The organism is Hydrogenovibrio marinus (genome assembly GCF_013340845.1).
Classification (GTDB): Bacteria; Pseudomonadota; Gammaproteobacteria; order Thiomicrospirales; family Thiomicrospiraceae; genus Hydrogenovibrio; species Hydrogenovibrio marinus.
Genome location: NZ_AP020335.1, coordinates 461,372 through 576,714, shown reverse-complemented (window position 1 = coordinate 576,714; position 115,343 = coordinate 461,372). Strand labels below are relative to the sequence as shown.

The window sequence follows — 115,343 nt, the reverse complement described above, 5'->3', positions numbered from 1 at the left end:
GCATTATCAGAACTGATGGGGTTGGATTCTCGGGTTATCGTCAATTTAAAACCGTCCGGGTTACCAAGCGAAATCGACAAGCAAGACATTGAAACTGCGCTGACAAATCTACCTAAAAACAGACCTGACCTATTAGCCCTCAAAGCTGGTTATGAATCCCAGGAAATGAAAGTCCATCAAGCGGTTTTAAATCAATTTCCATCCATTAATATCGGATTTAACCATGCCAGCGACACTGGAAGTGTTGTTACGAATGGCCTGAGCATGAGTATTAATCTACCCATATTTAATGGTAATAAAGGCGTGATTGCACAAGAACGTGCAACCAGAGAACAGTTACGCTTGGAATATAAAAACCGTCTTAGCCAATCAGCCAACCAGGTAAACAATCTTATTGAGAAACGTCATTCACTGAATATGCATCTGGACAGTTTGAACCTCTATTTGCCTAAATTAAAAACCTTGGTCAACCAAGCGACACCTGCATATAACAACGGTGACTTGGATGCACTTGTCTATATCAATTTAGAAAACAGTTGGATACAAAAACAACTGGAAAGACTAAATGTTCAAGAGCAAATTTCACTCAATGCAATTGCATTAGATACCTTGCTAGCAATTCCTTTTAAAAGCGCTTCGGGAGAAAACAAATGAAAAAATGGTTAGCCCTTCAGTTTATTGTCTTAACGACTTTCTCAAACATTTGTTTTGCCGACGATGATGATTCTGCACCTGCACCGGATATTCAGGTTACTGCGACTGTTAAAACTGTGCCTGTCATGCAAAAAGTCATTCAACAAACAATTATTGCCTATGGAACAATCCTGCCTGATGCTGATCAAATCACAACCTTATCCATGCCTCATGCAGGCCTAGTTGAAAATGTATGGGTTAGACCTGGTCAAAAAGTTAAAAAAGGGGATTTGTTGTTTTCGTTAAATGCATCACCAGGTGAGAAGATGACATATCTTCAAGCAGAGGCGTCCGTTGAATTTGCAAAGAAAGATTTAAAAAGACAAGAGGAACTTTTGTCACAACATTTGGCAACCAAAGCACAGGTTACGTCAGCAAAGAAAACCTTACAAGATGCGCAAATACATTTAGCCAGTCTCAAAAAACAAGGGCTCGGTGAAAGCTTACAACGCTTTATCGCGCCACAAAATGGAATCGTCACTCAAGTTAATATTCAGGCAGGTCAACGAGTTCAAACGGATTCTAGTGCGATTCAAATAGCGAGTGATCAACAATTTGTTGTTCGACTTGGCGTGGAACCAGAAGATCTTGCTAATTTGACAGTTGGTCAAACAGTAAAAATCCAATCTGTTTTTGATTTGGAAAAGCCATTTGAGTCTAAGGTATCTCAGATTCATGCCATGCTGAACCCAACCACTCACCTAGTCGATGTCATCGTACCGATTCCATCAGATCAGGCAACCCATTATGTCATCGGAAGTCGCTTAAAAGGCGAAATACAAATGGCATCTCATGACGCTTTAACAGTCCCGAGAAGTGCGATTCTGACCGATAACGAAGGTAGTTATGTTTTCAGTGTTCACGATGGAGAGGCTCAGCGAATTAACATCCATACAGGTCAAAGCACTCATGAATGGGTTGAAGTCACAGAGGGTTTATCTATGGGCGAAAACGTGGTTTCGCATGGTAACTATGAGCTAGAACCAGGCATGAAAGTTCAAGAGGAGACGAAATAATGAATCTTGCACATTGGGCTTCCGCTCATAGACGATCCATTTTGTTTTTGTTTTCAATTCTGGTCATTGCCGGTGCATTTAGCTTATTCAAAATGCCGCAAGGTATGTTCCCGAATATCAGCTTTCCTAGAATTAGCGTAAGCGTCGAAGCAGGTGACCAACCAGCAGACCAAATGGTAATCGATGTCACCAGAAAATTGGAACAAGCACTTAGACCAATTCCTGGTGTGCAATCGATACGCTCGACCACAAGTAGAGGGAGCGCTGAAACCTCCATAAATTTTAAATGGGGGCAAGACATGCAGCAGGTTCTGTTACAGGTAGAATCAGCGGTCAATCAAGTTTTACCTAACCTTCCGCCTGGTACGACCTTTACGGTGAGACGAATGGATCCTACTGTGTTTCCGGTTATTGCCTATAGTTTGACTTCCAATGTGCTGAGCCAAATTAAAACACGTGACATCGCACAACAGGAACTCATTCCACTTTTGTCTTCTATTGAAGGGGTTGCAAAAATAAAAACAATGGGCGGCGATACGGAAGAATATCGTGTTGATGTAAATCCATCCAAACTATCCGCTTACGGACTTGCGTTCAGCGATGTCGTCCAAGCACTATCAGCAACCAATGTTCTTAAAGCAGTCGGTCGATTGGAAGATCACTACAAGCTTTATTTAACACTATCAGACACTCGCTTACAAAACTTACACTCGCTGCAAAACACAGTTCTCAAGTCAGGAGAAAATGGCTTTGTTCGGTTAGCAGATATAGCGGACATCCATAAAGATGTTACCCCCAACTGGTTGAAAACCTCAGCTGATGGCAAGCCAGCCACTTTTCTGTTGGTCTATCAACAGCCCAAAAGTAATGCCGTTAAGATTTCTCATGAAATAGAGAAACGCCTGGCAGACTACAAGCATAAATTGCCTACCTCGTTACACCTTTCCAAATGGTATGACCAGAGCGAGCTAGTCACCTCCTCTTCCAACTCTGTAACTGATGCAATACTCATTGGTGTTGTACTAGCAGCCTTTATTTTGATGATATTCCTTAGAAATATCAAAGTGACTTTCATTGCGCTTTTAATGGTTCCTTCTGCTCTAGCGATAACATCACTGTTACTTTATTTGTTAGGTGCAAGTTTCAACATCATGACACTAGGCGGCATGGCCGCAGCGGTCGGGCTAATTGTTGATGATGGCATAGTCATGATTGAGCACTTGGTTAGAAGGATTCGTGAGAAGAATACAACTAATGACTCATTAGCTCACCGACTCAGGGAAGCGGCTGTTGAGTTTACCAAGCCTTTGGCAGGGTCTTCGGCAGCCACCATTATTATTTTCATTCCGCTGGCATTTTTAGGTGGTGTGACGGGTGCTTTTTTCCAAGCACTTTCACTAACGATGGCTAGTGCATTGATTGCGTCATTTCTAATGGCTTGGCTTGCCGTTCCTTTGCTCGCGGAACATTTATTGCATGAAAAAGATGCAAATATTGAAGATTCAGGACGCATATTCAACGCGATTCAAAACCAATATCGAAACATCATGAATAAACTTGTGAAGAAGCCTATTTGGCTACTCGCAGGTCTGATTCCATTTATATTGCTGGGAGGGTATTCTTACAAGCAAGTTGGAAGCGGCTTTATGCCACACATGGATGAAGGTGGATTCATCTTGGATTTCGTACAAAAGCCCGGAACATCCATTACGGAAAGTGATCGTGTAGTTAATCAAATTGAAAAGATTATCGTCAACAATCCTGCGGTACAAACCTATTCATCAAGATTAGGTGGTCAATTAGGCGGAGGGATTACCGAATCTAATCAAGGTGATATGTTTATCAAGCTAAAACCCTTTCCAAGACCACCAATTGACCAAGTAATGTCTGAGATTAGAAATCAAATTGCTGCGAAGGTGCCTGGAGTTGAAGTTGAAACTGCCTTGTTAATGGAAGACGTGATTGGCGATTTAACGGCAGTACCTCAGCCGATTGAAATCAAATTATATGGAGATAATTTCGAAAACTTAATTCAAACCGCAGATAAAGTCGCCAATGCTATATCTTCAGTGAAAGGCGTTGTTGAAATTAAAAACGGTGTTGTACAAGCCGGTGATGCAATTACGGTCAAAGTTGATCGTGACAAAGCAGCCATAGAAGGTGTGAGCCCAGAAAGCATTACGACTCAAATGAACCAATGGTTAACGGGCGTAGTTACCACGCAAATTCAACAAGGCATCAAAATGGTTGGTGTAAGAGTCTGGACACCAAAATTTTCACGGCAAACCATTGAGGATATTGCAAAACTCTCTATTAGAGCGCCAGATGGACATTTATTTCCACTTAGTCGAGTAGCGACCATCAAAGTCGAAACAGGTCAGCCACAAATCACGAGAGAAAACCTAAAGAGAATGGTAGCGGTTACTGCGAGAATTGAAGGGCGAGACATGGGCTCAACCATTGCCGATATTAAACAAATTTTAAAACAACCAAACTTGTTACCAGACAATATCTACTATGAGTTAGGTGGCTTATATAAACAACAACAAATTGCTTTCAAAGGTCTTATTGGCGTCTTTATCTCTGCACTAGCATTAGTGTTTTTATTACTGCTGTTCTTGTACGAAGATTTTGCAGCTGCTACTGCGATACTCTCTGCGCCCTTGCTAGCCACGGGAATGGTTTTTACAGGATTGTGGGTAACTTCAATGGAGTTGAATATTACTGCTATGATGGGCATGACGATGATTGTCGGGATTGTGACAGAAGTATCCATCTTTTACTTCTCAGAATACCAAGCTCTACTGAAACAAAACTTGTCAATTCCACAGGCAATTGTTCAAGCTGGCGTTAATCGAATGAGGCCTATTGTGATGACCACTTTAGCAGCAATTTTGGCACTTATTCCACTGGCTATCGCGCTAGGACAAGGTTCTGAAATGCAGCAACCATTAGCCATTGCGATTATTTCTGGGTTAATTGTTCAGGTTCCTTTGGTCATTATTGTGATGCCGATTATTTATAGAGCCCTTCTTAGGAAAAGAGTTACAACTTAACCTTACTAAATGGTAATCATGTCAATGCCATGTTTTTCCTAAACTAAGCTTGATCTTTTGCTTAGGAGGGAAGAACATGGATCAACAATTGAAACAATTTTTATTGCGAGTGCCGGAAGTTACGCTTCTGTTTTGGGTTGTCAAAACCCTATCCACAACTGTCGGAGAAACGGGAGCCGATTTTCTAGCATTTGATTTAAATCTAGGTATGCCTATCGTTGCAACCATCATGTCTGGTGCCATGGTCATACTTTTGTATTTTCAATTTGCTAAATTCAAAACCTATATCCCCATGGTTTATTGGTCAATTGTCATTTTAATGAGTATAAATGGCACATTAATCACGGATATATTGGTCGATAATTTTGGCGTCAGTTTAGAAACACTAACAATTGTGTTTACTCTGGCAATGTTGGCTGGTTTTGGTTTGTGGTACAAAGATGAAAAAACGCTCAGCATTCATTCCATCGATACTGGAAAACGAGAAGCTTACTACTGGGTAGTTATTCTTTTAGCCTTTGCTCTTGGAACAGGTGTTGGTGATTTGCTTTCTGAAGCCTTAGCTCTTGGTTACTCGACTGCTCTAACAATTTTTGGAGGTGCTATTGCTTTAGTTGCTATGTGGTATTTCCTCTTTGGTCTAAATGCTGTGTTAGCTTTTTGGATAGTTTATGTGTTAACTCGTCCACTGGGTGCTTCATTGGGAGACTTTTTGATTAAGCCTGTCGCAGATGGTGGTTTAGGAATCGGAATGATGAGTGTTAATGTTGCGTTTTTGGCATCTATTGTTTTGATTGTTGTGGTGATGTCCTTTAGAGCGAAAAAAGTGCTAAGCAATAGCGCTAAGGGCATTTAGTTTAGAGGAAATTCGTGAGGAGCAAGCCCTGTTTTTACAGGGCTTTTTGCTTTCTAAAAGCCTGATTATTTATTGAGAAACAAAACAAAGGAGTCGATTTATTAATTTTTTGATTTAGAGCTTTCTCTTGCTCTGATACAGGATCTTCCGCGTTCCACTTGTAGCAAGGCTAAAGGAAGAGTAGGCAGATCGAATAGAAATTAACAACTTCAGTTGGTTCGAATGCACACTAGGGATTCGAACCAATAAACAAAAAACTGACAAAAACGGGACCTAAAAAAGAAAATAACTTATTGTTTTATAAAAATATTTTAAATTTATTTTTTTGTGTAATACAAAGAGAAACCGTTTTAACAAAAAAGTTCCGAAAATGACTAGAAAACGCCAAAAAATAGCGGCGAAAACCAATGTAACCTGTTGATTTTAAATGGTTTTTTAGTGATGGCGGATAGCGGGGGATTCGAACCCCCGAAGGGCTATTAACCCTTACACACTTTCCAGGCGTGCGCCTTCAACCGCTCAGCCAGCTATCCGTATAGAGATGTGTCTCGAAAGAAGTGCGCATTATAATGGTTTCTAGTCAAAATAGAAACCATCAAGCCGCACAGAAACCTAAAAATGATATTGAAGCGTCAGGTTTGCCGCGGACCAAGTGTTATCAGTCGTGTCCGTCTTAAGAAATGTATTACGTTGGTAGGACTGATAATCCGCATTAATGGAAAACTTTCGGGTGATGTGCAAACCTAAACCTGCACCTAGAACCAGCCCTGTTTTATATTCATTAGCAATGACACTACCGACTTTTTTCTCATAGTCCATGTAATTCAAACCTGTATCCAGACTGAACTCCAATAATCTAACCGGTTGCCATTTAAACTTAAGCAAACCCGCAATATTGTAATTTTGTCTAACGGAAACCGACGGCTGGCCTGAGGTTTTAGAGTCGACTTTCTGATAACCTGTTGCCGTTGACGCATGAAATTCCAAATCCAGCCAGGGTTTATAGTTGTGACCGAATAGCACACTAATACCATCTGCTTCTGCTGATTTATAGCCGTCTAATCCAATATATGGATGGTTGTACCCCACTCCTATATAGCCATGATAAGATTCAATACCGTAACCTGATACCACAGGATCTCCTGCCCAAACGACGGGGCTGACACATAACCCAACTGCCAAAACAATTTTTTTCATCATATTCATCCTAAATCACACCTTTTTCCAACCGCTCCAGATGAACGACCCGTACCAACGCATTTGAGAAGTCGCACAACTGAGATTCTGATAGCTGGTTTTCCAATCAATAAACGGCCATGTCCATGACATCAGCATCCATTCAAAGAAACTAATTCTCGTGGCCTTGTAGCGATTAAAGTCCACGCAGCTTTGTTGCATATAGCGATAAACACTTTCATGAACGGGGATAATACCAAAAATAGTTCCCCAGTTATCCCCTACCTTGTCGTAGTAACTCAGGCAACGTTGCACCGCAGCATCAGTTGAAGATTTGGCGGCGTTCTTCACGTCATCCTGTAGAGAAGAAATGTTAGGTGAGTTGCTTTGGTCGGTACCACGAATACAAGTCCCCACTTGCCCAACATAATAGTAACCATTGGCTTGGACGGTTTTATTGTCGGCAATCCATGCGTCGTTAAACGTGTCATAGTTACCCTTAGGACCGCGCACATCTCTTAACTTCAAGTTCTCCATTCCCGGGCTGAAAATACTTGTGCTCGGCTTCTGCGCAGGTAAAGTTGTTTCCATTTGTACCCATGTGTCTTTAAAAAAGTCATAGTAATAATTGGGAAACGGATTTTCACCATTCTTCACCTGAACAGGATGCTGTTTATTAACCGCCAGCCACAAGTCTTTTTGATCATCATTCACGAGCTTTCGGATAACACCCGATTCATCCTTAGATGACATTTTTCCAATGAACTGTACTGGAACGGACATAGACTGGTATTTCCCAACCGAACCGGAATTGGTACTAGGCATATAGCCGAACATGCAATAATCCTTTCTTGTATCACTGCTTGGTGAACCTATGGCCTGTTTTAAATCCAGAGGATAACTGGAAGTATCAATACTGGAGGCAAGGCATGCGTTGTATCGGCTTTGACAAAAGCAAGATGCCATATTACCGTCATCTTGCGCAGCTTCCGGCAAGCCATAAATGGATTTACCTTGCGGCACAAACCCATAGGTGGACGGTCCGACTAATTGAAGCGCCACCGCACTAAAATCGGGTGGATTTTGCCCATCAGCAAGCCCGGCTTTAGGATTTTGGGCTAAAGCCCCATTCGGGTCACCGCCAAGCGGTTCAAACACGCCATTTTTGACATTTCCGAAGGTTAAATTTACTTGTACGGAGCCTGATTTAGACACACGATTCAATGCATTCTGAAGTGTTTCTTTTGCCGCTTCGGGGGATATGCCTTGTTTAATCATATCTGCACTAAGTGCCAACTCAGACCTCAAAGCAACAGGAGCCATTGACTCCGCATAATTATCCAAATGCCGGTCAAGAATTTTGGCATTAGCCAGCTGCATAACGCCAACTAAAGTAGTGATTCCAGCTAAAATGCCCAGAGCACCTAATAAACTGATAGAACCTCTTTGTGCGTATCTTCGTTGACGAGCATGCATTCCTTTCTCCATTTTTAATCAGCTTCGACTGTTTGGATGAGTTTCAAATTGTTGCGGGCCTTTTCATTGAGAGGATCTTTTTGAATTGCCCGTTCAAAATAGCCTCGGGCTTTCTTATAGTGTTTTTGCAGTAGTGAACTAAATCCTAGATTGTTCAAGGCAATGACCTCCATAGTGGTTGAGTCGGCATTGTATAACCACTTTTGGTAGGTTTTGTCCGCTTCCACATAGTGATTGGTCATCAAGGCATATCGAGCAAACTTCTCTTCATCCTTTTGTGTAACACCGGATTGCTTCAATGCTTGCTGGCTAGAGACAAATGCCATGTCATAGTTTTTTTTCGCTTCGTAATAACGTGTGTATAAGCGATAAACACGAATATCGTCAGATTTGTACTTTTTCAATTTTCCCAATAAGCGATCTGCTTGATCAAATTGCTTGTTGCGAATCTCAAGCGCAACCAAATCCAAACCAAACTTGTATTCGTCATCTTCCGTCAAATTGCTGGCAAGCGGTTCAACCTGATCAATGGGTACTTCAGAAGGCTTGTTTTTAGTTGGCATTGCCGGTGATGAAGTACACCCTGCTAACCAAACTGCACTCAAAACCAAAACGATATACCGCAAACTCTTTACCATTACCAATGTCTCCCCAACATCACCATTTTTTCGCCCAACATCAAAATGAAATAAGGCAACATCAAAAACGGCAAAATAACGATTGCCATCTTGGCCGAAGTTTTCGCCGCCTTTTCTTCAATCTTGCTTTCTCTGTGCTGATACAGTCGTCTTGAAAATTCGTTGATTGCCGAACCGATAGGCGTCCCCAGCTTTTCGTTTTGCGCCAAAACCTGAATCAACTCCTTGATTTCATCGGCCGGATTACGCTCTGCAAACTGCTTAAGCGCATCTTGTCTAGGAACACCAATCTGTATTTGATCCAACAGGTAGTGAAACTCATAACAAATTTCTGGGTACATTTCCTTGAGCTCGTCGGAAACCCGTTTAAACGCAACCAAGTAACTCAATCCGGCACTCATACAAATATTTGCCATATCCAAAAAATCAGGCAGAGCATCTTTAATGCGATTCAGGCGCATTTTGGCCATTTCAATTAGCACCCTTTCAGGCAATAAAAGACTCACAACTGGAAATAAAACTGCGACTTGAACACGGATACTGAACCATGTCCACAACCCCAAACAAACCAAGGATACAAACAGCACCACACAAAACTTTATAAAGAAATAGGCGCCTAAGTGCCTATCCTCTCTAAAGCCGGCCTTCACTAGCAATTCACGAGTCTTTTCTATTTCTTTCTTGCTATTGCCGCCAAGCACTCGACCGAAAGTGCACCACCAACACACCTGATCTTTTTGCTTATCTTCAGAATAATGATTGATAAGACCTACACGTGATTTCAGGCGCTCGACCTGTAGTTGACGTGTCTGAGTCAATGACAAACGTTTACCCAATAGAAACACGGATAAGAAAGTTAAAACAGCTACGGATAACAATAGTGCCCACATCAGAATCGAATCCTTAACATTTTTTTCAATAGAATCGTACCCGTGCCAATTAGGATTAGAGAGACATACAACATTTTTTGTCCCAACGGATCAGACAAGAAAAACTGCATTGATTTCGGGTCGAACAGATATTTGTACGCCAAATAAAGCAATGGTGCAGACCCGATAAATATCGCGGTAAAACGCGATTCTGCCGTCATAGTTCGTAGCTTTGCCTGAAAGACTTCACGACGTCTCATCAGTCTTGAAAGTTCACTGAGAATTGCAGCCAATTGCCCACCAGTTTCACGTTGAATGATAAGCGTGACAACAAAAAACTGAGCTTCTTGAAGCTCAACTCTAGACTGGAATTCACGCAGAATCTCTCTCATATTAATCCCCAAGGCGAGTTGGCGAGTAACCTCTTTCATTTCTTGCCCTAATGGCTGAGGGAACTCATTGGCAATCATGTTCAGACCACCATCAATGCCATATCCTGAATGCAATGCACGAACTAATGCATCCAACATTTCAGGAAACTGCTTTCTCATTTTTTCCTGGCGCTTCTGTTTTCTGATGATTACGTAAGCGATTGGGAACAATGGTAGCAACGCTGTAATGACAAACAATTTCGAATCCATGCTGTGTAAACGCGTCACAATTAGATAGCTGCTCGCCATCAACAAAAACACTTCGGCTGCGACCAGTTGATAAATAGCTATTTGCTCAGTGATACCCGCTTTCTTTAGCCAACTCATTAACCTGAGATAAGTTTTTGAACGATTAATTTCATAAAGGCTTTTTTGAATTTTTTTCTGCTGAGTTTGCTCAATACCAGCCCTTTTCAACAACAACTGAAGACGTTCGTCTTTATGCTGTAACGCCTTCCAGTTCAAGCCGAATGCTAAAATCGCAAACGGAATCGTAATAGCCACAACCAAAAGTAAAAAACCAATATCCATAGCTTCCAAATGACCTTCTCTAAATCACTTCTTTGCTGAAGTTGAATAGGGTTTCTGGCATGGTGATACCGGCCGACTCACACTTCTTGCCACAGGATGGTCGTAAACCTGTTGCCCTGAATATGCCGTACATGCGTTCGTTGATGGGATCAATTTTATTTTCGAAAACATAAACTTCTTGCAATACAACATTCTCGTCTTCGACACCGACTACTTCAGTAATGGATTCCACTCTACGCTTACCATCTCGTCCACGATTCACGTAGATAATCAAATCGATGGCACTGGCAATTTGTTTACGAATGGATGATGGCGGAATCTCAACACCGCTTAGGTTAATCATCAACTCCAAACGTGCAATACAATCTCTGGGGCTGTTTGCATGCAGCGTCGCCAATGAACCGTCATGCCCAGTGTTCATTGCTTGAAGCATATCCAACACCTCACCACCACGAACCTCGCCCAGAACGATACGATCAGGGCGCATACGAAGTGCATTCTTCAGCAGTTCACGCTGAGAGACTTCACCTTGACCTTCAGCATTTGGCGGACGTGTCTCCAAACGCACCACATGATCTTGCTGCATACGTAATTCAGCACTGTCTTCTATAGTGACGGTTCTTTCATTAACCGGGATCAAACCGGAAAGCATGTTGAGCGTAGTGGTTTTACCCGAGCCAGTTCCGCCGCAAACCAAAATATTCAAACCCGACTTAACGCCATAATCCAAGAACTGGAACATCTCTTCAGTCATCGTTCCAAAGGCGATCATGTCCTTAGGGCGTAGGTGCTGTTCTGGAAAGCGTCTGATGGAAACAGAAATACCATCTACAGATAGTGGTGGAATAATAATATTGATACGAGAGCCATCAGGAAGACGGGCATCCACCAATGGTGACGACTCATCAACACGGCGACCGGTGCTGTAAAGCATACGATCAACTTTGTTGCGAAGGTGCTCTTCACTGATAAAAGACACATCCGTCAACTCAAGCTTTCCACGGCGTTCGACATAAATTTTGTTATAACCGTTAATGAGGATATCCGACACTGTTTGGTCTGCCATCAAAGGTTCAATTGGTCCCAATCCGTAGATTTCATCCAAAAGCTCCAAACCAAGTTGACGCACCTCAAGCTCGGTCAGAGGGTAGCCCATCTCCGCAGCAACTTCACGAACCAGCTCTTCTAACCTTGGGCGTAGCTCATTGCGGGTTTCTTTGCTGTCGGCTTCATAGAACGCATTGTCCTCAGCCGCCATTTTCTGGCAACGCTCTTTAATTTGTAAAAAAGAGTTGTTCTGCGCCTTGCGCTTCCCGACTGGCTCTCTTTCAGTTTCCGCTACCCTTTTTTCTTCAGGTGCAGGCTTTGCAGCTTCTGTTTGACGCGATATTTCGACTTGACGAAGTCTTTCACGAATTCCCATGAACGTTATCTCCGTCTATGCCGCTTTACTAATGGATTTATTGTTTTTAATGGCAGCTTTCACTCGTTCTAATGCTTGCTTCAATGTCTCCGGTAACTGTTCCCACCAATTTGGGTTGGCCGTTGGCACGACATCATCCTGAACATCCATGGTCACGCTACCGTTATGAAGCATATTGGCGATGCAGTTGAGCTGGCGGTTCACTTTGGATTGAGGGTTAAAATCCTTCAGTAAGACACCTTGTTTGAGCGACTCGTTGAAACTGATATAGTCATTTGAAACCCGCGCTATCTTGTCAACTTCCAATGCCTCAATCACTTCTTCCATCATGTCATCTTGGTTTGACGTGTCGCGATTGACAATGAGCTTAAGTGAATCTTTTAAATAGCCCAATCTTTGCGTCAATCGAATCACTGCATTTACTGCTCTCAACGAGGAAAGTGAAGGCTCAGTAATCAGCACGATATTGTCGGATTCATCCAAACAACTCAGAGTCAAATCCGATAAATCTGATGAACAATCAATGATGACATGATCAAAATACTTTCTTAGAGACTGGACGATGGTTTTGATCATGTCTGAATTAAGGTTATCCAACTCACCAATGTCAGAAGGAAGAGGCAACAGGTACAAACCCGAAGACGCATGTTGAGATAAGGACTTATAAATCAGGTTTTCGTCGAAACGGTTCAAGTTGTAAATAAAATCGGTAATCGTATAGAGTCGATCACTTTCCATATTTAGATAGAGTGCTGTGTCTCCCAAAGGCATGTTCAAGTCGACCAATACCGTACGGTTTTCGGTCATCGTCGAAATTTGCGCTGCCAAATTTGTCGCAATTGCAGTGCATCCTACGCCACCTTTCAAGCTAAACAGCGAGGATACATTCCCGTTTTTACCTTTTCTGCGCCTTTCTTGCATATGCAGGATAGAGAGAATATGGAAAATCTCATTCGGACACTCAATGAATCCTTGTACCCCTTGATGGTTGGCCTCGATAATGAAATCCGCATCCTTTTTCTTCAAAAGTACATAAAGCGGAACGCCTTTTGACAAAGTTAAAATTTGACCGATTTTTTCCAAGACCCACTTAGGTTCACCATCATATTCAATCAATACCAAATCAATCGAGTCCGGCCAAACATGAGGCACCTCATCCATTCTTTCCATCTGAAACTTCGACATGATGGACACGCGAACCGCTTCTTCGAGATCCTCATCCTGACCAATAAAGATTGCTTGTTTTAAGGCAATTGATGCCGTAGACAATTGTTGTGTCATTCCACTGTCTCCAATCCGATTTTAACCATACTTTTTGGAAGTGCCGACTGACCTTTTGGCAAGACTTCTGCCACTTTTCCTAAGAAAAACCCATCAAATGAACTGGCCCGTGTAACGTTTTCGCCAGGAAGCTGGACTTTCTTATTTGCACCAATCGGATCAACCAAGGTCGGTGTCACCAAAATCGCCAACTCAGATTTATCCTCTTCATAAGAAGTCGAACGGAACAACGCCCCCAAAACCGGAATATCCCCCAGCAGCGGAACTTTATTGATTTGGCTGCGAAGGTTGTCAGACAACAAGCCTCCGATAACAAAACTTTGCCTAGGGGCCAACGTAATCGTGGTATTGGCTCTACGCGATTTAAACCCCGGCACCACGATATTCAAATAGTTAGCGCCAGAAGATTCATCAATATTGCTCACCTCAGGCTCCACCGTTAATTGAATATTGCCATCTTCGGTAATAATTGGACTGAAGCGTAAACGAATACCATATTCCTTATAGGTGACGGTAATCGTGTTTTGGTTTTGAGCTGTCGGAATCGGAACTTCTCCTCCTACTAGGAAAGAAGCAGTTTTACCCGACTGCACTACCAACTCTGGCTTAGCCAATACACGTGCCAGGTTGTGCCCTTCCAAAATGGATAACACACCAAAGATACTGCCGTGCTGAGGATTGAAACCCAGTTGAAAAGCGTCGGCATGAGGGAAAGCAATACCGGCAGAATTGGATGGCGAGTTATTCAAACTGAAAAGCGCTTGCGCCCCCAAGTTTCCAGGAGGAAAAATACCAAAGCGGTCTTTCTTGTCACGCACCGCAACACCACTTCTGAAAGGATTCCCTTTAGAGACTTCCGCAACTCGAACCGAGAGTTTGACTTGATCCTTACCTGTAACCTTAATCATGTTCACCACACTTAACCCAAGTGATGAAATAACTGCTTGAATACGTTTTTTGCGCGCTTTATGAGGCACATTACCCTTCAACAACACCATATAGTTTCCAGCAATTGGCTTGATGTTAAGCTGGCCGGCTTTTTGTGTTTGCTGCAGAATATCCTTGTTATCTCCTGCTTTTACATGCAAGTTTGCATCATCATCAATCTGATTCCCTAGGTTATCCAACTCACGTCTGACGGAGGAATCTGACTGTATCCAGATATTTTTCAACTCGAACGTTACGGTATGATCTGGGTCAAGCTGAGAAATCAACTCTCTGACTGTTTTGGAAATTTCATCACGGCGTGAAGCATCCGGTGAAATATTCAAAACAATGTTATGCCCTTGACTTGGTGTGCTTTGATACCAGACGATCAGCTCAGTGCGACCGGCTTGTTTACCGCTTACCAATAACTCTTTAGCGTTAAGCACCTTCAATATCGCCAAATCCGGGTTTGCAATCAAAGCGCGTTTAATCGGTGCGTCGAACTTCACAATGATGCTTTCAGTTGCCATTAAGTTATAGGAACCGTTTGGTGCTGCATTGGCAACGCCCAACATAAGAACCCCAAAACTTAACAAAGCGGCTCTCAATAAATTATTCCCTGTTTTCATCGTGTAATTACCTCTTGCACGTCTCCACCCTGCATTACTTCAATCACTTCGCGTTTTGCTTTTGGCTTGAATTTAGGGGGGCGCCCTTTTCCTTTTTCCATGACTTTCAAATTCACACCCTGGGTCTCGACCAAATCAGTATCTGAAGGATTACGTAGCATCAGGTGAATCGCGCCAACATTCATCGCCAAGGCCAACTGCTCCGCTTGTTTGGTGTTGACTTCAACCGCGATCATGGATTGAGCAACCGACTTTTCGTTAGTGGCATCATCAGATGAACTTTCTTTACCGTCCTGCAACTGAATTTTCATTCGATTGACTTGTCCAATTGATAAAACCGGGATATTTTGCAAGATGGTGCGACTGATCATGCGCTTATCATCCGTACTCTGAAAAACACTGATCACATCCACATGATCTCCTGGATTCAAAATCCCCAGCAGACCCGTATCGGCATTAACTGGAATTCTGATGGCGCGCTCGCCTTTATCCAAAAGTGCTTCGACACTTTGCTGTTGTTTGACTTTTTCTGTACCGATCTTCTTATTGATCAACCATTCACCAGCATAAATTTTCTGATAAGCGATATGCCCGACTGCATCTTGTGGGTTGGTAATCACCCCGTTTACCACAACCCCGTCTGTCGGCACACTCAAAACTTTGAGATCATCGACATCGATTTTTTCACCACGGTAAATATCTCGGTTTGCGACCACGACCGAAAAGAGTTTTGGCTTCTCGACAACGGTGACCGTTTTTACTTGAGCATGCTCTTTGGCATCTTCTATGCGGTTCTCAACATACCCATAAACAAACACTACCGCTAGGATTGCGGACAGGGCAGCAGAGCCGTAAATCAACCAATCACTGGTTTTCAGCTTCATAATTCTTTATCCAGAATGCGTTTTGAAACGATCGAAATTAATGGGTTCGACAGTTGAAATTGATTTCGTAGATACTGGTACCGGACACTGACAGATTTTTAAAATAATCCTTAAGCTCAGGAAGAACCAAAGTTTGCAGTGGGTAGCCGGCTTCGACTACATAAAAGCTTTCGCCTGTTTGGCTGGTGACTTCTGTATTGTTAACAGTAATATCAGAAACACCAATAGGAATAGTTGACCCAACAAGAGAGTATTTGGCTTTTAACCAATCATACAATTGCTGTTTCATAATCGACGTAGCCGTACCGCTCGGTTGAACCTTTCCATTAGTGCAGACCAACATCCCTGTTGAAGAAGCGAAAATGCTTTGCGTTCCTTGGTTAGCATCAGCCATGATCTTGTGGTAGAGGTTATTCATGTTTTCGTTCCACACCAAGCTATCACTGGCAAAATTGATTGTTTCCAATATCAGCAAAATCGCTAAAATCATCATGGGCAAAACATAAACTGTTTCCAGCATGACGGCCCCTTTTTGCTTAGCGAGACATTTTGACGCTCTTGCTTTCATAAGCATCTTCAATCTTGAAACAAGCCGACCTTAGCTACCTTTAATGTCTGTCGCGACATTCGTCATTTTGGTTGTCAGGGCATCACCGATAGTGCCTGTTTTTCCATCTTTACCAAAAAACGCAACACCAAGAGCAACTACTGCAGCAGCGACAAGTGCGTATTCAATCATGCCAGCACCTTTTTGTTTTTCTTTCTTTTGTGCCAGTTGTACTTGAACGTTTTTGTATTTTGTTTGATCCAACATAACTCTATCTCCATTGAAAAAATTTCTGTCAGAAGGTTGACGGTCGGTATCTTAACGAAGGGAATTTAGGAGAATCAATTTTTTTGATGAGTTTTTATAAATGATTTTTTTAATAGAAAGATAAAGGTTTTTTCTACGAACTTTTACGAAGAAAAAAATCTGGCTAAGTAATTGATTAAAAAGAATATATTTTTATTTATACCGGTAAAAGAGATAAAAATATTATTAAGTTTTAATATTAGAAAATACTATTGTAAATACAAATTTTGGGCACAAAAAAACCTCATTTGCAAAAAACAAATGAGGTTTTTTCTTAAAATCGAAAACAGAAAAGATTACATCATTTCTAGGTCATCGATGACAGCACCTAGACCCGCAGCTGCACATTTTTCATCATCTTTACCGTCTGGTGCACCGCTTACACCGATTGCACCGTAAAGCTTACCACCCGCTTGGATAGGCACTGAACCAGCCATGAACGCCAGACCTTCACCCAAGTTCACCAAAGGACTTTTCGAACGAGACTCCATTTGAGAACCCTTAACGTTGAACATTACAGAGGTATAAGCTTTCTTGAAACTGATATTCCAAGAAACAGGTGGTGCCATAGTATCGCGCACTTGCGCTTGAGGAATACCATTTCGATCCACAACAGTAACACTCACAGGAATACCCTTTTCACGACAAGCTTCAATAGAAGCCATTGCAATTTTATTGGCAACATCAAGCGTTAGACGACTAATGTTAACAGCCATATCCTGAGCGGCTGAAATTGTCGGCAGTGCACTCAACACGCCCGCAAATAGCAAAGCACTTAATTTAAGTTTCATAATTCACACTCCTTTGGTTTTTTATAGTTTTTTGTTGGGATAATTACCAATATCTAATGTATTGATTTTCCCATCCTAGAATGAAAACGCTTCTATTGAAACTTTGTCGTTTATAATCATTCGTAGAATGAAATTAATTATGCCCTTGAGCCAAGCCTTTTGTAAATGCCTAACAGTATGAAGACAGTATGAAAACGCTATGTAAAGCACCGGCCAAATTGATACTCAGTGGCGAGCATGCTGTCGTAAATGAATGCCCCGCAATCAGCATGGCGATTGACTTACCCATGTTTTGTGAAGTCACCTCAGAAGCCATTGATACTCACCAAGTCCCCTTTGTGGAAATCGAACTGGTTGACTGTCACCAGAAGCATGCTTTTCCTTTTGCTATTTGGCAACAAATGGCGATTGATATCGAAAGCCGTTACCAGCTTTTCGAGTCTGGCGCGATGTCTATCCGAAGTGTATTGAAGCAGCCGGTGGATTTGGTACTGACGACATTGCATCATTTCCACCACCATTTCAAACTGCAATCGATGCATTGGGACATCAAAATTTATGGTCATGGATTGCTAGGTAAAGGATTGGGAAGTTCCGCCGCCGTCATCATCAGCTTGCTTCACAGTTTGTTCAAGCATCACCACAAAGCCATTAATACAGTTGAGATACTGTCTTTGGCGAAAGCCATCGAATCCCGTCAGCATGGGCACTCAAGCGGCATTGATCCCACCACGATTTTCCAAGGCGGTTTGCTGTACTATCTGCAACACAAGCCTTTTCAACCACTGACACCGCATAAGTTCAATGCCTGGTTGATCGATACCGGCACGCCGGAGAGCACTACTGGACAAGTCGTCAACCACGTAAAATCCCGTTTCCCGGCTGAACACCCTATATGGAATCACTTTACCCAGATTACTGAAGACATCCGTAATGCATGGCAGGACCAAGATAGTTTTAGCTTGAAGGAAAGCATTCAAAAAAACCAAACTTTGCTGGAAGAAATTGGCATAGTGCCTGATAAGGTGAAGCACTTTATCAAGGAATTGGAACAGAACCCCGACCAAGTCGCCAAGATGTGTGGCGCCGGAAACCACAAGGGACAAAATGGCGGTGTTCTACTCTGCCTCAGCCCTCTGCCACCGCTGGAGCTTTGTAACCGCTATGGCTATAATTGCATAGCAATCAACTTAAGCCAAAAAGGAAGTCATTGTGAACTGGTCTAGCAGCGCTCCTGCAAACCTTATGCTCATCGGAGAGCACAGTGTCGTTCACGGTTATCCAGCCATTGCCATGTCGGTTTCGCAACGCTTGACACTTGACTGGCAAACACGAGACGACATGCAAATATCGATTGAATCTTCTCTTGGAAACTTCCTGATCCACTTGGATAAATTGCACACCATCCCGGAAGACTCGACATTCAAATGGATTCTTTACCCTATCAAGAATCTGAGACGAGAACTCGACAAAGGCTTTAATATCACAGTCACCAGTGAGTTTAAACACACTCTTGGCTTAGGTAGTTCGGCAGCGGTATTGGCCGCAACGCTGGGAGGATTGCATTTTTATCTGAATAAATCCTACGGCATTATCGAGACTTTCCGCCATGGCTTAAAAGTCATCCACCAAATCCAAGGCAGAGGTTCGGGAACCGATTTAGCAGCTTCTTTAGCAGGTGGTGTCATTTTGTTCGACCCGAAAAAACAGACCATCATACCTGTCGATGCTTCTCTGCCGGCAACACTGGTTTACAGCGGCTACAAAACGCCTACTGCCAAGGTCTTGGACAAAGTGCATCGTGACTGGCTCTACCAACCCGATATTCTTAAAAACCTATATAAAATAATGGGTAAAGTCACCAGCCAGGCTTTTGATGCTCTGCAAAGAAAAGATATGTCCGGCTTTTACCAACTGATCAACACCTACCAAGGTCTGATGGATGCTCTAGGGGTAAACGATGACACCCTTGGTCATATTGTCTATCAGCTCCGAAGCATTCCTGGCGTGCAGGCCAGTAAAATTTCCGGGTCAGGTCTGGGAGATTGCGTATTGGGTCTTGGCATGCAGGTTCGCCACCATGATAGCGCGTTGGCCGAATACCAACATATCGAAATCGAAACCGATTACCAAGGCATGACGGTAGAACAACTTAACTGACAAACAAAACAACTAGTATTTAAATTTCAGACCCTATGAACACACCGCAAGATTTCATTAATCAACTTATCCCCCACAAAACGCCGAAGAAAATCGGGCAAGGCGCTGCAGACGTCAATATCGCGCTCAGCAAATACTGGGGAAAACGCCAAGTTGAGCTCAATCTACCAACCAACAGTAGTCTATCTATTTCGCTGCCTGGCTTGGGGACTCACACCAAAATACAGGCTGATAAAACGCTGCAACATGATTGCGTCTGCCTGAATGGAAAACGCCTTAAACAAGACGACCCGTTTGCCATGCGTTTGTCAAAATTCTTGGATTTTTTCCGCGAGACACCCAATACCTTTTTTGATATCCATACTGAAAACACCGTGCCAACTGCTGCGGGCCTGGCATCCTCAGCATCAGGCTATGCCGCTTTGGTTTTGGCGTTAAATGATTGCTTTGACTGGCAACTGCCCAAAAAGGAATTATCACTACTGGCTCGTCTCGGCAGTGGTAGTGCCAGCCGTTCTATTTATGACGGGTTTGTCATTTGGCATAAAGGGCAAACAGAAAATGGTCTGGACAGTTTTGCCGAACCCATTGATGCGCCTTGGTCAGAGTTTTGTATCGGCTTGCTTGAAATCGACTTGAAAGCAAAAAAAGTCGCTTCTACCACCGGCATGCAACAAACAGTGAACCATTGCGAACTCTACCAAGCTTGGCCAAAAAAAGCCGAGCAGGATGTACAAGCAATCCAACAAGCCATATTACAACAAGACTTTTCTGAACTAGGTGCACTAGCTGAAAACAACGCGCTCAGCATGCATGCCACGATGATTGCGACTTGGCCGCCTATTCTCTATTGGCAACCAGAGTCGGTAGAAGCCATGCACATGGTTTGGGCATTACGGGAATCTGGCGTGGAAGTTTACTTTACGATGGATGCTGGCCCGAACCTGAAACTGATGTTTTTGCAAAAAGACGCCGAACGAATCCAGCAAGCATTTCCTGCATTAAAGCTGATTCGACCTTTCGGTTAAGATTCTATAACTAATTAGATAAGACCCAACCTGGCAGATTTTCTCGGCTTACCCCTTCGGGCGCCGAGTTCTTCGTTTGCACAAAATCTGCCAGTTTGGTTTCAAAACTGAAATTATTTGACGATTGTCAGATGAGGTTTTTTCGAAGCCTTTTTAGGCTTGTCTACAGCATTCGATTCGGTCATTTCTGACACATCTTCCACTGCATTGTCTTCTGTTTCCTCTGGGTAAGCTTCAGGAGGGAAAGGCATTCCCTGGCCGTTCTCACGAGCAAAAATCGCCAGAACCGCATCAGGGGAAAAGAAAATTTGCTGTTCCACGCCCTGAAAGCGGGCTTTGAAACGGAACAAATGGTTATCCATTTGCAGCTCACGCACCGCATCAGGATGAATGTTCAATACAATCATACCTTCTTGAACATACTGTTGCGGTACCACTACCCCAGGATAATTCACGTCCACTTGAACATGCGGTGTCCAGTGATTATCAACAATCCACTGAAACATCGCGCGAATTAAATATGGGCGGTTAGAAATCATCCGACACTCGCTTAAACCACGTCTCTCATATCCAACTCATCGTCGGACAAAGATTCCATAAAGACTTCTCGAGACAAGACTTTATTAGCGTAATCCGTAATCGGTTTCGCTGACTTAGGTAGCTCAATACCTAGGTAAGGTAAACGCCACATCAACACTGCCAAGCTGATATCCACCAAAGAATATTCTTCATTTAAGAAAAATGGCTGATGCTCGAAAACAGGAATCATTTGAATTAACCTTTCCTGCAGGTTTCGGCGTGCCGCTTTGACTTCTTTCTCGTCTTGGCTACTTTGAATGGTTTCTACCAATGGATACCACTCAACTTCGATTTGACGAAGCATTTGACGTGAACGGGCTTTAGAAATCGGGTCAACAGACATCAATGGTGGGTGTGGGAAACGCTCATCCAAATATTCGATAATGACTTGTGGATCGTAAAGTACCAACTCACGGTCAACCAAAGTCGGTAGCGTTCCATAAGGATTGAGTTCCATCAAGTCTTCCGGCATGCCTTCTTCAAGGTTCACTTCAACGATATCCATCGGGATATCCTTTTCTTTTGCCATTAAGCGCACGCGGTGAGAGCTTGGGCCTTTTGGGTCTGAAAACAGGGTCATCACCGAACGTTGAACCATTGACAAATCTGACATACTTTTTAACTCCACATTGAATCTATTTACGATAAGGTTTATTTATTATACCTTGGCTGTCAAGTCCTCTATCTTCGATGCCATTATCGACCGTTTAGACTGAAAAAGACTGGATAAACTCTGAAAAAGAGTCTTTATACATCAAGCGTCAAGTGCGCCGAAAGCAAGCACATCCGACAAATTTTGCTTGCCTTGGGACAAGGCAAACAAACGATCAAAACCCATTGCCACGCCGGAACAGTCCGGCAGCCCCATTGAGGATAAAGCGTGTAATAAGGCCTCATCAACCGGCACTTCAGCCAAACCGTTTTGGCGGCGTAAGGCTTGATTCGCTTCAAAGCGTTGACGGTAGGCATCGGCATCCTGCAGCTCATGGTAACCATTAGCCAGCTCCATACCTTGGTAAAAAATCTCGAAACGCTCCGCGGTCAAATCATTATCTGGCGAAATGCGCGCTAATGAAGCATCCCTTGCCGGGAAATGCATCAGACAAGTCAACTGACCCTGCCCCAATTGCGGTTCGATGACTTCGGTCAACACCAACTGCTCCCAAAGCGGTTTATCATCGGCATCAACGCCGATAATTTCAGAAACATTGTTTTGCTTTAAGCACTGTAGACAAACTTCGGCAGAGGCATGGTGAATATCTGCTATCCCCGCAAAGCGCTCAAATGCCTGTTGGTAGGTCATGATTTCCGTTGACACTTCGCCGAGTAACTGTTGAGCGACTGCAAAGGTTTCTGCAATCATATCTTTCAAACAATAATCTAAACGATACCATTCAATCATGGTGAATTCCGGTTGATGCCGAGGGCTCAAGTCCCCATTTCGGAAAACCTTACCGAGATAATAGATATCCCCTATACCTTCACACAACAAACGCTTCATCGGGTATTCAGGGGAAGTATGCAAATAATAGGTTAGTTGTTGCCCGACATTTGGCAAATCAACGCTCGTTTGCAATGAAGACAAGTGTACATCCGGTACTGCCGCACGAGATAAAATGGGGGTATCCACTTCGATGACATTTCGCGCATAAAAAAACGCCCGGAGCTTATGCAAAGCATCCGAGCGTTTTTTCAAGATGTCGATTTTGCGAGAAATCACTTATTTCGCACGAGAAACGTATTCGCCCGTTTCGGTATTACAAATGACTTTCTCACCGATAGTGATGAACAAAGGAACTTGTACAACCGCCCCTGTAGACAAGGTTGCAGGTTTTCCACCTGTTCCCGCCGTATCCCCTTTCAGACCGGGATCGGTATCAGTCACTTCCAACACAACTTGCTTAGGTGGTTTAACCGCGATCGGGTCACCATTCCAAAGTGTTACTGTGCAAGTATCTTGCTCAACCAACCATTTTTCCATATCAGCGACTGCTGCTGAGCCCGCTTGATATTGCTCAAATGAAGAAGGGTCCATGAAATGCCAAAATTCACCATCGTTATAAAGGTATTGCAAATCGGTATCGATAACATCAGCACCTTCAACCTTTTCGCCGGACTTGAAAGTGTTTTCCAATACTTTACCGGTAATCAAGTTACGGTATTTTACGCGGTTGAACGATTGGCCTTTACCTGGCTGCACGATTGTATTGTCAATAATGGTACAAGGCTGACCATCCATTAAAAACTTCAAACCGTTTTTGAATTCACTTGTGCTAATACTAGCCATATTTCACCTATTTGATTGTCATGATATTGTGAGGCGATTTAAACCCGCGCCGCCGATTGGATTTGCGCTTACCGCTAAAACCTCTAAAATAAGCGGCATATTTTAACTTATGCGTCGTCTAATGGGCAATCGCTGACTTTCACATAATGCCAAACATCTTCTTAGCCACATAACATCATGATTATTCAACGATTAGACGAACTTGCCGCCCAGATAGACATTCCATTGGAAATCCTGCAACGAAAAACGCTCAACTCCGATTTCAAACTGAAAGTACCAATGCATTTCGCGCAGCAAATCGAAAAAGGCAATCTTGACGATCCATTGCTCCGCCAAATACTGCCTAGCATTGAAGAAGCGCAAACCGCCGTAGGTTTTTCACAAGACCCGGTGGGGGATTTAAAAGCCAACCCAACTGAAAGCCTGTTGCATAAATATGAAGGTAGAGCCTTGCTGATTACCAGCCCGCAGTGCGACATCCACTGCCGTTACTGCTTTCGCCGACACTTTCCTTATGAACAGGCGAAAAAACGTCATTGGCAACAGGCGCTTGAGCTCTTAGCGACCGACTCTTCCATCCACGAAATCATATTGAGTGGCGGCGATCCACTGACGTTATCTGAAGCCGGACTGATAGACTTGCTCCATCAACTGGAACAAATTCCGCACTTGGAAACCCTGCGCATCCACAGTCGCACCCCCGTAGTCGCTCCAAATCGAGCGAACATGAAAAATTGGCTGGCGGTGCTCAATGCCTCACGTTTCAACAAGGTGTTGGTCGTTCATTGCAACCACCCTAACGAACTGAGCGATGAAACGCATCAAACATTCCAGCTCTATCGCGATGTAGGCGTTACACTGTTAAACCAATGCGTTCTGTTAAAAGGCGTCAATGACTCTGCCGGTACTTTAAAGCGATTAAGCAAAAAGCTTTTTTCACAAGGCGTATTACCTTATTATTGTCATCTACTGGATAGGGTCGAGGGCGCCGCGCACTTTGAAGTGGACACAACCCCAACCTGGCAGATTTTCGAAACGCTCCGCAAAGAATTACCGGGGTATCTTGTGCCGAAACTGGTGCGAGAAATCGCTGGAGAGCCCTATAAGACGCCAATATATGAAAACGCCGATACATGAAACCTTGTTAGCAGACGCTATCAACCAAACATAATCAAACCCATGCAAAATCCATTTTACCGACACAACCTCCATCACAACCCGGCATACGGCTATGCATTGCTATTGATTGTGGCGATGACCGCTTGGCATTTGGTTCTGGCTGGTCGAGTGAACTTAAGTGTCGATGAAGCCCACTATGCGCTTTATGGGCTGAAACTGGATTGGAGTTATTTCGACCATCCGCCGATGGTCGGCTGGTTGAATGCAATTGTCTCCCATTTTTCGCATAGCGATTTCGGGCTGCGTATCATCCCCATCACCTTTTTCGCCGCCTCTAACTTTGTACTCTACCACTTAGCCTGTCGCTTATACCCAAGTTTCCGTTGGGTAGGGTTCTGGGCGCTAATGTTGGTCAACTCGGCTTTTATGTTTGAGTTGCTTGCCACCTCCATGCTGCCAGACACGCCGTTGATGTTTGCAAGCCTAATGGTTGTCTGGCAACTGCTGAACCTCCGTGATGCAACTGAACAACGCATTCCAACTTTAAAATATTGGCTATGGCTCGGCTTCTGGATAGGGTTTGCCGGACTCTCAAAATATACTTCTGTCATTTTGGTGGTCTCGTTGATATTGGTCGTACTGATGGAACGCCGCTGGAACTGGTTAACTGACAAAGGTCTTTGGCTTGCTGTTGTTTTAGCAGGCATCATGATTACCCCAGTGCTTTACTGGAACGCCACTCATGACTGGATTTCTTTCCTCTATCAAATTCACCATGGTACCCACAACCAGGATTGGTCTTGGACAAGGGTCATCAGCACGCAGCTGGCACAATTTGGTCTATATACCCCAACACTTTATTTAATGGGGCTTTGGCTGATGCTAACTGCATGGTTGTCGCATTCACCTTCGAATAAACTGCTCGCCGCCTTTTCACTACCGACAATCCTTCTGTTTGCCATGAATTCCGGCTATGAAATGAGTCTGCCGCATTGGACCCAATTGGCTTGGTTATTTATCGCGCCCGCCGTCGCTTTTTGGGCGTGGCAACACTGGACATCGAAGCTTCTGCGTTGGTTTGTTTATTTTTTCAGTGGTCTCAGCCTAGTATTGGCAATCCTACTCAACACACAGCTTTACAGCCCATGGATGCCTTTTAAATCTAAAGACAATCCCGTTCGCGACTTGCACGGGTGGCAGCTCGCCATAATAGAAGCCAAGGCACTACAAAAACAACATGGCAACGCCCCACTCTTCGCTGCTAACTGGACACAAGCAAGCCGCATCGCCTGGTATGCTTACCCGCAGCCGGTTTATGTCACCGACAACCGTTTCGACCAATTTGACCTCTGGTTCGGCAACCCGAAAGCAAATAGCGATGGTATCGTTATCGTCCCTGACTACGAAAGTAAAACACTGAAGCTAAACGAATCAGGACACTTCAAAACCTGTCAGCTGGAAAAAACCTTACCGATAGAAGCGCATAATCACATCATCGTTACCTATCGATTGTTCTACTGCCAAGGCTTTCAGGAACCGGTTTATGCTGGTTGGGCTGCGCAACTACCTAGTGTGCAAAAAGCTATTCGACAAGAGTCTCCAAAACCCTAAATAGGCATGAATAGAATACTTTAGCGAGGAATTCTATCAACCCGGTCTCTATTTTTGCGATAATACTCGACTGTTATTCACATCCACACACAAAAACACCAAAACGGCTTGGAGACACTTTTGGGCAATATCATTAAACTGCTTTTATCTGCCGCCATTATCGGGTTTATCTTTTATAAGTTTGAAATGAGCAGCGTGCTTAGCACCATCTTATCCGCCGATATCGGATTACTAGTCGCCGCGCTTTTCATGCAGATTCTTAGCCAGAGTGTTGCCGCATATCGTTGGTCTCTCATCATGGGGTTGCTGAAATTTGATCACCCGTTTTCCTTCTACTTCCGAAGTTACTTCAAAGGCAGTCTGTTCAACCAAGTATTACCAACCAGTATCGGCGGGGATGCCTACCGAATTGCAGAAGTCTCTACCAGCGGCGGCCTAGTGAAAGAAGCTTTCTACGGCGTATTTATTGACCGTATTGTCGGTTTGGTCGGTTTGTTATTGCTGAACTTGGCGGCAAACCTGATTGAAAACAATCTACTCCCAGACGAGGTTTTTTGGAGCATCAACATTGTATTGATCTTAGGTATCGTCGGTTTAGTGGTGCTATTATTGATTCGCAAAGTGACTTTGTTCGACCGCTACAAAATCACCCGTTTGTTTTATCAGTTATCAAATCGTTTCCGATTTATTTATAGGACTCCGAAACGTATTAGTCAGCAAATGGGGTTGTCGGTTTTGACGCATTTATTGTCTATGGTTTGTATTTTCGGCATCGGTCACAGCGTGGGCATCAATGAGCCGCTGGTCACTTATCTGGTATTGATTCCGCCAGCTATCTTACTGACCATCCTACCGATTTCTTTTGCGGGCTGGGGGGTTCGTGAAGGTGCTTTGGTTGCCCTTTTCCTACTGATCGGTGTTGACCAGACCCAAGTCCTGGCCATGTCTCTGCTTTATGGTTTCATTTTGATTTTGAGTGCCTTACCAGGGCTATACTATTACCTAAAAAGTAAACATAAGTTTTTATAACGCATTCTTGCCATATATAATGCTTCACATAAGAAATTAGAGAGCTCTTGCGAAAATGAATGTTGATATGATGCGCAAAGTGGATCACCATGTTGGAATTCCACTCACATTTTTAGCAACTTATTGGTTGAAGCTGATTCACTGGCTTACCAGACAAAAGCCTGTCACGCCAAAAAACATCCTATTTGTCGAGCTGTCAGAGATGGGTAGCACCATCATCGCCGACCCGGCAATGAAGCGTGCTCAAAAACATTTCAACGCCAATCTGTTCTTTGTCATCTTCAAAAAGAACAAACCTAGCTTGGATTTGCTGAAAACCATTCCTCAAGAAAACATTTTTACCCTTTGCGAAGACAATCTTTTCACCCTGATGCGTGACGCTATCCGCTATTTATTCTGGTGCCGAAAACACAAAATCGATACTGCCATTGACCTTGAATTGTTTTCTCGCGTATCAGCACTATTGACCGGCTTCAGTGGTGCTAACAACCGTGTGGGTTATCACAATTTTCATGGTGAAGGACTTTATCGCGGTGAAATGCTGACCCACAAGGTAAGCTACAACCCTCACATCCATATCGCTAAAAACTTCATCTCATTGATTTATGCGCTAGAAGCAAAAACAGCAGAAGTCCCTTTCGCTAAAGTGCTTATTACAGATGAAGATACCAAGCTTGATCAAGTCACTTTTACTGAAGCAGAACAAGCGCGCATCCATAAACAAATCAAACACTGTCATTTGGATTATGAGCAAGACAAACATCGAATCGTTTTAATCAACCCGAACGCGAGTGACTTGTTGCCACAACGCCGTTGGCCAAAAGCGAACTTCATCGAATTGATGCAGCGCATCTTAAATGACTACCCAGATGTCTTGGTATTGATTACCGGTGCGCCAAACGAGCAACCGGAAGCGGAAGAGCTGAGAAAAGAAGTCAAACACCCACATTGCATTAACTTTGCAGGTCAACTTAAACTGTTGGAAATGCCGATTCTATACACCATCTCCAACTTGATGGTCACGAACGACTCTGGTCCAGGACATTTTTCGTCCATCACACCACTAAAGACTTTTGTATTGTTTGGGCCTGAAACCCCTAAACTGTATGGTTCTCTTGGCAACAGCACCCCAATCTTTGCGGGTCTTGCCTGTTCACCTTGCGTGAGTGCCGCCAACCATCGCAAAACACCTTGCACCGAACCTGTGTGCATGGATGCTATTACTGTCGATACGGTTTACCAACAAGTTAAAATCCAGCTGGACTATTAGTGCCGCCCACAACCTGGTAGATGTTTAATCTCTGCCAGGTTGGGGCTTAAAGAAAACCTTCCCTTACCGCAACCGTCTCATCAAGAACAGCGAAATGACAAACAAAGTCACTGCGGGTAAGAAAGCACCCAAAACCGAAGAGATATGGTAAACCACACTCAGGTTACCGAAGATTTGGTTCAGCAAGTGAAAAGACATCCCAATCAGAATCCCGACAAATACCCTCTGCCCCATGCTGACCTGACGCTGAGATCCGAAAATCAGCGGGAAGACCAGCGACACCATACTGATAATCACCAACGGCATGGCAATCTTCCGCCAAAACGCCAAACGATAGGATTCGGCATCCAAATCATTCTTTTCCAGAAAGTTGATATAACGATATAGATCAATGATCCCCATGTAGCGGGTATCAACATGCAGACTCTGCAAAAGCTCAGGATTCACAGGCAAAGACACTTCCATCGTCTTCAGGTGCTTTTGTTGATAATCCAATTTTTGCCAACTGGTTTTGCCTTGAAGAATCGGTAAATCCGGCAAGGTTTCTTTTTGCCAACCCAGTGAAGTTTCCGTCACACCCGTTAAGCGCCATTGGTGCTCGCTATTGGCAATAAACTCTGCTTTTTTAGCAAAAACCCTTTGTTCCAAACGATCATTTTTCACGGTGTAAAGACTGACATTAAAGAATTGACGCTCTGAAATCACCTTACCGACATGGACAAACACATCCTCATCTTTCATCCAAAAATCTGCGGAGCTTCCGATGGAAAAGTCCCTATTCAGCGCTTCACTTCGCATTTTTTTTGCATAGGCTTCAGCATGCGGGGCGACTGTCTCTCCAATCACCGCAATCACAAACCATAAAATCAACGCGGACTTCATCACCCCCCAAAATACGCGGCGAATCGACCAACCCGTCACACGTAGGATCGTCAGTTCGGCATGGTTTGCCAAACCTCCCAACCCCAACAGCGTACCAATCAACAATGCGACCGGGAAAATCTCATAACCGTAAACGGGAAGCTTCAATAATGTATAGAGCGACCCCATCGCTAAAGTATAGTGGTCATCCAATTTTCCGAGCTGAATCATGAATTCGGAAAATCCGAGGATAATGAGCAACACCATCAATACGATCAAGGTGTAGCTCACCAAAACACGTCCCAAATATCGTTCAATAAGATTCATTGCGCTATTCGCCCTTTGCCGTTACTTTGCGGGTCAGTTTATTTTGCACGTGATGCCATGAAGGAAACTCAAACCAACTGGGCTTGAGACTGCCTTGATACAAGGCAAACGCCAAGAAAAGAATAGGAATCGGCCAGAGACCAATAATCACAGGGAAAGCACCATGCTCCATGGAATCACGCGTCGTCACCAACAACTGGTTGAACACCACATATAGCACCAATGCCAAGAACACCTTGGAAAAACGCCCTTCTCTCGGCGCCGTTTTACTCATCTTTAAGCCAAGCAGTCCCAGAACCACAATCGAAATTGGTGTCACCAAACGCCATTGTAATAACGCTTGGTTCTCCAACGAGGTGGACGACCAAAGCTCAGCGGTTGGAACCTCATATTTCTGTTTTTGTGGCATGGCACCTTGGATTTCCGGCAAAAACCCTTCAAAACGAGCAAAGTCTCGAACGGTAAAGCTATCACCATTCTCCAAGCCTTCATAGCTATGCCCATTGAACAGCACCAGCGCCAGTTTGCCCTCTATCCATTCGAACTTTCCTCTTGGCGCGACCATCAACACATCACGATCTTCGTTATTCAAGCGCACCCAAACCGACTGTAATTGTTTGTCGTCGGTAATGGATTTGGCATAAAAAACACCTTCACCATTCGGCAATTCATTAAATTTTCCGGGAGTCAGCAGCGCCAACGGCGTTGCCGTCTGGGTTTCTAGCATCAAGAGTCTTTCGTGCTTGAAGCTCCAAGGCGTGACATATAAGGTAATCCATGCGGTCACTAGCGCAAGCGGCAACAAAAACCAAAATACCCTTTTCTGGAAATAACCGGGCGAGATGCCGCAACTGTTCAGCACCACCATTTCCTGGTCTTGATACAGGCGGCCAATTGACAGCATCACCGATAACAACGCAACGAGTGGCAAAATTACTTCCAACGCAGGCGGCATTTTATACATTAGTGCGCGTAGGACTGCAGATGGTGCGATTTCACCATCGACCGCTACCGCCAACAACTTGGTGGCTTCGGTTCCGAAAGTAATTAACGACAACACCAAAAATACGGCAAAAAAGGTTGCGTACAATTCTTTATAGAGATACTTATCAAGTATTCGCAAAAAACACCGCCAAACGCTAGAATAGATGAATAAAATGATTAATGGCAAAATTATACCTTAATCCCAGAAATAATCATGATAGTGACTGTCTTGCACAGTAAATATCAAACAAAGAAAGGCTATTGGATTCCATGAAACATATCGACTTCACTCTTCAATCCTCTGCTGACAGTGCAGACTTCGACACTTTATTGTTACCGGTTTTTGATGATGGTTCCGTACCGGAATCCGCTGCATACTGGGATCTGACTGACTTGGTAAACAAGTTGGTGGAACAAGGAGACTTTGCAGGAAAGTCGGGAGAAAGCCTGATGCTGTTCGACCAAAAAGGCTTTTCCCGTATTTGTTTGATTGGTTTTGGTACACCGGAAAAATTGACCGAAAAATCTCTGACCGAAACGGCAGATGCCATGGCAAAAGCCATCACCAAATCCGGTGCGACCAACCTGCTTAGCCTTGCAGGAAGTGTGTTCTCAGATAAAATCAACCAAGCGGGCGTGCTTTACCACCTGACACTGGCAACCCAAAAAAGCCTTTATGAATATACTCATGTCAGCCGTAGTGCCGAGTTCAAGCCTAAAGAAGTTCGTTTAGAAAAAGTCACCTACATGATTAACGCTCGTGATGAATGGCAAGCAAAAATCAACCAAGCACAAGCTACTGCTGAAGGGATGGCAGTCACTCAAGAATTGGCAAACATGCCGAGTAACTTCTGTACCCCTTCCTATTTGGCGGAAACCGCAAAACAAATGGCGAAGGACTACGACTTTGACTGCAACATTCTTGAAAGAGAACAAATGATCAATATGGGCATGGGTTCATTCATGGCGGTTGCACAAGGTTCCATCACACCACCAAAAATGATTTGTTTATCCTACCAAGGTGCCGATAAATCCCAGGCACCTATTGCGCTAGTCGGTAAAGGTGTGACCTTTGATACGGGTGGTATTTCTTTGAAACCTGGCGCTGCCATGGATGAAATGAAATACGACATGGGAGGCGCCGCGACCGTATTAGGTGTATTCGAGGCATTAGGTCGCCTTAAGCCTGAAATCAACGTTGTCGGTGTCATTCCGGCAACTGAAAACATGCCATCAGGCAATGCCATCAAACCAGGTGATGTGGTCACTTCCCTTTCCGGTCAAACCATCGAGATCCTTAATACCGATGCCGAAGGGCGCTTGATTTTGTGTGATGCTTTAACCTATGCACAACAAACGTACAAACCAAGTAAAATCATCGACATGGCGACTTTGACCGGCGCTTGTATTATCGCGCTAGGACACCATATCTCTGCGGTTCTAGGTAATGATCAAGACTTGGTGGATGCGCTACTTAAAGCCAGCCAAACAACTTATGATCGCTTCTGGCAACTACCCCTGAGCGAAGAATATGACGAACAGTTGAAATCAAACTTCGCTGACATGGCGAATATCGGTGGTCGTCCGGCAGGCACCATTACCGCCGCGCAATTCCTTGCGCGCTTTACCAAAGACATTGATTGGGCGCACTTGGATATCGCCGGCACTGCTTGGACAAGCGGCAGCAACAAAGGCGCAACGGGTCGTCCGGTTCCAGCATTGGTTGAATACCTGCTAGAACAAGTACATTAAGCCTACACGCGCTAAACTGAGACAACTAAAACATGTCACAACAGACAGGAATGCAAAGCGACAGCCAAGACGTACTTTTCTACGTCTTGGAAAGCGCTGAAACCGCACAAAGAGATGCTTTCATCACCAAGTTGGTGAACAAAATTTACAGCGAAAACCGCCTATGTGATATTCGCTGTGGCGATGATCAGGAAACTCAACGCCTTGACCTCGCTCTGTGGCAATTTCGTCCGGAAGCCTTTATCCCTCATGCAATCGCTTTGGAAGTTTCTGCACCGATACAACTTTGGGTTCAGCAGGTTTCCGAACCCTGCGAAGATGTCCTGCTCAACCTTCACACCGACTTTGCCGATGACTTCCAGCAATACGCCCGAACCATTGAAGTGTTGGATCAATCCGAGGCTTTGATCGAAAGAGGTCGTGAGCGCTGGCGGCAATATAAAGCCTTGGGAATTGAACCGACCATTCACAAAATTCCTGCTTCAAAATAAGACCCCATAAATAAAGGCTACCTATAAAGGCACAACGCAATGGATATTACCCAACTTTTAGAATTTTCCGTCCAACAAAGCGCCTCTGACCTGCACCTTTCATCAGGCATGCCACCCATGTTGCGAAAAGATGGCGATATCCAAAAACTCGATACTGAGCATTTAACCGACGAATCCGTCAAATCGTTGGTATATGAGGTGATGAACGACCTCCAACGCAAACAGTTTGAAGAATACTTGGAAGTCGACTTCTCTTTTGAGCTGCCGAATGTTGCGCGCTTCCGCGTCAACGTTTTCCAACAGAATCGTGGACTGGGCGCTGTTTTTCGTACCATCCCTAGCACCGTGTTGTCACTGGATGCCATCCATGCGCCGGAAATATTCAAGAGCATTGCACAGATGCCACGAGGACTGGTGTTGGTGACAGGGCCGACCGGCTCAGGGAAATCGACAACATTGGCTGCAATGGTCGACTACATCAACGCCACGGAAAATGTGCACATCCTGACCATTGAAGACCCTATTGAATTCGTTCACCAATCCAAGAATGCCTTAATCAATCAACGGGAAGTACATCGCGACACCAAAAGTTTCAGCAATGCATTGCGCTCGGCACTGCGTGAAGACCCCGATGTTATCTTGGTCGGAGAGCTACGCGACCTGGAAACCATCAGTTTGGCGATGACTGCTGCGGAAACCGGGCACTTGGTGTTCGGCACACTGCACACCAGCTCTGCAGCCAAAACCATTGATCGCATTATTGATATCTTCCCTGCCGAAGAAAAATCCATGGTGCGATCCATGCTCTCTGAATCTCTACAGGCCGTCATTTCACAAACCCTTTTGAAGCGAGTGAACGGTGGTCGTGTTGCTGCCCATGAAATCATGCTCGGCTCCTCGGCAATTCGCAATTTGATTCGTGAAGACAAAGTGCCTCAAATGTATTCGATGATTCAGACCTCAAATAAAGTCGGCATGAAAACATTGGATCAGGATTTGAAGCAATTGGTGAATAACGGCATTATCAGCAAAGATGAAGCGCGCAGTAAAGCCGTCAACAAAGCGGATTTCTTGTAATTTCATGCTGGCAACCAACCCACAAACTCTTTCCCAAATCCAGACACTGCTGTCGGCATTTGTTCAGCAAGGCGGTTCGGATTTGTTCATCACCCAGGGTTGCGCCATCTCCATGAAAAAAGATGGTCAATTGATTCCCATGACACAAGGGGAACTCTCTCCGGATACCTGCAAACAGCTGGTTCTGGGATTAATGACCACCGCACAGCAACAGCAGTTTCTGGCGACTAAAGAAAGCAACTTTGCCTACCGCCTTGCCGATGGCGCTCGTTTTAGGGTTAATGCGTTTTTCCAACAAGGCTATGTCGGCAGCGTTATCCGAATGATTCGCAGTGACATCCCAGACTTCGCAGAGTTGAACCTGCCTGACATACTGACCGAAGTCATTCAGGAAAAGCGTGGGCTCATTCTGTTTGTCGGCGCTACTGGCTCCGGTAAATCAAGCTCTATGGCGAGTTTGATCGATTACCGTAACCACCACTCTCAAGGTCATATCATCACCATTGAAGATCCGATTGAGTTCATCCACCCTCACGGCAAATGCCTGATCACCCAAAGGGAGGTCGGCATTGATACCGACTCTTATGATGAGGCTTTGCAAAATACGCTTCGACAAGCACCCGATGTGATTCAAATCGGTGAAATTCGCACTCAGGAAACCATGGAGCACGCGTTGAATTTTGCGGAAACAGGACACCTGTGTTTGTCGACACTTCATGCGAACAATGCCAATCAAGCCATTGAACGTATCGTCAACTTCTTTCCAGAAGCACGCCGCGCTCAACTGTTGATGGACTTGTCATTGAACTTGAAAGCCATAGTTTCCCAAAGATTGATCCCAAAACAAGATGATGGCCGCATTGCAGCGGTAGAGATTATGCTGAACACACCGCGTATTGCTGATTTGATTTTCAAAGGCAAAATCACCGAACTAAAAGAGGCGATGAAGCAATCTGCCGAACCGGGCATGCAAACCTTTGACCAAGCGTTGTTTACGCTTTACGAAGAAGGGAAAATCAGCTACGAAGACACCCTTCGCAATGCGGACTCCTTGAATGATTTGCGCTTAAAACTCAAATTAGAAAGCCAACGTTTTGCACAGGAAGCCACAAACGAGGATAATACTTCCTCTAACTTAAGCCTTCAGGACTCTTAACTTTATGCGTTTTTCGGTATTCTTTTCACGTTCTATTTTGACGCTAACCGTACTTTTCGGTTCATTACAAGCGGCTTACGCCAAGGCAACCCTACCACAGACTGAAAAGACGACAACAGCAACACCGAAAGAGCAAAAAGATCCAAATCTTGTTATTGAGCATCTGTGTAAAGACTTGTCGAACAAACTTAGAACCATTGATTACCAAGGCTGTCTTTCCCTACACCTTCATGTATCGGACTACTCAGTCAAACACAAGCCTTTGACCACCCGTGAAATCCTCCCCAACAGTGATATTCCACCGAAAGGTAAGATCCTATTTATCGGTGGTATTCATGGAGACGAGTATGCAGCAATCAGTATCACCTACCTCTGGTTGCAGGCCCTGATGAAGCCTGAAAACAAAACGCCCTATCATTGGCTATTTTTACCGGTTGCCAACCCGGACGGACTATTGCAGAAAAACTCCACGCGCATCAACGCACATGGAGTTGACCTAAACCGCAACTTCCCTTCTCCAGATTGGGAAAAGTTGGCGCTTAAGTCATGGAAAAACCACACGCGTTCCAACCCTCGTCGTTACCCGGGTCCCACCCCCAACAGCGAGCCAGAAACTCAATGGATAGTCAAAATCATTAAAGCCTATCGACCAGATGCCATCATTTCCATCCATGCACCTTACGGCTTGCTTGACTACGATGGACCTGAACATGCCCAGCCAAACAAAATCGGACACTTAAAAAGACGTGAGCTTGGAACCTACCCAGGCTCTCTAGGACGTTACGCTGGCGAATACTTGAATATTCCAGTATTGACTCTGGAATTGACATCAGCAGGACGCATGCCGAATGCCAGTGAAATCCACAATATGCTAGATGACTTGGAAGAGTGGGTAAACGATAAGATCAAACAACGCGAAGAAGATATGTAATTCACACCCCCAACCTGGTAGATTTTTGTAACTCGCTGAAAAATCTACCAGGTTGGGGTGGACGAAATTATTTGAAGCGCGGATCTAAAGCCGCTAAATGAGAAAATGCTTAACGGCTGTAATTATAGAGCCCCGTCTTAACGACTGGCTATATTGTAAGCAACTTGCGTCTTTTGAGATGGGCTGGTTTGCTGTACTTTCAACACCAGCTGCCAACCATTTTGATCGGTTGTCTTTTTCCAAAACTGCTCCACCATCTGCTCTCTACCCTTCACATGAGTTGGGAAAGTCACATAGTACATATCCTTTTCCCCAGGGTAGTGGAAGACACCCACTTTCGACCAATCTACTTCATATTCCTGTTGTTCACGCAACCATTCATTGATGCGGCTCAACACCTGTTGTTTGTTATTGGACTGGAGAATTTCCGCGGTGTCGCTTGGCACAGGTAATACTTCCGTTTTAGAGGCGATAATGACTGGCGTTTCCGGTGGTAGACGATAGCGGTCAATCAAATCTGCCATCGCCGGATTGTTCAACACCACACAACCTTTACTCGCCATAGGCGGACGGCTATAGGTTGAGCGAGGCGTACCGTGCAACCAAATACCGGAGCCGGTTCTGCCCAACTGCTTATCCCATTGGTTTGGGTAGTTCAATGTCAAAGCCGCCACACCATAAAGCTCTGGCAACTGGCGGTCAGATAGTTGTTTGACGATTTGGTACACTCCGATTGGCGTTTTCAAATCACCTTTGAACTGCTTACCTGTTCCTTTACGGCCAATGGAAACATAGTAGTTAGCCACTTCATGGTAAGCGCCCGCAGTTTGTTGGTACAGGAACAAACGATGCGCTTCAGAGTTCACAATCACCAAATAAGGCTGCGCGCTCGACTTCAATACAAACTGCCCAAGGATTTCCGACTCGGTCTGATGAGTCAACCCCGTCGCTTGCCAGCGAACCTTAGCTTCTTCGAGTAATGAATGAACTTTCTTTGGATAGGCTTTGCGGTACTCTTGAATCCAACGAGACTTACCGGCTTTAATTGCCAGGAAGTCGGCCTTCATCAATTGCGCCAACTGATATTTTGGATTTTCGTTTGCCAGGGTTTCGATGTGTTGCATCGCCTGATTGAAGGAATAGTCGTGGATAGACTTAAAACCACTCAGCAATTGCGTTTCGGCGCTTTCCGCCATTGCAATCGAAGGCAAAAAGATAGCTCCCGACAAGCAACCGGCGATAAGACGCGCACGCGATGCGCTCAATGAGATTCGCAACCGATTAGTCATAAACCACTTTTTCCTGAATAATCTTCCAGCTTTTGCCCACTTCCTGCCAAACCAGATACTTCTTCACCGAATCCTTAAAACGATTGGAATCGTAGTTCTGAACAAAGCTGACTTGGAACGTATGGTTGGCCAAAGGCACAACTTTTACGTCGTTCAAATGGATTTTAATATATTTTGGACGCTTAAGGCTATTTTCACGGTTTTTCGCCCAATCTTTGTGATTGGTGAACTTATCCGAATGATAGCTATCGTCATAAAAACTCAAGTAAGATTTCACGTCTTTGGAAGACCAAGCGACACGCCAATTCTCCACGCGATTCAACACACGCTGCATGTCTTTCTTCGCTTTTTCCAACTGCGCTTTTTCCGGTGTTTTCACCGTCTCACTCGTTAGCGCAACCCACTTGCCTTTCGGGTAGTTGATTTCAGAAGGCTTGAACACTGACTGATAAGCCAACTGCGCTTGATAAGCGTAAATATCATTCAAGTTCGCCATGATGATGGCGATTTTAGGGTCGGCGTTCAATGCCGATTCCAAATAGTTCTGCGCTTCGGCGTACTTTTTCTCTTTCATCAAAGTCGCCGCCAAATTGTTCGATACCGCCAAGTCGTTCGGATAATCTTTCAGCATTCCTTTCCATAGCTCAATGGCTTTATCAGCACCCTCTTTGGTAGCGGATTGCGCCATTTGTTCAGCTTGAGTAAAACGCGCCGTGTAATCTTTATCACTTTCTTGTGCCAAAGCCACCTGACAGCAAAAAATGCTTATCATCCAGCCAAATACCAAAAACCCGTTTTTCAAATTCCCTTTTCCAATGCTTTCTGACACTTGTTGACCTGTCTAAATTTGTTTTTTTAATTTAATGATTTAACAGCACTTGACGCTTTTTTCTTGTATCTATTTTTGTCTACGCTATTGATTAACCTTACTATTTTAACGTAAATCCCCAACACCGACCATAGAACTTTTCATCTGTTTGATTTCATCTCTTAATTGCGCCGCGGTTTCAAAATCCAAATCTTTCGCCGCTTTAAACATCGTTTTCTCCAATGCCTTAATTTGCGCGGCGATTTGCGCAGGCGTCATCTTCGCCAATGCGGCATGATCATAATCACCCGCCTGCTCTGCAACCTTTTGATTTCCAGCACGTTTCATGCCTTTTGCAGCATAAGGTGAGTCTTCCAGAATATCCGTGACCTTTTTATTCAGTGCCTGCGGCTGGATACCTTTGGCTTCATTATAAGCAATCTGTTTGGCGCGCCGCCTCTCTGTCTCATCGATGGCCTTCTTCATTGAGGCGGTGATCTTATCGGCATAGAGTATCGCTTTCCCGGCGACGTTACGAGCTGCACGACCGATGGTCTGTATCAAAGAACGCTCGGAACGTAGGAAGCCTTCTTTGTCGGCATCCAAAATCGCCACCAAAGACACCTCTGGAATATCCAACCCTTCTCGCAACAGGTTTATCCCGACCAGTACATCAAACTCACCAAGTCTTAAATCACGAATGATTTCAATTCGCTCAACGGTATCAATATCCGAATGCAGATAACGAACACGTACTTGATGATCTTCCAGGTACTCAGTCAAGTTTTCCGCCATACGTTTGGTCAGCGTTGTCACCAAAATGCGGTCGTTATTCTCAACTCTCAGACGAATCTCACCCAACAGGTCATCAACTTGCGTCAAGGCTGGGCGTACTTCTAATACTGGATCAAGCAATCCTGTCGGGCGCACCACCTGCTCAACCACTTTGGATTGATGCTCGGCTTCATAATTGCCGGGCGTCGCACTGACAAAAATGGTTTGCGGTAGGATTTTCTCAAACTCATCGAAACGCATCGGGCGGTTATCCAATGCAGAAGGCAAACGAAAACCATAAGTCACAAGGTTCTCTTTACGAGAACGGTCACCCTTGTACATACCACCGATTTGCGGAATGGTTACGTGACTTTCGTCAATGAACATCAGCGCATTTTTCGGCAAGTAATCCAACAACGTCGGTGGCGGCTCTCCCGCATTTCTACCGGACAAATAGCGTGAGTAGTTTTCAATGCCGGAGCAGTAACCCAGCTCCTGCATCATCTCAATATCCAGTCGTGTACGCTCTTCCAAACGCTGAGCTTCAACCAGTTTATTCAAGCTGCGCAGCTCATCCAACCTGACTTTAAGCTCTTCTTTCACCACGTCAATGGTTTGCAGAATCCGTTCTCTTGGCGTGACATAGTGCGACTTCGGATAAACCGTGATGCGCGACGGACGGCTCAATATCTCCCCTGTCAGAGGGTCGAACCATGCCAGACTTTCCACCTCATCGTCGAAGAGCTCAATGCGCACCGCATACTCTTCCGACTCCGCCGGATAAATATCGATAACATCCCCTCGCACGCGGAAAGTCCCGCGCCAAAGTTCCATATCGTTTCTTGTATATTGCATGGTGGAAAGTTGACGCAGAATATCGCGTTGAGAAATCGGGTCGCCCAAACGCAACTGCAAAATCATCTTGAGGTATTGATCTGGATCACCCAAACCGTAAATTGCCGATACAGTAGCAATCACGATGACATCTTCACGCTCCATCAATGCCTTGGTGGCAGACAAACGCAATTGCTCAATTTGTTCATTGACCGAAGAATCTTTGGCAATGTAAGTGTCGGATGCCGGCACATAGGCTTCTGGTTGGTAGTAGTCGTAGTAGGAAACGAAATACTCCACTGCATTGCTTGGAAAAAAGCCTTTCATCTCACCATACAATTGGGCTGCAAGCGTTTTATTGTGCGCCAGAATAATGGTCGGGCGCTGCACGTTTTCTATGACGTTTGCCATGGTAAAAGTCTTACCAGAGCCCGTCACCCCCAGCAGCGTTTGAAAGGCTTCGCCGTCCTCTAATCCTTCCACCAAACTTGCAATAGCTGTCGGCTGATCTCCGGAAGGTTGATATTGTGATGAAATCTGAAAGCTTTTCGCCATGAAAAAACACTCGTAAACGTCAAAAATTTACTTAAAAAATAAAGCAATTGGTTGTAAAATGTGGGGTGTGCTTTATATACCTAAAACATGTGAACTAGCCATCAAAACTCTTTGCTAAATACTTGTTTCCGCAAAGTATTTAACACAGCATTTTGCCAGTCGAAAAAATTTGGTCAAATTTTGATCTTAAAGTTTGCAAAGCAACGAAATATAACACGAAACTATTCTAGCTAAAAATTTGGATGAGAACCGAAAACAATGCCCTCAAATTCTAGACTGTCTGATCGAGTCAACCGTGTCAAACCTTCCCTTACCCTTGTCATCACCGCAAAAGCAGCAGAACTTCGTCGCGCAGGCCGTAACATTATCAGCCTAGGCGCCGGAGAACCGGATTTCGGAACGCCTGAGCATATTAAAAAAGCGGGTATCGAGGCGATTGAAAAGGAACACACGCGTTACACAGCAGTCGACGGCATTCCAGAGCTGAAAGATGCCATCATCGCCAAATTCAAACGTGACAACGAGCTAGACTTTGAAGCGAACCAAATTCTGGTTTCATCCGGTGGAAAACAAAGTTTCTACAACCTGTGCCAAGGCGTATTGAACGATGGTGATGAAGTCATCATCCCTGCTCCTTACTGGGTATCTTATCCAGATATGGCATTGTTGGCAGGTGGTGAACCCATCATTATCGAAGCGGGCATCGAGCAAGGTTTCAAAATCACCGCGGCGCAATTGGAAGCGGCCATCACCCCAAAAACCAAAATGTTCGTATTGAACAGTCCATCCAACCCGACGGGTGCGGTTTATTCGGCTGAGGAATTGAAAGCCATTGGCGAGGTGTTGAAAAAACATCCGAACATCATTATCGCGTCTGATGACATGTACGAGCATATCTTGTTAACGGATATGCCGTTCACCAACATCCTACAGGTTTCTCCAGAGTTGACGGATCGCACTGTTGTATTAAACGGCGTATCAAAAGCCTACTCAATGACTGGTTGGCGTATCGGTTATGCCGGTGGGCCAGTAGATTTGATTGCTGCAATGCGTAAAGTACAATCGCAAAGCACCTCTAACCCTTGCTCTATTTCGCAGTATGCATCAGTTGAAGCGTTGGATGGCCCACAAGAATGTATCCAAGTGATGTTGACCGAGTTCAAAAAACGTCATGAGTTCGTGGTAGAACGCATCAATCAGATCCCTGGATTCAAGTGTATTCCTGCAGCAGGTGCTTTCTATGCGTTTATGAATGTGAAAGATGCAATGAAGATGAAAGGTTTTTCATCAGATGCCGATTTCGCTACAGCGATTTTGGAAGAAGTGGATGTCGCCGCCGTTCCGGGCTCTGGCTTCGGTTCGGAAGGCTACTTGCGTATCTCTTTTGCCACCAGCATGGAAAACTTGGTTGAAGCACTAAACCGCATCGACCGCTTTATGCAAGCTTAACGCCTACCCCAACCTGGTAGATTTTCTCGCCTTACCCCTTTGGGCGGCGAGTGCTTCGTTTCTCGCCTTACCCCTTTGGGCGGCGAGTGCTTCGTTTCTCGCCTTACCCCTTTGGGCGGCGAGTGCTTCGTTTGATGAAAATCTACCAGGTTGGGGCAATTCAACAGAATCTCAAATAATTCCCTTATAGTTCAGCAGCAGCATCAAAGCCGCATAAGCCCGTCCTTCCGAAAACTCAGGATGACTCAATAACCCCTGCCACTCTTCCAATGGCCAATAAACCACTTCCAAAGGTTCAGGTTCGTCGCCTTCCGCGGTTTGTGGTGTCAGTTCTTCCGCCAGGACAATATGGGTATGGTGTGTCATGTAACCCGCCGCCAAAGTCAGCGAATCCAACAATTCAACCTTTTGCGGGAAATAACCAATCTCCTCCTGACTCTCACGGATAGCCGCTTGTTCCCAACCTTCACCCGCATCGATTTTGCCTTTCGGAAAGCCCAGCTCGTAGCGTTCCACTCCAGCCGCATACTCGCGGATCAGTACCATCTTATCCTCCAATACCGGCACCAATAGCACCGCACCGTTTTTGGAGCTGATGAGTCGCTCGTATTCCACCTCAACGCCATTGGCAAATTGCAACGCCATGGTTTCCACGGTAAAAATCCGCGACTTAACCGTTTCGTTTTTCGCTAAAATACGAGGAAATTGTTCTGAAGGATTTTCGTTTTTCATAATGCAATCATAGTGAATGGCAACTGAAAAAGCGATAAAAACCCTTTCCACCCAAGATAAAAATAGGCAAAGCACTCGCACTTATGACCAACATTAACTGGCAAACCATCGATACTGTTTTATTGGATATGGACGGCACTTTACTGGATTTACATTTCGACTGGCATTTCTGGATGACCTATCTACCGGAGATTTATGCCAATGAAAATAACCTGACTATTGATGAAGCCAACCGAATCATCCATGAAAAGATTCACTCACAAACCGGTACGCTCAACTGGTATTGTCTGGATTACTGGTCAACAGAACTGCAACTGCCTGTTGCAGAATTGAAGCGTGACTTGAAACACATGATTCAGGCGCACCCAGAAGTCATGACCTTCCTCAAACGTCTAAAAGAGCTGGGGAAAACCGTGATTATGGTTACCAATGCTCATAGAGACAGCTTGGCAATCAAACTGGAAATGACAGAAATCGGTGATTATTTTGATGCCATGGTCTCGGCACATGACTATGGCATGCCTAAGGAAAACGCGGATATCTGGCGTAAAATCCAATCAGACTTCCCATTCAACCCGCAAAGAACACTGCTGATTGATGACAATATCCACGCACTACAAACCGCACAAGACTTTGGTATTCGATACTGTGTCGCGGCCACTCACGTTAGCCCAAATATGGATAAGGTTGATCCTAAAGGCTTTTCACACTTTGAGAATTTCAATGAGATTATGCCTTAGTGGCTTTTCCTTTTTATTCTTCAGATGTGTCTGCCCTGAAACAATCAATTTGTCTCTTCGATTTCGTAGCCCAAAACTTTTGCTTGATTTATGAATTTTTCAATATTACCAACACCCCATTGATTTGAAATTGCAAAGCATGATGAATCTGAGAACTCGATCACCTCACCTTCACCCAGAAAGTGCCTGTATATGCCATAACGTTCATATATCTCTTTTGCATCTTGCTCATTAATAAAAACTCCTCCACTTTTTATATCTTGAGGGAATGCTTCAATTAACTCGGATAATGTTTCTGGATTATTGTGTTTAATCCAATGTTGGACAACTGCTAACACCAACTTTCTCTTGTTGAACGAATTCCCCATGAACTGATATCGAGTATAGTCACGGTTCGATCTTCTTGCTTCACGTCGTTCTTCAGACTGCTTCTTAATCTTCACTTGGTAGTTTTCAGCTTCAGGCAAAGGAATAATTTGCTGAACGTCAATAAGAATTTGATCTTGATTTTTATATGGAGTGAGTCGAACACACCGGATATCTAAACTTCTTTCATTTAACCATATCACTGAAGTGGTCAGTTCTTTCGAAAAATTTGCTGATACCAGAATAATTCGTACATCAAGGCCGAAATCATCCTCTTGTGGTTCGTCTCTCCAATCTAAAAATTCAATGAGGTTAGCTTCAGCATCCTCCTCTCTGTCAACAGATTTGAGATATTTTTGGTATATTTCGGTAGCGCGCTTAAATGTCAGAGTTGAGACCATAGCGGCATAACGTAAAGCCTGAAGTTCCATGTGTTCGCCAGTTTCAGTGCGCTTTAATTCGATAACGACTAAATTTCCTTCTTTATCAATAGCAAGCAAATCAATTCGTCTTTGTGAGTCAGACCATTCCGAGAACTCTTCGGATATAACAAGACAATTTGGAGCAATAACATCTATTTTTTGCTTAATCGCGTTTTGTAAATGCTGACGCTCTAAAATGCCCTCCGAATTAAATGTAGTCGTCTCTATCTTTTGAAGTGAATTGCTTTCAAAGCTATATATAGCCATACTTTAGTTCTCTCTAAAATTAAGTAAATAAGTAGATTCCACCGTCTCAACACCTTTGCGCTCAAACTTATCTTCCTGAACCTTTTCGATTTGGTAGTGCTCGCCATACAGTGTGTGGATTTCTTGTTCACTCACCGCAAACGGCGGACCGTTTCTCAAACTTTGGTCGTAGTCCAAGGCAATCAATAGCATTGGGGTATCTGGCGGTAGGATTTCAAGCAGGTGTTTGGCGTAATCCGCGCGCATCTCAGGCGGCAAAGCAACCAACGCCGCACGATCATAAACAGCGACAACATCCTGACAATCTTCTCGGGTTAAATGAAAGAAATCCCCGCAGAACAAACGCATAGCTTCCAGTTCATAGCCGCAAAAACGCTCATGCACCAAGTCTTGAATGCTAAAACGACGATGCAGATGATTTTCTTCAATGAATTCTTCCAAGGCTTTTAGGCTTAACTCGACCGCAAGGATGTCATGTCCCTGCTCTTTCAACCAAAGCATATCGAGTGACTTGCCGCTGAGCGGTACCAGCACTTCTCCCGCCATTGCCTTATGGTCAGTGGTCAGCAGTTTATGCCAGTGTGCTTTGAGATAAGCGTTTACCTCCGGCTGATGAAACCCAACTACGCCGGATGCCCACATTTTTTGCCAAAAATCGTTTTGCAATCCTGTCTCCAATTTTTATATTCGTGAATGATGCTTATAATAGCATGCAACGCAAACACATCAATTCAAGGCAAGCCATGAGCGATACACAACAAACCGAAACCCCAGCCAACTCTCCGTCAACCGAGGAGACGCCCTTCTGGCGCAAGACTTGGGTGCAAAACACCTATTGGATTGTCGGCACCATCATTTTGTTTTTGATTGCCCGCCCCCTGATGCAAGGAGATGTGATTCATGGACAAGTGCCGGATATTCAAACCACCAGCATCACCGGTAAGCCAGTACATATTCAGGATTACCAAGGCAAGCCAGTCTTGATTCAATTCTGGGCGACTTGGTGCCCGATTTGCGCTTATGAGCGTGACGGCATCGAACGTGTTGCAGAGAAATACAATGTCATCAATATCGCCACGCAATCCGGTACGAATGCAGAACTACTGGCATTTGCTAAAGAGCATGGCATGAACCCTAATCTGATTGTGAATGACCAAGATGGCAAGCTGATGAAAGCCTTTGGCGCTCGTGCGGTGCCAGCAAGCTTTGTCGTCGACAAAAAAGGACAGATACAGTTTGTGGAAGTCGGCTTCACCACCAGTATGGGGCTAAAAGCCCGTTTGTGGTATTTGCAGTAATCGACCCCTATTTGGAACCAAAATCTTGCTGAAAAAACTGTCTAAATTCATAACAAAAAAAGTGTCTTATCCGGCCAGGGGTCGACTGATTCATTCCGTGCGGGATGAACATGGTTTGATACAAGTGATCGACACTGATACCACCCGCAGCTTGTACTTCGACTCGCCGGTGGAACAAAGCCGTCTGTTCTTTCAAGCGCCAATGACCTTGGCGTTTGAATACCAGCAATGCATGTTGGATTTATTGGATGAATTCGCACAAAAGCATGCAGTTGAAAGAACATTGATGCTTGGACTGGGCGGCGGTTTACTGACCAACCACTTGCACTGTTTTTGGCCGAAAGCACAACATCATGTGGTGGAGTTGCGTGAAGCGGTTATTGAAGCTGCGAAGACTTATTTCTATATGACGGAAGACCCAACCATCTTCGTTCATCATCGCGATGCGTTGGATTTCATTGACGAATCAGTACAAAACGATGACCGTTATTCCGCAGTGCTTGTCGACCTATATGATGGCGATGCCATGCCCGATGTTTTTTGTGATGAAACTTTCTTGCTCCAACTCAAAAGCCTCAAGCATAAAAACTGTCTGTTGCTCTTCAACCTATGGGCTTCTTCGCCGGACTCAACCTTGGCCATCATCAAGTTTTGGGAAAAACAGTCGGAGTACAAAATCCGCATTGTGCGCACCAAATCGACTGGAAATGTCATTTTAGGCATCTTGTAATCGACTTTTGGCGGATTTCTGCGGACATTCTCTTTCTTATCCTGCTTCCTATCTGGCGCATTGGTATAATAACGCCCTGAATTTTAATCACCCTGAATATTAACCCCTTAGGCGACACTCGGTTTATGGCTCTACTTTTCTTACGCGACATGCAACTCAGCTACGGCACCCAAACTCTACTGGACCATATCCACTTTCAGATCGAACCGAATGAGCGCGTCTGTATTGTCGGGCGAAATGGTGAAGGGAAATCCACTCTGTTGAAAGTCATTGAGGGCAGCATTGAGGCAGATGACGGCAGTCGTATCGTACAGGATGGCGTCAAAATCGCCAAGCTCCAACAGGAAGTACCACATGATATGCATGGCAGTGTGTTTCACATCATTTCTCAAGGGCTTGGTGATATTGGCGAACTGATCGAGCAATTCCACCAACTGAGCCATGAGGTGGCTGAAAACTACTCCGACGAAGTGCTAGACAAAATGACCAAGGCGCAGCAGAAGATCGAGGCTGCCGATGGCTGGGGGTTCAGTCAACGTGTCGAAACCGTCATTTCAAAACTTGGGCTGCCAGCGGATGCGGAATTCTCTTCCCTTTCCGGCGGGATGAAACGCCGCGTGTTACTGGCAAAAGCACTGGTACAAGAGCCGGATATTTTGTTGCTGGACGAGCCAACTAACCACTTGGACATTCCGTCCATCCAATGGTTGGAAGATTTCCTGAAAAACCTGAATTGCAGTCTAGTGTTCATCACGCATGACCGTGCTTTCCTGCAAGCGCTGGCAACACGCATTGTCGAGTTGGATCGTGGCAACCTGAGCAACTGGGAATGTGACTACCAAACCTATCTTCAACGCAAAGAAGAAAAGATGGAAGCCGAAGCAAAATCCAATGCCGAATTCGACAAAAAACTGGCACAAGAAGAAACCTGGATTCGCCAAGGCATCAAAGCACGTCGTACCCGTAATGAAGGGCGTGTGCGTGCTCTGGAAAGACTTAGAGAAGAGCATAAGGCGCGCCGCAGTGTTCAAGGTAAAGCACAGTTGCAATCGAATGTGGGAGATAAATCCGGTAAACAGGTTATTGAAGTGGAAAACCTGTCTTTTGCCTGGCCGAACCAGACCGTTGTTCAAGACTTCTCCACCATGGTGATGCGCGGTGATAAAGTCGGGATTATCGGAGAAAACGGTTGCGGCAAATCAACCCTGCTCAACCTGTTACTTGGCAAACTGGAACCACAATCCGGTAGTGTCAAGCTTGGAACCAATTTGCAAATCGCCTACTTCGATCAACATCGTGCGCAACTGGATGAAGAGGCGCCAGTGATCGAAAGCGTGTTGGAAGAATCTGACTATATCGAAATCAACGGGCAACGTAAGCATGTCATGGGCTATTTACAGGACTTCCTCTTCTCTCCAGAACGTGCTCGCCAGCCAGTTAAAGCGTTATCCGGTGGAGAGCGCAATCGCCTATTGTTGGCGCGCGTATTCGCCAAACCGTCAAACTTGCTGATTCTCGATGAGCCGACTAACGATCTTGATGTTGAAACGCTCGAACTCCTCGAAGAGTTGCTGTTGAACTATCAAGGCACAGTGCTCATTGTTAGCCATGATCGTGCTTTCTTGAACTCGGTAGTGACTAGCTCGATTGTTTTCGATGCCCCGGGCATCGTGAATGAATATGTCGGCGGTTATGACGACTGGCTCCGCCAGCGCCCAGAAGGCTTCACAGCATTGCATGCGGCAAATGAAAAACCTGCTGCCGACAAGCCAGCGGGCAACGCAGGTTCCGCTTCAACTGACAAGCCGAAAGGCAAAAAACTCAGCTTTAATGAGCAACGAGAATATGACGCGCTTCCGGGTCTGATTGAGTCTCTGGAACAAGCGCTGGAACAAGCGGCTGAAAAGATGTCTGAAGCAGACTTTTATCAGCAGGAAGGCTATCAGAAAGTGTTGGATGATATGGCAAAACACGAAGCGGAGCTGGAGCAGGCGTTTGAACGCTGGGAAATTTTGGAAGCGAAAACCAATTAATCAAGCTAGTCTGTCGACTAGCGGCTCAACTTAGCGGCAGCCTCTGCTTTATTTGCCATGGGGCGCTGCTTGCCTTTCCAACGATTCAATAATTTCAGTAGTCTATAAAGTGCGGCTTCGGACACAGGTTGCTCAAGCAGAAAACGCACCTGTCGCTTTTCATGCATGAATTCGGCTTCTTCGATATGCTGCGGTTCGTACATCAACCCAATCGGCGTTTCAAGAATACTCGGGTTATCATTGGTGATGGCTATCCACTCGGCTTCAGCGGTTTTTGCTAAATTGAAATCAATCAATATCGTCAGATAAATCCGGTGTGTCGTGTAATGTCGTCGCTTGATTTCAACAGACACCTCTTCCGGCGTCGAGAAAAGCGTGGTTTCCAGACCAAATGAGGCTAGCATGGCTTTCATTTGTTCTGCACGGGTTTCATCCGGTTCACAAATCGCAATTTTCCGACCCTGAATCCAAGATAATTTACCCAAAACTCGCCTCCTCATGACCGCATAATGGTCGACTTCTTTCTTGTTTTTTCTTTATTATCCTAGAGCTGGCGCAGGATTCCCAGCCTCTCTATAAAAATCTAGCGGAAAATTACGCCTTTTCTTTACTGCAAAGTGCGTTTTTTGGCTATACTATTTCGTCACAATTATCATTTACAACACATAAAAATGCTGTCGTTTTTTTCATAAAACCAAACAGATACGTTGTTCATTTAAACACAGGAAAACACCACGGGAACAGGTTATATGAGCTGTAAAGATCAACATTCTTACTCAACTTTTTGTCGTTCATCCAATAACGCATTGAAAGAGCCGATGTTTTTCGGACAAAACGTCAATGTTGCTCGTTATGACCAGCAGAAACACCCTATTTTTGAAAAGCTGATTGAAAAACAATTGAGCTTTTTCTGGCGCCCAGAAGAAATCGACTTGTCTTCAGACCGCGGTGAATATGCGGAATTGCCAGAGCATGAAAAACATATTTTCATCAGCAACCTGAAATACCAAACACTTTTGGACTCAGTTCAAGGTCGCTCACCGAACGTCGCACTTTTGCCTTTGGTGTCGATTCCTGAACTGGAAACCTGGATCGAGACTTGGTCTTTTTCAGAGACCATCCACAGTCGTTCCTATACACACATCATCCGTAACATCGTTTCCAATCCTTCATTGATTTTCGACGACATCGTTACCAATGAGGAAATCGTCAAGCGTGCCGTCACCGTTACCGAGTATTACGACGAGTTGATTGCCTTGACCAACAAGATGTATGCAGAAGAAATCAACATCGAAAAAGATGATGCGTTCCGTAAGCAAATCAAGACTGCACTTTACCTGACCGTCGTGTCGGTTAACGTATTGGAAGCGATTCGTTTCTATGTGTCTTTCGCTTGTAGCTTCTCTTTCGCAGAGCGTTCGTTGATGGAAGGAAATGCAAAAGTCATCAAGTTGATTGCCCGCGATGAAGCGCTTCATCTATCCGGTACACAACACATGATCAACCTGCTGAAAGAAGGTAAGGATGATCCTGAGATGGTCGATATCGCCAAAGAGCAGGAAGAGATGGTTTACCAAATTTTCCGTGAAGCGGCCGAGCAAGAAAAACAATGGGCGGAATACCTGTTCAAAGACGGTTCGATGATCGGTTTGAATGCCAGCATTTTGAAAGACTATGTTGAGTACATCACCAACATCCGTATCAAAGCTTTAAAACTTGAGCCAATTTTCCCGAATAAGAGTAACCCGCTACCTTGGATGAACAACTGGTTAGTAAGCGACAACGTTCAGGTTGCGCCTCAAGAGTCAGAAATCAGTTCTTACTTGGTGGGTCAGGTTGACTCCAAAGTCGAGAAGGACGACTTCAACGATTTCGCTTTATAAGCCTTTTAGACAATCACCCCAACCTGGCAGATTTTTTAAAACACTCAAAATCTACCAGGTTGGGGTAACCCCGCCTTAACACTCTTAAACTTGCTTAGAGCAACTTAGCTCAAATCAGCCAAAACTGACCGACTTAAAGAAATGCATTTGCGCCATCGCCAATTGCTTATCGGTCGCCCCTACAATCGCAACCACCGCACCTCTTACCGGAATAATCTGACCTTTCAGTCCATCCTGCGCAAAGGTATACATGCCGTTCAACTGTCGGTGTGGCAAGACGATAATCGTTACAGGACCTTCTTCTTCCTGCAAAACAATATGCAGCCCTTTCTGACCATCCACCTCACAGTCGCCGGCATAGCTCATGAAATCAATCGGCTTATGCAAGGTTGCGCCAACATATTTGAAAATGCGTTGTAGCTCTTTCGGTGATGGCTCAGGCGCATTTTTTGCCATGATGATCGGCTGCTCTTTTGCATGCGCGACAATATGCTGTAAAACCGCATTTTCCATTTCAACGGCATCACCCTGCAATGCAGAAGCGTTTTGACTGGAATGGTAATCATAAAAAGATAAACCAATCGCCAACACCATAATGGAAGCCGCCATCGCACTCCATCTAGAGAAGTCCGCAAAATTTAAGAGTCGCGTCTTGGGTGTTTTTGCCGATGTTGCCGTTGAACTCGCCGCTTCAAAACTGTTTTTGATGAGAATGCGCTCATGCAATCCCTCTGGGGCCGGAACATCCAAAACCTGTTCCAATCGCTCTTCAAACTGTTTGGCTTGTTTCACCAACTCCACTTTTTCAGGATGTTGTTCAAGAAAGGCCTTCATTTCATCGTCCAATTCACCTGGCGATTGCCATAAACGCTGCTGGAAGCTGATGTCATCTAGGCGAATATCATCGAATGATTTCATAGACTGCCTCCTTTCATTTGCGCTTTTCCGGGGGCTTCCGTCATCAACTTCTTCAACTGCTGACGAGCACGGAAAAGTCGGGTGTTGACGGTTGCCAATTTCAAATCAAGTTGTTCGGCGATTTCATCACCGGAAAAGCCCCAAAGTACTTGCATCAATAAAGGCTCTTTAAATTCGTTATCCAGTTTCATAATGGCATGGTAAAGTTGCTGCTGCGCCAGTTGTTCGGCCGGTTCATGACTTGGGTCATCGGCTACCAAAGCCTCCTCTATCTCCAACCATTCCGGTGTTTTCTTCTCGAAACGTCTTGCATTTTCTCTTCGTAAAATCGTCATCAGCCAAGCCTTGGCCGCTTTCTCGTCCTGCAAATGGTCAATCGACTTCCAAGCACGCGCAAAGGTCTCTTGCACGAGGTCTTCGGCAATTTGTTTGTCTTTCGCCAACCAGAAAGCTACCCGATACAGGTCGCTGGCATAGGCTCTGACTAATTTTTCAAAAAAGGGATGGGCTTTTTTCAAGTTCCGAGTCTCTATTGTTTTGAACAGAGTATTGTTCTTTTGTTATTAGACCTGCTTTAGGTTGGATTTCTTTCAAACTTTTCTTTCAAAAGGGCTCTTTGCGCGAGATTGAGCTCATAAACCGTTGATGCCCCCAAAATTACCACCATCCAGACCACATACATCCATAACAGAAAAAGCGGTACCGCGGCGAATGCACCATAAATCAAATCATAGCTAGGGAACCACTGAACATAGAATACGAATGCCTGCTTAAGCACTTCCAGCAAAAACGAGACGATGAGTGCACCAATGAACGAGGCTTGCCAAGCTACCTTTGCGACGGGTACATAGTGGAACAAGAACCAGAAACCCAACACATTCATCAACAACGGCAAGTTGAACAACCAAACCGAGTTGGCGATCTGAGGGGAAATGCCGCCCAATGCTGGCAACACAGATGTCATGGTAAAACTCATCACCAACAGCAGTGGGCCTACCAGAGCAATACTCAAATAGCTCAACAGACTGATCCAGAGTTTACGCTGTGTGTTCTTGTCCCACATGGCGTTGATCTTGTTGTCGATAGACCACAGCATCAATAGAAAGGTAATGAAAATAAAGAGGATGCCCACGCCTTTCAAATGACTGGCATGAGAAGAAAACTCGAGCAGATATTGCTCGACCATGGGCGAGCTGCTCGGAAGTAAATGTGCCAACAGTTGATTGATGATATCCGCCGAGCGGTTTTTGAAATAATCCGTGACCGAAAGCACGCTGATAATCACCCCCAGAAAGGGCACAATTCCGACCAAAGAGGTGTAAGACAATACGGTTACAGCATCCAATCCATCCTTCCGTATGAAGTTATGGAAAGTGCGTATCCAAAATCGCCCACGAAACAATTGAAATACCAACAAACTCTTCATTTATCTAAACGCCTCAAAATCACCTAAGCACTTATTTTTTAAATAAAAAACTAGGCCTAACATTTACACATGTCACCATTAATTTTTTTAAATTGCTAAGGCCATTTCATTCTATCAAAATATGCGCATGAATAAGTCTTCCAACACTTTTGTTAATTTTCTGGTTATCGGCTACGCTTTCATCATCATCTTGGTGGCATTGTCCGCAGGCATTTTCTTTAACTATGAACAGAAAATTTCCAAATCCTTTAAAACCTATACCCAGAACATCGATTTTCAGGAAAACATCGATTCGTTGTTCAATGCGTCTTCGCAGCGCAGTATTCAAATGGTTCGCATGTTGAATGCAAAGGATGCTTTTGAAGTGGACGACCTTCAGATGAAAATGAACCACTACGAACATATCATCATTACTGAACTACAAGGGCTGGAAAAATTCGCGGATAAAAAGCAGTTGGAGCTGCTCTCTTCCGCCCGAAAAATCATGGGGCAAAACCAAATCTATCAAAATCAAGTCTATAACCTTTTGATGGATGACAAAAAAGAAGCTGCTCTCAAGCAACTGGTAGACGTGACATTACCGAAACAACGTAACGTACAGGACATCCTCACCAAGTTGCAATCGGACTATAAACGCCACGCTGACAACTCTCGCAGAGAGTATGCCCAACTTATCTCCGAAATGCGCAATATGATTCTGTCGGTTGCATTGCCGATTATCTTAAGTTTATTGGGGATTGCACTTCTAACCATTCGCAAACTAAAACGCTTTGCCAACTCTCAACAAGAGTTGCTCGAAAACCTGGAAACTATTGTCCACAACCGGACCAGAGAGCTGTTGCTTGATAGGCAATTGATGCACAACCTAAACGAAGCCATCGGGATTTTCAGTCAGGACAACCACTTGCTGATTACCAACAAAAAACTCTCCAAGCTATTGGAGTTTTTTGCCATCCCGTCGCAGCAAACCATTTGGACAATCCTGACGACTCTGTTTGAAGATTTGGACTTAAAGGACATTCAGCACCAACTGCTCAACCACCACGGCTGGCGTGGCGAAGGAAAAATCAGCGCCAGCGAGCGTCAATTTATGATGATTGATATTTCCAGCATTCAAGACCCCAGTTTGCCGGAACCTTACTTCTCTATTATCCTGACAGACATTACCGAGCTGAAAAGCATACACAACCAGCTTGAATTCACCGCTAACTACGATGCTGTCACACAGCTACCTAATCGTTATAGTTTCAATAAAAAAGTTCAAAAAACCATTGAAGATGCCCCCGACCAAACATTTCATCTTTTCTATATGGATTTGGATGACTTCAAATGGGTCAATGACCACCTAGGCCATGCGGCGGGAGACGAATTCCTAAAAGAGGTCGGACAAGCCTTTAAAAACACTTTACCGCCGAATCAGTTTCTCGCTCGAATTGGCGGGGATGAGTTTGCGATACTGATAGATCATCCAATGGACACTTACCAGTTGGAGCGCATGGCAACCAACCTTCTTAACAACCTAAAAAACGTCAACAAAGGTCATCATGTCGAACATGAAATTGGCTGTAGTATTGGTGTCGCCAACTACCCTACCCACGGCTACACTGCTGAGACTTTATTGAAAAGTGCTGATTTTGCAATGTATCAGGCGAAAAAAGGCGGTCGTAACCGTTATTGCCTGTTCTCTCATCAACTCAATGAAGAGCTACGCTACCTGCACGAACTAGAACAAAACCTGAGAGCGGCAGTTAAAGAGAAAAGCTTTGAACTTCACTATCAACCTCAATATAGTTTACATACATTAAAGCTGGTCGGAGCGGAAGCCCTCATTCGCTGGCCACTGGAAAATCGTCAGATTCCGCCAGACGAATTCATCCCGCTTGCTGAAAAGTTTGGTCTGATCAACGAGATTGGAGAGTTTGTTTTCGAAACAGCAATCAAACAACTTTCAAGCTGGAATGATTGCCCGACGCCACTACCGAGAATGGCGATAAACGCTTCTTCCATCCAATTACTCGCCGGGAACTTTGGGGCTTTTGTCGAAGGACTCTTATCCCGAAATAAGCTGAGTGCAGATAGAGTGGATATTGAAGTCACCGAGTCAGTCATGATGAAAAACATTGAGAAAAACGACTCTCCTGACTCCACCTGCTTAAGTCTGCTACAGGAAAAAGGACTGGAGATTTCCATTGATGACTTCGGAACGGGGTATTCATCCCTTTCTTACATCAAACACTTGAATATTGATCGTATTAAAATCGACAAAAGCTTTATCGACGACCTTGAGTTTCATCGTGAAGCTCGCTCAATCGTTAAAGCGATTATCAAGATGGGGCACAGCTTAGGGCTGAAAGTGCTCGCAGAAGGCATTGAGACACCGAACCAACTGGATATACTCAAGCAGCTTGATTGTGATGAGGGGCAAGGCTTCTTATTCAGCAAGCCAATCAATGCTGAAAAATTTAGAATCAAATGTCTTTCTTAGCTCTGGCATAATACAGATAAGACCTTCTTTTCTATCTTCCGAGCACTCTCCACAAATGCCTGATGTGTTACGTTTTTTCGTCGTGCTTTGCCTTTTTAGCTGTTTTCCCTCTGTCTTGCATGCGGAAACCAACATTTCTGACGCCATTAGAAACAACCTAGCCACCACAACAGGCATCATTACCTTTTTGACCAGCCAAGAGTCCGTATCTGCTGGCACTTATGCGGTTGAAAAGACAACGCAAGACAGCCCTTCTTCATCGTTTTCAACTTTTAAGCTCCCCTACCGCAAAAGCTATCGTATGCACGATGACGGTTCAAGATGGTCTATGCTGTTAGGCTATGGACGTTTTGATATGAACCAGAAGTTCGAGGTGCCGGATGGCAGAGCGGATTCATCTTGGCAGGCAAATGCATTGAGTGCAGGGATTGGGTATTCCAAAAACCTGAACCCGGATGTCCGATGGTTCTCTACGCTGGAACTAGCGTACAGCCAAATCAACCACGACTACAGCGTGCCTACAACAACGACTGGGGCACCCAAAATCGGATATGTCACTTTCGATTGGCATACCAATGCCTTATCCCTGATTCCTGCTACTGGATTACGCTTTCCCATTTTGCCCCAACAGACATCATGGCAATTTGAAACCAAGGCGGTTTACCTATTCACATCTAGTGTATTCGCCTCACGCACTGAAGAAGTTTCTGCGCAGTCGGCACTATGGGTCAATAAGATTGATTTTGGCGAGCCCTGGACTGTTTCAATGGACACGTGGGGAGTTGCTATCAACCCACAGTTCAACAGAACGGATGCTTATGGAAAGGTGCATGATGCATTGGCTACGGAGTATTGGTACGAAGCAAACCTTAACTTCCGCCTAAAGTCTTATGAAGACAAGTGGTGGGACAATCTTTCTTACGGTTTCAGTTACTTACAGGGTAAACACTTCAGGGGTGGTCAATTGAGTATTAGCTTCAATCTTGAGAAATTTAACTTCAAATAGGCTTTATGAAACAGGCCTAATAATGCCTTTAGCATAAAACATATCCAAAACTGGTTCAGCAAACGACATGAGGGCATCCAAAGACTGTCCTGTCGATTCTGACAAGCTCATCAATAGTTCTTTAAAGGTTAAGTCTTCCTGCTCATCCAAGCGCACAATTAAATGATACAGCGATGGTGATAAGGTTATAAACTGCACCTTATCTTCCGAGTCACGATAAACCAGCAAAGTCGTCACTTCAGTTGGTACTTCAGGAATAAAATCGACTGAAATCTGATTCACCGGCCACTCGTAAGACAAAGGCCAAGCAACGGGTGAAAGCTCATAACAGGTATCCAAAGATGGTTTGAATTGTGGATTATTGAAAAACCCAATCTCAGGCGCTACCGCCAATGCGACTTCAACCCACTCATAGTGAGCCAATTCAAATAGAAATGGAGGATCCGAACTCTGCGGCTCATACTCACTTTGCAAGAAAAGTAGAAATTCCTGCCCTAATTCATGAAACAGCGGCGTTGTTGCACGATGCTTCACCATGTATTCTCTAATCAGGCTTTCCCAACGCGCTTCACCAAGCAATGAAAATAAGACAGGAAATTGATTGGTGAATATCTCATAAACATTATTGAAAAATAGAGACTCGTACAACTTAAGACGCCTCTCTTCAATCGGTAGAGCACCCGCGACATTCGTAATGTCGTATTGAATATGCTCAGGGTCACGAATATGAGATGAAAAAGCACGTTGTATTTTTTGAAATATCGGAAGGTTATCGGTTTGCTTATCCATACTTTTTCATACCGAATCTTTCGTGATAGCGCTGTTGTGCAAGACGAATCTGCTCGACTTCCAACATCAAATCAGGCAATGGCGGAATATTAAAGTCTCGCTCCAACAATGTCGGCTTTATGCCATGAACGGCGTAGGTTTGATCCAACAAATCCCACACTTCTTGTTTGACATCTTCACCATGCGTATCGACTTTCAGATCATCTGCTTCATCAAAATGCCCCGCCATATGTAGATACATCATGGCATCCGTCGGCATGGCCTGCATATATTGAACGGCATCATAGCCATGATTAATACTATTGACATAGGTATTGTTAACATCAAACAACAGACCGCATTGTGCCTCATTCACCACGGCATTCACAAATTCCTGCTCGGTCATTTCGCTACTGGGCATAGCATAGAAAGAAATATTCTCAATGCCGATCGTTCGCTCCAAAATATCTTGAACGCGTTTGATACGCTCCGCAACATAATGAACAGCTTCCTCTGTGAAAGGAATAGGCATCAGGTCATACAACTGTCCAGAATCTCCACAGTAGCTGAGGTGCTCTGTGTAGTAACGAATATCATGCTGTGAGAAAAATGTTTTGAGCTGATGCAGGTACTCTTCATTCAAAGGTGCCATCCCCCCAAGGTCGAGCGATAGACCATGACACACGAAAGGATAGCGCTCCGTCAGCCTACGAAGATCACGTCCCATTTTTCCACCGAAATTCACCCAATTTTCTGGTGCAATTTCAAAGAAGTCTACATCAATCGATGCTGCTTCATGAATCTCATAAAAGAAATCCCGCCTTAAGCCAAGACCAACACCGTGAATTGCATTTGGATCAAAATTCATTTTCGCTTTCTAAAGGTTAAAAAAGCCGCGATTGCGGCTTCTATTAGGGTTACTGTATTTTGTAACCGCATTTGCCTTCTTGAGGTTTCTGCTTCTCTTGCTTTTGCATAGATGCACCACAATTACCCGTAGCGTTCTTCATTTGAGCACCGCAGTTGCCTTGCGCCTCTTTCTTTTGAGCTTTTTCATCTGCTGGAGCAGGTTTCATTTGAGCACCACAATTACCCGTAGCGTTTTTCATTTGAGCACCGCAGTTACCCTGTGCCGCTGCAACTTGCTGATAACCACCTTCCAAGGTCTTAAACTCAAACGGGTTTTCACCAGCCATCGCTGAACCAGATACAGCCACTGCTGCTGATGCGCCAGCCAACTTTAAAAAATCTCTTCGTGAACATTTAGACATGGTATTCTCCAAAAAATTGATACGTTGCTTAAACAAAAGTTAATGAGTATAAAATGTGTTGCCATGGTTGAGCCAGCTGGCATTAATGACATTTCTAACTAACTAGACCCAATAAAACTGATTTTATTTCAAATAAAGTAAACTATTTTTAATCATTCTTCAAACTGAAACAACTGATGAAACATTATGAATAATGGATTGGAAGAAAAAGAACGCCTGATCAAACTACTTGAAGAGTTGGAGAAGAAACCTTCACAACAAGTCCAGTTGACAGAAGAACAAGCCAAACAACTGGCACAGACTATTAAAAAGTTACTTAAAAAGCACCTTCATTAAACTCTTGATCTAAGTAGACCTGATTCCACTTGTTTCTTGACTTCAGGACCGACCAATAACTCAATCAAAGTCAAAGCGAAATCCATAGCCGTTCCTGGGCCGCGGGAAGTAATGATATTGCCGTCAATCACAACGGCTTCTTCTAGATAGGTCATGTTTTTGGCAGGAACTTTATCTATATGACCAGGGAAGCTAGTCGCCCTCTTATTGTCCAATAACCCAGCAGATACCAGCACTTTGGGAGCAGCGCAAATAGCGCCTATAAGCGCTTGCTTCATTGACATATTGATCAGGAAATCTCGCAGCGCAACACTGTCATTGAGGTGATTGGCACCTGGTAGACCACCCGGCAAAACAACCATATCAAAATCGGCAGCATCTACATTGTAGATGGACGTATCCACAACGAGCTTAACGCCACGACCGGCTCTAATAACAAGATCATCATTCAAACTAACCGTAACCACTTGAACACCAGCACGCACCAGCAGATCGATAATGGTGACCGCCTCTAACTCTTCACAACCTTGAGCAAGCGGTACCATTACCTTTTTAGTCATTACTTAACACCCATTTGCTGAGTGAAGTACATACCTTTCAGCAAGCTCAATGCTTCATAAAGTTCGAAATCATTCGCCAATAAGCTATCAAGGTCGTTTTTGTCTTTAGCTGCACCAGATTTTGACTTAGTGTCATTTAACAAGTGGCCTGACAAATCTTTCTCTTTGATACGAGCAAATTCAGCAGCTTTTAGCTTTTCAACTTTTACTCGGTCAATCTCCACATCAGGGACAATGCCTTTAGCTTGGATAGACCGTCCGCTTGGCGTGTAGTAACGTGCAGTGGTTAACTTAATCGCTCCGCCATTATTTAAAGGCATCAAAGTCTGAACAGACCCCTTCCCAAAACTGTTTCTACCAGCGATCAAAGCGCGTTTTTGATCTTGGAGCGCACCTGCAACGATTTCAGATGCTGATGCAGAACCTTCGTTAATCAATACCACCATTGGCCTACCATTCAGAGCATCACCTTTCTCAGCTTCAAAGCTCAACTGAGAGTCCTTCACTCTTCCTTTGGTGTAGACAATCAATCCGGAGTTCAGGAACGTGTCAGCAACCTGCACGGCGGCTCGAAGCACCCCACCTGGATTATTTCTTAAATCCAAAACCAGACCGTTAAGTGGTTTTTTGTTTTCTTTCTCTAGCTTTTTGATCGCCTTTAATAAATCAGGACCCGTTCTTAATTGGAATTGACTGATACGAACATATCCCATTCCATTCGGTAACAGCTTGTGCTTAACGCTGGTGACTTTGATCACCGCACGCGTCAATTCCAACACAATTGGCTTAGCAACACCTTCGCGAACAATTGTCAGCTTGATTTTGGAGCCAGGCTTTCCTCTCATGATTTTGACAGACTCAGCCAGTGTTTTACCTTTTACCGGTTCATCATCCAGCTTGATAATTAAATCGCCCGCTTTAACGCCCGCCTTCTGAGCTGGCGTATCATCAATTGGAGAAACAACTTTTACAAAACCATCTTCTAAACCGACTTCCATCCCTAAACCACCGAATTCTCCCGTGGTATGTTCTTCCATTTCTTTGAAGTTTTCAGGGGAAAGGTATGCAGAATGCGGATCTAGGCTAGACAACATCCCGCTAATCGCACCTTCCAGAAGTTTCTTGTCGTTTACAGGCTCTACATAGTCTTTAGAAATACGCTCAAATACTTCAACAAATGCACGTAACTCATTCAATGGCAATTGCGAAATAACTTTTTCAGATGGAGTGGTCGCTGGTTGTTTAGCATTATCAGCAAGTACACTGGAGGTAAGCACGATAAAAGCACCCAAAATTGCCCCGGTACTTAACCATAAACCTTTTTTTGCCCAAGAAACTTTCACAGAGAACTCCATTTGTTTTACGTTTTTTCTAGTTTAAACATATATCTGTATTCAAAAATTCTCCCCAATTATAAGTTAACTTTTGATGACAATAGAGAAGTATTTCATTAGAATTAGAATAGTTATTGATTTTTAACGCAAAAAAATGGTGAAAGTACATGGAAGAAATCAGCCCTCTGGCGATGAAAGAAGAAAACATAGAAAAGGCGTCTAAGGCATTAAAAGCAATGGGGCATCCCTTAAGACTTAAAATTCTTTGTGTTCTAGGCAACAATGAAATGCCTGTTATGGACATTGTTTCCAGAGTCGGAACAACCCAGAGCAACATCTCCCAGCATATCGACATTCTAAGAGAAAAAGAAATCATCACCTCTCGACGTGAAGGCAGTAAGATTCTATGTAAGGTAAGAGACAATCAAATCTTGAATCTACTTGAATCAATGCAACAAACTTTCTGCCAGGTATAAACTTAGCTATTCACTTTTAATCTGATTTCAAAATTGAGTCTTGAAGCGTCTACACTTTGAGACTCTGACACACTGTTCCCAGAATCTTCGTCCTCTGTTGCACTATTCTGTTTAGAAGTATTGGCGCTAGTGTCGGTATTCTCTTGCTGCTTCAGCTGTTGCGATGCCTGAATTTCCATCTGAACGGCTTGTGCATGAACCCTCAAATCCTGTGAAGATGGATCCGATGGCGCAAGCGCAGCTCTTTGAATAATATGTGCTTTCTGGATAGTCGCTGCTGGATCGCCTTGTACAGGTGAAGTATCAATTCCAACTTCACCACCGACGGCATAGCGTCGACCATCTGGTCCAACTTGATAAGTATAAGAAGCAGCGCTTGTAGCATAACCCCCAGACGCGCCTAAATGTGCTTGTTCATGCGCCTTGACATGCTGGTCACGGCTTTTAAGCTCTGAAATGGCTTGTTGATAGGCTTGTGATTGCTGTAAATCTTTCTGTTTTGAGGCTGTGGAAGATGAATCATCACTCGCATTATTTGATGATGGGGAACCTGTCTCTGTCTGAGTGCTTTTACTGGAGTTTTGTGTCGCAGAGGACACATCAACGAACCTGGGAGAAATTGTTCGAAAGTCTGAACTGGAAAGTAAATGTAAACTGGCTGGGCTACTTGACGAAATATCCATAACTGCTTCCAAGTGCCTGATTAATATAGTTTTATTTTACATCCTTTTAGCTCTTACTCACAACCATATTTCTTCCTGAGCCTTTTGCCTCATATAAAGCTTTGTCTGCAAAGGCTATTGCCTTATCTAAGGTATCTCCTTTACAGGTTACGCCTTGACTGATTGTAAACTCCACCTCAACTGAAGCATATGATTGTGTTTCTATTTCTTGGCGAAAGCTCTCGCAAAGTTCCAAAATCTTCTCTTTTGAAGTGCACTCTCCAAACACAATGAACTCTTCTCCACCGAAACGCGCTACCAAAGCATTTGAAAATACCGACCTCAAATAGGATGCAGCAAAGATAATGGACTGATCTCCTACTAGGTGACCATATTTGTCATTCACCTGCTTGAAATGGTCAATATCGGCCATTATCAGGAAAAAGTTTTTACCCTCTTGCTTGTACTGCTTAAAAAGGATTTCTGCCTTTTCAAAAAAGGCGCGTCTGTTATAAATCTCCGTTAGGCTATCAATTTCCGAAATGCGTTTGATTTCTTTGTACGCCTGACTTTGCTCAAGGTTCTTTTTAACTCTCAAATAAAGTTCTTCTGGAGAATAAGTGTCTGATAATAAATCACCAACCCCATATTTCATCAGCTTAATTGACTGATTAAGTTTACCTTGCTGTTCAATGGCTAGAAGCGGCAGATCATGATCTGAAAATTTCATTCTGATTTCGCGTACAAAATCGTAAACACTGGTTTTACGTTCATCTGATAAACGCTCAACAATCATCAAATCGGGTGCCCCGGTTTCCAAAGCGCGAATGGCATCGGAATAGTCTTCAAAAACCTTTAATTGATAACGTTGTATTCTGAGGAGCCCTTGGGATCTTTGAATAAATCGAATATTATCCGATACAACCCAAATGTGCTTCTCTGGGTTTTTTAACAATGCATGTACACTTGAAACAGCGTAATCAATAGAGTTTTGACCATCTTTAATGACATAGTCTGCAACATGTGCATCAAAGACCCTTTCACGAACTGCTTCACTGTATGAGCCAGTAAAAACAACTGTCGTTACCTTGTATTCCTTGAGCAAGTCGACAACTTCATAATTACTCGAATCAGGTAACGTTAAATCCGTCAAACAAACACGAATATCTACGTCCGTTTCCAATTGTTTCTTTGCTTCTTGCAAGGTATGAGCCAATACAATTTCTGATTTAGGACAGCAATTAGATAAGCGAGCTTGTAACAGCAGCGCCATCGACTTCTGATCCTCTATCAACAGTATTTTCTCGCTTAACACAGTTTGACCTAAAATAAAAATATGAAAAATAACTTATTTTGACTATTATACTAATCAAAATAATAAAAAAATATTTCATTACAAGAAAGTTTAGTTAAACAAATATGTGAACCTATGCAGACTCAAGTACAAAGAGCTTCAGAGATACTCAGCCAAATTACGGTACCTACGGTTCCTGAAGAACTTTTACTTTTAAAAGAAGAGCTCAATCGAAAATATCCCAATACGGTTACAATTGCTAACCTTATCAGCCATAACCCTGAACTTCTTGTCAACTTTCTAACGCTAGTCAATACAAACATCACTTCCGAGAAAAATGAAATCAAGGATGCCAAAGCTGCAGTAAACCTTCTAGGCCTCGATGAAATTTACAATATCTTCCTATCCTCTAGTATTACTTCTGTGCTCGCACAATCAGATCTGGAAAAGTCAATACTAATGCATGGTGCTAAAGCTGGGCTTGCATCAGCAGAACTATCTTATTGGGTATACGATATATCTCGCTCTGAAGCCTACATGGCCGCGCTTATGCAAAACATTGGTGCTGTTTATCTATCTAGGCAATTTCAAGAAGAATACGAAAAGATATTTAATGCGCAGCTTAGCAATCCTGTCAGCGCTTACATCCGAGAAGTTGAATTAATTGGAACAAGCCACTGTATTGTTGGCGGAATAATCAGCAAACGGTGGAATATATCCCCTGATATTTATAAAGCGATCTTGTTTCACCATGACATGGATTTTTCTAAGCAGACCCATTCAAACACAAAAGTAAAACATCTCACCGCTCTTATTATTTTAGGAAACTACACCGTCAGCGCTAGTCTAAGCGAGCAGTACATCACTCAAGAATTGAAGGAATATAGAAACGCAGCTAAGAGCGTCTTGCAACTACCTGACAATGCATTCAAAGCTGCATCTGCGGCCGTTCAAAAATGGGGAAATAACCCCGGACTGGTAAGCAGCAGCCATTAATAAATTACAAGCAAAAAAAAACCACTCAAAAGAGTGGTTTTTAGAATATAAGCTTGGAGATGACCTACTCTCACATGGCACCTGCCACACTACCATCGGCGCTGAGACGTTTCACTACTGAGTTCGGAATGGGATCAGGTGGTTCCATCTCGCTATGGTCCCCAAGCAATTTGGTTATGTAGAATGAAGAAAATCTCTCACTCACCCTACTGAATTTGGAATCAATCTCTGTTAGAGCACAGTTTACTGTTGGTAAACACTATCCCAATTGTGTCTTTTCTAGTCTTGTCTACTCAAGCTCAAACATGTCATCTTAGTCTTTCGTCTAAGGATACTTTTGAGTTGTATAGTTAAGCCTCACGGGTAATTAGTACTGGTTAGCTTCATACATTACTGCACTTCCACACCCAGCCTATCAACGTCATAGTCTTTAACGGCCCTTTAGAAGACTTAAAGTCTAGGGAGAACTTATCTTGAGGCGGGTTTCCCGCTTAGATGCTTTCAGCGGTTATCCCTTCCGATCATAGCTACCCAGCAATGCCATTGGCATGACAACTGGAACACCAGCGGATCGTCCACTCCGGTCCTCTCGTACTAGGAGCAGCCCCTCTCAATTCTCCAACGCCCACGGCAGATAGGGACCGAACTGTCTCACGACGTTCTAAACCCAGCTCGCGTACCACTTTAAATGGCGAACAGCCATACCCTTGGGACCGACTTCAGCCCCAGGATGTGATGAGCCGACATCGAGGTGCCAAACACCGCCGTCGATATGAACTCTTGGGCGGTATCAGCCTGTTATCCCCGGAGTACCTTTTATCCGTTGAGCGATGGCCCTTCCACACAGAACCACCGGATCACTAGAACCTGCTTTCGCACCTGCTCGACGTGTCTGTCTCGCAGTCAATCACCCTTATACTCTTGCGCTCATTGCACGATGTCCGACCGTGCTGAGGGTAACTTCGCGCTCCTCCGTTACACTTTAGGAGGAGACCGCCCCAGTCAAACTACCCACCATACACTGTCCCTGACCAGGATTCACTGGCCTAGGTTAGAACCTCAATAATATCAGGGTGGTATTTCAAGGATGGCTCCACAATAACTGGCGTTACTGCTTCAAAGCCTCCCACCTATCCTACACAGATAGTATCAAAGTCCAGTGCAAAGCTGTAGTAAAGGTTCACGGGGTCTTTCCGTCTAGCCGCGGGTACACAGCATCTTAACTGCGAGTTCAATTTCGCTGAGTCTCGGGTGGAGACAGTGTGGCCATCATTACGCCATTCGTGCAGGTCGGAACTTACCCGACAAGGAATTTCGCTACCTTAGGACCGTTATAGTTACGGCCGCCGTTTACCGGGGCTTCGATCAAGAGCTTCGCATAAGCTAACCCCATCAATTAACCTTCCGGCACCGGGCAGGCGTCACACCGTATACGTCATCTTTCGATTTTGCACAGTGCTATGTTTTTAGTAAACAGTTGCAGCCACCTGGTCTCTGCGGCCCAATCGCTTGGGCATACCTTCTCCCGAAGTTACGGTATCATTTTGCCTAGTTCCTTCACCCGAGTTCTCTCAAGCGCCTTGGAATTCTCATCCTGACCACCTGTGTCGGTTTGGGGTACGATTCTTTATTACCTGAAGCTTAGAAGCTTTTCTTGGAAGCATGGCATCAACAACTTCGTCCAAAATAGGACTCCTCATCACGCCTCAGCATTAAGATCCCGGATTTGCCTAAGATCTCTGCCTAAACGCTTGAACTTGCAACCAACAGCAAGCTTGCCTAGCCTTCTCCGTCCCTCCATCGCAGTAATAAAAAGTACAGGAATATTAACCTGTTTCCCATCGACTACGCCTTTCGGCCTCGCCTTAGGGGTCGACTAACCCTACGTCGATTAACGTTGCGTAGGAACCCTTGGTCTTTCGGCGAGGGAGCTTTTCACTCCCTTTGTCGCTACTCATGTCAGCATTCGCACTCGTGATACCTCCAGGATGCTTTACAACACCCCTTCGCAGGCTTACACGACGCTCCTCTACCATGCCATAAATGGCATCCGCAGCTTCGGTACACTATTTAGCCCCGTTAAATCTTCGGCGCAGGCCGACTCGATCAGTGAGCTATTACGCTTTCTTTAAAGGGTGGCTGCTTCTAAGCCAACCTCCTGACTGTCTAAGCCTTCCCACATCCTTTCCCACTTAATAGTGTTTAGGGACCTTAGCTGGCGGTCTGGGTTGTTTCCCTCTTGACTACGGACGTTAGCACCCGCAGTCTGTCTCCCATGATTGCACTTCTTGGTATTCGGAGTTTGCAATGGGCTGCTAAGCCTTGACGGCCCGCTAGACCATAACAGTGCTCTACCCCCAAGAGTGATACATGAGGCTCTACCTAAATAGATTTCGAGGAGAACCAGCTATCTCCGAGCTTGATTAGCCTTTCACTCCGATCCACAGCTCATCCCCGCATTTTTCAACATACGTGGGTTCGGTCCTCCAGTACCTGTTACGGCACCTTCAACCTGGCCATGGATAGATCGCCCGGTTTCGGGTCTACGCCATGCTACTAATCGCCCATTTAAGACTCGGTTTCCCTTCGGCTCCCTTATTCAGTTAACCTTGCAACATAACGTAAGTCGCTGACCCATTATACAAAAGGTACGCGGTCACACCACGAAGGTGCTCCCACTGCTTGTACGTATACGGTTTCAGGTTCTATTTCACTCCCCTTCCGGGGTTCTTTTCGCCTTTCCCTCACGGTACTGGTTCACTATCGGTCGGTAGAGAGTATTTAGCCTTGGAGGGTGGTCCCCCCATATTCAGACAGAATTTCACGTGTTCCGTCCTACTCGAATAACACTTAATAAGATTTCGCATACAGGACTATCACCTTGTATCGTCACACTTTCCAGAGTGTTCTGCTATCTTAATAAATGCTTTAGGGCTGGTCCCCGTTCGCTCGCCGCTACTTAGGGAATCTCGGTTGATTTCTTTTCCTCCGGGTACTTAGATGTTTCAGTTCTCCGGGTTAGCCTCCCACAAGGGGATATCCATAAAGGATGGGTTTTCCCATTCGGAAATCCACGGATCAAAGCTTGTTTACTAACTCCCCGTGGCTTATCGCAAGTTACTACGTCCTTCGTCGCCTTCTACCGCCTAGGCATCCACCGTATACGCTTAGTCACTTAACTATACAACTCAAAAATAACCTTGACCTTTTGTGTTGCTTCCATCCCTTCAACTCTTTAAACACCTGCTAGAGTATTTAAAAATCCAGAATTTCTACAATCAAAGCCTAGTGAATTGCTGTAACTAAAAGTTTATCGCTGACATGTTTCGCTTGAGTAGACTCAGTGTTGATCTTTCGATCTTCACTAAAACTAAAATTGACTCAATTAAGACATTGTTACCTAGTACATCAATTAAGTTGAATTGCTTCTTCTTAATCAATGACTATTACTACGCACGAACCCGTTGGAGCAGGTTCGTGCTCCTATGACATGTCGGTGTCATAGGTTTCTCTTTTTCAGAGATTGATCCAAATTGTTAAAGAACTTCTTCAGTTATATTGTTACCAATATCACTGCTAATAATTTCTGATACTTACTCAGACTTTATTCACCGTAATATTGGTGGAGCTATGCGGGATCGAACCGCAGACCTCCTGCGTGCAAGGCAGGCGCTCTCCCAGCTGAGCTATAGCCCCAAGTCATGGTGGGTCTGGGTGGATTTGAACCACCGACCTCACCCTTATCAGGGGTGCGCTCTAACCAACTGAGCTACAGACCCAGGTCTTTTCTTCTAGTAATACAGAGACAATTTATGTGGAAGCCAGCTTAAGCTCGCAGTCACTTTTTTCTTAAAGGAGGTGATCCAGCCGCAGGTTCCCCTACGGCTACCTTGTTACGACTTCACCCCAGTCATGAATCACAAAGTGGTAAGCGCCCTCCCGAAGGTTAGACTACCTACTTCTTTTGCAACCCACTCCCATGGTGTGACGGGCGGTGTGTACAAGGCCCGGGAACGTATTCACCGTGACATTCTGATTCACGATTACTAGCGATTCCGACTTCATGGAGTCGAGTTGCAGACTCCAATCCGGACTACGAAGGGTTTTATGAGATTCGCGCACTGTCGCCAGCTAGCTGCTCTTTGTACCCCCCATTGTAGCACGTGTGTAGCCCATCCCATAAGGGCCATGATGACTTGACGTCGTCCCCGCCTTCCTCCGGTTTATCACCGGCAGTCTCTTTAGAGTTCTCAACTAAATGGTAGCAACTAAAGATAAGGGTTGCGCTCGTTGCGGGACTTAACCCAACATCTCACGACACGAGCTGACGACAGCCATGCAGCACCTGTCACTGCGTTCCCGAAGGCACCAATCTATCTCTAGAAAGTTCGCAGGATGTCAAGGGATGGTAAGGTTCTTCGCGTTGCATCGAATTAAACCACATGCTCCACCGCTTGTGCGGGCCCCCGTCAATTCCTTTGAGTTTTAATCTTGCGACCGTACTCCCCAGGCGGTCAACTTATCGCGTTAGCTGCGCTACTAACCTTTTTAATAAGGCCAACAGCTAGTTGACATCGTTTACGGCGTGGACTACCGGGGTATCTAATCCCGTTCGCTACCCACGCTTTCGCACCTCAGCGTCAGTTTTAAGCCAGGAAGGCGCCTTCGCCACTGATGTTCCTCCAGATATCTACGCATTTCACTGCTACACCTGGAATTCCCCTTCCCTCTCTTAAACTCTAGATTGCCAGTATCGGATGCAATTCCTAGGTTGAGCCCAGGGCTTTCACAACCGACTTAACAGTCCGCCTACGCGCGCTTTACGCCCAGTAATTCCGAATAACGCTTGCACCCTCTGTATTACCGCGGCTGCTGGCACAGAGTTAGCCGGTGCTTCTTCTAAAGTTAACGTCACACTAAGCAGGTATTAACTACTTAGCTTTCCTCACAATTGAAAGTGCTTTACAACCCTCAGGCCTTCTTCACACACGCGGCATGGCTGCATCAAGGTTTCCCTCATTGTGCAATATTCCCCACTGCTGCCTCCCGTAGGAGTCTGGGCCGTGTCTCAGTCCCAGTGTGGCTGATCATCCTCTCAAACCAGCTATAGATCGTCGCCTTGGTAGGCCTTTACCCTACCAACTAGCTAATCTAATATGGGCTCATCCTCTAGCGATACCTTCCAAGGAGAGGGCACCTTTAATCCGTAGATCACATTCGGTATTAGCATACGTTTCCATATGTTGTCCCCAACTAGAGGGCAGATTCCCATACATTACTCACCCGTCCGCCACTCGTCAGCAAGAAAGCAAGCTTTCTCCTGTTACCGTTCGACTTGCATGTGTTAAGCCTGCCGCCAGCGTTCATTCTGAGCCAGGATCAAACTCTTCAGTTTAATCTTTTGACTTGTTTTTTTAATTGCTTGTCTGCAACACAAATTAAACACTCGAAATTAACAAGGTACATGTATTATTAAATACCTAAGTATTCAACAATTAACCATATACATAGTTGTCGAGATATTTATGTTTTTAGCAACTACTTACTTAAGTAGCTCCCACATAAATTATCTCTGTATTACCTGATTTTTAAAGAACTAAGTCCGGCAAAAAGACTCGAATTTTCCAAGCATTTTTGCTGTCGTTAAGCTGTGAATTATAGCTTTATTTTCTCTAACTCGTCAACTTAATTTTTCCGTTTTTTGAAAAATTTTAACTCGATCTTTTCAAAAAACACCCGATTCAAACTTCTAAACTTTCAATCGGTTTTTAACTTCTTTCAGAGTGTCTCCGAAAGAGATGCGTATTCTAATCACTCTGGAAATCTTTGCAAGCCCTATCACTAACTTTTTTACAGTTTTTTTACGTTTTCTACCACCCAACCAAAACTATCAACAACTTACAAACTCCTCATACGAAAAAACCGCCATTTAGCGGTTTTTCCAAATACCCAACCTGGCAGATTTTAGCTCTTCAGAGTCCAGTTTCCACCAATGGCTTTATAGATACTAACCAAAGACGTGTAGTGATTCAGCTTGGTGTTCACATAAGAAAGTTGTGCATTAAACAAACTTCTTTGTGCATCAAGCACCTCAAGATAACTTGAGTATCCAGCGTCAAAACGTTTTTTCGCCAGATCAAGCGAGTTTGCCAAAGCAGTTACTTGCCTTTTCTGTGCTTCAAGCTGCAACTGACTTGCATGATATTTCGTCAATGCATCCAACGTTTCAGCAAAGCCTTTACGAACAGTATCTTGATATTGAATCAACATCGCCTTCTCTTCAGCCTGACTGATTTCAACATCCGCTCTTCTCTTGCCATAATCAAATATCGGCGCAGTTAAGCTCGCACCAACATTCCAGTTAAACGCATCATCTTTAAACAGGTTGGATAAGGATTCACTTTGAACTCCTAGCAAACCGGTCAAACTGATACTTGGGAATAGAGATGCTCGCGCAACACCGATATTAGCATTCGCAGCAATAAGATTTTGCTCCGCAGCAATAACATCTGGTCTTCTTAACAAAAGATCTGAAGGCACGCCCATTGGTACAGATAATACCTGATGGTCTTTGAATTCTTTACCATCGGGCTTTTCGCTATCCAGCATAATTTTCTCTGGAGATTCACCCAACAATAAGGACAAAGCATGGCGCTGCAAATCTCTTTGCTCTCTTAATTTATATAAAGACACTTCAACCGAAGCCAATTCAGCCTCTGCCTGCTGAACAGACAAAGGGGTAATACTTCCAAGTTGTAACTGTTTCTTTCTTAGCTCAAGCGCCTCTTTACGAGAAGTCACAGTATCCTCTGCAAGAATGACAGAGTGATCCAGTGCTCTCAAATTAAGATATGCATTCGCGATTGCTGCCGTAACACTCAGGTCGACAGCATCCTTATTAGCCTCAGTCGCCTTTAGATTTGCCTCAGCTGAAGCTTTCAGAGAAGAAACTCTTCCCCAAATATCAACTTCATAGCTCAACAAGCCACCTAAAGAATAACTGTTGTACTCAGCGCCCTGACCAACAGGATAAGCCTGGTTACTAGATTTTGTGCGCGATGCACCTGCCGTCGCATCAAGCTCAGGGTAGCTACCAGCCTGCGCCTGAGTCAGATAGGATCGTGCCTGCTTGAGACGCAAAACAGCAATTTGTATATCTTTGTTCTGCGCACGGCCTTTTTCAATTAGCTGATACAAAACCTTATCGCCAGACAAACTATCCCACCACTGCTCTTCTGTCATCTGAGCTTTTTGCACAGATGTCGGCAAAGACTCCGCCCAAACCTTTGGCATATCTACTTTAGGCTTATCATAAACAGGCATTTGACTACACGCCGCCAAAAGCAATGGAGTCATCACCATTAAGTACTTAGGTGAAAATATTTTCATGGTTTTTTTAAACTTGAAATTACTCATAATGACTCTTCTTTAGGTAAATGTTTTTCCGAAATCTTTTCTTTGGATACGTATTCAGAGAACGCCGCAACCCATCTAAAGAACATCGGTATAAACAAAGGTGCCAAGAAAGTTGCGGCAACCATACCACCAACTACTCCAGTACCTACAGCATGACGCGCTGCAGCACCGGCACCTTCACTCAACATAAGTGGCACCGCACCGATGGTGAATGCCAAAGACGTCATAACAATCGGTCTAAACCTTAACTTAGCGGCTTCGGTTGCTGCTTGAACCAAATCCATCCCCGCCTTACGTTTCTGCATCGCAAACTCAACAATCAAGATTGCGTTCTTAGCAGAAAGTCCTATCAGCGTCAGCAAGCCGAGCTCGAAATAAATATCGTTACTCAATCCTGCCAAGTGAACTGCAACTGACGCACCAAGTACTGCAAACGGAACCGCCACAATAACCGCGATCGGAATCGTCCAACGCTCATATTGCGCAGCAAGAATCAGGAACACAAACAACAACCCGAACATAAAGGCCTGTGCACCAGCACCAGAAGCCTGCTTCTCTTGGAAGGCTTCACCAACCCAACCAAGCGTATAGCCTTCAGGTAAAACCTGATTAGCCACTTCTTCAAATGCTTTTAGCGCTTGACCAGAAGTATAACCAGGCGCTGGTTCACCCATCAGCTTAGCAGCAGGGAACAAGTTGAATCGGTCAACAATGTCCGCCCCTGTCACGCGCTTGAATGAGACCAATGCACTTAACGGAATCATCTTCCCTGTCGTAGAGCGCACAAACACCTGCGACATATCTCTAGGCCCTTCACGGTATTTCGCTTCAGACTGAAGATTAACCTTATAAGTACGTCCATAAAGGTTAAAGTCGTTGACATACAAACTACCAAAAGTCGCCTGCATCGCTGAAAACACTTGGTCAACAGGCACCTGCATTGCATTGGCCTTCTCACGATCCAACACCGCACGATACTGAGGCACCTTTGTCGAGAACGTCGTTCTCACCTGCTTCAACTCAGGACGCTGACTCGCTTTTTTAACCAATTCATCTGTGATCTTACTCAATTCAAGCGACCCAGTACCATTACGGTTCTGTAGATAAACTTCAAAACCACCTGTCATACTCAAGCCCATGATCGTCGGCATACCGATAGGGATTGAGAACGCATCAGGAACACGCATCAACTGCCCAAATAGAGAACCTACAATTGCTTGTGCTGATAGGTTTGGCGCTTCACGCTCATCCCAAGGCGCCAACTTAACAAAGGAAACACCCGAATCTGTTTTTTCTGCAAATGTCTGTAAGTCAAACCCAGCAAAACTGATCGCATGTTCAACTCCAGGGTGCTTACGCACAATCTCAGAAACCTGGTCTCTTACTTTTTCCGTTCTAGCCAATGAACTGGCAGGTGGCAAATAAGACAGTACAAACAAAGTCCCTTTATCTTCCTGAGGAATCAAACTCTTCGGAATAGAACTCAGCTGTTGATACGTCAATGCGCCTAATCCTATGAACAGCAACAGACTCAACAAGCTGTAACGCATGATTTTCGATACACCAGCACCAAACTTATCCGTTAACCAACCAAAACCGGCATTAAACTTATCGAAGAAACCACCCGAAACCTTATGCTCTGCTTTGATCAAGTTCGCACAAAGTGCTGGCGTCAGCGTCAATGCCACAATCCCGGAAATCGTTACTGACACAACAATGGTGATTGCAAACTGCTTATACATCTCCCCCGTCAAACCTTGAATAAAGGCAACAGGAATAAACACTGCAGAAAGCACCAGTACAATTGCAATAACCGGCGCTGTAACTTCCTTCATCGCCTTTATTGTTGCTTCTCTCGGACTCAATCCTTCGGAGGACATGATCCTCTCCACGTTTTCAATAACGATAATGGCGTCATCCACCACGATACCTATCGCAAGAATCATCCCGAACAGTGTTAATTGATTTATCGAAAACCCTAGCAAATAAAGTCCGGCAAAAGTACCGATAATCGACACCGGAATCGCTAACACAGGAATAATGGTCGCGCGCCAGTTCTGCAAGAACAGGAACACCACCAACACAACCAGCAACAAGGCTTCAAACAATGTTTGCACAACTTTTTCAATGGAGATTTTTACAAACTCTGTCGTATCGTATGGCATGGCATACTTCAACCCAACCGGAAACTTCTCTGACATACGTTGCATTTCCTGATCAACCAACTTGGAAACTTCCAAGGCGTTTGCTCCCGGTTGCAAGAAAATCCCCATAGGAACTGTTGGCTTGCCATCATAAGTCGCATTAAAGTTATAGGCTTGCGCCCCCAACTCAACACGTGCAACATCTTTCAGTCTTAAACGACTACCGTCTTTATTTGCTCTAAGGATGATGTTCTCAAACTCTTTTACATCACTGAAACGACCTTCTGTCGTGACCGTGTAAGTAAACGCCTGAGGATTATCCATCGGCTCTTGACCAAAACGACCCGCTGCAAACTGAGAGTTTTGTCCACGGATAGCTGTCGCGATATCACTTGGCGTTAAACCATATTTCGCCATCTTGTTCGGGTTAAGCCAAATTCTCATCGAATAGTTTTTACTACCGAACTGACGAACCTCACCTACACCTGGAATACGCTTCAAGTCATCTAAAACGTTAATCAAACCATAGTTGGCAATAAAGACCGTGTCCAAACTGGAGTCCGGTGAGTACAACGCAATTACCTTAAGAATACTGGTTGAGCGCTTGTTCACTTGCACCCCTAAGCGCTGAACCTCTTCCGGCAACTGACTCAAAGCACTCTGCACTTTGTTGTTTACATCAATGGTTGCCTTATCCGCATCCGTACCAATTTTAAAGGTAACGGTTAAGTTCAATGTTCCGGCAGATGACGTGGTACTGTTAATATAAATCATATTATCAACACCGTTTATTGCCTGCTCCAAAGGTGCGGCAACAGTGCTGGAAATAGTTTCAGCGTTTGCACCTGGATAGGTTGCTGTCACATTTACCTGCGGCGGCACAATCTGAGGATATTCGGCAATCGGCAATGCTTTCATGCCGATATAACCTGCTATCACAATAATTGCAGAAAAAACCGTCGCCATAACCGGACGGTCAATGAAAAACTTTGAAATCATGAAGTCGCCCTTTTATTTATTCACTTGTGCTTTTGGCGCTGCGTCTGGAACAATAGGAGAAACTGGTGTGTTCGGACGCAACTTAATCAGGTTTGCTGTAACCACCTGATCACCTTCTTTAAGCCCACCGTTCACCAAGAACTTATCACCACTTGTCGTCGCAATTTGCACCGGCATCAAATTCGCCACGCCATTTTTCACAACATAGACAAACGCCTGCTGCCCGACTTGCAACACTGCCTTTTGAGGAATCGTAAACACACCTAGTCGTTTCGCTCCTGACAAACGTACACGTACAAATTCACCCGGCAACAAAATATGGTCTGCATTTTCAAAGGTCGCTCTGGCCATCACACTACCCGTGTCGGTATCAATTTTACTATCGGTAAAATCAACCACACCTTTGCCAATCACTTTTTGATCTTGACCAACCATCTCAACATCAAACTTTCTATCCGTTGGCATTGCTAGCTGTCCAGAAGCAACCAAACTTCTCTGCTCATTCATATCATTATCAGGAATAGAAAAGTTTGCATAAATTGTGTCTAGGTTTGTAATGGTTGTCAGCGTGCTATTGGCAGCAGAAGTCCCCACCAAACTACCAACATCCTGTTGTTTCTGACTTGTAAAACCTGAAATCTCTGCCTTCACTTTGGTATAACCCAAATCAATTTGCGCATCACTCAAAGACGCTTTTGCACCCTCAAGCCCAGCTTGTGCCAACTCAAAACTGGATAACGCATTATCCATTTCCTGTTCACTCACAGCCTTGTTCTTATACAAACCTTTAACACGCTTGTATTCACGCTCGGCTTGCTTTACTTTCGCCTCTTCAACATCCACTTGCGCTTTTGCTTGAGTCACTTTCGCTTGATAGCGTCTTGGATCAATCAAATACAAATCTTGCCCGGCCTTGACCTTATCACCATCCTGGTAATACTTCTTCTCCAAGATACCCGACACCTGAGCAACCACCTGTACCTGCTGCGCAGCTTCCGTTCTGGCAGGATATTCATAAGTTACAGGTACATCCGTTTTCTTAACAACAACAACTGGGACAGGCATTGGAGGTCTCTTTTGTTCAGCAACAGCCGATGCACTAAATAGAGCAGCAACCAATGAAACGACAGTCATTTTTCTTGTCACAACAAAGTTAAAGCCATACATATATAAATATCCCATTAAATAAAAAAATTAAATTTGAATAATAGTGTAGCATACATTACACTTTGTTTGTCTATAGGGAATAATGATTATTTTTAAAAATGAATGATAAAATACTACACCATGGAAGATATATTGAAAACTCAAAACGCAAATTGCGAACAAACAGACAGCTCAGAAGCCCCTTTTAACAAAGGTGTTGACTGCATTTGCACCACCAAAAGAGGCATTGCCAGACACCAAAAACTTCTCGAAGTTGCTACTGCCGCATTCCTCAAAAATGGATACGACGGCGCAAGCGTCAATGAAATTGTAAAAGAAGCAGGCGGTTCTTTAGGAACACTCTATAGACTATTTGGTAATAAACTCGGTTTATTTGAAGCCGTACTTAAAATCAAAACCAGTGAGCTTTTTGATGATTTTGAATCAGAAGACGTCTGGACAGACGATATCCGAACCAGTCTCCTGAAATTTGGCCGACGACTCCAAAGTGTCGCCCACAAACCTGACGGACTATCCCTATATAAAATCGTTGTTGCTGAAAACAGCATTGATAAACAGGAAATTCAACAAATCTTCTATACACATGGCCCCCAAAGAGCCAACCGCCTCCTTTCTTCCTACCTGAAAAAACAAGTCAACTGCAACAAAATGCGTATTCAGAACTGCGACATTGCAGCCAACCAACTTCTAGAAATGATCAAAGCACCACTAATGAAGTGCTTACTTGGCATTGAAACAACACAAGAAGAGCTCGATACCGCTCTTCATCAAGGCGTGGATATCTTTTTAAGAGGCACGCTCGTTAATAGAGAAGACTAAACAAAGACAAGATAAATGGTGCCTCCTCTGTGACTTGAACACAGGACCTACCGATTATGAGCCAGATTAAGGACTATATCCAGAAAAACCACCATGAACAACAATAAACAATTAAATAAACAATATCAACAACTTACAATAAATTAATTTGTTCACCCTCGTTCATCAAAATACGCTAGAATATAATGAGTTTGCTACATATGTGCTACAAAAAATTATATGGCTATCCGGCGTAAAATCAGCATTTCGACCATAAAAGAGTTAAAAATTGAGGACCAGAGGATCAATGATACTGAAATCTCTGGATTTCATGCACGTATTTCAAAAACGGGTCGTATCACCTATTATCTGTTCTACAGGCTTCACGGTCAGCAATACAACTATAAAATAGGGACTCATGGCGATCTCACCCCCGTTCAAGCCAGAGACATTGCAAAACTTCGCTCTGCTGATGTGGCAATGGGCAAAGACATCCAAGAAGAACGCAAAGAAGCCAAAGCGGAAACCAAACGCCGTTACCATTTAAGGTTGGACCGCTACTTAGAAGAAAACTATTTCCCATTTCTTGAAGCCAGAAACCCAAAAACTTCTCGCAAGACTGTTAATGAAATCAAATCAGCCTTCAAAGAGTTCCTAGATACCGACATTGATAAGATCACCCCTTTTCAAATTGAAAAATGACGCAGCCGTAAAGTCAAAGCACAACTCACCCCCAGCACCATTAACGGATATATCAACAGTTTAAAAGGTGCACTCTCTAGAGCTGTCGATTGGGGTGTGATTGAAAAACATGATCTAAACAAGGTTAAGGCGATTAAATTCGATAACACGGTTGTTCGTTATCTCAACCCACAAGAAGAAAATGCTCTAGAAGATGCTGTCCGTATTCGAAATGAGGAAGCGATTACCGCAAGAAAAAGCGCCAATGAATTTAGACAAGCCAGAGGCTATGACTTATTCCCTTCATTAGAAGGAGTTAGGTTTATAGACCACGTTGAACCCATCTTATTACTTGCCATGAATACGGGTATGCGCCGAGGCGAGATCCTCTCTTTAAAATGGAAGAATGTCGATCTGGATAGAAAAGTGTTAACGATTACCACTGAAAACAGTAAATCCAAAAAGCTTAGACACATACCTTTAAACACTAAAGCCTATGATGCTTTAACAGATTGGAAAGCACAAAACCCTAATAGCGAATTTGTTTTTGAATCTGAACCCGGCATTCCATTTAAGGATGTTAAAAAAAGATTTGAAGCACTGCTCAAAAAAGCAGAAATTGAGAACTTTAGATTTCATGACTTTAGACATCACTTTGCAAGTAAACTTGTGATGCTCGGTGTAGATCTGAATACCGTTAGAGAACTATTAGGGCACTCAGATCTTAAAATGACTTTACGCTATGCGCACCTTGCACCCGAGCATAAAGCTGAGGCAGTTAACCTGCTAGGCTAAACCGCCGAACTAGCCCCCTGTTGTTTGGCTTTTTTCTGTTCTTCTATTGCTTTTTGCACAGCCTTTAACTTGTCGTCAATTTTGGGGTTTATATAATCCAACAATACTGGAGAATTTATTCCTGTCTGAAAAACCCTTATAATGACTCCATCACTCAGTTGCCATAGATAGTATGCCACGCCCTTACTTTCATCGCTTTCTGTTTTAGAATAATGACCATACTTATCTTCTACCAGTTTTTCGACCTTTAAAATCTGACCACTTTCAGACTTACTAGGAAAAACATATCTAGCTGCGGCAAACTGCCCTTTATAATAAAAAACGTCCAACTGACTCGAACCTTTTAAAACCTTATCTGACTTATACACATCTGCAAAGTATTTCCAGTCCTCTCTAGCAACCTCTGCGCCTGCTTTTTTAATCTGTTCACTAAAACTATCCCTTAATGCACAAATTAATGGTTCACCAAATAATGTTACAACCGATCTACTTGAGCAAGCAGTTTTTTCTTTCTGAATAGCTTCTATCTCAGAGGAGGCATATTTTTCATAGCCACCATGGTTGTTTACAGTTTTTCTAAACCAAAATAAAGCCCTTTCATTACTTTTAGGAACCCCCCTCGCATTTCTATATGAGAACCCTAAATAATATTGAGCCCCATTATTATTTTCCTGTGCGAGTTTGAACAACATTGACACGCCCTTTTTCTGTATGGACTCGCTATTATTCAACACATATAATCTTGCCAGACGAAACTGCGCAACCTTACACCCATTTTCTGATGCTTTTGTGAACCACTTTACTGCCAAATTAAAATCACGCTTTACCAAATCTCCAGCTTCATAAGCCTGGCCGACTCTATTCTGGCTGCGGTAATACCCTCTCTCAGCACCCTTCATGTACCAAGCAAATGCTTCCTTAGGTTTTTTCCCCCCAGCCAAACCCTTTTCGAGGATTAAGCCAACATAGAATGGTGCTTTTGAATGCCCCATGTCGGAAGCTTTCTTAAACGCATTAAAAGCTTTCTTATAATCACGCTTTGTACCTAAACCATTAAATAAAAAATAACCATAGTTATACATTCCGTTGGGATAACCATCCTTTACCCCTTGCTCAGCTGAAATCTTCGCGTATTTAAAAGCTTTCTCAGTATCCTTTGGAACTCCATCTCCGTTTAAATACATAGATGTAAGTTCCAAACTTGCTAAGCTATCTTTTTGGTTCGCCGCCTTCGTCAATAAAAATAACGCTTTCTCATTATCTTTTGGAAAACCTCCTTTCCCGTATCGATACTCCAAGCCCAGCAACGACTCTGCATGCACATCGCCTTTTTCAACTAAGGGCTCCAGTAAATTGTATGCCGCCTTATAGTCTTTCTTTTTTAAGGCACTGAAAACAGCGCCTTGAACATCTTCAAAAGATGCAAAAACAGAATTTACACACGCAAACAATAGCATCGTCCCTAATAAAAAACTCTTCACAACTTGCCCCTTAGATTTAACTAATTTTTTGAAGTCTATTCCCTGATTTGTAATTGCATTATATCTAGAATAACTTACCATTAAACGACAATGGAACTTCACAAACGATTATAAACATGACTCTAGAACGAGAATTTTTACACTTAGATGAAGCTGGGGATCTACCAGGAATTAGTAAGTATGATGTTATCGAAATGATAAGATCCGGAAAGATTAATGCATATGCATGGATTCCACAACACAAGCTATTTGCTGTAGCAAAATTTAAGCAATACGAAAAGTATTCAACTTTAGGTTCATTTCAGTACGAGGGGGTTGTCTCTTTTGATTCTACTGCTGCAATTGAAATTTTGGATGACAATAAAACCGTGTCTTTGACCTATGTGGAAATTTCTGAACCACAAAAAATTCATAATTGGTCCAGTGAAGCTCCTAGCATCAAATACCCTAACGACCGATATTCAAGCCATTTACCATACACAGAAGTACCAGATTTCTCTTTTCTTTCTTGCAAAGAGCCTAAGTCCGTTAGTGATATTACCGCTCCACTTTATGAACAAATAGTCAACGCAGCTAAAGCATTTAATGCTGAACCAGATGCAATCAGCCACGGGAAAGAACTAATGGCTGAAACGTTAGAAAAATTTAGCACGAATATAGAAAGTAGTTCTATCAAAATAAAGCCTAATCAGTTTCGCTTCAAAAAGAGTGAAATCCCTGTCCTGAATACACCAAAAATTCAAAAACAGGTAGAGCAATCAACACAGAGCCTATTAGATCAGCTAATCATTGAAATCATGAACAATGGAATAAGTCGCTCCGACCACATCTGGAATATCCTTAAGGCAGAATCAAAGCAAGAAATATTTGATCGACAGTATGACCAATATGGAATTATTGAAGAGATCAGCAATGAAAGAATAGCTTGGAAAGGGATTTCAAAAGAAAGATCAATGTCTCGAAGAACATTTATTAATAGAGTTTCAAAGCTGCGTAAAAATGTATCAACTTAAAAAATATCTCCAAAGCTATATCTATCCATTAACCCTGTCTATATTCTTACCTTTTTTTGTGCTGTGGGTTAGTTATTTTATATTCGAAGTTATGATTTATATTGGGAAGATTTTCGAGTTCACATGGATGTCAAACACAAAGTCATTTTGGACTTCAGTTCTTCCAGTAGCCTTATCAGGTGTTTCAGCTACTGCGATTTCCTATTTAGTTGGAAACAAAGTACTGGAACCTACAAATATTAATTCAAAGAGTGTTAAACAACTTTTTAACAAAACTGCAGCATCTATACAACTCAACTATTTTTTTCTCTTTATTGCCCTACTGAGCTTAAAAATAATTTCTTTTAAATCCAACATATTTGCAACATATTTATTAACCTATTTAGCTTCAAGCTGGTTTATAACATTTGCATATTTTGGAGCACAACTACACTTCAAAAAAAAACCAACAAAAAAGTTAGCTGTTCTTTTTTTTGTTTCAACACTTACTCTGCTTTTTTCATTAGACTTTTACATCCCAAATAGCACAAACTTTTATGACTGGAGAGTTGTTGCAATTCATCTAATCTATTTATTTGTCACAACAATGGCTATTTATTACTTAGACCAACTATTACGTTTCAATAAAGAAACCAGGCTTCAAAACAGCCTAGTTATACTGTGGCTCATGACACTACTAATTATTGCGGCATACGTTTCAAGTCTAGCCAACTTCAGCGAAGCGAAAAACTATCTCACAGTCATTTTTATAGTTTTTGCACCAATTATACTAGGGCTTTTTCTAAACATTATCCTAGTACTCACCCAAGATGAAATTGAACAAAAAGCATACAAACCCCTTTCCCTTCTTAGAACAAGCCAACTCCTAACAAATTTCTCAATACCAAGACGGATTCTCGATCTTTTAATTATTACGCCATTTGAAGTTCTAACTTGCCTTTTAATTCATCTTCCTATCATGTTGCTAGAAATCATCTTTATGCCTGACACAGCATTAAAACCTCAAATGCTATTTCGTTTAACTAAAAGAAAATCACTAGAATTGAAAAAAACTTCACTATTAGATTCACGGCTAGTGAACTGGTCTAATGGAAACGGACACTTCAATGAGAGACAATAGATGTTGTCGAATCTAGGAGTGGTTATGAATCAGAAGCGAGTTTATAAAACTTACACCAAAGAATTTAAACAAGAAGCGGTCGCGCTTGTCACTGAACAAGGTTATAGCGTTGCTGAAGCGGCGCAAGCGCTAGGCGTTAATCCAAACTTGCTTTACAAGTGGAAAGACAAGCTTGAAGCGCAAACCAATGGTGCGGCCTTAAGCGATAATGAGCGTGAAGAACTCAAAAAGCTGCGAGCTGAAAACAAGCGGCTTCGAATGGAAAAAGACATTTTAAAAAAGGCCTCAGCCTTCTTCGCCCGAGAAATGCACTAGGATTTGAGTTTATCCATACGTTGGCGCAAGAAGGCTACTCGGTTAAATTAAGCTGTAAGGTGATGAGTTTTAGCCGCTCCGGCTATTACGATTGGATCAAGCGTCCCAAGGCTATTATTACCGAAGAACAACTGCGACTGTATCGGCGAGCTAAAGCCCTTTTTATAGCCAGTCGAAACAGTCTCGGTTCACGAGAACTGATGAAGCGATTACGTAAAGAAGGCTTTAAGGTTGGGCGCCACAAAGTCATCAAGTTAATGGAAATCTTAAACCTAAAGGTTGAACAGCGTGTTGCATTCAAAGTCACCACAAAACGGGACCCAAGCCACGCTGTGGCAGATAACCTTGTGAACATGGACTTTAACCCCACAGGCATGAATCAAGTGTGGGCCGGTGATATCACCTATTTAAAAACCGCACAGGGTTGGCTATACCTGAGCGTGGTGATGGACTTGTACTCACGCCGGATTATCGGTTGGTCAATCAGCCCGCGCATGACCACCGAACTCGTGCTTGAGTCGCTCAAGCAAGCCTACTGGCTTAGAAAGCCGCCCAAAGGGGTGATCTTCCATAGTGATCGTGGATCACAATACACCAGTGACGCATTTAGAGCGCAGCTGAAACAATTCAAAATCCGAGCCTCAATGGGCGATGTTGGCGCGTGTTGGGATAATGCCGTGGTTGAAAGGTTCTTTGGCAGTTTAAAGCATGACTGGCTGCTCAAAGTACATCAACCTAACCATGAGCATATGATTGACGATGTGAAAGCGTATATGCGTTATTACAACTTAGAAAGGCTTCATACAAGCAATGGTGACATGAGTCCTATTGAATATGAAAATTATAAACGTGATGTGTCCGAAATTGCTTGACCAGTACATAGCTTCACAACAGAAAAAGTGAACCTAAAGTGTACTTCGAGCAATACAGAGGTACACAAAAATGAACAACAAAATTTCTTCAAGAGCTTTATCTGAACAGGAAGCATCTCAATACATCGGTATGAGCCGATCCTTTCTCCGTCAATCGAGAATGGAGGGGGACCGTATAAACCGAACACCTGCTCCTCCATTTATAAAAATTGGCAGATCCATTCGTTATCTTGAACTGGTCTAATGGAAACGGACACTTCAATGAGAGACAATAGATGTTGTCGAATCTAGGAGTGGTTATGAATCAGAAGCGAGTTTATAAAACTTACACCAAAGAATTTAAACAAGAAGCGGTCGCGCTTGTCACTGAACAAGGTTATAGCGTTGCTGAAGCGGCGCAAGCGCTAGGCGTTAATCCAAACTTGCTTTACAAGTGGAAAGACAAGCTTGAAGCGCAAACCAATGGTGCGGCCTTAAGCGATAATGAGCGTGAAGAACTCAAAAAGCTGCGAGCTGAAAACAAGCGGCTTCGAATGGAAAAAGACATTTTAAAAAAGGCCTCAGCCTTCTTCGCCCGAGAAATGCACTAGGATTTGAGTTTATCCATACGTTGGCGCAAGAAGGCTACTCGGTTAAATTAAGCTGTAAGGTGATGAGTTTTAGCCGCTCCGGCTATTACGATTGGATCAAGCGTCCCAAGGCTATTATTACCGAAGAACAACTGCGACTGTATCGGCGAGCTAAAGCCCTTTTTATAGCCAGTCGAAACAGTCTCGGTTCACGAGAACTGATGAAGCGATTACGTAAAGAAGGCTTTAAGGTTGGGCGCCACAAAGTCATCAAGTTAATGGAAATCTTAAACCTAAAGGTTGAACAGCGTGTTGCATTCAAAGTCACCACAAAACGGGACCCAAGCCACGCTGTGGCAGATAACCTTGTGAACATGGACTTTAACCCCACAGGCATGAATCAAGTGTGGGCCGGTGATATCACCTATTTAAAAACCGCACAGGGTTGGCTATACCTGAGCGTGGTGATGGACTTGTACTCACGCCGGATTATCGGTTGGTCAATCAGCCCGCGCATGACCACCGAACTCGTGCTTGAGTCGCTCAAGCAAGCCTACTGGCTTAGAAAGCCGCCCAAAGGGGTGATCTTCCATAGTGATCGTGGATCACAATACACCAGTGACGCATTTAGAGCGCAGCTGAAACAATTCAAAATCCGAGCCTCAATGGGCGATGTTGGCGCGTGTTGGGATAATGCCGTGGTTGAAAGGTTCTTTGGCAGTTTAAAGCATGACTGGCTGCTCAAAGTACATCAACCTAACCATGAGCATATGATTGACGATGTGAAAGCGTATATGCGTTATTACAACTTAGAAAGGCTTCATACAAGCAATGGTGACATGAGTCCTATTGAATATGAAAATTATAAACGTGATGTGTCCGAAATTGCTTGACCAGTACATCTAAAGGATGATTTAGATAATTGGCTAGAGAGTTTTCGTAAAGATATTTCCGGTAACGTTTCCGGAGGTTGCTATGAATAACTTTGCAAAAAGAAAAACACAATTACTGGACTGGTTTAAAAAAGGGAACATTATCGAAAGATGTTCGGAACCGGGCCCTGTTTTCGGTAAATTTTCCGGAACTGAAGCTTGCCCGGTTTCCGGAATTGAGCCGTTAACCGCCCGACTTTTCCGGGATGGGATTCTCAAATACAAAACTTTCTATTCATATGGCATTCGCTGGGAAAAGTACTATTTACCGGAAACTTCCGGAAAACTTTCCGGTAACGTTTCCGGGGAGCAGTCAAAATGATTTCCGGAAACACTATAGATTTATTACCGGTAATTTCCGATGATCGAAACTTTGTAAAAGAAAAATTATCAAAGTTTCCAGTACCAATTCAAAAAATTATATTTAGTGAATACCGGAAAAAACCAACTCGAAGGGATGCCAATCTTTTTTTACTGGAAATCGAAGAACGCATTTCCGGAAAATTAAGTGTTAAGCCGAAAAACCTAAAACTAAACTACAATGAAGATTCGTTAAGGGAGCTTGCTAATAATCGAGCTGAAATCTGCTCTCGTTACGTTAACGCTAATCCTCAACGTAACGTTAACGAAACTTTTGAATATTTAACTAACTACGCCAAAGAATATGGAGTTTCCGTTAATGTTAACGAAAGAAAAGAAGCTAACATTAAACGTTTATGTGATCCGATTTGGTGGTTGAGAAAACTTCGAAAATCACAAGTTAGGAATGTAGAAACTATCCATCAGCTTCTAAACCAAATTAGCCGGACTAAGCAAATCTATTCCAGTGATTGGGTAGTGAAGAAGAGACGGTTCCAAAACTTGCGTCACGAACGATCTATGTCTTCTACATTTTTAACTAATGAGCTTGGACAAACCTTTTCTTTAAAACAACTTTCAGATAAAAGCATTTCAAACCCCAAAATCCGAAAAGCTGAATTAATGGTTAGAACAAGGGGGTTTGAAGAATGTGCAAAAGTTGAAGGACATAAAGCCTTGTTTCTAACTCTTACATGTCCTTCAAAATATCATAGTGCTTTTAGTAAATCCGGTGACCCTAATCCTAAATGGGCAGGACACACTCCTCTTGAAGCCCAAAATTACCTAAATAATATTTGGCAACGCATCAGAGCAAAACTTGATAGAGAAGGTATTCGCATTTACGGTTTCAGAGTTGCTGAACCTAATCATGATGGAACACCTCATTGGCACCTACTTATCTTCGTTAACGTTAATGAATCAAAAGCACTTGTCGAAATATTTCACCACTACGCCCTTTTAGAAGATCCCGAAGAAAAAGGGGCAAAAGAACATCGCTTGACAGTAACGAAAATTGACCCAACAAAAGGTTCTGCTACAGGATACATCGCTAAGTACATTTCTAAGAATATTGATGGTTCAGACCTTGAAGAGGGTTTTTATGGTGAGAATCCAATTGTAGCTGCTGAGCGCGTTAATGCTTGGGCGGCTTGTTGGGGCATTCGACAGTTTCAGCAGTTAGGTGGCCCCTCTGTTTCTGTTTGGAGAGAGGCAAGAAGACTTAAAGACAAACCGTTAAACATTAATGATAACGTTAACGTAACGTTGCACAACATAACCGGTTCAGCTGTTAATTCTAATTGGCGTGATTTCGTTAACGTTATGGGAGGCGTTTTCGTTAAACGTAAAGATCAAGCAGCAAGAGCACTATATAAATTTGAAGTTGATTACGATACAGGAGAAATTTCTCAACGCTATTTTGATGAAGAACCAATTAGAAAATTAAAAGGTTTCACGGTTGGAAAAGAAGAGGTGATAACTCGAAACTTAAAATGGAAAAAGGAAGCTTTTCAAAGAAAAGATTCCTTTAACTTGGAGTTCTATCAATAACTGTACTGTTTATACCAAAAAAATTGACAACTCGCGACTTTTCTTAGAAGCTAACCAAACAGAGTGAATTTAGGTTAGCGGTGAACGGTGTGGGTTCAACTCCCACCATAGTTGCCTTGTCCTCAGTTGCCATCTTTTTGTTGATAATTTTTTTATACATAAAAAACTTATTGCTAACAACATTGGAATCAGGCCAAAATCCTGATAAGGGGGGTGACAATATGGACAAAAACGCATTAAACCACGTTAAATATGTTGTATCTGCAATAGCAGACGTTACATTGGCGCTGTTTGCAAGCATCTTGGCCTCGGCAGGACCGCTAGCCTAAGTTCATTTAAATTCAATTCATCAATGTTTTTTTAAAGCCAAATATTGAAACCACAAAATTTCTTTTGACTTCTTTACAAACTCAAAACTTAATAGAGCAGAATTGTAAATGACAGAATTAAACGCTCAAATCAGATTACGACCTACAAGAATTGGTTTCTTGGTTAACCCTTCAGATAAAAAATCATTAAGACAGATAATGAGGCTAAACGCCTGCCTTTGGGGGGGAATCTACAACCCCATAATTCCTGTTTACAACAGAACTCCAAAGGAATGGAAAACAGATTTTAGAAAATCAAAAAAAGAAATATTTCAGGGGTATATCAATTTTTTTGAGCCTGATGTATACGTAGAATGTGAAGAAGGTCTATTAGAAAAGGCTGGACTAGAAGCATTTAGAAACTCTCCAAGATTCGAAAGAGATGTAGTTTCCTTGAACGAGTTTCTTCAAAATGAATTAGGAGACACGTTTGAACCTCAATTAGGCCAATCAATAACAGACATCCTAGAAGATATCTACGCTTCAGAACGAAGATTTCAACTTAGAGATGACTTCCCAGCCATTTACCCTTCAAATGAAAATTTATTTTCAGAAGCTTGCATAGGTTGTTATCCAAAGGACGAAAACGCCAATCACTTCAAACAATCCTATCTCGATGTCTTCCATCCACAAAAAGTTAAATTTACTCCTGAATTGTGGAAAAAATTATACTCTGATAATTTTGAAACCCCATTTTCCGTAACAAAAAAACACTTAGAAACATTTAGATCCTGGAATGACGATGCAGTAATTTATATATTAGATCCTCATAACAATAGAGATATTATAGATTTCTGGAATTTAAGAACCCTTCCTAGTCCAGTTTACCCGGTTCCAATAGAGTGGCTACCTGAATTAACTGAATCACTTGAAAATTTTATTAAAGACTACCATAGGCCATTAAGAGGAAATAATAATGGAGTTATGCACCATGTAACTATTGAAAAAGCAGGATCAATTTCTGAAGATCAATTTAACGCGATAATAATACCTTTTTTTCAAAATCTTCCTCAAGGCTCTTTTGTTTGCAAATTGTTTCGAACAGAACTCTGGAATGTTAATTATCAAAACACCTTTATTACTCAACCCGAAAGGGCACGAGTAACCTCAAAAAGCTCCAATCAAAAAATAGAATTAAAAAATAAATCCCTGACAGGTGTATTCAATTCATTAACCCCCCACTTTTCGCAGCGATACAGTAGCTCAAGAAGGCGCTGGGCAAATGTCATACAAATATCTTCAACATATGATAGTGGTGATTCAGATATAGCTCTGAGCTTGCCATTCAACACTTTTGACAAAAGCTGGCCATTAACTGGAATTAGTTCTTTTTCATGCGGGAGAGAAGGATGGGTTTTTCTCCAAGACTATAAGTCTGAAAGTGACTACATTTCATTTATCAGCAATGAACATGCATTTTCAAGCTGGTTTAAACGTTTAAACATCGAAATCAAGCTGTCTGAGGCTGGTCGCATCGCAAAACAAATGCTAAATAGTCTTCGCGGTTTTTGGGGACTTTTTTTAATCGATGATAAAGATACCATTCAATTCATCAACAAGCACGCTACCAGTACCAGAAAACGAACAAATGCTGAAAACGGCGACACAATCGAAGAAATTTTTGAAGGCAAATCAGCATCTGTTTCTCAGTGGCATGCGTTAACTAAGCGCAAGCAAGAAAGTGGATTTCACAAAATGCTGCAACTTCCTCACTATATTGATCGCAATATCATTCAAGTTGGTATTGAATCCGAATGTGAGCATTGCGGTTCTAAAAACTGGCATGGATTAGATGAACTATCTTATAACCTGCGCTGCCAAAGGTGCTTGAAAGAGTATAAATTTCCTCAGGGTAATTTAAAACCAAATAATCAAAATTGGAAATACCGAGTTATAGGCCCATTTTCTTTACCAGATTATGCTCAAGGGGCCTACACTACCTTACTTACCATTAGATTTTTTGCATTCAAGACTACTGATGACTTCCCAAGTAGTTTTTCTACAGCTCTGGAATTAACACACAATGGTGGACAAAAAGCTGAAATTGATTTTGCACTATGGGTGCCTCAAGAAAAGCGCTTTGATACCTATGGTGAACCACGGTTGATTATTGGAGAGGCCAAGTCTTTTGGTGAAGACATCGTAAAAGACGACGACCTAAATAAAATGAAAAAAACAGCAAGCCTGCTCCCAAATTCAATAATCGTGATTAGTGTACTCAAAGATGGTTTTTCTGAAGCCGAGAAAGCACGCTTACGTGACTTTGTTGAATGGTCTAGAGGAACTCCTAAAGATTCCAGGCCTAAACATTGGGTAATATTGTTAACAGGCATAGAATTATTCACTGAGTTTCTTCAGCACAAATGGGAAAGCCTTGGTGAGCCATGGAGTAATCACGCACAATATCATTCAACTCGTGAGTTTGAATCTTTGTCAGATTCTACATTAGCTATTTATCTTGGGAGTGACCCTTATCATAAATGGGTACAGAAAAAACGAAATGGATAATTTATTACGCAAACATCAATAAATATAACGCTACATATATGCTACAAAAATTTAAAAATTCATTATTTCATAAAGCACATCAATACTGAAAAAAACATAATCCATTGTTTTACAAGGAAATAAATGGTGCCTCCTCTGTGACTTGAACACAGGACCTACCGATTATGAGTCGGGTGCTCTAACCAACTGAGCTAAGGAGGCGAGATAAGAAGTGAACCCTAGAACGGGTTTTGAGCGGTGCCTATTATATGCATATATAAAGACACCGTAAGACTTTTTGGCTAGTCTAGGAAACTTTTCAAACGTTCCGCACGGCTTGGGTGACGAAGTTTACGCAAAGCTTTTGCTTCAATCTGACGAATACGCTCACGCGTTACATCAAACTGCTTACCAACTTCTTCCAAAGTGTGGTCAGTATTCATACCTAATCCGAAACGCATTCTCAATACCTTCGCTTCGCGAGGCGTTAAGGTGCTTAGCATTTCACGCACGGTTTCCCCCATACCTTCCAAGTCTGCAGAATCTTGTGGAGAAAGGATATTTGAGTCCTCGATAAAGTCTCCCAAAGAAGAATCTTCATCATCCCCAACAGGCGTTTCCATAGAAATCGGTTCTTTGGCGATTTTCATCACTTTGCGAACCTTATCTTCTGGCATTTCCATTTCTTCTGCCAACTCTTCTGGAGTCGGTTCTCTACCCATTTTTTGCAACAACTGTCTTTGAATGCGGTTCAGCTTGTTGATGGTTTCAATCATATGAACCGGAATACGGATAGTTCTTGCTTGGTCAGCGATAGAACGTGTAATCGCCTGACGAATCCACCAAGTCGCATAAGTCGAGAACTTATAACCACGACGGTATTCAAACTTCTCAACCGCTTTCATCAACCCGATATTCCCTTCCTGAATCAAATCTAGGAACTGCAAACCACGGTTAGTGTATTTTTTAGCGATAGAGATTACCAAACGCAAGTTAGCTTCGATCATCTCACGTTTTGCAACGCGAGCCTGACTTTCAAATTTACTTAGGTTTTTGTAGGTGTCTTTGAACAGGTTGATTGGCATCTTTTCAGATTTTTCAATCATCGCCAATCGTTTTTGCGCACGCTTAATATCCGCACGAGAAGCTTCAAGCTTTTCGGATTTCTCAGGGAATGATTCGATTAAACGATCAACAATTGTGTAATCCGTTTCCGAACCAACAAAAGCTTCCAGGAACTTAGGACGTGGTACACCTATTTCACGCATGACCAAGTTAACGATATTACGTTCTTGTTCACGAATAGAAGAAATACGGGATTTAATAGATTTAATAATACGGTTTACGAAAACTGGTGATAGCTTCACAGACGCCATCATTTCAACCAGCTCAGCACGCTTGGCTACGGATTTCTTGTCGTTATAGCCGTTTTTCTCTTCAAGCTTCAAGACTTCTTCGTTTAGCTTACCAAGGTTCGCCAAAAATGTATCCAACTCTTCTTGGTCAATCCCGTCTTCTTTTGGCTCACCAGAATCATTGTCTGGAGACAGCTCTTCAACAGGAATATCAACCAAATCTGCAGGACGAACAAACCCTTGAATCAAGTCAGCGATTTTACCTTCACCATCGTCAATTTTACCGAAAGAGTCTAAAAGATCCGTTGCCATTGCTGGGTAAAGCGCCATGGACGCCAACATATCACGGATGCCGTTTTCAATACGCTTGGCAATCTCAACTTCGCCTTGGCGAGTCAAAAGCTCAACCGACCCCATTTCACGCATGTACATACGAACAGGATCAGTGGTACGACCGAACTCTGCATCCACTTCCGCCAACGCCAGAATCGCTGCTTCAGCTGCAGCATCGTCGAAAGTCTCGCCTTCTTTTGTCAATAACTCATCAGAATCAGGCGCAGAATCGAATAATTGGATTCCGAAATCACGCAGGATTGTTAGGACTTGGCCTAATTGGTCTTCTTCAATATCATCAGGCAAAACATCGTTTACATCAGAAAAGGTCAAGTACCCTAATTCTTTTGCTCTTTCAATCAGATCGATTAATTGCTGCTTTCTTTCTACTCTAGTCATGTTTGCCCCAATTTATTGCGCCAAAGCCCCGTTATCCGGAAACCACCCAGAAAAAACAAGACCGCAAATTATACTAAAAATTTTTAGATAAATTTAAACTTTTGTACCAATAAGATCTTAATTTTTATAGATTTGTCGCCTCTTTATGTAGGGACGGCAAACGCATTATTCAAGTTAAATTTATTTTTTAATGGATTTTTGCAACTCGAACCAAGCGCTCAAAGCATCCATATCCCCGACATTTTCCGGTGTGGTTTTTTTCAACGCACTCTCACTTGTCAGCTCATTGGTAATTTGCATTGCTATCTGCTCATACAAAGAGCTTAAAAATTCGTCATCGTCATTCAGTGGTATCGCTCTAATTTGCTCCAGCACTTTGACTCGCTTGGCATCAGAAAACCACCGCTCCCAAGATTCCAGCAAATAGCCATTTTCCTTCAGCACTGACAAGGCTCGTGCAAAAAAACGAAACTCTGCATTTTCTGACCCCGTTAATAATGCCATAAAGTCATCATCAAATACCTTGCCCCAGCTCGGTCTTTCGAAAAGCACTGCAAACATCTGTAGCACAATACTCTTGGCTTTTAGCTTAGTTATTTCAACCGGCTTTTTATCTCGATTCTTTTGGGTAGAGGCAAGGCGTAGCCCCATAATTTGCCCCAAACGCCACACTGGTAAATCCACCCTCTCCGACAGCACTTTTGTCAGCAAGTCCGGCATGGCAGCTTGTGCTTGTGCTATATAAGGTTTTGACAGCGAAATCAATTGCTGCTGCCCCTCAATAGTAGATATCGGCATGGAAAGCTTTGCCTCAAGACCATTAAACAAGAATGTGGAAATAGACATGGATTGAGTCACTCGTCGCTGAAAGCCTTCCACCCCTTCTTTTCTGACGGTTGAATCCGGATCTTCCCCCTGATCCAAAAACAGGAACTTCACCGTACGGGTTTCAGTCAACAACGGCAGCGCAAGTTCCAAAGCCTTCCATGCGGCTTTTTTACCGGCCTCATCACCATCAAAACAGAAAACAACATCATCCACTTGACGGAAAAGGATATCCAAATGCTCAGCTGTAATTGCCGTTCCTAGCGTTGCCACCGCATTACGAATACCAAACTGTGCCAAGGCAACAACATCCATATAACCTTCAACAACCAAAACATTGTTGAACGCTTGGCGTGATTGACGCATCTCGTACAAACCGTAAAGGGTATAGGTTTTATGAAAAATAGAGGTTTCGGGAGAATTCAGATATTTTGGTTGATCTTCAGGATTGATAATCCTTCCACCGAAGGCAATGACGCGACCACGCCCGTCGCGGATTGGAAACATGATACGGTTACGAAAACGATCATAAACACGACCATTGTCTTTTTTCACCAACATCCCGGTCTCAACCAACTGGGCTTTCATGGCTTCATCTGCATGCAGACCAGAAACCAAGTTATCCCATCCGTCTGGCGCATAGCCGATGACAAATTCTTTTGCGATTTCGGAAGTTAACCCGCGAGATTTAAGATAAGCCTTTGCCTGTTCCGACATAGGATGGGAGCGAAGTTGAGAGCGATAATATTTGGCGACCGCAAAGGTCACATCATACAAATCTTTGGTTTTCTGCTGCTGCTCTTGTTGCTTTGGGGTGAGCTTTTCTCTCGGCACTTCCATACCCGACATTGCCGCAAGCTGCTCAACCGCTTCAATAAAGCTTAGTCCGTCGTACTCCATCAAAAACTTCAAGGAGTCGCCGCTCGCGCCGCAACCGAAGCAATGGTAAAACTGTTTTTGTGGATTAACGTTGAACGAAGGTGTTTTTTCACTATGAAATGGACAACAGGCCTTATAGGTCGTTCCCGCCTTTTTTAGAGGCACACGCTGGTTAATCACTTGCACAATGTCACTGCGCGCAAGCAAATCTTCGATAAACGAACGTGGGATACTTCCTTTATTTGATTGAGCCATCAGCCGTCTCGTTCACACCTTATCCACAGAAAAATACACAGCCCCTAAAACGCAAAAAACCCGACAGTTTTCACTATCGGGTTTTTCGAGATGAAATCAATTTCAGTCTGCCAGCGATTAGGCGAGTTTTGCTTTAATCAACTTACTCACTTCTGCCATATCTGCACGGCCTTGCATCTTAGGTTTCAACAACCCCATGACTTTACCCATGTCCTGCATCGAAGCGGCACCGGTTTGTGCTACTGCTTCGTCAATCAACCCTGAAATTTCATCTTCAGTCAAAGGGCTAGGCAGGAAGGATTGAATGACAGTCATCTCAAAAGCTTCTTGCTCTGCAAGCTCAGGACGCCCAGCATCCATATATTGCTGTTGAGAATCACGACGTTGCTTAAGCATTTTGTCCAAGATTGGCAAAATTTCGGCATCGTCATCTACTGTAGTCTGATTATCTACTTCAACTTGCTTGATTGCTGCAAGCATGGAACGGATAACCGTAAGACGCTCTTTTTCTTTAGCCTTCATCGCTGCCTTCATTTCTGAAGTCAGATTGGCTTTGATTTCACTCGACATTAACTAACTTACCGAATCTATTATAGGCAAATCAAATTAATATAGACGTGTAGTACGACGGTTTTCGCGAGACAAACGCTTTGCAAGACGTTTAACTGCAGCAGCCTTCATACGTTTTTTAGCCCAAGTTGGCTTTTCGTAGAATTCACGCTTACGTGACTCAGTCAAAACACCTGCTTTTTCGCAAGCACGCTTAAAACGACGTAGTGCAACGTCAAATGGTTCTGTATCTCTAACTTTTACGCTTGGCATAATAATCTCTTGCTTAAAAAATTCTTTGTTGGACTTCTCGTCGGGCTTAATTTACCTAATTTAAACAATAGATAACCCAGCCGAAAGTCGGGGAAACGCGAATTATAAAATTATGAAACACTTTTTGCAAATGAATTTCATGAAAAAACTTTTATAGAAAACCAAAGGAATTTCAAGCAAATATCTAAATTCGCGCCTTGTCGGATTCGCATTTGGTAAAATTCGTTTTTATTTTAATAGAGTAGCGGGGCCACTTGCTACCTAAAACCACTTAATTTCAGTTAATTTTCTATCGGCAGACTATGCAACCTTCTCTTACTCTTGGCATCGAAAGCTCCTGCGACGAAACCGGTGTCGCACTATATCATTCAGAAAAAGGCTTACTGGCACATACACTTTATAGCCAAGTTAAACTTCATGCTGAATATGGCGGCGTCGTACCGGAGCTTGCCTCTCGTGACCACATTCGTAAACTCCTGCCGTTGATTCATCAAACCATTGAAGATGCGCAAATCGACTCCAAAGACATTACCGGCATCGGCTATACAGCTGGTCCAGGATTGATGGGCGCTCTTTTGTCCGGCGCTGCAGTTGCGCGTAGCTTGGCTTATGCTTGGAAGATCCCTGCCGTTGGCGTTCACCACATGGAAGGCCATTTGCTTGCCCCTATGCTGGAAGAAAACAAACCGGAATTTCCTTTTGTCTGCCTGTTGATTTCCGGCGGACACAGCATGATTATCCGTGTGGACGGCATAGGGCAATACAAACTGCTTGGCGACACATTGGATGATGCGGCTGGGGAAGCTTTTGACAAAACAGCAAAAATGCTTGGCTTAGGCTACCCGGGCGGGCCTGAAGTTTCCAAACTTGCCACGCGAGGTGAAACAGGGCGCTATATCTTCCCGAGACCAATGGTGGACAGACCAGGATTGGATATGAGTTTCAGTGGTTTAAAAACCTTCACTTTAAATACTTGGCTTGCCGCAAAAAAGCAAGGTGACGATAGCGACCAAACCAAAGCGGATATTTGCCGGGCGTTTGAAATCTCGGTGGCGGAAACCTTAGCGATTAAATGTAAACGAGCTTTAGAGCAGGAAGGCTTGAATCGCTTAGTTGTTTCCGGCGGAGTCAGCGCCAACCGTGAGATTCGTAAAAAGCTGGATGCACTCATGGCAAAACGCAAAGGCGAAGCTTTTTACCCTCGACTAGAGTTTTGTACTGACAACGGCGCAATGATTGCCTATGCTGCTGCTAAACGATTGGATGCTGGAGAACACAACGACTTGAACTTTGCTTGTCGTCCGCGATGGCATTTAGAAGACCTGTCTTCAATCTAAATCTTTCACCTTCACCCCCAACCTGGCAGATTTTCATCAAACAAAGCACTCGCCGCCCGAAGGGGTAAGGTGAGAAAATCTACCAGGTTGGGGGACGGCAAATATTACTTTTCTTCGCCGCGAACCAATCGCATGATATTGGCACGGTGACGCCAATAGAGAATTAAAGTCATAATCATGGTGACAGCTACCCACGATGGCTCACCAGAAATAAAGTGAATATAAAGTGGCGCCAATAGCGTTGCCACCAACGCCGAAATAGAAGAAATCTTCAATACCTTGGCGACAAACAGCCAAGTTCCAGCAACGGCTAGACCAATCAATGGTGACAAACCGAACATCACGCCCAACATGGTCGCCACGCCTTTTCCACCTTTAAAACCAAAAAACACCGGATAAAGATGACCGATAAATGCGGCAAACCCAACGGTCACCACCAATGCCGGCGGCATACCCATCATGTTTACCACAGCAACAGGAATCAGACCTTTCAACAAATCGCCCGCTAGCGTAATGGCAGCAGGCTTGGTGCCATAAAGACGCTTGACGTTGGTTGCCCCCGGATTACCGGAACCGCTCTTTCGAGGATCTTCCAACCCCATCAATCGACAAACAATAATCGCCGATGACAGCGAACCAATCAGGTAAGCGCCGGCCAAAATCGCGATATTTAAAAGTGATAACTCATTCATAATGCTGTCCATAATTAGTTTGGCGAACATTTTAATCGGTTTATAAAGCAATTGTTAGCGTTATAATTATCGGCACTTATGTTACATCTTACAAACAACCAATATTGAGAGTCGGCAACATGCATCATGACACTATCTTTATTAAAGGCCTTGCCGTTGATGCGGTTATCGGAGTTTTCGATTGGGAAAAAGAAATCAAGCAACCTTTAGTGTTTGATATTGAACTTTACACAGACTTGAAGAAAGCAAGTTTGTCGGATGACCTGCAAGACACGGTCTGTTATAAGACGGTCAGTGACGGGGTAATAGCTCTAACGGAAGAATCGAGATTTGATTTGATTGAATCGCTTGCCGAGCAAGTTTGTGAGCACATATTAAAAAGCCAGTCTGCAGTTTCCGCGGTAAAACTCACACTACACAAACCGGACGCTGTGCCTGCAGCTCAGTCGGTTGGCCTAAGCATTTATAGACAAAGAACCTCGTCTTAAGTCACCGACTTCTGTTCTTGTGCCGCCTTACGAATGAGTGGCACGACCTTTTCCATATTGACGCAAGCCTGTTGCTCGGTGATTTTCGTCAACGCTTGATAGTCTTCTTGAAACTGTTTGCCGTTTTGACGAGACATGTTACGCATGATCTTATGGAACAAACGTTCCCCTTCTGCAAGCCTTGCCACTGTCACCAACTGTTCAGGTGACATTTGCAGCGCCACCTGCTGGATAATACGGTCATCGGTAGAAACCAACTTGTTCGCCAAGTCACGATAGACCTTCAGTTTTTTCTGCAGGGCTTGCTGATCGATATCTGAACCTTGCCCTAAGCGCTTGCTGATAATTTGTTGCAACCCGGAAACCGCTTCTTGCGGCAGCTCAATCGTGACATATCCGATCTCCAACAGATATTCACCCGTTTCCGTTCTTTTTGCTGAAATCTCCACGATCTTTCCTCTAAATCCCTAAGGCACCATACGGTTAAATATAGCGTTCTTCGCCGGCTTGAACTTGAATAACGCCATCACCGTCAAACTCATACATTTTCTCAATCACTCTTCGGATAGCGGCTTTAGCAACCTCATGATTCGGCATAGGCGTTCTCTCTAAATCCGCTTGTAATTGCTTGGCAAGGATACCGCCCGTGTTTGACAGTACCTTTTCGTTCAAATCAGGGTTATTTGCCGTCAACAATAAAATCAGCACATCTTCGTTAGCAACCGCTCTCATCAAAGTTTGCAAGTCTGACGGACTCAACAACATTAAATGATCCGCCAAATGAACATAGCTTTTCAACACGGAATGCTCCTGCCCCGACTCCAAAGCCTGCAAATGCTCCAATGCGATATTCAACAGCTCCAACGAAAAACAATCCATACGAATCATGGCGTTGCCAATATGCACCTGCCATTCGTTTTCATGAAGCTTTTTAATCCCTAATTTCATGCCTATGCCCTTAACCACCAAAACACATGTTTACTTGTTTTTTGGCGAACATCAGTCTATACAACCTCTTTACGCCATCTGAAACCTACTCGACATTTCAAAGCAAATTGACTGCCAAAAAACGTCTTTTTACGCCGATATGGCACTATAATAAGCCAAAATTCTGTTTTTTTACCATCTAAGCACAAAGATTTTACCGATGAAGCCAAAACATTCGCTCCCAACGCCCAGTACCGATGCGCAGCTTCATAGTGAAAAACTCACGCAACGCATCAAACAGCAACTCAACCGGCAAGGTCGTTTATCTTTCGCACAATTCATGCAAATGGCACTTTACACGCCCGGCCTCGGCTATTATGCCAACAGCTTGCCAAAAATCGGCGCACAGGGAGATTTCATCACCGCACCGGAAGTATCACCGCTGTTTTCGCAATGCATTGCCAGACAAGCCGCACAGGTACTGAAAACTTTGGATCACCCCAACCTGGTGGAATTTGGCGCTGGTCGCGGTACCATGGCAAAAAACATCTTGCTGGAACTGGATGCACAAGAACAACCTCTAGAGCACTACTACATCCTTGAGCTGAGCGCTGATTTAAGACTCGTGCAACAGGAAACCCTGCAAGCTTTGCCGGTTCACCTGTTTGAAAAGGTGGTTTGGCTGGATTCTCTACCTGAAACACCGATAGAAGCGGTATTTGTTGCCAACGAAGTATTGGACGCCATGCCGGTCGAGCGCCTGAAGCTTGAACCCCACCAAACCTCACAAGCAATGGTGATTTTCAACGAAGCTAAACAGCAATTCGAGTGGGATTATCTACCAATTACCGACCGCTTGTTGCAACGCTTCAGTAATGGCATTTTGCATTTTATTGGCGACCCAAGCCCGGATGGCTATGAGACCGAAATCAATCTCAACATCCGCCCTTGGTTGAAATCCGTCTTTGAGGCAATGGAAAAAGGGCTATTGCTGTTGATTGACTATGGTTATACACGTCGGGAATATTACCAACCTGCCAGAGTCATGGGAACACTGCGCTGCCACTACCAACATTTGGCGCACAGCAATCCATTTTTCTATCCAGGATTACAGGACATCACCGCTCATGTTGATTTTACGGCAGTGGCAGAGTCGGCATTTGACGTTGGTTTTAAAATTGCAGGCTTCTCTACCCAAGCGCATTTTTTGATGAGTAGTGGCTTGCTTGAACTGTCCGCTACTTCTACGGACGACATTACAAAATCGTTGAAAATCGCCCAACAGATTAAAACCCTGACATTACCGGATGAAATGGGAGAGACTTTCAAAGTCATCGCTCTCACTAAAAAAACGGATATCTCATTGATGGGCTTCCAACTTCGAGATTTAAGGCACCAACTCTAACTTAAAAGCTAAAAGGATAAGGTATGGATATACTTCAGGCTGCTATTCTCGGTATTATCGAAGGATTAACCGAGTTTCTACCAATTTCATCTACCGGACACTTGATTGTCGTCAGTGACTGGTTGGGGCTTCAACAAACAGACCAAAACAAAGCCTTTGAAGTCATTATTCAATTTGCTGCCATTTTGGCCGTCATCTCGCATTACAAAGAAAAATTCACCCCCGGGCATTCGAGACTTTGGGGGAATGTCATTATCGCCTTTATTCCCATCGGGATTGTCGGCCTTCTATTTCACCACCAAATCAAAGAAATTTTTACGATTCAGATCGTGGCTTGGATGTTCATTATCGGTGGGATAATCTTCTTGATTCTAGAACGTCTTTACACTGAAGGCACACACCGCACCAAAGACATCGAAGACCTATCCATCCGTCAGGCATTTTGGATTGGTATCGCACAGGTTTTCGCGCTGATTCCCGGCACTAGCCGTGCAGGAGCATCAATCGTCGGTGGGATGATTGTCGGGCTTGACCGTAAGGCCTCCGCGGAATTCTCTTTCCTATTGGCATTGCCGGTACTTGCCGCTGCTTCGGGATTGGATTTTGTCAGACATTATTCCGAATTTGCCAACACCAGTTGGATGCCGCTGATTGTCGGGTTTGTGGTGGCTTATATTGTCGCCTACCTCACCATGACTGTTTTCATCCGTTTCTTGGAACGCTTCACCTTTAATGCCTTTGGTATTTACCGTATCCTATTTGGTATCATTCTATTGATTGCTTTCTCATAACAGAGAAACACCATTTCAAGGAGTACGCCATGAAGCTTTTCAGTGCCGAACAGTGCCAGCAACTTGATCGCACGGCGATTGAATCCTGGAACATTCCCGGGCTACTCCTGATGAAACGCGCCGCTTTCGGCGCCTTTCTCACGCTTCAAAACCACTGGCCGAAAGCAAATAAAGTCACGCTACTCTGCGGCACCGGTAACAATGGCGGTGATGGACTCGCACTGGCACAATATGCCTTGCTTACAGGCTTGGATGTTACGGTGGTTATCATCGGCAACCCCCAGAATTTCAAACCAGATGCACGACAAGTTTACGAGGAACTGATTCAGCTTGGCGTGACTCCTGTTGATTTTTCTAAAGAGGTTCTCAACACAGACGTGATTGTCGATGCACTACTGGGTATTGGTATCAATAAACCTATCTCGGGACAACTAGTGGATGTCATCCACGCAGTGAATCAAAGCGAAGCGCCTGTTTTGGCATTGGACATCCCAACCGGCGTGGATGCGACCACCGGAAGCATTCATGGCTGCGCCATTAAAGCAGATGTCACCATCAGTTTCATTGCCCACAAGATGGGACTTTATACCGGTGTGGGTGCTGACCATATCGGTCAGATCATTATTGATGACCTTAAACTGCCGGAAGCATTGTTTGACACCACCCCCAACCTGGCAGATTTTCATGATCTTGCTTACTGGAAAGAACGCTTACCTGTTCGTGCGACATCCGCACACAAAGGGTCTTCTGGCACAGCGTTATTGATTGGTGGCAATCACTCAATGGCTGGTGCTATCCAACTATCTGCAACCGCTGCGCTAAGAGCCGGAGCAGGCTTGGTAAAGGTCATTACCCAAAATGAACACACCAACATGCTCACTGAGCAGCAACCGGAGCTGATGTGCTACCCAACCACACAACTGGATGAACTGCTACCACTAGCCAATGCCATCGCCATTGGACCGGGATTAGGGCTGGATGAATGGGCACAAAATCTCTTACTGAAAACCCTTGATCACCTGCAGCACCATCAAACGCCTGCTGTACTGGATGCAGATGCCCTGAAACTGTTGGCACAAAATCCAAAGTTATCTCCACAAAACCCTCATTGGGTTTTGACACCACACCCTGGCGAAGCCGCCGAGATGCTAGGATGTACCCCACAAGAGATACAAAATGACCGCATCAGCGCCATTTACGAACTCCACGAGCTGTATGGCGGCGTCATTCTACTGAAAGGTAATGGCACATTGATTTTTGACGGAGAGCATTTGGAACTTTGCCCATTAGGCAATCCAGGCATGGCGGTTGGTGGTATGGGAGATGTGTTGACGGGAATGATTACCAGCTACCTGGCACAAGGTTCAAGACAAGGTTTGTCATTGATGGCGGCTGCTTGTCTCGGTGCCTATCGGCATGCTGCCATAGCAGATCAGGTAGTGGAGACGCGTAATCTAACGAGTTTGATTCCGTCCGACATTATCGCCGGACTTTAATCTTTTTAGCCGACGGCTTATTTAGGCATAAACCCCGACAAGGCTTTCAAATCTTCGAACAACGCTTCCGGTGAATCTGACACCAGATTGATATGCCCAAGCTTACGCCCTGCTCTTTCCGCTTTGTCATAAAGGTGTAAATGCGCATTCGGCATCTTCAACACGGTTTCAACAGGCCCAGTCTCACCAATAATGTTTACCATGGCGGCAATTGTCTGACGCGGTGCTGTACTTCCTAGTGGCAACCCGGTAATGGCTCGAACATGGTTTTCGAACTGGCTGGTTTCCGCCCCTTCAATCGTCCAATGCCCCGAGTTATGTACACGAGGTGCCATTTCGTTTGCCACCAAGCCATCCAAGGTTTCAAACAATTCAAGGGTCAACACACCAACATGATCCAACTCATCCAATAACTTTTGCATATAGCTTTCGGCTTGTTGTTGAATCGCTTCAGAAATCTGCTGAGCAGGTGCGATGGTATAACGCAAAATACCATCTTGATGAATGTTCTGTACCAACGGATAGTAAACATGTTCATTGGCGGCATTGCGCACCGCGATAATCGACAACTCGCGACTGAATTCGATAAACCCTTCCAGAATCAACTCGCGGTTACCAATAGCTTGCCATGCCTGCTCGATTTGATCGGCATCTTTAATGACAAATTGACCTTTACCATCATAGCCTTCAGTAGTGGTTTTCAGTACCGCTGGCAACCCGATTTCCTCAACGGCAATTTTCAAGCTTTCTAGCGAATCAACCACTTGATAAGGCGCACAAGGGATATCAAGCTGATCGAACATGCCTTTTTCGCGACCACGATGTTGTGAAACGAACAGTGACTTTTCACCAGGATACACTGGCGTATGTTTGGCGATTTCACGCACTTGCTCAACTGAAGTGTTTTCACTTTCGTAGGTAATGACATCAGCAAATTTCGCCAATGCATCAACAGAGGTGACATCATCTGAAGAATGGAAAAACATATGACCCAAAAGCGCAGAAGGCTCTTCACCATTCATGCCATAAAAACCAAATTTTTGACCAAGCGGATAACCAGCGATTGCCAACATTCTGCCAAGCTGACCAGCACCTAACACACCAATTTTCTTTGTAATGGGGGTCATTGCGTCTCCTTAAACAACCAAGGGATAACAAAGTTTATAAAAACAAAAAAGCCACTTAATAAGAGCGGTATTTTACTCTATAAAGTGGCTTTTTGCGTTATTTTGCGACCAGATATGATTGATGGCAATCGAGAATAGATCCGTCGATTCTAGCTATCAATTCTTGGGTCAGGATTGTCCAGAACAGTTTGCGTTTGCGTGTTGCGGAAAGTGCGGATGGCTTCACGAACTGCAGGCAACTCGTTGGCAACGATTTGCGATGCCAAAATACCTGCATTTTTCGCACCGGCATCACCGATTGCCAAGGTACCCACAGGAACACCGCCCGGCATTTGCACGATAGACAACAGAGAGTCTTGTCCACTCAACGCACGCGACTGAACCGGAACCCCTAAAACAGGCACTAATGTTTTCGCCGCAACCATTCCAGGCAAATGTGCCGCACCGCCTGCACCCGCGATAATTGCTTTCAATCCGCGCGCTTCAGCTTGCTCGGCGTAATCAAACATCAAGTCAGGCGTACGGTGCGCAGAAACGACCTTTACTTCATAAGGCACACCGAAAGATTCCAACATTTCAACCGCGTGTTGCATGGTTGGCCAGTCTGACTTTGACCCCATGATAACGCCGACCAATGGGCTGGCTGATGCATTTTTTTCAATTTGATTGGACGACATTTCTCGACCCTTCCTAAAATGATTTTCGGAAAAAGGGAGCTATTCTACAGACCTAAAACAAAAATGCAAGCACATCAAACTTAAGTCATTGACTCTATTCAAAAATACGGTATTTTCTTCCGAAATAGAGCTATGGATTTTTACAAAAGTCACCGCCACGTTTCACACAGAAAATTGTGCCCTTAAGCGTCCCCTTAGGCGTCAGTATAATCTCGAGAATCGATGACAAAGAACTGATTACCGCCTGCGGATTTCGCGCCTTTTTTTGCTCTGGTTGCGACCGAAGACAGCTTTTGTGTATGCACGAAAATATCGGGATATACTAGCAACACACCTACCGACAAGGTCATCATCGGGAAAAACTGTGGTTCGCCATCACGACTGAATGATTGAATCCCGCCCCTTTCGCGATCTTCTTCCGTATAAAAACCTTGCGAGGCAAAACGGAAGTCGCTTAATACGCTATTTGCGACAGTTTCATGATCTTCTTCGGTAACAATTACAAAATCATCTCCACCAATATGACCGACAAACCCTTCCTTACCTGCCATGACCGATTCCAATACGTTGGCAATGGCGGCAATCACCTGATCGCCTTGTTCGAAGCTGTAGCAATCGTTATAAGCTTTGAAGTGATCAACATCAACATAAATCACGCTAAATGGCATATTGCTATCTAGGTATTGCTGAATCTTATTTTGGATTGGCACATTCCCTGGCAACCCGGACAAAGGATTGGCATATTTCGCACTACGTACCTTCAAATCCGTCATCACTTTCAATAGATCCATAAAACTGCCACAGCCGACATATTTACCATTTTCAGTGATGATAAATGCCGATTTTTCCTGTGCGCCCATTTCTGTGATGTCATTACTCACATCAACCAACGGCGTTTTAATATTGTAGACAAGCGGCTCATCCATAAACTTTTTGATTGACTTACGCGAATGAAGATTACGCCCATATTGGGTCGCCAGCACATTCATCAATGCATGTCGCCAAACCATTCCCGTTGGAATACCTTTATCCACCACAGGGACAAACACCACATCAGGATTGTTCAATAGATATTCTGCGACTTCAAACACGGTTTCATTCGGATTGACCCACTTGTAATGCTTATTGACGACCTTGACCGTCTCATTGTCAGTAACGGTAACTTGTCGTCTATCCGGCCATTTAAATGACAAGGACAACGCCGGCAAAGCGGAAGGCCTTTTCAGTAAAAACCCTTGTACCAGATCAACGCCCAACTTCTCTAGAATGTAAAGTTCCTGCTCGGTTTCCACCCCTTCAGCAATGATTTTAGTCCCCAACCCTTTCGCCAAAATAACAATCGTCTCCATGAAACGGTATTTGTCAGCTTGAGAGTCGATATTGGAAATAAAGTGTTTATCGATTTTGACATAGTCAGGCTTAACGTCTGACCAAAGTTTCAGACCGTTGTAGCCGGAACCCAAGTCATCAATCGCGACTTTAAAGCCCATAGAACGATAGTGATTCAGCGCCTTCAAAAAGATATCGCAATCTTCAATGGGTTGTAATTCGGTGATTTCAATAACGACCTGACTCAAGTCCAACTGACTCTGCGCTAAAAGTTGTAGCGTTTTACCCGAACGGTGATTTTTGTCCAGGAGCGAGCTGACGGTCACGTTAATGAACAGCTTGGCTTGGTTTTGATGAAAGCTGCTTGCGGATACAAAATTACGGATGGCGACATTCCGAGCCAGTACATCCATTTGCAACAGGCACCCCAAATCATCCGCCAAGCCAAACAAATTAATAGGAGAGTAAAGTGGCGTATTCTCTGGGCCGCGTGTAAGACATTCGAATGCATAAATACTACGCTTTTTCAGATTAACAATCGGCTGAAAAAGGGTCGTTATATTTTCATGCTGAAAAACCGCCAGTAGCTCTCTTCCCAGAGAAGTATCGGCCAACCTAGCCCGCGTTTCTTCACACAATAACGAATCCGACATGTAGCGCTCCGTAGCCTTTTTATCCACAAGCGAGGTATCTTAATATTTCAAAATTATTGTCAATGTGACGAACATATGAAAGTTTTGTTTCCAAGTAAGTATCTATACGCAAAATATTGAGTTTTTTTCTACACAAACGCAACTCGACATTCCAAAAACCACTTTCAAAAAAATTTGCATAATCGTTTCATTTTCAAGACAATAAGCACCATAGCGCCGATTTGACTAATCAGCTTGCGGGCGCATAAAAAGTACGGCTAAAGCGAGGAAACCTCTATTTATTCCTTCCGCCTTGATTTCCGTACCTCACTTTTTGAATCCATAGAATGAGGACCTTTATCATGACAACAACAGTATTTACTTCCGAATCCGTTTCCGAAGGGCATCCAGACAAAATCGCCGACCAGATTTCCGATGCCATGCTGGATGCTATCTTGAAGCAAGATCCACGCGCACGCGTTGCTTGTGAAACTTTCGTTAAAACCGGTATGGTACTGATCGGTGGCGAGATCACTACGGAAGCTTGGGTTGACCAAGAAGAATTGGTTCGTAGAGTCGTCAATGACATCGGTTACAACCACGGTGATCTTGGTTTCGATGGTTCAACTTGTGCCGTATTGAGCTCGATCGGTAAACAATCCCCAGAAATTGCAATGGGTGTCAATGAGTCTGCCGAGCATGAGCAAGGCGCTGGCGACCAAGGTTTAATGTTCGGTTACGCATCAAACGAAACCGATGTATTGATGCCTGCACCAATCTTCTACGCGCATCGCATGATGGAAAAACAGGCGGAACTGAGAAAGAACGGTGTATTGAGCTGGTTGCGTCCAGATGCAAAAAGCCAAGTCACTTTACGTTATGAAAACGGTCAACCAGTTGCTATTGATGCGGTTGTATTATCAACCCAACACAGCCCAGACATCGCAAACAAAGACTTGCACGAAGCGGTAATGGAAGAGATCATCAAGCCGGTATTGCCAGCAGAATGGCTACATTCAGGCACGCAGTACCACATCAACCCAACTGGACGTTTCGTTATCGGCGGGCCGGTTGGTGACGCTGGTTTGACAGGTCGTAAAATCATCGTTGATACTTACGGCGGGATGGCGCGTCACGGTGGTGGTGCTTTCTCAGGGAAAGATCCATCAAAAGTTGACCGTTCTGCTGCTTATGCTGGCCGCTATGTCGCTAAAAACATTGTTGCTGCTGGTCTTGCTGATAAATGTGAAATCCAGGTTTCCTATGCGATTGGTGTTGCAGAGCCGACTTCTATCAGCATCGAAACATTTGGGACTGAAAAAGTTGCCGTTTCACTGATTGAGAAATTGGTGCGCGAACACTTCGACTTAAGACCAAAAGGATTAATTTCCATGTTGGATCTTTATCGTCCGATCTATCAAAAAACTGCTAGCTACGGTCACTTTGGTCGTGAGCTTCCTGAATTTACTTGGGAAAAAACCGATAAGGCCGAAGCACTAAGAGCCGATGCTGGCCTATAATTAAAACGCCGAATCAACTAAAAGTCGCTAGGCTGGGTCTTTAGAAACCCCAACCTGGTAGATTTTTGGGGAATGAGAAATGAATTCACAAAAGAAATATCCGCAAAAACTGAGCCTGGAATTTTTTCCACCACGCACGCCAGCGGGCGTAGACAAACTGAAAACCGTCATCACCGAATTGGGTGGCATGGCACCGGAATATATGTCTGTCACCTATGGCGCCGGCGGCACGACTCAAGAGAAAACGTTGGAGACCGTGAGTTACATTCAGCAACACACCCCTTTCGACGCTGCGCCTCACCTTACCTGTATCGGTGCCACTCACGAAAGTGTGTTGGAACTGCTGAATACTTATGAAGCCTTGGGCATTAAACGCATTGTCGCACTACGCGGTGATTTGCCTTCTGGCATGATGGATCCGGGTGAGTTCAAATACGCCAGCGACCTGATTGCTTTCATCAAACAGGAAAAAGGCGATACTTTCCACCTTGAAGTGGCAGCTTATCCTGAAACCCACCCACAGGCACGCAACTGTGAAGTCGGAATCAAATGGTTCAAGCATAAAGTCGAACAAGGTGCGGACTCCGCCATCACTCAATACTTCTATAACGTAGACAGTTATTTGTACTTCATCGATAACTGCGAACGTCATGGCATTGACCTTCCGATTATTCCAGGCGTGATGCCGATTACCAACTACGAAAACTTGGTACGTTTTTCGGCAGGTTGCGGTGCGGAAGTTCCTCGCTGGCTGAAATGTCGTCTGGAAAGCTTTGAAGATGACAAAGAAAGCCTATTAGCCTTTGGTCAGGATGTCGTCACCGAAATGTGTCAACGTTTGTTGGATGCAGGCGCTCCAGGCATTCACTTCTATAGCATGAACCAAACTCAGCCGACTTTGGATATCGCCAAGTCACTGACATTCAAAAACGCTTAATCAACACCAAGCGGACGTCTCCATGAGAATTTCACGGTTTTACTTTCCCACCGAATTTCAAACTGGAGACACCCTTACGCTCACTAAAGAGCAAGCACACTACGCTTTGACTGTGCTTCGCCTCAAACATGAGCGTCCCGTTGAGCTGTTTGACGGCAAAGGCAAGCAAGCGCTCGCCACCTTGATTCACACCAGTCGCCGTACTGCGGATGTCGTGATTGACCGTGTTTCCATCCCGGAAAACGAATCCCCAATCCAAACAATTTTATTGCAAGGTATCTCTAAAGGAGATCGCATGGACTTCACCGTTCAAAAATGTGTGGAACTAGGGATTACTGCGATACAACCTTTGTGGACGGAGCATTGTGATGTCAAAAACGACAAAATCGATAAAAAATTACAGCACTGGCAGGAAATCACGATCAACGCCTGTGAGCAATCCAATCGCAATGTCGTGCCAGACATTCTGCCTCCGCTAGAGATTGGAGAATGGTTTGCCCTTCAAACCTCGGTCAAAGGCTTAGTCCTTCACCCCTATGCTTCACAAAGCATGAAAAGCATAGAAGAGTTTGGAGAAAACACCATTCATCTACTGGTTGGCCCCGAAGGCGGATTAACAGAAGCAGAAGTCTCGCTAGCACAAACCAAAGGTATGACCCCCGTTACACTCGGCCCCCGCATTCTACGCACGGAAACAGCAGGCATGGCTGTACTGGCAATTTTGCAAGCAAAATTCGGAGATTTCTGACAATCCTCCATGGTTTGTTCGAGGTTTATCCTTACTGCCCCCTATCTGTCTTCTCGTCGATTGCTTATAATAACCTCCAATTTCACAGCGCAGAGAAACGAATGAACTCACAAGTCCCTCATTTACAGACTGCTCTAAGCGGTCCACTATACAAGTTGGAATCCCTTTTATTGAGTCACCAAGCGGATATTGAATGTTGGTTCAGAAAGCAGTTCAAAAAAACGCCAGCCCCTTTCTATGCGTCTGTTGATTTACGCAACGCCGGCTACAAGCTCGCGCCAGTGGACACCAACCTATTTCCGGCTGGGTTCAACAATCTGCACCCTGACTTGAAACCTTTGGCGATTCAAGCGGCGCAAAGTGCGGTTACCCAAGCTTGCCCGATTACTGATGGTGTACTTATCATCCCGGAAAACCATACGCGCAACACTTTCTATCTGGAAAACCTTTGCACTTTACAAGAGATCGTGACGCTGGCGGGTTATGAAGTACATATTGGAAGCATCAACCCTGAAATCACCGAAACCACAAAAATCGAATTGCCTTCCGGCAAAGTGTTGACAATCAAGCCAATCAAACGTCAAGGTGAACGTGTGGGTGTCGATGACTTTTTTCCATGTGCAGTATTGCTGAACAACGACTTGTCCGCTGGACGCCCTGCAATTCTGGAAGATATTGACCAAACCTTGTTACCACCTCTGGACTTGGGCTGGGCTAACCGCTACAAAACGCACCATTTCACCCATTATCAAAACGTGGCGGAAGAGTTTGCTGAGTTGATTGATATCGACCCTTGGTTGATCAGCCCTCTTTCATTACAGTGCGGCCCCATTAATTTCAAAGAACGTACTGGTTTAGAGAATCTTGCCAAAGCCGTCAATCAAGTACTTGAAACTACTCAAAAACATTACGACCAGCATGATATCAACTGTAAACCGTTTGCCATCGTCAAATCCGATAGCGGTACATACGGCATGGCGATCATGTCAGTAAAAGATTCGGAAGACATCCTCAACCTGAACCGCAAGCAACGCAACAAAATGGCGTCTGCCAAAGAAGGCTTGGTATCGGAGAAAATGCTGGTTCAAGAAGGCGTCTACACCCATGAAACCTGGGAAGGCGCCGTTGCCGAGCCGGTGGTTTACATGATTCACAACCAAGTGGTCGGCGGATTCTATCGCGTTCACACCGGGAAAACGGCAACCGATAACCTGAATTCTCCGGGCATGCATTTTGAACCACTCTCATTTGAAGGGTCTCTGGTATCACCAGACCAATCAAAAGATTGTGATGCTACCCCGAATCGCTTCTATGCCTACGGTGTGGTCGCACGATTGGCATTGATTGCAGCAGCCAGAGAGATTGCCGATGCTAAACAGAACAATGCGCAAAATCACATTGAAGACACTTCTCTAGAAGCGTAAAAAAGGACACCTGATGCAAATCAAACTCGGCATAGTCATGGATCCTATCGACGGGATTAAACCCTATAAAGACAGCTCATTTGCCATGTTGCTTGAAGCCCAGCGTAGAGGCTATGCTCTTTTTTATATGGAGCCGCAGGACATTTACCTGAAAAACGGCAAACCTTTCGCAACCACTTCTGAATTGAAAGTCTGGGATAGACCTAAGTCCGACACGACATCACAATATTTCGGCTTTGGCGGCTCCGCTGATACCGCCTTGAGTGACTTGGACATCATCCTCATTCGTCAAGATCCGCCATTCAACAACGACTATCTTTACAGCACCCACATGCTGGAGCTTGCCGAAGCTGAAGGCGTATTGGTCGTCAACAAGCCTCAAACTCTACGTGATGCCAATGAAAAACTGTTCGCTAGCTGGTTCCCGGAGTGTATTCCGCCAACCATCGTTTCTGCCAATGCTGGCAAAATCAAAACCTTCATCCAAGACCATCAGGACACGATTCTGAAACCTTTGGATGCAATGGGCGGTGCCTCCATTTTCCGTGTCAAAAAAGATGATCCGAACATCAACGTCATTATCGAAAACATGACCGGACACGGCAAACACCACATTATGGCGCAAATCTATTTGCCCGAAATTTCTGAGGGCGATAAACGCATTCTGCTCGTCAATGGGGAGCCAGTGCCTTATGCACTTGCACGCATCCCGGCACAAGGTGAAACGCGCGGCAATATTGCTGCTGGTGGCACAGGAGTCGGCATTGCACTTTCCGATCGCGACTATTGGCTGTGTGAACAGATTCGCCCAACCCTGCAAGCCAAAGGTCTGTACTTTGTCGGCTTGGATGTGATTGGTGATTACATTACCGAAATCAACGTCACCAGCCCAACTTGTATCCGCGAGTTGGATGAACAATATCACCTCAATATCGCCGGCACACTATTCGACCACCTAGAAGGTTTGCTGAACTAGGATGTTTCGCCTGTTTCGCTTACCACTTCTACTGCTGTTGACTTTCTGGCTAACTGCATGCGGCACGTCTTCAGTACAGGATGTGGTACGCCAGACATTCTATGTGTTCGGCACTGCTGTGCATATTGAAATCGTCAACACCCCAAAAGATAAAGCCATGGCGGCGATTCATGCCATTGAAGTCGATTTCAATCACTTCAACCGCGAGTGGCATGCTTGGGAAAAAGGCGGTCTACTCAGTAAGGTCAACGATGCCATTGCAAACAATCAATCTATTGTTGTACCGGAAAGTGTTAAAGCTTTCATCGTCAAATCCCAACATCTCTCTAAAGAGTCTGACTATTTGTTTGACCCCGGCATCGGCAACCTGTTAAAGCTCTGGGGATTTGAATCTGAAGACTGGCATGGACCGCCGCCGCCGCAAGACAAAATCAACGCTTGGCTGAAAAGCCGTCCTTCAATTGCCAATATCCACTTTGATGGCGACAAACTTTCCAGCACCAACACTAATGTCAAACTCGATTTTGGCGGTAACGCCAAAGGGCTAGCGCTTGATAGAGCCATTAACACCCTGAAATCGGCAGGCATTGAAAACGCCATCGTCAATATCGGTGGCGATATGCGCATTATCGGCACTAAAGACGGCCAAGCATGGAGAATCGGCGTGCAAGACCCAAAAAATCCGAAAACTGTTATGGGTATGGTCAAACTTTCGGGAGATGAAAGCATTGTGACCTCCGGCACCTATGAGCGTTACTTCACATGGAAGGGCAAAACTTATGCACACATTCTTGACCCCACCACTGGCTATCCTGAAGAACACTTTTTGTCTGTCACAGTAATCAACAAGGATGCCACCACTGCTGACACGGCATCGACTGCTCTGATGGTTGCCGGCCCTAAACGTTGGGAAAAAATCGCTAAACAGATGGGGATCACCAAAGCCTATTTGGTTGATGACAAGGGTAATAAAATCATTACAGATGCCATGAAACCCTATCTGACTTTGATGGGAAACAAGGCGAAATAGCCAAGCTTACATCTCGGAACCGCTTTTCCGAGGAGAATGAAAACAAAATTGTTATAATGCCGTTATGACTTCGTTGACCTCTTTCCAACACCAAATTCTCATAGCCATGCCTTCTTTGGAGAATACTTGGTTCGAGAGAACTGTCATTTACATGGTTGAAGATAACAAGCATGGTTCGATGGGACTGGTCATCAACCTGCCACATAAACTGACCACCGCCCAGCTATTGGAACACTTCAAACTGGAAATCCAAAAAGACTCTCCAATGCTTGAAGAGCCGGTTTTAATTGGCGGTCCTGTGGACGTTGAGCATGGTTTTATCCTCCACAAGAGCGAAGACTGCTGGCAAAAATCCATGGCATTGCAGGACGGATTGTCCATGACGGTTTCCGAAGACCTTTTGAAAGCCATTGCCGATGGAACAGGTCCTGAGAAATTCCTGACATGCCTCGGGTTTGCCGGTTGGGAAAAAGGCCAGTTACAGCAAGAAATTCAAGACAATAGCTGGTTGACTATTCCTTACAACGAATCCTTGTTATTCGATGTCCCGGTTGAATCTCGCTGGGAAGTCGCTATGGGAACACTCGGCGTTTCACCAGAAAACCTCAGCAGCGACGCGGGGCACGACTGACATGACCTTACCTGCCTCTAAACCTATCGAAGGACAGGTTCTCGGGTTCGACTTCGGTCTTAAACGCATCGGTGTTGCTGTTGGACAAACCATTACCGCCACAGCCAGCCCACTTAGCATCGTCAACAGCCAAGATGGCAAGCCGGATTGGGAGACTATCACCCAAATTTTTGAGCAATGGAAACCCGTTGCCATCGTCGTCGGATTACCGATGCGATTGAATGGCGAAGAGCAAGCTTTGACGCAGCCGGCGCGCAAATTCGGTCAACGCTTAAGCGGACGCTATAACACCCCTGTATTTTTTATCGAAGAGCAACTCAGCTCTATCGAAGCGGAAAAACGTCGCAAACATGCCAAACAAAATGTCGACGACCATGCCGCACAAATTATTTTGGAAAATTGGCTTGAGTCAGTCAAAAATCACGCTGACCTCAGCGAATAAAAGACGTACAATAAGCACAATTTTACACCCCAACCTGGCAGATTTTTGGTAGACATCGTTTAGAGGAGCTTCCATGAGACTTTCTACGCCCAACATTCAGCTTAATGAAAAAGGGAAACTGCGTCATTTCCTGACGCTGGAAGGACTTAAACATCATCATCTAACCGAAATTCTCGATGTCGCCGAAAGCTTCATTGACCCACTGACCGGCGAAATCAACAAGCTCGACACGCTTCATGGTAAAGCAATCATGAACCTTTTCTTTGAGCCAAGCACCCGAACACTGACTACTTTCGAAATTGCCGAAAAACGTCTATCTGCCGATGTCGTCAACCTCAACATCGAAACCTCATCCACCAAAAAAGGCGAAACACTCCTTGATACCTTATGGAATCTGGAAGCCATGTTGGCGGATATGTTCGTGGTCAGACACAGCGAAAGTGGCGCCGCGCACTTTATTGCCAAGCACGTCGCACCCCATGTGCATGTTGTGAATGCCGGTGATGGACAACACGCTCACCCGACACAGGCAATGCTGGATGTTTTCACCATTCGCAAACACAAGGGTGATATTTTCGACCTGAAAGTGGCGATTATCGGTGACGTGCAACACTCTCGCGTCGTGCGCTCGCAAATTCAGGCACTCAGCATTCTTGAGGCACGTGAAATACGCGTCATTGGCCCAAAAACCCTACTACCTTCCCACCCGGAAGCACTCGGCATCCATGTCTATGACAATGTCGAAGAAGGACTGGAAGGGGTTGATGTCGTCATCAATGTCCGCTTACAAAATGAGCGAATGAAAAGTGCCTTACTGCCAAGTGAAAAAGAATTCTTCAACCTTTATGGTCTCACCAAAGAACGCTTGGCCTACGCAAAACCTGATGCCATCGTCATGCACCCTGGACCGATTAACCGCGGTGTAGAAATAGATTCAGAAGTTGCCGATGGTGAACAGTCCGTCATACTTGAACAAGTAACCTATGGTATTGCGGTGCGAATGGCGGTCATGTCCATCATCTTCCGCAACTCACAGGAACTTCAAGAAGAAAAACGACAAGCCTTGTTAGACCTCAACATGATGGAGACTTCAGAATGAGATTGATGGTTGAAAACATCCGAATCTTAGACCCACAACAGGATATCGACCAGGTCACCAACCTTTATGTGGCGAGAGGTCGAATCCTCGGCATTGGTAAAGAAGCACCTGAAGGGTTTGAAGCAGACCGAATCATCAACGGCACCGGTAAATGGCTTTTCCCGGGACTGGTTGATTTACAAGCACGTCTTGCCGAGCCAGGCAGTCATTATGAAGGCACCATCGCTTCTGAAACAAAAGCAGCCGTATCCGGCGGTATCACCACCATTTGCTGTCCGCCAGACACTATGCCAGTCAACGACTCACAAGCCGTTACTGAACTTATTCAACGCCGTGCGCGCCAAGCAGCGACCGCGTTTGTCTTGCCTATCGGCGCAATTACCAAAGAACTTGGCGGACAATATCTGTCTAACATGGCAGCACTGAAAAATGCCGGTTGTATCGCATTGAGCCAAGCCAACTCACCGATTCAAAACTCGCTTACACTGAAAAATGCCATGGCTTATGCTGCCAGTAATGACATCTTACTGATGCTTCGCTCGGAAAACAAAAACCTCAAAAATAACGGGGTCGCACACAGCGGTGTCGTCAGCTCGCGTTTAGGTCTAACTGAAATCCCTGCTTCCGCAGAAACTGCAGCATTGGCTAGAGACTTGATTTTGGTAGAAGAAACTGGGGTTCGCGCCCACTTCTCACTTATCTCTACCGCTCGTTCCGTAGAAATGATTGCTGATGCAAAAAAACATGGATTGCCGGTTACCTGTGATGTCGCTGCCCACCAATTGCATTTGACAGAATACGATGTCATGGATTTTGACTCACTATTCCATGTCACGCCTCCGTTGCGGAGCCATGATGATAAAGCGGCACTTCGTATCGGTTTGAAGATGGGCGTGATTGATGCCATCGTTAGTGACCACACTCCGCTGGATCGTGATGACAAGCTGTTACCTTTCGGTGAAAGCGCTCCGGGTATCAGTAGCTTGGAAACCCTACTTGCTTTGACTTTGAAACTGGTAGAGGAAGATGTTCTGGACCTTAATCAAGCATTGGCGAAGGTCACCAACCACCCGGCCAATATCATCGGATTGCATCACGGTAGCCTAGAAACCGGCAACTCCGCTGACTTCTGTATCTTTGACCCAGAAACCCACTGGACTCTAGAGCGCAAAGAGATGATCAGTAAAGGAGATAACTCGCCTTTCCAAGGTTGGGAGTTCAGAGGCCAAATTGAAGCGACCTATTTCCAAGGCCGTCCGGTTTATCAAAACAATCCGGTGTAAACACGCCAGTGTTTTACCGGTTTTAAGCCCTCGAAAGACTCATGCGTTTTCTCAACCAAACCGAACAAGCTGGTGGCTGGTGGCTCACCAGCGTCGAATTGGATGATGCAACACCGCTTCCCTTCGGGTTTCAACTCAACATCGATGGCAGTGATTTAGCGCTTTTTCGCCAACAAGGAAGTGAAGCACAATTCTTGTCCACATCCAATATTGATATTGAAAATACCGATTCCATTCGCTCCAATGTCGATACCCCAACCTGGCAGATTTTTCAGGAATGCTTGGCGCCGGAGCCGACGCAAGGTCCAACCCTTTTACTCGCATCCGACCTTAACATAGCGAACCTGTTGCACTTTGCACAAAGCGCTGCACCAGACAATAAGTTTGTTGCGTTGTTAGAAGCGTCTGAAAACTTTCCATTCACAGTTAAACCCGCCAAGTTTTTATTTGAAGATTTCCCGCCAGAAGCGATTGGCGCTTGTCCATTGTTGGAGGACTGGAAAATTCCCAACCGA

At 44.1% G+C, this 115,343-nt stretch carries 102 protein-coding genes, 4 tRNA genes and 3 rRNA genes (2 of these 109 running past the window's edge); 53 read left to right on the top strand and 56 right to left on the bottom strand.

The window, feature by feature from the left end:
- The 4 genes from HVMH_RS02695 to HVMH_RS02680 all read left to right on the top strand — a co-directional run.
- A protein-coding gene (locus HVMH_RS02695) for a TolC family protein (RefSeq protein ID WP_051623162.1) crosses the window boundary here: on the top strand, positions 1–654 show its end. 699 nt of this gene lie to the left of the window's left edge; the window shows 654 of its 1,353 coding nt (coding positions 700–1,353); its start codon lies off the left edge, out of view; its stop codon occupies positions 652–654.
- Positions 651–1,709, top strand: a complete 1,059-nt coding sequence (locus tag HVMH_RS02690) for an efflux RND transporter periplasmic adaptor subunit (protein WP_029907648.1) — start codon at positions 651–653, stop codon at positions 1,707–1,709. The genes HVMH_RS02695 and HVMH_RS02690 overlap by 4 nt, the downstream gene beginning before the upstream one ends.
- Positions 1,709–4,765, top strand: coding sequence for an efflux RND transporter permease subunit (locus tag HVMH_RS02685; RefSeq protein ID WP_029907639.1), 3,057 nt, complete (start codon positions 1,709–1,711; stop codon positions 4,763–4,765). The genes HVMH_RS02690 and HVMH_RS02685 overlap by 1 nt, the downstream gene beginning before the upstream one ends.
- A gap of 76 nt (positions 4,766–4,841) precedes the next feature.
- Positions 4,842–5,621 (top strand): COG4705 family protein, encoded by a 780-nt coding sequence (locus HVMH_RS02680; protein WP_197942629.1) that lies wholly within the window; start codon positions 4,842–4,844, stop codon positions 5,619–5,621.
- A 442-nt stretch (positions 5,622–6,063) separates the two neighbouring features.
- Here the strand turns inward: HVMH_RS02680 and HVMH_RS02675 are convergent.
- The 13 genes from HVMH_RS02675 to HVMH_RS02615 all read right to left on the bottom strand — a co-directional run bounded on the left by HVMH_RS02675 (position 6,064) and on the right by HVMH_RS02615 (position 17,530).
- Positions 6,064–6,154 (bottom strand) — tRNA-Ser (locus tag HVMH_RS02675).
- 79 nt (positions 6,155–6,233) lie between these two features.
- The gene (locus HVMH_RS02670) at positions 6,234–6,827 is read right to left on the bottom strand and encodes an outer membrane beta-barrel protein (protein ID WP_029907630.1); all 594 of its coding nucleotides are present in this window, start codon (positions 6,825–6,827) and stop codon (positions 6,234–6,236) included.
- Between the two features lie 6 nt (positions 6,828–6,833).
- The gene (locus tag HVMH_RS02665; protein ID WP_029907627.1) at positions 6,834–8,273 is read right to left on the bottom strand and encodes a hypothetical protein; all 1,440 of its coding nucleotides are present in this window, start codon (positions 8,271–8,273) and stop codon (positions 6,834–6,836) included.
- 14 nt (positions 8,274–8,287) lie between these two features.
- Positions 8,288–8,911, bottom strand: coding sequence for a tetratricopeptide repeat protein (locus HVMH_RS02660; RefSeq protein WP_029907625.1), 624 nt, complete (start codon positions 8,909–8,911; stop codon positions 8,288–8,290).
- Positions 8,911–9,801, bottom strand: coding sequence for a type II secretion system F family protein (locus HVMH_RS02655; RefSeq protein WP_232087792.1), 891 nt, complete (start codon positions 9,799–9,801; stop codon positions 8,911–8,913). Before HVMH_RS02655 ends, HVMH_RS02660 begins: the two co-directional genes overlap by 1 nt.
- Positions 9,801–10,742: a type II secretion system F family protein gene (locus HVMH_RS02650; RefSeq protein WP_029907623.1), complete on the bottom strand. Its 942-nt coding sequence runs from the start codon at positions 10,740–10,742 to the stop codon at positions 9,801–9,803. The genes HVMH_RS02655 and HVMH_RS02650 overlap by 1 nt, the downstream gene beginning before the upstream one ends.
- 19 nt (positions 10,743–10,761) lie before the next feature.
- Positions 10,762–12,165: a CpaF family protein gene (locus HVMH_RS02645; protein WP_029907622.1), complete on the bottom strand. Its 1,404-nt coding sequence runs from the start codon at positions 12,163–12,165 to the stop codon at positions 10,762–10,764.
- 15 nt (positions 12,166–12,180) lie between these two features.
- Positions 12,181–13,446 carry an AAA family ATPase gene (locus HVMH_RS02640; protein ID WP_029907621.1) on the bottom strand — a complete coding sequence of 422 codons (1,266 nt, stop codon included), beginning with the start codon at positions 13,444–13,446 and terminating at the stop codon, positions 12,181–12,183.
- A complete protein-coding gene (locus HVMH_RS02635; protein ID WP_029907620.1) occupies positions 13,443–15,002 on the bottom strand; it encodes a type II and III secretion system protein family protein in 1,560 nt (519 codons plus the stop codon). The genes HVMH_RS02640 and HVMH_RS02635 overlap by 4 nt, the downstream gene beginning before the upstream one ends.
- Positions 14,999–15,886: a Flp pilus assembly protein CpaB gene (gene cpaB / locus HVMH_RS02630; protein ID WP_029907619.1), complete on the bottom strand. Its 888-nt coding sequence runs from the start codon at positions 15,884–15,886 to the stop codon at positions 14,999–15,001. The genes HVMH_RS02635 and cpaB overlap by 4 nt, the downstream gene beginning before the upstream one ends.
- 37 nt (positions 15,887–15,923) lie before the next feature.
- Positions 15,924–16,406 (bottom strand): hypothetical protein, encoded by a 483-nt coding sequence (locus HVMH_RS02625; protein ID WP_029907617.1) that lies wholly within the window; start codon positions 16,404–16,406, stop codon positions 15,924–15,926.
- A gap of 78 nt (positions 16,407–16,484) precedes the next feature.
- Positions 16,485–16,700 (bottom strand): hypothetical protein, encoded by a 216-nt coding sequence (locus HVMH_RS02620; protein WP_029907615.1) that lies wholly within the window; start codon positions 16,698–16,700, stop codon positions 16,485–16,487.
- A 335-nt stretch (positions 16,701–17,035) separates the two neighbouring features.
- Positions 17,036–17,530: a GlcG/HbpS family heme-binding protein gene (locus tag HVMH_RS02615; RefSeq protein WP_029907613.1), complete on the bottom strand. Its 495-nt coding sequence runs from the start codon at positions 17,528–17,530 to the stop codon at positions 17,036–17,038.
- A gap of 188 nt (positions 17,531–17,718) precedes the next feature.
- On the opposite strand from HVMH_RS02615, the gene HVMH_RS02610 reads away from it, so the two are divergent.
- Genes HVMH_RS02610 through mvaD form a run of 3 tightly spaced genes read left to right on the top strand, consistent with a single transcriptional unit; the run spans position 17,719 to position 20,718 of the window.
- Positions 17,719–18,756: a mevalonate kinase family protein gene (locus HVMH_RS02610; protein WP_029907610.1), complete on the top strand. Its 1,038-nt coding sequence runs from the start codon at positions 17,719–17,721 to the stop codon at positions 18,754–18,756.
- Positions 18,743–19,690: a mevalonate kinase family protein gene (locus HVMH_RS02605; protein WP_051623161.1), complete on the top strand. Its 948-nt coding sequence runs from the start codon at positions 18,743–18,745 to the stop codon at positions 19,688–19,690. Before HVMH_RS02610 ends, HVMH_RS02605 begins: the two co-directional genes overlap by 14 nt.
- Positions 19,691–19,725: 35 nt before the next feature.
- Positions 19,726–20,718, top strand: coding sequence for a diphosphomevalonate decarboxylase (mvaD, locus tag HVMH_RS02600; protein ID WP_029907606.1), 993 nt, complete (start codon positions 19,726–19,728; stop codon positions 20,716–20,718).
- Between the two features lie 113 nt (positions 20,719–20,831).
- Here the strand turns inward: mvaD and HVMH_RS02595 are convergent, their stop codons facing one another.
- From HVMH_RS02595 to efp, 4 genes are all read right to left on the bottom strand, one after another.
- Positions 20,832–21,257 carry a ClpXP protease specificity-enhancing factor gene (locus tag HVMH_RS02595; RefSeq protein WP_029907604.1) on the bottom strand — a complete coding sequence of 142 codons (426 nt, stop codon included), beginning with the start codon at positions 21,255–21,257 and terminating at the stop codon, positions 20,832–20,834.
- Between the two features lie 11 nt (positions 21,258–21,268).
- Positions 21,269–21,910: a glutathione S-transferase N-terminal domain-containing protein gene (locus HVMH_RS02590; RefSeq protein ID WP_029907602.1), complete on the bottom strand. Its 642-nt coding sequence runs from the start codon at positions 21,908–21,910 to the stop codon at positions 21,269–21,271.
- A 141-nt stretch (positions 21,911–22,051) separates the two neighbouring features.
- Positions 22,052–23,017: an EF-P lysine aminoacylase EpmA gene (gene epmA, locus HVMH_RS02585; RefSeq protein WP_029907600.1), complete on the bottom strand. Its 966-nt coding sequence runs from the start codon at positions 23,015–23,017 to the stop codon at positions 22,052–22,054.
- Positions 23,018–23,584 (bottom strand): elongation factor P, encoded by a 567-nt coding sequence (efp, locus tag HVMH_RS02580; RefSeq protein ID WP_029907598.1) that lies wholly within the window; start codon positions 23,582–23,584, stop codon positions 23,018–23,020. It lies immediately after the preceding gene.
- A 177-nt stretch (positions 23,585–23,761) separates the two neighbouring features.
- On the opposite strand from efp, the gene epmB reads away from it, so the two are divergent.
- From epmB to HVMH_RS02560, 4 genes are all read left to right on the top strand, one after another.
- Positions 23,762–24,721 (top strand): EF-P beta-lysylation protein EpmB, encoded by a 960-nt coding sequence (gene epmB / locus HVMH_RS02575; protein WP_155837709.1) that lies wholly within the window; start codon positions 23,762–23,764, stop codon positions 24,719–24,721.
- Between the two features lie 42 nt (positions 24,722–24,763).
- The gene (locus HVMH_RS02570; protein WP_029907594.1) at positions 24,764–26,314 is read left to right on the top strand and encodes an ArnT family glycosyltransferase; all 1,551 of its coding nucleotides are present in this window, start codon (positions 24,764–24,766) and stop codon (positions 26,312–26,314) included.
- Positions 26,315–26,434: 120 nt separating this feature from the next.
- Positions 26,435–27,343 (top strand): lysylphosphatidylglycerol synthase transmembrane domain-containing protein, encoded by a 909-nt coding sequence (locus HVMH_RS02565; RefSeq protein ID WP_029907593.1) that lies wholly within the window; start codon positions 26,435–26,437, stop codon positions 27,341–27,343.
- A gap of 67 nt (positions 27,344–27,410) precedes the next feature.
- Complete coding sequence (locus HVMH_RS02560; protein ID WP_232087791.1) at positions 27,411–28,613, top strand: glycosyltransferase family 9 protein; 1,203 nt, start codon at positions 27,411–27,413, stop codon at positions 28,611–28,613.
- Between the two features lie 63 nt (positions 28,614–28,676).
- Here the strand turns inward: HVMH_RS02560 and lptG are convergent, their stop codons facing one another.
- Together lptG and lptF are read right to left on the bottom strand one after the other, a co-directional pair.
- Entirely contained in the window at positions 28,677–29,801 is a 1,125-nt protein-coding gene (gene lptG, locus HVMH_RS02555; RefSeq protein WP_029907588.1) for an LPS export ABC transporter permease LptG, read from the bottom strand.
- Positions 29,802–29,805: 4 nt separating this feature from the next.
- The gene (gene lptF / locus HVMH_RS02550) at positions 29,806–30,924 is read right to left on the bottom strand and encodes an LPS export ABC transporter permease LptF (protein ID WP_051623160.1); all 1,119 of its coding nucleotides are present in this window, start codon (positions 30,922–30,924) and stop codon (positions 29,806–29,808) included.
- Between the two features lie 131 nt (positions 30,925–31,055).
- Between lptF and HVMH_RS02545 the strand changes: the two genes are divergently transcribed.
- The 5 genes from HVMH_RS02545 to HVMH_RS02525 are packed head-to-tail and all read left to right on the top strand — an operon-like array spanning position 31,056 to position 36,192.
- A complete protein-coding gene (locus HVMH_RS02545) occupies positions 31,056–32,537 on the top strand; it encodes a leucyl aminopeptidase (protein ID WP_029907583.1) in 1,482 nt (493 codons plus the stop codon).
- Positions 32,538–32,569: 32 nt separating this feature from the next.
- Positions 32,570–33,028: a DNA polymerase III subunit chi gene (locus tag HVMH_RS02540; RefSeq protein ID WP_035629133.1), complete on the top strand. Its 459-nt coding sequence runs from the start codon at positions 32,570–32,572 to the stop codon at positions 33,026–33,028.
- A 39-nt stretch (positions 33,029–33,067) separates the two neighbouring features.
- Complete coding sequence (locus HVMH_RS02535) at positions 33,068–34,105, top strand: type IV pilus twitching motility protein PilT (RefSeq protein WP_029907579.1); 1,038 nt, start codon at positions 33,068–33,070, stop codon at positions 34,103–34,105.
- A 4-nt stretch (positions 34,106–34,109) separates the two neighbouring features.
- Positions 34,110–35,261, top strand: coding sequence for a PilT/PilU family type 4a pilus ATPase (locus HVMH_RS02530; protein ID WP_051623159.1), 1,152 nt, complete (start codon positions 34,110–34,112; stop codon positions 35,259–35,261).
- A 4-nt stretch (positions 35,262–35,265) separates the two neighbouring features.
- A complete protein-coding gene (locus tag HVMH_RS02525; RefSeq protein ID WP_035629127.1) occupies positions 35,266–36,192 on the top strand; it encodes a M14 family zinc carboxypeptidase in 927 nt (308 codons plus the stop codon).
- A 137-nt stretch (positions 36,193–36,329) separates the two neighbouring features.
- Here the strand turns inward: HVMH_RS02525 and HVMH_RS02520 are convergent, their stop codons facing one another.
- The 3 genes from HVMH_RS02520 to uvrB form a co-directional block, all read right to left on the bottom strand.
- Positions 36,330–37,481 (bottom strand): L,D-transpeptidase family protein, encoded by a 1,152-nt coding sequence (locus HVMH_RS02520; RefSeq protein ID WP_051623158.1) that lies wholly within the window; start codon positions 37,479–37,481, stop codon positions 36,330–36,332.
- A complete protein-coding gene (locus HVMH_RS02515; RefSeq protein ID WP_155837708.1) occupies positions 37,474–38,310 on the bottom strand; it encodes a L,D-transpeptidase Cds6 family protein in 837 nt (278 codons plus the stop codon). Before HVMH_RS02515 ends, HVMH_RS02520 begins: the two co-directional genes overlap by 8 nt.
- A 105-nt stretch (positions 38,311–38,415) precedes the next feature.
- Entirely contained in the window at positions 38,416–40,452 is a 2,037-nt protein-coding gene (uvrB, locus tag HVMH_RS02510; protein WP_029907569.1) for an excinuclease ABC subunit UvrB, read from the bottom strand.
- A gap of 258 nt (positions 40,453–40,710) precedes the next feature.
- Between uvrB and HVMH_RS02505 the strand changes: the two genes are divergently transcribed.
- Positions 40,711–41,901, top strand: coding sequence for a pyridoxal phosphate-dependent aminotransferase (locus tag HVMH_RS02505; protein WP_029907567.1), 1,191 nt, complete (start codon positions 40,711–40,713; stop codon positions 41,899–41,901).
- A 171-nt stretch (positions 41,902–42,072) separates the two neighbouring features.
- On the opposite strand, the gene nudE is transcribed toward HVMH_RS02505, so the two are convergent.
- Positions 42,073–42,633, bottom strand: coding sequence for an ADP compounds hydrolase NudE (nudE, locus tag HVMH_RS02500; RefSeq protein ID WP_029907565.1), 561 nt, complete (start codon positions 42,631–42,633; stop codon positions 42,073–42,075).
- 83 nt (positions 42,634–42,716) lie between these two features.
- On the opposite strand from nudE, the gene yrfG reads away from it, so the two are divergent.
- Complete coding sequence (gene yrfG, locus HVMH_RS02495) at positions 42,717–43,373, top strand: GMP/IMP nucleotidase (RefSeq protein WP_035629124.1); 657 nt, start codon at positions 42,717–42,719, stop codon at positions 43,371–43,373.
- A gap of 44 nt (positions 43,374–43,417) precedes the next feature.
- Here yrfG and HVMH_RS02490 read toward each other — a convergent pair whose 3' ends face one another.
- A complete protein-coding gene (locus tag HVMH_RS02490) occupies positions 43,418–44,428 on the bottom strand; it encodes a PDDEXK family nuclease (RefSeq protein ID WP_029907561.1) in 1,011 nt (336 codons plus the stop codon).
- 3 nt (positions 44,429–44,431) lie between these two features.
- Positions 44,432–45,094, bottom strand: coding sequence for a thiopurine S-methyltransferase (gene tmpT / locus HVMH_RS02485; protein ID WP_029907559.1), 663 nt, complete (start codon positions 45,092–45,094; stop codon positions 44,432–44,434).
- A 77-nt stretch (positions 45,095–45,171) separates the two neighbouring features.
- On the opposite strand from tmpT, the gene HVMH_RS02480 reads away from it, so the two are divergent.
- From HVMH_RS02480 to HVMH_RS02470, 3 genes are all read left to right on the top strand, one after another.
- The gene (locus HVMH_RS02480; protein ID WP_051623157.1) at positions 45,172–45,726 is read left to right on the top strand and encodes a redoxin domain-containing protein; all 555 of its coding nucleotides are present in this window, start codon (positions 45,172–45,174) and stop codon (positions 45,724–45,726) included.
- Between the two features lie 115 nt (positions 45,727–45,841).
- Positions 45,842–46,456, top strand: coding sequence for a spermidine synthase (locus HVMH_RS02475; protein WP_162174205.1), 615 nt, complete (start codon positions 45,842–45,844; stop codon positions 46,454–46,456).
- 125 nt (positions 46,457–46,581) lie between these two features.
- Positions 46,582–48,489: an ATP-binding cassette domain-containing protein gene (locus tag HVMH_RS02470; RefSeq protein WP_029907554.1), complete on the top strand. Its 1,908-nt coding sequence runs from the start codon at positions 46,582–46,584 to the stop codon at positions 48,487–48,489.
- A gap of 17 nt (positions 48,490–48,506) precedes the next feature.
- On the opposite strand, the gene HVMH_RS02465 is transcribed toward HVMH_RS02470, so the two are convergent.
- The gene (locus HVMH_RS02465) at positions 48,507–48,974 is read right to left on the bottom strand and encodes a hypothetical protein (protein ID WP_029907552.1); all 468 of its coding nucleotides are present in this window, start codon (positions 48,972–48,974) and stop codon (positions 48,507–48,509) included.
- Between the two features lie 264 nt (positions 48,975–49,238).
- Here HVMH_RS02465 and nrdB point away from each other — a divergent pair, with 264 nt between their 5' ends.
- Positions 49,239–50,372, top strand: a complete 1,134-nt coding sequence (nrdB, locus tag HVMH_RS02460; protein WP_029907550.1) for a class Ia ribonucleoside-diphosphate reductase subunit beta — start codon at positions 49,239–49,241, stop codon at positions 50,370–50,372.
- A 114-nt stretch (positions 50,373–50,486) separates the two neighbouring features.
- On the opposite strand, the gene HVMH_RS02455 is transcribed toward nrdB, so the two are convergent.
- The 3 genes from HVMH_RS02455 to HVMH_RS02445 are packed head-to-tail and all read right to left on the bottom strand — an operon-like array spanning position 50,487 to position 52,716.
- Positions 50,487–51,290, bottom strand: coding sequence for a DUF3379 family protein (locus tag HVMH_RS02455; protein ID WP_029907548.1), 804 nt, complete (start codon positions 51,288–51,290; stop codon positions 50,487–50,489).
- The gene (locus tag HVMH_RS02450; RefSeq protein ID WP_035629122.1) at positions 51,287–51,808 is read right to left on the bottom strand and encodes a sigma-70 family RNA polymerase sigma factor; all 522 of its coding nucleotides are present in this window, start codon (positions 51,806–51,808) and stop codon (positions 51,287–51,289) included. The genes HVMH_RS02455 and HVMH_RS02450 overlap by 4 nt, the downstream gene beginning before the upstream one ends.
- Positions 51,809–51,864: 56 nt before the next feature.
- Positions 51,865–52,716, bottom strand: a complete 852-nt coding sequence (locus tag HVMH_RS02445; protein ID WP_081822775.1) for a YihY family inner membrane protein — start codon at positions 52,714–52,716, stop codon at positions 51,865–51,867.
- A gap of 127 nt (positions 52,717–52,843) precedes the next feature.
- Between HVMH_RS02445 and HVMH_RS02440 the strand changes: the two genes are divergently transcribed.
- Both HVMH_RS02440 and HVMH_RS02435 read left to right on the top strand, forming a co-directional pair.
- Positions 52,844–55,201 carry a putative bifunctional diguanylate cyclase/phosphodiesterase gene (locus tag HVMH_RS02440; RefSeq protein WP_029907542.1) on the top strand — a complete coding sequence of 786 codons (2,358 nt, stop codon included), beginning with the start codon at positions 52,844–52,846 and terminating at the stop codon, positions 55,199–55,201.
- Between the two features lie 55 nt (positions 55,202–55,256).
- Positions 55,257–56,207 (top strand): Solitary outer membrane autotransporter beta-barrel domain, encoded by a 951-nt coding sequence (locus HVMH_RS02435; RefSeq protein WP_029907539.1) that lies wholly within the window; start codon positions 55,257–55,259, stop codon positions 56,205–56,207.
- Between the two features lie 3 nt (positions 56,208–56,210).
- On the opposite strand, the gene HVMH_RS02430 is transcribed toward HVMH_RS02435, so the two are convergent.
- Genes HVMH_RS02430 through HVMH_RS02420 form a run of 3 tightly spaced genes read right to left on the bottom strand, consistent with a single transcriptional unit; the run spans position 56,211 to position 58,246 of the window.
- Positions 56,211–56,996: an HvfC family RiPP maturation protein gene (locus HVMH_RS02430; protein WP_051623155.1), complete on the bottom strand. Its 786-nt coding sequence runs from the start codon at positions 56,994–56,996 to the stop codon at positions 56,211–56,213.
- Positions 56,989–57,843: an HvfB family MNIO-type RiPP peptide maturase gene (locus HVMH_RS02425; RefSeq protein WP_029907534.1), complete on the bottom strand. Its 855-nt coding sequence runs from the start codon at positions 57,841–57,843 to the stop codon at positions 56,989–56,991. Before HVMH_RS02425 ends, HVMH_RS02430 begins: the two co-directional genes overlap by 8 nt.
- 49 nt (positions 57,844–57,892) lie before the next feature.
- Positions 57,893–58,246: a twin-arginine translocation signal domain-containing protein gene (locus tag HVMH_RS02420; RefSeq protein ID WP_051623154.1), complete on the bottom strand. Its 354-nt coding sequence runs from the start codon at positions 58,244–58,246 to the stop codon at positions 57,893–57,895.
- Positions 58,247–58,432: 186 nt separating this feature from the next.
- Between HVMH_RS02420 and HVMH_RS02415 the strand changes: the two genes are divergently transcribed.
- The gene (locus HVMH_RS02415) at positions 58,433–58,582 is read left to right on the top strand and encodes a hypothetical protein (RefSeq protein ID WP_155837706.1); all 150 of its coding nucleotides are present in this window, start codon (positions 58,433–58,435) and stop codon (positions 58,580–58,582) included.
- Here the strand turns inward: HVMH_RS02415 and HVMH_RS02410 are convergent.
- Together HVMH_RS02410 and HVMH_RS02405 are read right to left on the bottom strand one after the other, a co-directional pair.
- Positions 58,579–59,142 carry a DJ-1 family glyoxalase III gene (locus HVMH_RS02410; protein ID WP_029907531.1) on the bottom strand — a complete coding sequence of 188 codons (564 nt, stop codon included), beginning with the start codon at positions 59,140–59,142 and terminating at the stop codon, positions 58,579–58,581. The genes HVMH_RS02415 and HVMH_RS02410 overlap by 4 nt on opposite strands.
- Positions 59,142–60,497: a S41 family peptidase gene (locus HVMH_RS02405; RefSeq protein WP_029907529.1), complete on the bottom strand. Its 1,356-nt coding sequence runs from the start codon at positions 60,495–60,497 to the stop codon at positions 59,142–59,144. The genes HVMH_RS02410 and HVMH_RS02405 overlap by 1 nt, the downstream gene beginning before the upstream one ends.
- A 146-nt stretch (positions 60,498–60,643) precedes the next feature.
- On the opposite strand from HVMH_RS02405, the gene HVMH_RS02400 reads away from it, so the two are divergent.
- A complete protein-coding gene (locus tag HVMH_RS02400) occupies positions 60,644–60,952 on the top strand; it encodes an ArsR/SmtB family transcription factor (RefSeq protein WP_029907527.1) in 309 nt (102 codons plus the stop codon).
- A 2-nt stretch (positions 60,953–60,954) separates the two neighbouring features.
- Here HVMH_RS02400 and HVMH_RS02395 read toward each other — a convergent pair whose 3' ends face one another.
- Complete coding sequence (locus HVMH_RS02395) at positions 60,955–61,635, bottom strand: putative metalloprotease CJM1_0395 family protein (RefSeq protein ID WP_051623153.1); 681 nt, start codon at positions 61,633–61,635, stop codon at positions 60,955–60,957.
- 46 nt (positions 61,636–61,681) lie between these two features.
- Complete coding sequence (locus HVMH_RS02390; protein WP_029907523.1) at positions 61,682–62,929, bottom strand: GGDEF domain-containing response regulator; 1,248 nt, start codon at positions 62,927–62,929, stop codon at positions 61,682–61,684.
- 114 nt (positions 62,930–63,043) lie between these two features.
- Between HVMH_RS02390 and HVMH_RS02385 the strand changes: the two genes are divergently transcribed.
- Positions 63,044–63,904 (top strand): HDOD domain-containing protein, encoded by an 861-nt coding sequence (locus HVMH_RS02385; RefSeq protein WP_029907520.1) that lies wholly within the window; start codon positions 63,044–63,046, stop codon positions 63,902–63,904.
- A 51-nt stretch (positions 63,905–63,955) separates the two neighbouring features.
- Here the strand turns inward: HVMH_RS02385 and rrf are convergent.
- The 8 genes from rrf to HVMH_RS02345 form a co-directional block, all read right to left on the bottom strand.
- A 5S ribosomal RNA gene (gene rrf / locus HVMH_RS02380) occupies positions 63,956–64,070 on the bottom strand.
- Between the two features lie 180 nt (positions 64,071–64,250).
- Positions 64,251–67,085, bottom strand: a 23S ribosomal RNA gene (locus HVMH_RS02375).
- Between the two features lie 439 nt (positions 67,086–67,524).
- Positions 67,525–67,600: transfer RNA gene (locus HVMH_RS02370), tRNA-Ala, on the bottom strand.
- Positions 67,601–67,606: 6 nt separating this feature from the next.
- Positions 67,607–67,683 (bottom strand) — tRNA-Ile (locus tag HVMH_RS02365).
- A 72-nt stretch (positions 67,684–67,755) separates the two neighbouring features.
- Positions 67,756–69,299: ribosomal RNA gene (locus tag HVMH_RS02360) — 16S ribosomal RNA — on the bottom strand.
- Together the 16S, 23S and 5S rRNA genes with 2 tRNA genes alongside form the textbook arrangement of a ribosomal RNA operon.
- Positions 69,300–69,868: 569 nt before the next feature.
- Entirely contained in the window at positions 69,869–71,320 is a 1,452-nt protein-coding gene (locus tag HVMH_RS02355; RefSeq protein ID WP_051623019.1) for an efflux transporter outer membrane subunit, read from the bottom strand.
- Positions 71,317–74,463, bottom strand: coding sequence for an efflux RND transporter permease subunit (locus HVMH_RS02350; RefSeq protein ID WP_029910163.1), 3,147 nt, complete (start codon positions 74,461–74,463; stop codon positions 71,317–71,319). The genes HVMH_RS02355 and HVMH_RS02350 overlap by 4 nt, the downstream gene beginning before the upstream one ends.
- A gap of 12 nt (positions 74,464–74,475) precedes the next feature.
- Complete coding sequence (locus tag HVMH_RS02345) at positions 74,476–75,597, bottom strand: efflux RND transporter periplasmic adaptor subunit (RefSeq protein ID WP_162178148.1); 1,122 nt, start codon at positions 75,595–75,597, stop codon at positions 74,476–74,478.
- Between the two features lie 165 nt (positions 75,598–75,762).
- Here HVMH_RS02345 and HVMH_RS02340 point away from each other — a divergent pair, with 165 nt between their 5' ends.
- From HVMH_RS02340 to HVMH_RS11785, 3 genes are all read left to right on the top strand, one after another.
- Entirely contained in the window at positions 75,763–76,449 is a 687-nt protein-coding gene (locus tag HVMH_RS02340) for a TetR/AcrR family transcriptional regulator (protein WP_174403343.1), read from the top strand.
- 219 nt (positions 76,450–76,668) lie between these two features.
- Positions 76,669–77,130 carry an Arm DNA-binding domain-containing protein gene (locus HVMH_RS11790; RefSeq protein WP_197942628.1) on the top strand — a complete coding sequence of 154 codons (462 nt, stop codon included), beginning with the start codon at positions 76,669–76,671 and terminating at the stop codon, positions 77,128–77,130.
- A 96-nt stretch (positions 77,131–77,226) separates the two neighbouring features.
- Positions 77,227–77,904 (top strand): tyrosine-type recombinase/integrase, encoded by a 678-nt coding sequence (locus HVMH_RS11785; RefSeq protein ID WP_197942627.1) that lies wholly within the window; start codon positions 77,227–77,229, stop codon positions 77,902–77,904.
- Here HVMH_RS11785 and HVMH_RS02330 read toward each other — a convergent pair.
- Complete coding sequence (locus tag HVMH_RS02330; protein ID WP_081849415.1) at positions 77,901–79,466, bottom strand: tetratricopeptide repeat protein; 1,566 nt, start codon at positions 79,464–79,466, stop codon at positions 77,901–77,903. The two genes, HVMH_RS11785 and HVMH_RS02330, sit on opposite strands and share 4 nt — an antisense overlap.
- 35 nt (positions 79,467–79,501) lie before the next feature.
- Between HVMH_RS02330 and HVMH_RS02325 the strand changes: the two genes are divergently transcribed.
- From HVMH_RS02325 to HVMH_RS02295, 7 genes are all read left to right on the top strand, one after another.
- On the top strand, positions 79,502–80,398 hold the full coding sequence (locus HVMH_RS02325; RefSeq protein WP_029910176.1) for a hypothetical protein: 897 nt from the start codon (positions 79,502–79,504) through the stop codon (positions 80,396–80,398).
- A 127-nt stretch (positions 80,399–80,525) separates the two neighbouring features.
- The gene (locus tag HVMH_RS02320) at positions 80,526–81,518 is read left to right on the top strand and encodes a hypothetical protein (RefSeq protein ID WP_155988740.1); all 993 of its coding nucleotides are present in this window, start codon (positions 80,526–80,528) and stop codon (positions 81,516–81,518) included.
- Positions 81,519–81,542: 24 nt separating this feature from the next.
- A protein-coding gene (locus HVMH_RS02315) for an IS3 family transposase (protein WP_155988733.1) occupies positions 81,543–82,705 on the top strand; the annotation gives its coding sequence in 2 pieces (ribosomal slippage) (positions 81,543–81,807 and positions 81,807–82,705; 1,164 coding nt in all).
- 299 nt (positions 82,706–83,004) lie between these two features.
- Positions 83,005–84,167, top strand: a protein-coding gene (locus HVMH_RS02310) for an IS3 family transposase (protein WP_155988733.1) whose coding sequence is annotated in 2 segments (ribosomal slippage) — positions 83,005–83,269 and positions 83,269–84,167 — 1,164 coding nt in all. Because the reading frame shifts where the segments join, the coding sequence is not laid out codon by codon here.
- 82 nt (positions 84,168–84,249) lie between these two features.
- The gene (locus HVMH_RS02305; protein WP_029910180.1) at positions 84,250–84,528 is read left to right on the top strand and encodes a hypothetical protein; all 279 of its coding nucleotides are present in this window, start codon (positions 84,250–84,252) and stop codon (positions 84,526–84,528) included.
- Entirely contained in the window at positions 84,525–86,114 is a 1,590-nt protein-coding gene (locus HVMH_RS02300) for a replication endonuclease (RefSeq protein WP_035628890.1), read from the top strand. Before HVMH_RS02305 ends, HVMH_RS02300 begins: the two co-directional genes overlap by 4 nt.
- 437 nt (positions 86,115–86,551) lie before the next feature.
- Complete coding sequence (locus HVMH_RS02295) at positions 86,552–88,990, top strand: hypothetical protein (protein WP_029910187.1); 2,439 nt, start codon at positions 86,552–86,554, stop codon at positions 88,988–88,990.
- A 124-nt stretch (positions 88,991–89,114) separates the two neighbouring features.
- Here the strand turns inward: HVMH_RS02295 and HVMH_RS02290 are convergent.
- The 5 genes from HVMH_RS02290 to rpsU form a co-directional block, all read right to left on the bottom strand.
- A tRNA-Ile gene (locus tag HVMH_RS02290) sits at positions 89,115–89,191 on the bottom strand.
- Between the two features lie 80 nt (positions 89,192–89,271).
- Entirely contained in the window at positions 89,272–91,056 is a 1,785-nt protein-coding gene (gene rpoD, locus HVMH_RS02285; protein ID WP_029910188.1) for an RNA polymerase sigma factor RpoD, read from the bottom strand.
- 180 nt (positions 91,057–91,236) lie between these two features.
- The gene (gene dnaG / locus HVMH_RS02280; RefSeq protein WP_029910190.1) at positions 91,237–93,015 is read right to left on the bottom strand and encodes a DNA primase; all 1,779 of its coding nucleotides are present in this window, start codon (positions 93,013–93,015) and stop codon (positions 91,237–91,239) included.
- Between the two features lie 117 nt (positions 93,016–93,132).
- Entirely contained in the window at positions 93,133–93,585 is a 453-nt protein-coding gene (locus tag HVMH_RS02275; RefSeq protein ID WP_029910192.1) for a GatB/YqeY domain-containing protein, read from the bottom strand.
- Positions 93,586–93,621: 36 nt separating this feature from the next.
- Complete coding sequence (rpsU, locus tag HVMH_RS02270; protein WP_029910194.1) at positions 93,622–93,837, bottom strand: 30S ribosomal protein S21; 216 nt, start codon at positions 93,835–93,837, stop codon at positions 93,622–93,624.
- A gap of 302 nt (positions 93,838–94,139) precedes the next feature.
- Between rpsU and tsaD the strand changes: the two genes are divergently transcribed.
- A complete protein-coding gene (tsaD, locus tag HVMH_RS02265) occupies positions 94,140–95,174 on the top strand; it encodes a tRNA (adenosine(37)-N6)-threonylcarbamoyltransferase complex transferase subunit TsaD (protein WP_029910197.1) in 1,035 nt (344 codons plus the stop codon).
- A 104-nt stretch (positions 95,175–95,278) separates the two neighbouring features.
- Here the strand turns inward: tsaD and plsY are convergent, their stop codons facing one another.
- On the bottom strand, positions 95,279–95,866 hold the full coding sequence (gene plsY, locus HVMH_RS02260; RefSeq protein WP_029910200.1) for a glycerol-3-phosphate 1-O-acyltransferase PlsY: 588 nt from the start codon (positions 95,864–95,866) through the stop codon (positions 95,279–95,281).
- A 119-nt stretch (positions 95,867–95,985) separates the two neighbouring features.
- Here plsY and folB point away from each other — a divergent pair, with 119 nt between their 5' ends.
- Positions 95,986–96,354, top strand: coding sequence for a dihydroneopterin aldolase (folB, locus tag HVMH_RS02255; protein ID WP_029910203.1), 369 nt, complete (start codon positions 95,986–95,988; stop codon positions 96,352–96,354).
- Here the strand turns inward: folB and HVMH_RS02250 are convergent.
- Positions 96,351–96,803, bottom strand: coding sequence for a FliG C-terminal domain-containing protein (locus HVMH_RS02250; protein WP_029910206.1), 453 nt, complete (start codon positions 96,801–96,803; stop codon positions 96,351–96,353). The two genes, folB and HVMH_RS02250, sit on opposite strands and share 4 nt — an antisense overlap.
- Positions 96,804–96,837: 34 nt before the next feature.
- A complete protein-coding gene (locus HVMH_RS02245; RefSeq protein WP_029910209.1) occupies positions 96,838–97,302 on the bottom strand; it encodes a FliG C-terminal domain-containing protein in 465 nt (154 codons plus the stop codon).
- Positions 97,303–97,501: 199 nt separating this feature from the next.
- On the opposite strand from HVMH_RS02245, the gene HVMH_RS02240 reads away from it, so the two are divergent.
- The 3 genes from HVMH_RS02240 to HVMH_RS02230 are packed head-to-tail and all read left to right on the top strand — an operon-like array spanning position 97,502 to position 100,973.
- On the top strand, positions 97,502–98,686 hold the full coding sequence (locus tag HVMH_RS02240; protein ID WP_029910212.1) for a class I SAM-dependent methyltransferase: 1,185 nt from the start codon (positions 97,502–97,504) through the stop codon (positions 98,684–98,686).
- A gap of 23 nt (positions 98,687–98,709) precedes the next feature.
- Positions 98,710–99,477 carry an undecaprenyl-diphosphate phosphatase gene (locus HVMH_RS02235; protein WP_029910215.1) on the top strand — a complete coding sequence of 256 codons (768 nt, stop codon included), beginning with the start codon at positions 98,710–98,712 and terminating at the stop codon, positions 99,475–99,477.
- Between the two features lie 29 nt (positions 99,478–99,506).
- On the top strand, positions 99,507–100,973 hold the full coding sequence (locus tag HVMH_RS02230; RefSeq protein ID WP_035628898.1) for a bifunctional ADP-dependent NAD(P)H-hydrate dehydratase/NAD(P)H-hydrate epimerase: 1,467 nt from the start codon (positions 99,507–99,509) through the stop codon (positions 100,971–100,973).
- Between the two features lie 17 nt (positions 100,974–100,990).
- Here HVMH_RS02230 and HVMH_RS02225 read toward each other — a convergent pair whose 3' ends face one another.
- The 3 genes from HVMH_RS02225 to HVMH_RS02215 form a co-directional block, all read right to left on the bottom strand.
- On the bottom strand, positions 100,991–102,100 hold the full coding sequence (locus HVMH_RS02225) for a 5-(carboxyamino)imidazole ribonucleotide synthase (protein ID WP_029910223.1): 1,110 nt from the start codon (positions 102,098–102,100) through the stop codon (positions 100,991–100,993).
- Positions 102,101–102,249: 149 nt separating this feature from the next.
- Complete coding sequence (gene purE / locus HVMH_RS02220; protein WP_051682471.1) at positions 102,250–102,777, bottom strand: 5-(carboxyamino)imidazole ribonucleotide mutase; 528 nt, start codon at positions 102,775–102,777, stop codon at positions 102,250–102,252.
- 194 nt (positions 102,778–102,971) lie between these two features.
- On the bottom strand, positions 102,972–104,759 hold the full coding sequence (locus HVMH_RS02215; RefSeq protein ID WP_051623021.1) for a GGDEF domain-containing protein: 1,788 nt from the start codon (positions 104,757–104,759) through the stop codon (positions 102,972–102,974).
- A gap of 341 nt (positions 104,760–105,100) precedes the next feature.
- Here HVMH_RS02215 and metK point away from each other — a divergent pair, with 341 nt between their 5' ends.
- The 11 genes from metK to HVMH_RS02160 all read left to right on the top strand — a co-directional run.
- On the top strand, positions 105,101–106,258 hold the full coding sequence (metK, locus tag HVMH_RS02210; RefSeq protein WP_029910232.1) for a methionine adenosyltransferase: 1,158 nt from the start codon (positions 105,101–105,103) through the stop codon (positions 106,256–106,258).
- 79 nt (positions 106,259–106,337) lie between these two features.
- Positions 106,338–107,195, top strand: a complete 858-nt coding sequence (gene metF / locus HVMH_RS02205; RefSeq protein ID WP_029910234.1) for a methylenetetrahydrofolate reductase [NAD(P)H] — start codon at positions 106,338–106,340, stop codon at positions 107,193–107,195.
- A 22-nt stretch (positions 107,196–107,217) separates the two neighbouring features.
- Positions 107,218–107,943, top strand: a complete 726-nt coding sequence (locus HVMH_RS02200) for a 16S rRNA (uracil(1498)-N(3))-methyltransferase (RefSeq protein WP_029910238.1) — start codon at positions 107,218–107,220, stop codon at positions 107,941–107,943.
- A gap of 101 nt (positions 107,944–108,044) precedes the next feature.
- On the top strand, positions 108,045–109,367 hold the full coding sequence (gene gshA / locus HVMH_RS02195) for a glutamate--cysteine ligase (protein WP_035628901.1): 1,323 nt from the start codon (positions 108,045–108,047) through the stop codon (positions 109,365–109,367).
- A 13-nt stretch (positions 109,368–109,380) separates the two neighbouring features.
- A complete protein-coding gene (gshB, locus tag HVMH_RS02190) occupies positions 109,381–110,343 on the top strand; it encodes a glutathione synthase (protein WP_029910245.1) in 963 nt (320 codons plus the stop codon).
- 1 nt (position 110,344) lies between these two features.
- Positions 110,345–111,373, top strand: a complete 1,029-nt coding sequence (locus tag HVMH_RS02185; protein WP_029910247.1) for an FAD:protein FMN transferase — start codon at positions 110,345–110,347, stop codon at positions 111,371–111,373.
- 64 nt (positions 111,374–111,437) lie between these two features.
- Positions 111,438–112,004 (top strand): YqgE/AlgH family protein, encoded by a 567-nt coding sequence (locus tag HVMH_RS02180; RefSeq protein ID WP_029910260.1) that lies wholly within the window; start codon positions 111,438–111,440, stop codon positions 112,002–112,004.
- A gap of 1 nt (position 112,005) precedes the next feature.
- Positions 112,006–112,446, top strand: coding sequence for a Holliday junction resolvase RuvX (gene ruvX, locus HVMH_RS02175; protein WP_029910262.1), 441 nt, complete (start codon positions 112,006–112,008; stop codon positions 112,444–112,446).
- A 73-nt stretch (positions 112,447–112,519) separates the two neighbouring features.
- A complete protein-coding gene (locus HVMH_RS02170; RefSeq protein WP_029910264.1) occupies positions 112,520–113,545 on the top strand; it encodes an aspartate carbamoyltransferase catalytic subunit in 1,026 nt (341 codons plus the stop codon).
- Positions 113,542–114,828 carry a dihydroorotase gene (locus HVMH_RS02165; protein WP_029910266.1) on the top strand — a complete coding sequence of 429 codons (1,287 nt, stop codon included), beginning with the start codon at positions 113,542–113,544 and terminating at the stop codon, positions 114,826–114,828. The genes HVMH_RS02170 and HVMH_RS02165 overlap by 4 nt, the downstream gene beginning before the upstream one ends.
- A gap of 41 nt (positions 114,829–114,869) precedes the next feature.
- Positions 114,870–115,343: the 5' portion of a hypothetical protein gene (locus HVMH_RS02160; protein ID WP_029910269.1), read on the top strand. Its footprint extends 144 nt past the window's final position; the window shows 474 of its 618 coding nt (coding positions 1–474); the start codon lies at positions 114,870–114,872; its stop codon lies off the right edge, out of view.

Excerpts from the sequence above, each read along its gene's own strand:
- HVMH_RS02690 (WP_029907648.1), top strand. The coding sequence starts at position 651 with ATGAAAAAATGGTTAGCCCTTCAGTTTATTGTCTTAACGACTTTCTCA.
- HVMH_RS02685 (WP_029907639.1), top strand. The coding sequence starts at position 1,709 with ATGAATCTTGCACATTGGGCTTCCGCTCATAGACGATCCATTTTGTTT.
- HVMH_RS02680 (WP_197942629.1), top strand. The coding sequence starts at position 4,842 with ATGGATCAACAATTGAAACAATTTTTATTGCGAGTGCCGGAAGTTACG.
- HVMH_RS02670 (WP_029907630.1), bottom strand. The coding sequence starts at position 6,827 with ATGAATATGATGAAAAAAATTGTTTTGGCAGTTGGGTTATGTGTCAGC.
- HVMH_RS02665 (WP_029907627.1), bottom strand. The coding sequence starts at position 8,273 with ATGCATGCTCGTCAACGAAGATACGCACAAAGAGGTTCTATCAGTTTA.
- HVMH_RS02660 (WP_029907625.1), bottom strand. The coding sequence starts at position 8,911 with ATGGTAAAGAGTTTGCGGTATATCGTTTTGGTTTTGAGTGCAGTTTGG.
- HVMH_RS02655 (WP_232087792.1), bottom strand. The coding sequence starts at position 9,801 with ATGTGGGCACTATTGTTATCCGTAGCTGTTTTAACTTTCTTATCCGTG.
- HVMH_RS02650 (WP_029907623.1), bottom strand. The coding sequence starts at position 10,742 with ATGGATATTGGTTTTTTACTTTTGGTTGTGGCTATTACGATTCCGTTT.
- HVMH_RS02645 (WP_029907622.1), bottom strand. The coding sequence starts at position 12,165 with ATGGGAATTCGTGAAAGACTTCGTCAAGTCGAAATATCGCGTCAAACA.
- HVMH_RS02640 (WP_029907621.1), bottom strand. The coding sequence starts at position 13,446 with ATGACACAACAATTGTCTACGGCATCAATTGCCTTAAAACAAGCAATC.
- HVMH_RS02635 (WP_029907620.1), bottom strand. The coding sequence starts at position 15,002 with ATGAAAACAGGGAATAATTTATTGAGAGCCGCTTTGTTAAGTTTTGGG.
- cpaB (WP_029907619.1), bottom strand. The coding sequence starts at position 15,886 with ATGAAGCTGAAAACCAGTGATTGGTTGATTTACGGCTCTGCTGCCCTG.
- HVMH_RS02625 (WP_029907617.1), bottom strand. The coding sequence starts at position 16,406 with ATGCTGGAAACAGTTTATGTTTTGCCCATGATGATTTTAGCGATTTTG.
- HVMH_RS02620 (WP_029907615.1), bottom strand. The coding sequence starts at position 16,700 with ATGTTGGATCAAACAAAATACAAAAACGTTCAAGTACAACTGGCACAA.
- HVMH_RS02615 (WP_029907613.1), bottom strand. The coding sequence starts at position 17,530 with ATGAAACTTAAATTAAGTGCTTTGCTATTTGCGGGCGTGTTGAGTGCA.
- HVMH_RS02610 (WP_029907610.1), top strand. The coding sequence starts at position 17,719 with ATGAAAACGCTATGTAAAGCACCGGCCAAATTGATACTCAGTGGCGAG.
- mvaD (WP_029907606.1), top strand. The coding sequence starts at position 19,726 with ATGAACACACCGCAAGATTTCATTAATCAACTTATCCCCCACAAAACG.
- HVMH_RS02595 (WP_029907604.1), bottom strand. The coding sequence starts at position 21,257 with ATGATTTCTAACCGCCCATATTTAATTCGCGCGATGTTTCAGTGGATT.
- HVMH_RS02590 (WP_029907602.1), bottom strand. The coding sequence starts at position 21,910 with ATGTCAGATTTGTCAATGGTTCAACGTTCGGTGATGACCCTGTTTTCA.
- efp (WP_029907598.1), bottom strand. The coding sequence starts at position 23,584 with ATGGCTAGTATTAGCACAAGTGAATTCAAAAACGGTTTGAAGTTTTTA.
- epmB (WP_155837709.1), top strand. The coding sequence starts at position 23,762 with ATGATTATTCAACGATTAGACGAACTTGCCGCCCAGATAGACATTCCA.
- HVMH_RS02570 (WP_029907594.1), top strand. The coding sequence starts at position 24,764 with ATGCAAAATCCATTTTACCGACACAACCTCCATCACAACCCGGCATAC.
- HVMH_RS02560 (WP_232087791.1), top strand. The coding sequence starts at position 27,411 with ATGATGCGCAAAGTGGATCACCATGTTGGAATTCCACTCACATTTTTA.
- lptG (WP_029907588.1), bottom strand. The coding sequence starts at position 29,801 with ATGAATCTTATTGAACGATATTTGGGACGTGTTTTGGTGAGCTACACC.
- HVMH_RS02545 (WP_029907583.1), top strand. The coding sequence starts at position 31,056 with ATGAAACATATCGACTTCACTCTTCAATCCTCTGCTGACAGTGCAGAC.
- HVMH_RS02540 (WP_035629133.1), top strand. The coding sequence starts at position 32,570 with ATGTCACAACAGACAGGAATGCAAAGCGACAGCCAAGACGTACTTTTC.
- HVMH_RS02535 (WP_029907579.1), top strand. The coding sequence starts at position 33,068 with ATGGATATTACCCAACTTTTAGAATTTTCCGTCCAACAAAGCGCCTCT.
- HVMH_RS02530 (WP_051623159.1), top strand. The coding sequence starts at position 34,110 with ATGCTGGCAACCAACCCACAAACTCTTTCCCAAATCCAGACACTGCTG.
- HVMH_RS02525 (WP_035629127.1), top strand. The coding sequence starts at position 35,266 with ATGCGTTTTTCGGTATTCTTTTCACGTTCTATTTTGACGCTAACCGTA.
- HVMH_RS02520 (WP_051623158.1), bottom strand. The coding sequence starts at position 37,481 with ATGACTAATCGGTTGCGAATCTCATTGAGCGCATCGCGTGCGCGTCTT.
- uvrB (WP_029907569.1), bottom strand. The coding sequence starts at position 40,452 with ATGGCGAAAAGCTTTCAGATTTCATCACAATATCAACCTTCCGGAGAT.
- HVMH_RS02505 (WP_029907567.1), top strand. The coding sequence starts at position 40,711 with ATGCCCTCAAATTCTAGACTGTCTGATCGAGTCAACCGTGTCAAACCT.
- nudE (WP_029907565.1), bottom strand. The coding sequence starts at position 42,633 with ATGAAAAACGAAAATCCTTCAGAACAATTTCCTCGTATTTTAGCGAAA.
- yrfG (WP_035629124.1), top strand. The coding sequence starts at position 42,717 with ATGACCAACATTAACTGGCAAACCATCGATACTGTTTTATTGGATATG.
- HVMH_RS02490 (WP_029907561.1), bottom strand. The coding sequence starts at position 44,428 with ATGGCTATATATAGCTTTGAAAGCAATTCACTTCAAAAGATAGAGACG.
- HVMH_RS02480 (WP_051623157.1), top strand. The coding sequence starts at position 45,172 with ATGAGCGATACACAACAAACCGAAACCCCAGCCAACTCTCCGTCAACC.
- HVMH_RS02470 (WP_029907554.1), top strand. The coding sequence starts at position 46,582 with ATGGCTCTACTTTTCTTACGCGACATGCAACTCAGCTACGGCACCCAA.
- nrdB (WP_029907550.1), top strand. The coding sequence starts at position 49,239 with ATGAGCTGTAAAGATCAACATTCTTACTCAACTTTTTGTCGTTCATCC.
- HVMH_RS02455 (WP_029907548.1), bottom strand. The coding sequence starts at position 51,290 with ATGAAATCATTCGATGATATTCGCCTAGATGACATCAGCTTCCAGCAG.
- HVMH_RS02445 (WP_081822775.1), bottom strand. The coding sequence starts at position 52,716 with ATGAAGAGTTTGTTGGTATTTCAATTGTTTCGTGGGCGATTTTGGATA.
- HVMH_RS02440 (WP_029907542.1), top strand. The coding sequence starts at position 52,844 with ATGAATAAGTCTTCCAACACTTTTGTTAATTTTCTGGTTATCGGCTAC.
- HVMH_RS02435 (WP_029907539.1), top strand. The coding sequence starts at position 55,257 with ATGCCTGATGTGTTACGTTTTTTCGTCGTGCTTTGCCTTTTTAGCTGT.
- HVMH_RS02430 (WP_051623155.1), bottom strand. The coding sequence starts at position 56,996 with ATGGATAAGCAAACCGATAACCTTCCGATATTTCAAAAAATACAACGT.
- HVMH_RS02425 (WP_029907534.1), bottom strand. The coding sequence starts at position 57,843 with ATGAATTTTGATCCAAATGCAATTCACGGTGTTGGTCTTGGCTTAAGG.
- HVMH_RS02420 (WP_051623154.1), bottom strand. The coding sequence starts at position 58,246 with ATGTCTAAATGTTCACGAAGAGATTTTTTAAAGTTGGCTGGCGCATCA.
- HVMH_RS02415 (WP_155837706.1), top strand. The coding sequence starts at position 58,433 with ATGAATAATGGATTGGAAGAAAAAGAACGCCTGATCAAACTACTTGAA.
- HVMH_RS02410 (WP_029907531.1), bottom strand. The coding sequence starts at position 59,142 with ATGACTAAAAAGGTAATGGTACCGCTTGCTCAAGGTTGTGAAGAGTTA.
- HVMH_RS02405 (WP_029907529.1), bottom strand. The coding sequence starts at position 60,497 with ATGGAGTTCTCTGTGAAAGTTTCTTGGGCAAAAAAAGGTTTATGGTTA.
- HVMH_RS02400 (WP_029907527.1), top strand. The coding sequence starts at position 60,644 with ATGGAAGAAATCAGCCCTCTGGCGATGAAAGAAGAAAACATAGAAAAG.
- HVMH_RS02395 (WP_051623153.1), bottom strand. The coding sequence starts at position 61,635 with ATGGATATTTCGTCAAGTAGCCCAGCCAGTTTACATTTACTTTCCAGT.
- HVMH_RS02385 (WP_029907520.1), top strand. The coding sequence starts at position 63,044 with ATGCAGACTCAAGTACAAAGAGCTTCAGAGATACTCAGCCAAATTACG.
- HVMH_RS02355 (WP_051623019.1), bottom strand. The coding sequence starts at position 71,320 with ATGAGTAATTTCAAGTTTAAAAAAACCATGAAAATATTTTCACCTAAG.
- HVMH_RS02350 (WP_029910163.1), bottom strand. The coding sequence starts at position 74,463 with ATGATTTCAAAGTTTTTCATTGACCGTCCGGTTATGGCGACGGTTTTT.
- HVMH_RS02345 (WP_162178148.1), bottom strand. The coding sequence starts at position 75,597 with ATGACTGTCGTTTCATTGGTTGCTGCTCTATTTAGTGCATCGGCTGTT.
- HVMH_RS11790 (WP_197942628.1), top strand. The coding sequence starts at position 76,669 with ATGGCTATCCGGCGTAAAATCAGCATTTCGACCATAAAAGAGTTAAAA.
- HVMH_RS02330 (WP_081849415.1), bottom strand. The coding sequence starts at position 79,466 with ATGGTAAGTTATTCTAGATATAATGCAATTACAAATCAGGGAATAGAC.
- HVMH_RS02325 (WP_029910176.1), top strand. The coding sequence starts at position 79,502 with ATGACTCTAGAACGAGAATTTTTACACTTAGATGAAGCTGGGGATCTA.
- HVMH_RS02320 (WP_155988740.1), top strand. The coding sequence starts at position 80,526 with ATGTCAAACACAAAGTCATTTTGGACTTCAGTTCTTCCAGTAGCCTTA.
- HVMH_RS02305 (WP_029910180.1), top strand. The coding sequence starts at position 84,250 with ATGAATAACTTTGCAAAAAGAAAAACACAATTACTGGACTGGTTTAAA.
- HVMH_RS02300 (WP_035628890.1), top strand. The coding sequence starts at position 84,525 with ATGATTTCCGGAAACACTATAGATTTATTACCGGTAATTTCCGATGAT.
- HVMH_RS02295 (WP_029910187.1), top strand. The coding sequence starts at position 86,552 with ATGACAGAATTAAACGCTCAAATCAGATTACGACCTACAAGAATTGGT.
- rpoD (WP_029910188.1), bottom strand. The coding sequence starts at position 91,056 with ATGACTAGAGTAGAAAGAAAGCAGCAATTAATCGATCTGATTGAAAGA.
- dnaG (WP_029910190.1), bottom strand. The coding sequence starts at position 93,015 with ATGGCTCAATCAAATAAAGGAAGTATCCCACGTTCGTTTATCGAAGAT.
- HVMH_RS02275 (WP_029910192.1), bottom strand. The coding sequence starts at position 93,585 with ATGTCGAGTGAAATCAAAGCCAATCTGACTTCAGAAATGAAGGCAGCG.
- rpsU (WP_029910194.1), bottom strand. The coding sequence starts at position 93,837 with ATGCCAAGCGTAAAAGTTAGAGATACAGAACCATTTGACGTTGCACTA.
- tsaD (WP_029910197.1), top strand. The coding sequence starts at position 94,140 with ATGCAACCTTCTCTTACTCTTGGCATCGAAAGCTCCTGCGACGAAACC.
- plsY (WP_029910200.1), bottom strand. The coding sequence starts at position 95,866 with ATGAATGAGTTATCACTTTTAAATATCGCGATTTTGGCCGGCGCTTAC.
- folB (WP_029910203.1), top strand. The coding sequence starts at position 95,986 with ATGCATCATGACACTATCTTTATTAAAGGCCTTGCCGTTGATGCGGTT.
- HVMH_RS02245 (WP_029910209.1), bottom strand. The coding sequence starts at position 97,302 with ATGAAATTAGGGATTAAAAAGCTTCATGAAAACGAATGGCAGGTGCAT.
- HVMH_RS02240 (WP_029910212.1), top strand. The coding sequence starts at position 97,502 with ATGAAGCCAAAACATTCGCTCCCAACGCCCAGTACCGATGCGCAGCTT.
- HVMH_RS02235 (WP_029910215.1), top strand. The coding sequence starts at position 98,710 with ATGGATATACTTCAGGCTGCTATTCTCGGTATTATCGAAGGATTAACC.
- HVMH_RS02230 (WP_035628898.1), top strand. The coding sequence starts at position 99,507 with ATGAAGCTTTTCAGTGCCGAACAGTGCCAGCAACTTGATCGCACGGCG.
- HVMH_RS02225 (WP_029910223.1), bottom strand. The coding sequence starts at position 102,100 with ATGACCCCCATTACAAAGAAAATTGGTGTGTTAGGTGCTGGTCAGCTT.
- purE (WP_051682471.1), bottom strand. The coding sequence starts at position 102,777 with ATGTCGTCCAATCAAATTGAAAAAAATGCATCAGCCAGCCCATTGGTC.
- HVMH_RS02215 (WP_051623021.1), bottom strand. The coding sequence starts at position 104,759 with ATGTCGGATTCGTTATTGTGTGAAGAAACGCGGGCTAGGTTGGCCGAT.
- metK (WP_029910232.1), top strand. The coding sequence starts at position 105,101 with ATGACAACAACAGTATTTACTTCCGAATCCGTTTCCGAAGGGCATCCA.
- metF (WP_029910234.1), top strand. The coding sequence starts at position 106,338 with ATGAATTCACAAAAGAAATATCCGCAAAAACTGAGCCTGGAATTTTTT.
- HVMH_RS02200 (WP_029910238.1), top strand. The coding sequence starts at position 107,218 with ATGAGAATTTCACGGTTTTACTTTCCCACCGAATTTCAAACTGGAGAC.
- gshA (WP_035628901.1), top strand. The coding sequence starts at position 108,045 with ATGAACTCACAAGTCCCTCATTTACAGACTGCTCTAAGCGGTCCACTA.
- gshB (WP_029910245.1), top strand. The coding sequence starts at position 109,381 with ATGCAAATCAAACTCGGCATAGTCATGGATCCTATCGACGGGATTAAA.
- HVMH_RS02185 (WP_029910247.1), top strand. The coding sequence starts at position 110,345 with ATGTTTCGCCTGTTTCGCTTACCACTTCTACTGCTGTTGACTTTCTGG.
- HVMH_RS02180 (WP_029910260.1), top strand. The coding sequence starts at position 111,438 with ATGACTTCGTTGACCTCTTTCCAACACCAAATTCTCATAGCCATGCCT.
- ruvX (WP_029910262.1), top strand. The coding sequence starts at position 112,006 with ATGACCTTACCTGCCTCTAAACCTATCGAAGGACAGGTTCTCGGGTTC.
- HVMH_RS02170 (WP_029910264.1), top strand. The coding sequence starts at position 112,520 with ATGAGACTTTCTACGCCCAACATTCAGCTTAATGAAAAAGGGAAACTG.
- HVMH_RS02165 (WP_029910266.1), top strand. The coding sequence starts at position 113,542 with ATGAGATTGATGGTTGAAAACATCCGAATCTTAGACCCACAACAGGAT.